Consider the following 90,238-nt stretch of genomic DNA (forward strand, 5'->3'; position numbering starts at 1 on the left):
GCATGTGCACCGGCCACCAGTGACTGGCTGCTAGATCTCCGATCAGCGGGCCATAGGCTTCACGGAGCTGGAGATCCTGGATGAGGAAAATTTCGTTGCCTGCGTTGGACCGCCATGGCTGGTCCACCAGTCGCCTGGCCTGCTCCGCGTGGGTCTCCCGGATCGCGGTCGCCCGACACTGTTCTGCGATCTCGGCAGGAGGTGCGTCCAAATCCTCTTGGTCCGGCCAGCATCCACGCTGTTGAAAGTAAGCGACGGATACCAGATCGCGCCACCGCTGTTCTCCAAGCACAGCAGGCATGCTCATCCCATACGCGGCCGATCCCATCGCGGCATCGTGCAGCACGAAAGCGCAGCCCAGCACGTAAGCCTCAGCTGGATTGAGCGTTACCTGATCGCCGCACATGAGACTGGCCGTCTCCCACAACGCGTCCACGTGACTGATGTCGTGGACCGTGAATTCCGGCAAACTGCGCATATTCTCCGAAAGAAGCACAGCCGCCGTATCCCGCAACGCCAGATATGACACACGGAGCCGCTCACGCTGACTGTGGTGATCATCCGCACGCGAGCGCGCGGCGAGAGTCTTTTGCCAGAGAGGCGTGCTGACGAATTCGTACTCGGGCACCGTGGGTGATCACCTCATGGCCGGGAGGAGAAAGAGTCCGGCGAGCACCCACATAGTGATCACCGAGACGAGAATGAACAACAACACGTAAGTCTCGTACCAGCGGAAGAGGTTACCTGGATTTGGACGCTCACGGAAACCTGGGGCAACGATCTGGTCGGTGATATCGCACTCCTCATTGCGATAATCGAGCCAGGCAATAGCGCCCACCACAATGAGCGTGCTGGTGAACGCGGCTACCACCGTGGTGAGGATCAGTAAGCCGATCACCCCACCCCGCGCTACGTCAGGCGCGACCTCCCACTTCCGATACCCCACGAAGAGTGCAAGGGCTGCGCTGACCAGCGCGGTAGCGAGTGTCTGATAGATGGCGAGGAAGCGGTGAGCGTTCTCGTTGACAGCATGAATCTGCTGCAGTATGTATCGGTAACGCTCCAGAGCGAATTCGTTTCGCACTGCCCTCGCCTCGGCGCTCGGTTCCCCCGATGTCACCCTCCCCCCTTTCAGATTGACTGTCCGTCAGCATAGTCTGCCTACCCCGTTGACTACCCCGTCATCATCGATGCCTCCCCGTCAGGTGAGACTTTCGAGCCTTCCCTGGGGCAACTTTCAGACGTCGCCGTCAAGTGCACGATTCGATCATCACCTCGGGGGAAGCCTGAGCTGGAAGTATGCCTCCCGCTCACGCGTCAGACGGCGCCCCCTACCAGTCCGGTCCTCCCGGATCTCGAAGTCCATCGCACCCCTGAAACTGGGGTGTTGCGACGACCACCAGAACTCAAGCTGCGAGGTCGGGGGCACTGACTTGTGCTGCCCATGGGGTTCCGACGCTACGCGGCCGCCCGGACCACCTGGCGGTTGGCGCCAATCGCGTCCGCAACACGACGACGAACCCGGCACCACCGGCACCGGGTTCGTGATCGATCCCCAGCCGGACCACCCCAATAGCTGTCCAGGCAAGGGGGGTCCGATATTGCTATGCGCTTGTTCGATGCGCCCCGGATCCCCACCCGCCAGCGGTATGAAAATCACGGGGCCGAACCGCAGGCGACGGGCACGCGCAGACCCGCCGCCCTCCCTTGGCGCTCAGTTAAATTAAGGGAGTCAGAGAGCGCGGCCGCATGGTCCTCCCACAGACAGCAGCCCCCGCCCCATCTCCAGGGCGACCGCAGCCTCAGCCCCTGCCAGCGCCCGACGACCACTTGTTCAGCCTGCGCACGGCCGCTTCCAGCTCATCACGCTTCGCGTTCTGGTCTTGCTGACCCTGGCCGCCGCTCTGCTGTCCTCCTTGCGCATCCGCCATCAGAACCGACTCCAAGGACTGTGCGACTCCTTCTGCCTCCGCGGCCCAAGCACGCCCTCTCGTCCAAGAGCCGTGTGAGCTGCGCGTTCAGCACAGAGGCGTCATCAACAGACAGTGCTGCAACGTCGGTTGATTCGTAGACCCCGTTACGGAAGACCTGAACTGGGATGACGAACTGATCATCAAACAACCGCACATCACCGGACAGCTTGAAGCTGCGCGGAACATCCACGGGCCGGTGGCCGCTCACTTGATCACCGCACGGATCGGCCGGACCAGCGCGGCCAGCCGATCTTGCTGGAGCTCGGTCACGTAGGGCTGACCGGTCAGCGCCGTGACATCGATGCTCAGAGCCTTTGCGACAGCGGCCACCAGGTCAGGGCTGGCCGGCTTGTGCCCGGACTCAACCTGGGTGAGCAGGCTGTACGAATAGGGGACCTTCTGAGCCAACCCCCGCTGAGTCAGCCCAGCCCGTTGCCGGTGATATGCGATCCGAGTGCCCGTGTGTTCGTCGCCGGGGAGCGGCATGCATGCCTCCCTTTCGTGACTCACTCAACGGGAACGCTACCCACTCGGCCACGGCAGGCACATCTGCCTCGGACTGACCCCCACCGCCGCCCGCTGGCTTGGAGATGATCTGCCAGCGTTGGAGGAGCTGACCGGGCACCCAGTGCGCAGCCAGTACAAGCTTCCTCGCGAGCCGGACGTCTGGCCCTCCGCAGACGTCGCCGTCGTGGCGCCGGCGACCTTCAACACGATCAATCAGTGGGCCCTGGGGATCACCGACAAGTTCGTCGTCGGGTTCGTGGCCGAGGCCATCGGCAAGGGCATCCCCACGGTGACCATGCCGTGCGTGAACGCAGCCTTCGTGCGGCACGCGCAGTTCGACACCAGCATTGCCACGCTGCGCGCGATGGGCGTACGCGTCCTGTACGGCGAGGGCGGATTCGTACCCAACGAACCCGGCAAGGGCCGGCCGGACGCCTACCCATGGCATCTGGCCCTGAACGCCGCAGCGGCAGCCTTCAGTGGGCGTGCTGCTGATCGGGCCTGAGGCGCCTCGGGCCTCCAGAAAAGGTCACCCGAGCAGCCCAGCAGGCGTGAGCCTCAGGGGGCCCTTACGGTGAAGGAGAAAGCCGCCGAACGCGTGGGGATTCCCGTGGTCAGCGGGTGGCGCGTGTCGGCTCCGTACAGCACCGGAAGGCGATACGGACATGGCCACAACATCGGAAACGCCCGTTCTCGACACGCTCGCCGCCATGACAGTCGACTCGATCGACCGCTGCAGCCTGGACGACCGCACGCTCATCCTCACCCGCCTCGCCGCGCTCGTCGCCATGGACGCACCGGGGATCTCCTACCTCGCCCACGTCGATCCCGCTGTCAAGGCCAACCTGACAGCCGAGCAGCTGCAAGACGTTCTCGTCGCGATCGCCCCCGTCGTGGGCACGGCGCGCGTCATGTCGGCCGCGAGTCACATCACCAAGGCGCTCGGCTTCACCATCGCGTTGGCCGAGGCCGACGCCGCAGCAATAGCCGAGGCCGACGCCCGGCACCGGAGCAAGTCCTGAGCGCATAAAACGCGTCGTCCCGCTCTCGGCCGAGAGCGGGACGACGTCGGGAACGGGCGGCTGCTACGCCGCGGCCGGGACCACCTGGCGGTCGCCGACCGCGTCCGCGTCGTCCAGGGGAGACGCGGAGGCGTGCTCGTAGGCGTGGCGGTCGAGGATCTTCTCGCGGGCCGAGACGAGGACCGGGACCAGGGCCTGGCCTGCGACGTTGGTCGCGGTGCGCATCATGTCCAGGACCGGGTCGATGGCCATGAGGAGGCCGACGCCCTCCAGCGGGAGGCCGAGCGTGGACAGGGTCAGGGTCAGCATGACGGTGGCGCCGGTGAGGCCGGCCGTGGCGGCTGAGCCGATGACCGAGACGAAGGCGATCAGCAGGTAGTCGCCGACGCCGAGGTGCACATCGAAGATCTGGGCGATGAAGATCGCGGCGATGGCCGGGTAGATCGAGGCGCAGCCGTCCATCTTCGTCGTCGACCCGAAGGGCACCGCGAAGGAGGCGTACTCCTTGGGGACGCCCAGGCGCTCGGTGACCTTCTGGGTGACCGGCATGGTGCCGACCGAGGAGCGGGAGACGAAGGCGAGCTGGATCGCGGGCCAGGCGCCCTTGAAGAAGTGCAGCGGGTTGACCTTGGCGACCGTGGCCAGCAGCGTCGGGTAGACGCCGAACATCACCAGGGCGCAGCCGACGTAGATGTCGGCGGTGAAGGTGGCGTACTTGCCGATGAGGTTCCAGCCGTACTCGGCGATGGCGTAGCCGATGAGGCCGAGGGTGCCCAGCGGGGCGAGGCGGATGACCCACCACAGGGCCTTCTGCAGCAGCTCCAGGATGGCCTGGCTGAGGGTGAGGATCGGCTGGGCCTTCTCGCCGAGCTGGAGGGCGGCGACGCCCGCGACGGCGGCCATGAAGACGATCTGCAGGACGTTCAGCTCGGTGAACGGCGTGATGACGTCGGTCGGGATGATGCCGGTGAGGAAGTCCAGCCAGGAGCCCGCGTGGTCGGGCTTGGCCCCGTCCTGCGGGGTCAGGCCGGTGCCGGAGCCGGGGTTGGTGATCAGACCGATCGTCAGGCCGATGGCGACCGCGATCAGCGAGGTCGCCATGAACCACAGCAGGGTGCGGGTCGCGAGGCGCGCGGCGTTGTTGACGTTCCGCAGGTTGGTGATCGAGATCAGGATCGCGAAGAAGACCAGCGGGGCGACGGCGAGCTTCAGCAGCTGGACGAAGATCGAGCCGATCTTGTCGAGGGTGGTGACCAGCCAGTCGACGTCACCGCTGCGGGCGACCCAGCCGAGCACCACGCCGAGCACCAGGCCCAGCAGGATCTGCGCCCAGAACGGCACCTTGGGCAGGTGTATGGAGGACGACGTGGACGACGCGTCGGGGACGGATGACAACGGACACACTCCGAAGGCAGCGAAAAGCAGGGAAAGGCGGAAAAGTCAGGGGACGAGGTAGCGGACGGGGGTGAGCCAGGAGTCCGTACGGTCTCCGGCCGCTGGGAGTTAAGAAGCGGTCAGCGGCGGCGACAGGCCGCCGACCGGCAGCGGCAGAGATCGATGTGCAGGCGCGCCACGAGCGGGACGCTCATGGGGAATCGGGGCGCGGCTGCGGTCGTCATGACAAGAACACTAACACCCTGACTTTGAGTTCCCCATAGCCAAGCTTTTACACACAGGAGTGCGAACGAACAACGTCCCGTCTTCCAGCGGGAGCTGGAAGACGGGACGCCGAAGAGGTGTGAGGAGGGTTACAAGCAGAAGCCGTACGGAGGAGCCGGGGCGGAGGTGTGGCTCAGACGCCGTCTTCCTGGCTCTGGTTCGCCGCGAGCCGCGCCTTGGCGCGGTCCACCCGCTCCGAGACCTGCACCGCCATCTCGTCGCGCTGCTTGCGCAGCAGGACGAAGCTCAGCGGCGCCGAGACGATCAGGGCCAGCAGCGCGACCCAGAAGAGGTTGGAGCCGCCGAGCCCGGCGGGCACCACCCGGAAGTACACCAGGGCCCACACCACCAGGAAGGAGCCCGCGAAGATCCCCAGGCGCATGGCGGTGTAGCGGAACGTCGCGCTCGGCTTGAAAGGCACGGCCGTCTTCTTTCTGCTGGGAAGTCCTGCCCATCCAGTGAATCACGGACGTCCCAAGGCCTCCGCGACGACCCTGAGATCCGACACCAGCCCCTGGTAGGCCGCCTCCCGGTCGTCGGCGCGCAGCACGGCGGAGGGGTGGACGGTGGCGACCACGCACTCCCGCGCCCCTTCCTCGGGGACGGGCAGCAGCATCCCGCGCTGCTTGGTGACCCGGAAGGAGGAACCGAGCAGCGCCTTCCCGGCCGTCGCGCCCAGCGCCACGATCAGCTCGGGGTCGATCAGGGACAGCTCCGCGGTCAGCCACGGCCGGCAGGCGCTGATCTCGCGCAGGCTCGGCGGCTTGTGGATGCGCCGTTTGCCGCGCCCGGGGAGGTAGCCGAACTTGAAGTGCTTGACGGCGTTGGTGATGTACGTCTCGGTGGGGTCGATGCCCGCCTCGTCCAGCGCCCGCGTCAGCACCTGGCCCGCGGGCCCCACGAACGGGCGCCCCTGCCGGTCCTCCTGGTCGCCGGGCTGCTCCCCGACCAGCACGACGCGGGCGCCCGGGTCCCCCGCGCCGAAGACGGTCTGGGTGGCCTCGCGGTGCAGCGGACAGCCGCGGCACCCCGCGGCCGCCTCGCGCAGCCCGGCGAGGTCGGCGCCGCGTGGCACGAAGGGCTGGGCGGTGTACGCGTCCTCCGGGTCGTGCGCCGCCTCGGCGGCGGCCTTCCCGGCGGACCCTCGGGCGGCGGCCATGGCGACGCGGGTACCCGCCCCGGCGGCCGTCAGACACCACCGGGCACGGGGACGGGCAGACGCCGGCGGCGTCAGACACCACCGGGCGCCGGTGGCGTCAGGCGCGCATGGGCTGCGGCGCCTCGCGCCGGGCCGGGTCCGGCCCCTCGTACTCGCGGATGATCTCGTAGCGGGTGTTCCGCTCCACCGGGCGGAAGCCCGCGTCCCGGATCAGCTCCAGCAGATCGTCCCGGGTCAGCTTGTTCGGCGTGCCGTAGTTGTCGGCGTCGTGGGTGATCTTGTACTCGACGACCGAGCCGTCCATGTCGTCCGCGCCGTGGTTGAGCGCGAGCTGGGCGGTCCGTACCCCGTGCATCACCCAGAAGACCTTCACATGGGGGACGTTGTCGAACAGCAGCCGCGAGACCGCGAAGGTCTTCAGCGCCTCCGCGCCGGTGGCCATGGTGGTCCTGGCCTGTAGCCGGTTGCGGACCTTGCCGTCCTTCATGTCCACGAAGTCGTGCTGGTAGCGCAGCGGGATGAAGACCTGGAACCCGCCGGTCTCGTCCTGGAGCTCGCGCAGCCGCAGCACATGGTCCACCCGGTGCCGGGGCTCCTCGACATGCCCGTACAGCATGGTGCACGGGGTCTTGAGGCCCTTTTCGTGCGCCAGCCGGTGGATCCGCGACCAGTCCTCCCAGTGGGTCTCGTGGTCGACGATGTGCTGCCGGACCTCCCAGTCGAAGATCTCCGCGCCGCCGCCGGTCAGCGACTCCAGGCCGGCGTCGATCAGCTCGTCGAGGATTTCCGAGGCCGGCAGCCCGGAGATCTTCTCGAAGTGGTGGATCTCGGTGGCGGTGAAGGCCTTCAGGGACACCTGCGGAAGGGCTTCTTTGAGCGCCTTCAGCGACCGCGGGTAGTAGCGCCAGGGGAGGGTGGGGTGCAGACCGTTGACGATGTGCAGCTCGGTGAGGTTCTCGTTCTCCATCGCCTTGGCGAGGCGGACGGCCTCCTCGATGCGCATGGTGTACGCGTCCTTCTCACCCGGCTTGCGCTGGAAGGAGCAGTACGCACACGAGGCGGTGCACACATTGGTCATGTTGAGGTGGCGGTTGACGTTGAAGTGAACCACGTCACCGTTCTTGCGGGTGCGCACCTCATGGGCCAGCCCGCCGAGCCAGGCCAGGTCATCGCTTTCATACAGCGCGATGCCGTCCTCGCGTGACAGCCGCTCTCCGGCGCGGACCTTCTCTTCCAGTTCGCGCTTGAGACCCGCATCTTGGATAGACGCAGTCATGCGGCCGCCTCCCATACGTCTGCAATACGTCTGCTTATGTAGGCCTTTGCTTTAAGTGGCCTTCCTGAGACTACGCCTTGACGTCGTCGGGCAATTCGCCGACCCGGTTCTCCCACTTCGTGGACAGCACGATCGTGGTACGCGTACGGGCGACGCCCTTGGTCCCGGACAGCCGCCGGATGGTCCGCTCAAGCCCGTCCACATCCGAGGCGCGCACCTTGAGCATGTACGAGTCGTCGCCCGCGATGAACCAGCAGTCCTCGATCTCGGCCAGCTCGCGCAGCCGCCCCGCCACCTCCTCGTGGTCGGCGGCGTCGGAGAGCTGAATGCCGATGAGGGCGGTCACTCCTAGGCCCAGGGACGCGGCGTCGACGGTCGCGCGGTAGCCGGTGATCACTCCGGCCGCCTCCAGGCGGTTGATCCGGTCCGTGACGCTGGGTCCGGAAAGGCCGACGAGCCGGCCGAGCTCCGCGTACGAGGCCCTCCCGTTCTCCCGCAGGGCCTGGATGAGCTGCCTATCCACCGCGTCCATATGCCGTGCGCCTTCCATTATTCAAAGATACAGCAAGTTTACACGCATAAACTAAGGTACAGAGGGCATCTTGCCTTCTAGAACCTGAAGGCCCTGCGGCCTGTGCGGGCGGGCCACGCGGGCGGGCCACTTCGGCGAAGCGCCGTGGCGGTAAGGCCCCCGCTACTCGTCCCCGGCCCCTCCCCGGAGTTCCCCCTCCCAGCGGCGGTACAGCTTGTGCGGCACCCCCGCCGCGTCCAGCACCCGACCCGCCACGAAGTCCACCAGATCCTGGATATGGGTCGCCCCCGCGTAGAACGCGGGCGACGCGGGCACCACGACCGCGCCCGCCTCGTCCAGCGCGACCAGGTGTCTGAGGGTCTGACCGCTCAGTGGCGCCTCCCGCACCGCGACCACGAGCGGGCGCCGCTCCTTGAGGTTGACGCTCGCCGACCGCTGGAGCAGGTCCTTGGACAGACCCAGCGCCACCCCCGCCACACACGCGGTGCTCGCCGGGACGATCAGCATCCCCTTGACGTCGTAGCTGCCGGAGGACGGGCCCGCGGCCAGGTCCCCGGCCGCCCAGTGGCGTACGTCCGCCGTCTGCACCCGCGGTTCGAACGCGTCGGACGTGCCGTCCGCGCCGCGCGCCAGCCAGCGGCCGAGGTCCTGGCGCCAGTGCGCGTCCCGGAAGGAGATGCCCGTCTCGTCCAGCAGCGTCAGCCGCGAGGCCCGGCTGACCACCAGGTCGACGGCCTCCCCCGCGGACAGCAGCGCGCGCAGTACGGAGGCGGCGTACGGCGTCCCGGACGCGCCGGAGACACCGACCACCCAGGGCCGGCGCCGACTCACTTCTTCGTGCGGTCCGTACGGCTGTCTGTGCGGCCTGTACGGCTCGTGCGGCGGCTCCACACGACGAGCCTAACCAACGGGCCTCATGGGCTCAGCCCCCGCACCAGCAGGTCGAGCAGCGCACAGCAGAACAGCGCGATGCCGACGAAGCCGTTGACGGTGAAGAAGGCGCGGTTCAGCCGGGACAGATCGCCGGGCCGCACGACCGAGTGCTCGTACCAGAAGGCCGCCGCCACGATCAGCAGACCGAGCCAGAAGAAGAACCCGGCGTCGGTGGCCAGCCCATACCAGCCCAGCAGCAGCGTGGTGACGACGTGACAGACCCGCGCCCCGTACAGCGCCCCCGCGATACCGAAGCGGGCCGGCACCGACTTCACCCCGTGGGCCCGGTCGGCGGCCACGTCCTGGCAGGCGTAGATCAGATCGAAGCCGCCGATCCAGATGCCGACCGCGAGGCCGAGGATCACCGCGTCCCAGGACCACTCCCCCGTGATCGCGATCCACGCCCCGACCGGGCCCATCGCCTGGGCGAGGCCGAGGATGGCGTGCGGGAAGTTCGTAAAGCGCTTCCCGTACGGATAGACCACCATCGGGACCACCGCGACCGGCGCCAGGGCCAGACACAGCGGGTTCAGCAGCGCGGCCGCGCCGAGGAAGACGGCGAGCGCGACCAGCGCGCCGATCCAGGCGGAGCGCACCGGCACGGCGCCGGTGACCAGCTCACGCCCCGCGGTGCGCGGATTGCGGGCGTCGATCTCCCGGTCGATGATCCGGTTGCAGGCCATGGCGAAGGTGCGCAGCCCCACCATGGCGACCGTCACCAGCAGCAGCCGCAGCCAGTGGACCGTGCCGTCCCACAGCTCCATCGCGGTCAGCGAGGCGATGTAGGCGAAGGGCAGCGCGAAGACCGAGTGCTCGATCATCACCAGCCGCAGAAAGGCGCGGACGCGGCCGGGCGGCGCGGATTCGGGGCCGAGGATGCCGGAGGTCGCGGAGTCGGCGCTCATCGGGCCACCCCAGCAAGGGGCGTGCCCGCGCCGCCCGACTCCGTTCTCGCCGCGCCTGTCACAGCCCGTACTCCTTCCATCGCCGTGTCACCCGATCGGCCGTCTCGGGGTCGGACTCGACCATCCGCGGCCAGCCGCCGTCGCGCGTATAGCCCTCCTCGGGCCACTTCGCCGTGGCGTCGATGCCCGCCTTGCCGCCCCAGAACTGCTGGTACGAGGCGTGGTCGAGATGGTCGACCGGACCCTCGGCGACGGTCAGGTCGCGGGCGTAGTCGGTGTTGCCCAGCGCCCGCCAGGACACCTCGTGCAGATCGTGGACGTCGCAGTCGGCGTCGACCACGACGATCAGCTTGGTCAGCGACATCATGTGCGCACCCCAAATGGCGTGCATCACCTTCTGTGCGTGTTTCGGGTACTTCTTCTCGATGGAGACGATCGCACAGTTGTGGAAGCCGCCCGACTCCGGGAGGTGGTAGTCCACGATGTCCGGGATGATGATCTTGAGCAGCGGGAGGAAGAACCGCTCCGTCGCCCGCCCCAGCGGCCCGTCCTCGGTCGGCGGACGGCCCACCACGATCGACTGGAGCAGCGGGCGCTGCCGCATCGTCACACAGTCGATGGTGAGCGCCGGGAAGGGCTCCTGCGGGGTGTAGAAGCCGGTGTGGTCGCCGAACGGGCCCTCGGGCAGCATCTTCCCGGGCTCCAGCCAGCCCTCGATGACCACCTCGGCGTGGGCCGGGACCTGAAGGGGCACCGTCTTGCAGTCGACCATCTCGACCCGCTTGCCCTGGACGAAGCCCGCGAGGAGGTATTCGTCGATATCGCCGGGCAGCGGGGCCGTCGCGGCGTACGTCACGGCGGGCGGCGCGCCGAAGGCGATCGCCACCGGCAGCTTCTCGCCGCGTCTGGCGGCCACTTGGTAGTGGTTGCGGCTGTCCTTGTGGATCTGCCAGTGCATCCCGATGGTGCGGCGGTCATGACGCTGCAGCCGGTACAGGCCCAGGTTCCGGGCCCCGGTCTCGGGGTGCTTGGTGTGGGTCAGGCCGAGGTTGAAGAAGGACCCGCCGTCCTCGGGCCAGGTGAACAGCGCGGGCAGCGCCTCCAGGTCGACGTCGTCGCCCGTGAGCACCACCTCCTGCACGGGCGCGTCCTTCACCTTCTTCGGCGGCACATGCGCCACCGCGCCGAGCTTCCCGAACGCCTCGCGCAGCCCGCCGAAGCCGTGCGGCAGCTCCGGCTTGACCAGCCCGCCGATCTTCTCGCCGATCTCGTCGTACGAGGCGAGCCCAAGGGCCTTGAGGAGGCGGCGATCGGTGCCGTAGACGTTCATCGCCAGCGGCATGGCCGAGCCCTTGACGTTCTCGAAGAGCAGCGCCGGACCGCCTGACTTGTTCACCCGGTCGACGATCTCCCCGATCTCCAGATACGGGTCGACTTCGGCCTTGATGCGCCTGAGGTCTCCCTCGCGGTCAAGCGCCCGCAGAAAGGAGCGAAGATCGTCATAAGCCATGCGTTCCAGTATCCGGTACGGACTACCCTGGAGCCGTCATGGGGCCACGTGCGGCCCACCATCGTTCCCCGGGGACCGGCCATCATGCTCAGGTATCTGCCCTTCCTGCTCATCCTGGCGCTGTGGATCTACGCCTTCATCGACTGCCTCAACACCCCCGAAGAGGAAGTGCGCCACCTGCCCAAGGTGGTCTGGGTGATCATCGTGCTGCTCTTCGGCGAGGTGCTGATCGGCCCGATCGCCTGGCTGGTGGCGGGCAAGAACCGGGCCGCGATCGCGGGCGCGGGCGGTGGCGGCCGTTCCTCGGCCGGGCCACAGCAGCAGTGGGTGGCCCCGGACGACAACCCCGAATTCCTCAAGTCCCTCCGCGAGGAGAACAAGAAGGACGACGAGGAACTGCTCAAGGACTGGGAGGCGGACCTGCGCCGCCGCGAGGAGGAGCTGCGCCGCAAGAACGAGGAAGGTTCGGGGGACGCGAAGGAGTAAACCTCCAAGGGCGAGGCGCAGGGGCGTACGGGCTGGTGGGCCCGTACGCCCCTGCGCGTCTCAGCGGCTCAGGTGGCGGGCTCTGTATACGACGCTCTTTGTGTCACGCCGTCACTGCGGGCGCTGGTCCAGCTTGTCCACGACCGCGCGGTCCAGGATCGCGGCGGTGCCGGTGACCTGTCCGGCCTTGTGGCCGTCACCGTCCTTGAGCGCGACGCTGCGCTCGCCCAGGTACTCGCCCGTCTGCTGGTTGAAGATCAGCTCCTCGCGGATGGCGGAGCGGCCGGAGTCGACCCGCGCGACGGCGACCCCGTGCCGCCCGGCGGCGTCCACGGCATCGGGCACGACGACCACACCGGGGATCTCCGCCGCCGCTCGGTAGAGCGCGACGCTCACCTTCGGCGGCATCAGCGATTCGCGGATGAGGTCGCCGACGAGCACGAACGCGTCCTGGTCCAGCGACCGCTCAGGGTCCCGGGTCCGCTCCACCGTGGTGTAGATCCACTTCCGCATCGCGCCGGGATCGGTGGGGAGGGACTGGAGATGGCGGTAGCTGGTCGACCTGTCGTAGCCAGGCTTGCCCTGGGCGGGTTCGGGGTCCAGGGGCTGGACCTTGTTGTCCGGCCGGCCGGGCTCGCGCAGCAGCCCGTTGCGGGAGCCGTCCACCGACAGCCAGACCTCGCGGCGGTGCAGCGGGTCGAGCTTGGGGGGCCCGCCGTTCACCTGGCTCTCGAAGGCCACCTTGCTGTGGATGTACACGTACTGGTCGTCGCGGATGCCCCCGCCGCCCTTCCACTCCGCCGCCGACGACGCCGACGACTTCTCCGCCACGGTCGCGATGCGGCCCAGCACTTCGGGCGCGTTGTCCTCGGTGTCCCCGTTGACCCGCGGCGCGAAGGCGTACGTGGCCGTGCCGTCTGGGCCGACCCGCAGGCCGTCGCCGTCGTCCGCTCCCGTCACCGCGAGCCCGCCGACCACGGCGAGCGCGAGGGCAGCGGCGAGGGCGGGGCCCGCGACGGCCGGGCGCAGCCATGCCCTGCGGGGCTCTTCGGCCGTCTCGGCGTCGGGCCGCCGGACCTCGTCGGCCTGCCGGATCTCGCGCATCAGATGCTCCTTGAGGAGCCGGTGACGGCCCGGCGGCAGGTCTCTCTCGGGGAGAGTCGGGATGTCGTTCATCGGTTTCCCTCCTGGATGGGCCTGGCCGCGGTTGTGCGGCCATCACTCATCTGTGCGCGGCGGCGGGCGGGTTCCCGGTTCTCCTCGGCGGTCTTTCGCGTGGCTTTGTCCGCCGCCGCGGCAAGCTTCTTGCGGGCGCGGGACAGCCGTGAGCGCACCGTGCCCACGGGCACGCCAAGGGCCTCGGCCGCGGCCGCGTAGTCGAGGCCGGACCAGACGCACAGCGCGAGGACTTCGCGCTCGGGGCGGCGCAGGGCCTTGAGGGCGGTCGTCACGGAGGCGAGCAGTTCGGCGTCGTCGATACGGGAGGCGACGTCGTCCGCGAAGTCGCGTACGGCCTCCTGGCGCGGCAGCCGACTGACGGCGGCAGCGTGGCGGCGGGTGGCACGCCGGGCGTTGCGGACGGTGTTGGTGGCGATGCCCAGCAGCCAGGGGCGCAGGCTGCCGCCTTCCGGGTCGATCCGCTCGCGCAGCCGCCAGGCTTCGAGGAAGGTCAGGGACACCATGTCCTCCGCCGTCGACCAGTCCCCGGTCAGGCGGTAGGCATGGTTGTAGACGGAGCGCGCACAGGCGTCGAAGAGCTCCCCGAAGGCTTCGGGGTCCCCGTCTCTGATACGGGCTCGAAGATTCTTCTCCACGACGGGGACTGTCCGAACGACGAGGGCCGGTTCCCGTGACCTTGGTCACGGGAACCGGCCCTGCGGGCGGCGGCGGTTCAGACTCCGGCGTAGGAGTGCTTGCCGCTGATGAAGATGTTCACGCCGTAGTAATTGAAGAGGTAGCAGCCGAACGCGATCAGCGCGAGGTAGGCGGCCTTGCGGCCCTTCCAGCCGGCGGTGGCGCGGGCGTGCAGATAGGTGGCGTAGGCGACCCAGGTGATGAAGGACCAGACCTCCTTGGGATCCCAGCCCCAGTAGCGGCCCCAGGCGGCCTCGGCCCAGATCGCGCCCGCGATGATCGTGAAGGTCCACAGCGGGAAGATCGTGGCGTTGATGCGGTACGCGAACTTGTCGAGGCTGCCTGCCGCGGGCAGCCGCTCCAGGACGGACGCGAAGCGGCCGGGCTGCTCGCCCTTGGCCAGCTTCTCCTCGTACCGGTCACGGAAGAGGTAGAGCAGCGTGGAGACGGCGCCCAGGTAGAGGCAGGCGCCGGAGATGATCGCGCAGCTGACGTGGATCCACAGCCAGTACGAGTGGAGGGCGGGAACCAACTGGTCGCTGGCGGTGTACAAGACAGAGACAGCGAGACCGAGGTCGAGGAGGACCGTGGTGACGAGGGGGAGCCCGATCCAGCGCACATTCTTCTTCAGCGCGAGAAGGGTGAGATACGCACCGACCGCGACCATGGCGAAGGTCGTGGAGAACTCGTACATGTTGCCCCAGGGGGCGCGCTGTACGGACAGGGCGCGGGTGAGCACGGCGCCGACGTGCATCAGGAAGGCGAGCACGGTGAGGCCGACGGCGATCCGGCCGTACAGATCGCCCTGTTCGGTGCCGCCCGCGGCGCCGGGCCCGTCGGGGACGTCACGGGTGCCCGCGGCGGAGCGGGTGACGATCTTGGGGCGTTCGAGGACGGCGGTGCCGCCGCCCTGGGCGCCCCGCACAGAGGCCCTGGACAAGGCTGCGGGGGCTGAGGCGGCGGAGTCGGCGGTGATGGCGGCGGCGGTGCGGCCGACGGCGCTGCGACTGCCGAACACCCACTCGGCGATATGGGCGAGGAAGGCGAGGGTGTAGACCGCCATGGCCGAGTAGATCAGCACATTGCTGAAATGGGCCAGGCTCTCGTTGGTTTCGGCAGCGAGGTTCACGCGCGCGCTCCTTCGGCAGGATCAGCGGTTTGTGCGGTGTCGATATCCGGATTCGGCTCCGGCTCCGGCGCGGGCGGGGCCTCGGACTGCAGGGCCACGGCGAGGTCGGCGAGTTCTTCGGGAAGCTTGGCGGACTCGCTGCGGCCGAGCCCCGCCATCTCGACGACGGTGACGCCGTCGTCTCCGGTCACCGCGCGGACCCATACCCGGCGGCGCTGGATGAACAGGGAGGCGGCGAGGCCGATCAGGGCGGCGACGGCGCCCACGAGCGCGTAGTCGTTGCCCGGCCGGTGGGAGATCTGGAAGGTGGCCCAGGTCTTGATGCCCTCGAACTTGAGGGTCCCGGCGCCGTTCGGCAGCTTCATGGTGTCGCCCACCTTGAGCGCCTTCGCGAAGGCCGACCCGTCGGACTCCTTGAACTGCTTCATCCGCGAAGTGTCGAGCTGGTAGACGTTCTGCGGGATCCCGGCGTCCACGCCCAGGCTGCCGTGGTAGACGGTCAGGATGAGCGCCGGATTGTCCAGCGCCGGGAACTGGGAGAACATCGTGCCCGTGTTGAGGTCGAGGGTCGGCACGAACTGCCCCTGGAAGCCGAGCTGGTCCTTCTTGTTGTTCTTGTCGCGGTAGTCCGGGACCTTGATCACTACGTTCTCGGTGAGGTTGACCGCGTCGATCGGCAGCGAGGCCACCGCCCCGCGGAACGCGACCTTGCCCTGCCCGTCGCGCACCGTGACGATCGGGGCATACCCGTGACCGAGCAGATAGACCTTGGAACCCGCGATCTCCAGGGGCTCATTGACCTTGATCGAGGTCTTGTGCTCCTTGCCGTCCGCACCCTCCCAGTAGGTGACATCGGCGCGGAAGGTGCGGGGGGTGCGCTTCTGGGGGCCGCTGCGCTCATAGGTCGCCGTGAAGCGGTCCAGTTGGAAACCGAAGGGAGCGAGGTCGTTCTTGTCGAAGAGGGTGCCGGATTTGAAGTCGTCGTACTGCGTCAGATTGTTGGCGAAGCCGTCGCCCTCGACGATCAGCTTCCCGCCCTCGGCCTTGTACAGCTGCCCGACGGCGAAGGCCACCAGCATCACGATCAGCGCGATATGGAACAGGAGGTTGCCGGCCTCGCGCAGATAGCCCTTCTCGGAGGCCACCGCGCCACCGACCGTATGGGTCCGGAAGCGGCGCCGCTTCATGATCCGCTGGGCGGTCTCCAGCACCCGCTCCGGCTCGGCCTCGGTCCGCCAGGTGGTGTAGGCGGGCAGCCGGGTCAGCCGGCGCGGGGCGCCCGGCGGACGGCTGCGCAGCTGGCCGATGAACTGCCAGGTGCGCGGGACGATACAGCCGATCAGCGAGACGAACAGGAGGATGTAGATCGCGGAGAACCACACCGAGCTGTAGACGTGGAAGAGCCCCAGCTTCTCGTAGACCGGCGCGAGCGTTTCGTGCCGCTGCTTGAAGTTCTCCACCTTGACCGGGTCGATGCCCGTCTGCGGGACCAGCGAGCCGGGGATCGCACCGAGCGACAGCAGGAAGAGCAGCAGTAGCGCCACCCGCATCGAGGTCAGCTGCCGCCAGAACCACCGGGCCCAGCCGATCGGCCCCATCGAGGAGACGCTGATCTCCTCGGCGGGGGCCGTGGACAGCTGCGCCCCCGCCGCGCCGAGGTCGCGCTCGTCGGCGGGCCCGGCGGCCTCGGCTCCCTTGACGGCCTTGCCGGGGGGTTCGCTGCTGCCGGTGGCGGTGTCGGTATCGGTGGTGGACATCGATCAGATCCCAACGTTGAAGCGCAAGGCCCAGGCCTGCATGTCGCCCATCATGCTGTCCCAGACACCTGTGAGGAGCAGCACCCCGAGGGCGACCAGCATGCCGCCGCCGATCCGCATCACCCAGACGTAGTGCCGCTTGACCCAGCTGAAGGCGCCGAGCATGCGCCGGTAGGCGATGGCCACGGCGATGAACGGCAGCCCGAGACCGAGGCAGTACGCGACCATCAGCAGGGCACCGCGCCCCGCGCTCGCCTCGTTCAGCGCCAGGGCGTTGACCGCGGTGAGGGTGGGGCCCAGGCACGGGGTCCAGCCCACGCCGAACAGGGCGCCCAGCAACGGCGCGCCCACCAGGCCCATCCCGGGCTTCATATGAAAGCGGAACTCCCGCTGCCCGAAGCCCTTCAGCATCCCCATGAAGGCGAGGCCCATGACGATCGTGATGACCCCGAGCACCTTGGAGAGAGTTTCCTTGTGCTCCTGCAGCGTCCAGCCGAAGTTGCCGAAGAGCGCGCCGGCGGAGACGAAGACGGCGGTGAAGCCGAGTACGAAGAGGGAGGCGCCGGCCAGCATCCGGCCGCGCTTGGCCTCGCCCAGATCCGTACCGGTGACGCCTGTGACATACGACATATAGCCGGGCACCAGCGGCAGGACGCAAGGAGAGAAGAAGGAGACCAGGCCACCGAAGACGGCGACCGGCAGCGCCACCAGCAGCGCCCCGGTCAGGACGGTCTCATTGGCGCCGGGGACGGCCGCGGCCAGAATGCTCACAGCGTCACTTCTCCTCGATCAGCGGCTTGAGCATCTTGCGCAGGCTCTCCTCACTGAGCGGGGTGAGCGCGCGCGCCGCGATCCGGCCTTCCCGGTCCAGGACGATGGTCGTGGGGATGGCCTGCGGATTGAGGCTGCCCTTGGGGAAGCGCAGCATGAGCTTGCCGATCGGGTCGTACAGGCTCGGATAGTCGACCTTGAATTCCTTCTCGAACTGAATCGCGTTGGCGGGGTCCGGGTCACGGGTGTTGATCCCCACGAACTGCACCCCGTCCGCCTCGGTGTCCTTCGCGACCTTGACGAGGTTGGGCGCCTCGGCCCGGCACGGCGTGCACCACGAGCCCCAGACGTTGATCACGACGATCTTGCCCTTGTAGTCGGCGAGATCGAGCTTGTCGCCGTCGAGGGTCTTGCCGGTCAGCTCGGGGGCGTGTTTTCGGTCGCCCTTGGCGACGGTGTCCACGCCGCCCTTGCCCTGGATGAACTTGGTGTCGCTGGAGCCGCCCGAGGTGCCGCCCGCTCCACAGGCGGACAGGGTCAGCGCGGCTACCGCGGCGCCGGTGGCCAGCACGGTTGCGCGAGGGCGGATCGCGAGGCGCCGAGAGGCGCGGCGGGCACTCATGTGAAAAGTTTCGCATGCGCCTTTCGCGGATCTACGGCACCCCCCTCGGCACCGTCCCGGCAGCGTCCCGGCGTTCCCTCTGCGCCTTCTCGGCCGTGCCTTCGGCCCGGTCGGCCGGGCCGCCCGCTCAGGCGGCGGCGCTCCACCGCTGGCCCACGCCGAACCCCTGCAGATGCTGGAGGACCTTGGGGTCCTGGGCGTCCATCCAGTCCGTGAGCTGCCGGAAGGACACCAGCCGGACGTCCTTGTGCTTTTCGTCGGCGATGTGCTTGATCGCCGCTTCGACGGCGTCCATGTAAATGCCGCCGTTCCACTTTTCGAAGTGATTGCCGATGAAGAAGGGGGCGCGGTTGCTCTCGTAGGCCCGCTGGAATCCGGAGATGTACGCCTGGGTCGCCTGCTCGCGCCAGCCCGGGTAGTTGGCCGGCGGGGCATTCGTCGAATTCCGGGACTGGTTGGCGAGGATGTTGTAGTCCATGGACAGGACCTCGAAGGAATGCCCGGGGAACGGTATTTGCTGCAGCGGGAAGTCCCAGATGCCCAGCTTCTTCGTCGGCCACACCTGACGCCCGCCGGGCGAGCTCGCGTCATAGCGCCAGCCCAGCTCCTTGGCGGTCGGCAGCAGGTTGTCCTGGCCGAGCAGACACGGGGTGCGGCCGCCGACGAGTTCCTTGCTGTAGTCGAAGGGCAGCGGGTCGAGGTCCTTGAAGCCGGTGTTCGTCCGCCACTTTGTGACAAACGACACAGCCTGGTCGATCTCCGACCGCCACTGGGCGGGCGTCCAGTTGCCGACCGAGCCGCTTCCGGCGCAGAAGTGGCCGTTGAAGTGGGTGCCTATCTCATGGCCTTCCAGCCATGCCTCGCGCACGTTCTCCAGGGTCATCCGGACGTGATCGTCGGTGAGATAGCCGATGTCGGAGGCGCCGACCGGGTTGTTCGGCGGCTGGTACAGCCGCTTCTTCGACTCCGGCAGGCAGTAGAGACCGGAGAGGAAGAAGGTCATGGCCGCGCCGTGGTCCTTGGCGAGCTTGCGGAACCGCGGGAAGAGGCCGTTGCCGACCTCTCCCGCCCCGTCCCAGGAGAAGACCACGAACTGCGGCGGCTTCTGGCCCGGCTCCAGCCGCTCCGGCGCGGACGGCTGGTTCGGCTGCTTCCCGGTGTGCGCGGTGGAGCCGTCGCCGATCGGCTTCGGCCGCGCCTGCGTCGTCCTGCCCGGCTTGGGGGTGAATCCGGATCCCGACGACGAGGAGCAGCCGGCGACGGCCAGCGACGCCGCCGCCCCCGCTCCCAGACCGAGAATCCCCCTCCGGCTGATCTCCCGCATCGTGTCCTCAATTCGCTCTCGCCGTAACCGGCTTCCGGGGTCCGCCAGGTCCTGCGGACGCCCGTTGAGATGGCGATGCGAATACCGAGGTTCCGAATCAGCGCCACCGAATCGAAACGTCGACGCGCTGTTTCCGTTCCATTACATATCGGCCGTGTACCCGCCGGTCATGCGCCGCCGGTCATACGCCGTACCCCTTGGAGGCCCGCCGCCGGTCATGCGCCGTACCCCTTGGAGGCCCCCTTCACGGGCCTGGCGCCCGCGAGCAGATGCGCCGGGACCAGATCGCGCGCCGGCTCGCTGTAGCCGACCGAGACGATGTTGTCGCCGCGGTAGGTGAAGCTGGTGAGGCTGGCCAGGGTGCACTGCCGCTTGCGCGGGTCGTGCCACAGCCGCCGCCGCTCCACGAAGCTGCGCACGATCCAGATCGGCAGCTGATGGCTGACGCAGACCGCCTCGTGCCCGCGCGCGGCATCCCGCGCCACCCCGATGGCCGCCATCATCCGCACGACCTGGTCGATGTAGGGCTCGCCCCAGGAGGGGCGAAAGGGGTTGGTCAGGTACTTCCAGTTGGCCGGCCGGCGCAGCGCGCCGTCGCCCACGCCGAACGTCTTCCCCTGGAAGACGTTGGCCGCCTCGATCAGCCGCCGGTCGGTCCCCACATCCAGACCGTGCGCCTTGGCGATCGGCGCCGCCGTCTCCTGCGCCCGCTCCAGCGGCGAGGCCACGACATGGGTGATGTCTCGCTCGGCCAGGTGCTCGGCGACCCGGTCGGCCATCTGTCGGCCGAGGTCCGAGAGGTGGTAGCCGGGCAGCCGCCCGTACAGCACACCCGTGGGGTTCTCCACCTCGCCGTGCCGCATCACATGCACGACGGTGATGTCGTTGTCGCTGTTTGTCATAGGGGTCATAGGGCCCATCATTCAGTCGCCTCGGCGGCGGCCCGCGCCGCCCCCGGCAAAGCCTCCGCCACCCGCTCCAGCGCCCGCTCGTCGTGCGTCGTGGACACGAACCACGACTCGAAGGCGGACGGCGGAAGGTAGACGCCCTGGGACAGCATCGAGTGGAAGAAGGCCGTGAACCGGTACGCCTGCTGCGCCTTGGCCTTCTCGTAGTCGGTGACCTCGTCCCCGGTGAAGAACACCGAGAACATGTTTCCGGCGGCCTGCACCCGGTGCTCGACCCCCTCCTTGGCCAGCGCCTCCGTCACCAGCGCCCGCAGCCGCGCGGACGCCGCGTCCACCGCCGCGTACGCCGCCTCGTCCAGCAGCCGCAGCTGCGCCAGGCCCGCCGCGGTCGCGATCGGGTTCCCGGACAGGGTGCCCGCCTGGTAGACCGGGCCGGCCGGGGCGAGCCGCGCCATGACGTCGGCGCGCCCGCCGAACGCCGCGGCCGGGAAGCCGCCGCCCATGACCTTGCCGAAAGTCATCAGGTCGGGCTCCACGCCGTCGATCCCGTACCAGCCGGCCTTCGAGACCCGGAAGCCGGTCATGACCTCGTCGGAGATGTACAGCGCGCCGTGCTCGGCGCACAGCTCCTTCAGCCCCGCGTTGAACCCCGGCAGCGGCGGCACCACGCCCATGTTGCCCGGCGACGCCTCGGTGATCACACACGCGATGTCGTCCGGATGCGCGGCGAAGGCCGCCCGCACCGCGTCCAGGTCGTTGTACGGCAGCACCACGGTCTCCCCGGCCTGCGCGCCCGTCACCCCCGGCGTGTCCGGCAGCCCGAAGGTGGCCACCCCGGACCCCGCCGCGGCGAGCAGCGCGTCCACATGCCCGTGGTAGCAGCCCGCGAACTTGATCACCTTCGCCCGCCCGGTGAACCCGCGCGCCAGCCGGATCGCCGACATCGTCGCCTCGGTCCCCGAGGAGACCAGGCGCACCTGGTCCACGGGCCCGACCCGCGCCACGATCTCCTCGGCGAGCGCGACCTCCCCCTCCCCCGGCGTCCCGAACGAGGTCCCCCGCACCACGGCCGCCTGCACCGCCGCCGTCACCTCGGGGTGCGCATGGCCGAGGATCATCGGCCCCCACGAGCAGACGAGGTCGACGTACTCCCGTCCGTCGGCATCGGTGAGGTACGGACCGGTACCGGACACCATGAAGCGGGGCGTACCACCCACGGCGCGGAACGCCCGCACCGGAGAATTCACGCCGCCGGGCGTCACGACGGCCGCGCGGTCGAAAAGCGTCTGCGAAACTGGTGCTGCGTACGGATAGCTCACGCATGCCATGTTGTCAGAGGCTGACTAAGAACTGCCGCCGGGCGTTTCACACGACTGGCGCGGGGGAGGTCTCTGACACGATGATCGGGTTGCGCGGCAGGTGCCGCGAGTGGTCGGGTGGAGATATGCATCGCGGTGGCGAACTGGGTGAAGGGACCGACGATCGAGGTCCCGAGCGCGCCCGCCCTGGACGCCATAGGCGCCGCGGGGACGACGCAAGCGGCGCACGCAGAAGCGGGAGCGGGCGTATGGGGGTGACGTACAAGTACTTCGGCGCGCCCGACGGCGCGACCGCCGCCCGGGTCCCCATCTCCATGCGTCCCGAGGAGCTCGGCGGCGACGAGCTCGGCCATGGCATGTTCACCAAGATCAAGCCGGAGACGGTGGCCGCGATGGTCCTCACCGGCATCGAAGGCGTCCCCCTCCACAAGGTGCCCCCGCTCGAACTCGTCGTCCTCCACCCCGACTACGCCGTGGTCAAGCTCCCCATGACCGCCGTCGACCCGCTCCGCGGCGTCGGCGAGGAGGCCGTCGGCGCCGCCGCCTTCATCTGGTCCACCGTCCCCGACCGCGGCGGCCCCCGCGACGCCTTCACGGTCTACCGGCTGCTGCACGAATGGCAGGACTTCTCGCACCGGCTGCATGAGGCGGGACATCAGCCTTATTGCCTGGTGTGGCCCTGAGCTGGGGTTTCTTGCGGTTTAGGCAGGGCCTTCGGGTCGCGGCCTCGTCATGGCTCTCTGGATGTACGGTCCCCATCGCTCGGGTCGACCGCAGGGGTGCCCGGGGCGGTGCCCCTCATGGCATGGGGTACGTGCCGCGGAAGAGCTCCACCGGGCGGCGGGCTGCCCCGGCATGGGAAAGGTGAGCGCCCTGATCGCTGAAGGCGACCGCCCGGCGGTCGTCAGCCATGAGGGCGTCCGTACGCCCCTCAAGGGCCTGAACGTCCCGCGCTGGGAGACCGTGCGGTCGATCGTGGCGGTGCTCGCCGCCGCCTGCGTCGATCCGCCCCGGGACCCGACGGCCGAGGTGGCGCGGTTCCTGCCCCTGTGGCGCGCAGTGCGGGAGGGAGAACCGGGTGGCATGAAGTCGGACGGATGGGTGCAGGTCGGTGTCCGTCTCATCGAGGAGAACGGTGCCGAGTTTGCTCTGCGCGCTCTCCTGCGAACCCTGAAGGGCGACTACCTGGGCGCCGAGGAGGGCAGCCCCTTCGGCTACCGCTACCCGGACCAGGAAGCTGTCGAAATGCATACGGCCTTCCGCTACGGCTGCGACCGGATAATCCAGCGCCTGGCGGTCGAGCCGAACCTCCTTCAGCGGTCGATCAGCGCCATGCATGCCGACGAGACCATGGACCGTGAGGACCGCGTCGAGATGCTGCGCGCGTCGTGCGGCAAAAACGAGCTGCCGGGTTCAGCCGGTGGCGACCACGGCGGACTCGCCGCCGGTCACCGGCTCAGGGCTCGCCAGTCGGGAGCGAGGACCGCCCAGATCTGCTTGTCGTAGCGCACGCCCTCGTACGGCCATGCCTCGCGTCGCACGCCCTCCAGCGTCATGCCGAGCCGCTTGGCCACCGCCGAGCTTCGGTCGTTGTCGGCCCGGCAGTGCCACTCGGCCCGGTGCAGCCCCCGGGAGGTGAACGCCCAGTCCACCAAGGCGCCGCACGCCTGCGTGACCAGCCCGTGGCCCTCGGCGGACGGCTCCAGCCAGCAGCCGATCTCGCAGCCACCGAAAGCGGCATTGAAATCGGTGAACATCACGCCGCCGGCCAGCGCCCCGTCCCGCCAGATGCCGTACAGCCGGGCGCCGTCGTCGGCCTGGGCCTTGGCGTACCGGTTGAGCGTGGCCCGCGCCCCGTCCACATCGTCGGTGACGAACGCGGGCCCGACCCAGGGGCGAATGTGCTCGCGAGCCCGGTCCAGATGGTCGGCGAACTCCTCGGCATGCCAGACCTCCAGCGGACCAAGACGAGCACCGTCGCCAAGCGGCAGCGAGAACATGAGCGGCCTCCCCATTCACATAACAAGCGTTACGGCAATGTACCGTGGCGGCATGCCACGCACCAAGGGAGACCACGAGGCCCGCCGACGCGACGTCTCCGAAGCCGTCTGGAAAGTGATGGCCACACGCGGCTTCGCCGGCCTGACCCTGCGCGCCGTCGCCGCCGAACTCGGCGCGACCACCGGCCTGCTCACGCACTACTTCCCCACCAAACATGCCTTGGTGGAATACGCACTTGACCTGCTCGAAGAGCGCACCGTCTCCCGCCCGCGCCGCCAAGCGGGCAAAGGTCTGGCCGCCCTCAGGGCCGCACTGCTCGACATCCTGCCGCTGACTCCCGCGGCCACCGACAGCAACCGGATCTGGGTCTCTTCCTGGGACGCCGCGCTCTCCGACCCCGCCCTGAGCACCGACTACGCCCGCAAGTACGCCCAAAGCCGCGACAGGCTGAGCGAGCGGGTGGCCGCAGCCCAAGAGCTCGGCGAACTGCCCCCGGGCGACCCCGCGCACATCGCGGCCGGCGCCTCGTCCTTCATCCTCGGCCTGGTGGTCCAGGCCCTGTTCGACCCCGCGGCGTTCCCGCCACAGCGGCAAGTCGATCTCCTGGACGACTACCTGGCAAACCTGAGCGCCCGCCCGTAGACAGCATGAGCCTTCATGACGCCGACGGAGCGGTGGACTTCCCGTCTCTACCCGTGGGGCGGCTGAGTTCCGTCGTCTGGACCCGGAAGGCGATCTTCAGTGTCGACGGCCAAGTCTTCGACCAGTACGAGGAATACCGTCTTGCTCGCGTCACTCCTGATGAGGCCCGCAGAATGAACATCCGGACGGAGGAGGCCCGTTACGGGCATCGCCGGTGGTCGACAGCGCCGAACGTGTGGTCCGCAACGCGGGCATCGGCACGCAGTTTGCGCGCCTGGCGGCCAAGAGCGGTTTCACCGTGCCCACGGTCATCCCCGTCACGTCGCAGGGTCTCTTTTTCGCGGCGGTGACGTCAGGCGTCACGGAACGCCGTCGCCGCACAACCTCCGCCATCGGCTGCGTAAGGCGGGGCACCAGCCGTACCAATCGAAGACACCGCGGGGGATGATCTTGGCGGACTCAGATCAGTCGGCGCACAGGGTCAGGTTGACCGTGTCGCCAGACTTGACGATCTTCGGGGTGTGCGGGTCCACACCTACCACCGAACCGGGCTTGCAGTTCTCGACGGCCTTCTTGGTGACGGTGCCGAGCTTCGTCTGCGTCTTCAGGAGCGCCTGCTTGGCGAGCACCAGGTCCAGGCGCGAGAAGTCCATCGGGATGGTCACGCCATGGTTGTCGAACAGCAGTGTGGTGGCGTCACTCTTGATGACCGTGCTGCTCACCGCCGAGTGCGAGCCGCCCGCGACCGAGGTGGCCAGAGCGGTTCCCCCGCCCACCACGAGGAGGGCGGCGGCGACGGCGCCGATGCCGACGGCCCTCCTGCGCCGGGTGCGGCGCACGATCCCGGGCGCGTCGAATTCGGGCGCCTCGGCGGAATTCGCGTAACGGTTCATGGCGTTCATCAGTTCCTCTTCGAAAGATGTGCAGCCGGAAGCCCGTGCGTCGCCGTACGAAGTCATCGGATTCCTTCCGTGGGCTGCCGTGGTGAAGGGTTGGAGAGTGCGGGGAACTGGCTTCTGAGCTTCTCGATCCCCCGGGCGAGCTGGGAGCGCACCGTGCTCGGCGAGATGCCCAGGTCGGCCGCGATCTCGGTGTCCGAGAGGTCGTGGAGGTACCGCAGTACCACCACCGTCCGCATCCGCATGGGCAGTTGCTGTAGCGCGCGCACCAACTGGTCCCTGCTGTCGACCTGTCCGTACTCGTCGCCGCGGGCGGCCTGGTCGGGGCCGTCCGCCTGCAATGCCGTACGGCGGAAGCGGCGCCAGCGGTCGTTGGCCAGGTTGACCATGATCCGCCGTACATAGGCCTCCGGGGCATCCTTGGCGGAGATCGTGCGCCACTTGCGGCAGGCCCGCTCCAGGGTCTCCTGGACCAGATCCTCGGCGGCGTCGCGGTTCCCCGTCAGGACGAGGGCGCCCCGGAACAGCGCGGCCGACCGGGCGGCGACGAAACCGTCGAAGTCCGTCTCCACACGCTCCTCCCTTCCTGTCACCCCTCCTCGACGGAGACCCCCGGGATCTGCTGCACGTACGCGATGAGACCTGAGTCACAGCAGCAACAGAGTTGTGCGGCACCCGGGCGGACCAACATCCCCGCTGACCCGGTCGGTCGCTGTAACCGGCAGGAGCGAATACCGCATCGAGCACGACTCCATGGGCGAGGCCCGCGTCCCCGCCGACGCCAAGTGGCGGGCCCATTCCGGGCGCGCCGTCGAGAACTGACCCGCACACCACCGATCTGCGGACCGGAGTTCATGCCCACCATCCCGGACCAACCGATCACGTTCGGAAAGCGGATGGCGTCTCAGTACAACCGCGGTGTCTCATATGGTGCGGGCTGCCGGATACCGGTGTGGGGTGAGGGCTCCGCGAGGCTGTCGTAGGGTGCCGACTGCGGATAGCCCCCGTACGGTGCAGGCTGCTCGATGGCGTCGTACGGCGCCGACTGCGGATAACCCTCGTAACCCTCGTACGGTGTCGGCTGCGGAAAGCCGGGCTCCTGCGGGGTGAGGTCCTTGGGCGGTGCCTCTGTGCCGTCCGGGGTTTGCAGGCTGCCGTAGCGCTCCATGCGCTGCCATCGCAGCCGTGAGCCGGACACGGCGGTGAAGACGGACTGGATCACCACCAGGTACATCAGTTGCCGGTAGACGAACTGCTGCAGGGGCAGGCTCCACAGCGGGCCCGGACTCTCCCCGTCCAGGCGGAACGCGTACAGACCCATCCCGAGTTGCAGCAGCAGGAAGGCGAGCCACAGCCCGACGATCCGGACCGGGTCGAGGAAGACCAGCCCGTACAGGGCGAAGATGTCCACGACGGGTGCGAGCAGGGGCAACAGCACCTGGAAGAGCAGCAGATAGACCAGGCCCCGGCGGCCGAGCTTTCCGGCGGCGCCGCGCTGCACCAGGGCGCCGCGGTGCTTCCACATCGCCTGCAGGGTGCCGTAGCACCAGCGGTATCGCTGCCGCCATAGGGCGTTCAGGGACGCGGGCGCCTCGGTCCAGGCCCGCGCGTGCTCCTCATAGACCACGCGCCAGCCGGTGCGGCACAGGGCCATGGTGAGGTCGGTGTCCTCGGCCAGGGTGACGTCGCTGACGCCACCGAGGTCCAGGAGCGCCTGGCGGCGGAACGCGCCGACCGCACCGGGTACCGTCGGCATGCATTTGGCGAGGTCGAACAGGCGGCGGTCGAGGTTGAACCCGATGACGTACTCGATGTGCTGCCAACGGCCCAGCAGGCCGCCGCGGTTGACGACCTTGGCGTTGCCGGAGACGGCGCCCACGCGCGGGTCGGCGAAGGGCTGCACGAGGGTGCGGACGGTGTCCGGTTCGAAGACCGTGTCGCCGTCGACCATGACCACCAGGTCACAGGTGGCGGCGGCGAGTCCGGTGTTGAGCGCGGCGGGCTTGCCCGCGTTCTGCTGGCGGATCACCCGCACCGGCAGGTGGAGCGATTCCACCAAGTCGGCGGTGCCGTCGGTGGACCCGTCGTCCACCACGATGATCTCGACCGGATGGTCCGAGGCGAGCAGTGAGCGTACGGCGGCCTCGATCCCGGCGCTCTCGTTGTAGGCGGGGACGATGACGCTGACCGGCTCGGTCACCGGCGGCCCCCAGGACCCGCCCCGCCCGGTCCGCAGGCGCCGGTGCCTCCGGGCGGCGATCAGCACGACCACCGCACGCAGCACGCTGATCCCTCCCGCCGCGTACATCAGCAGGCCCAACAGCCATACGACCCAGTCGCCGCCCTGCAGCACCTTGATGAGGGCCAGCCCCTGGAGATGGTCACCGAGCCCGGCGGACCGGACTGGTTCGGCCATGCCGACCGCATCGGAGACCGTCGCGAACGTGAAGCCCTGTGCCTTGAGCCGTGGCACCAGGGCGGACAGTGCGGTGACGGTCTGCGAGCGGTCACCGCCGGCATCGTGCATCAGCACGATCTGGCCGGCGTGGCCGCGCGGTGTCGCGTTGGCGAGAATGCGGTCCGCACCAGGACGCTGCCAGTCCCCGGCGTCCCGGGTGGCGAGGACGGTGACATAGCCCGCCCCGTCGGCCTGCTCGAGGACGGACCAGTCGGCGTCGTCCAGTGCGTCGTTCCTGGAGGAGAACGGCGGCCTCAGCAGTGTGGTGGTCACCTTCGCGGCGCCGGCCACCGCCAGCTGTGTCTCGTGCAGTTCCAGGGAACGGTGCCATGGGGCGAGGCGGCTCAGGTCGGCATGGGTGAAGGAGGTGATGCCGATCTGGTGGCCCTCGGCGACGATCCGGCGGACCAGCTCCGGGTGGGCGTAGACCTGGGTGCCCACGACGAAGAAGGTCGCGTGCACACGGTTGCGGCGCAGCACATCCAGGATCCGTGGCGTCCAGACCGGGTCCGGGCCGCCGTCGAAGGTCAGCGCGACGGTACGGGACTTCACCCGGGCGGTGTGCGGAGAGGTGGCGGCATCCGCGATCACCGGGCCGCCGTGGACCACTTGGCTGGGCACCGTGCCGCTCCGCCCGCGGGTTCCGGCCGCGCTGTCCGACGAGAGACCGAACATGTGATGGGTGTAACCCTGCAGCAGCAGGGCCGTCGACAGAGTCAGCGCGAGCACACTCAGCAGCAGCCAATGGGTGCGAGGGGTGATCTGGCGGGCGCGGCTGCGGCGAGGAGGAGGAGGAGGAGCTTTGCGGCGTCTGCGGTCGGTCACGTCAGGAAGCCTTGGATCACTTCACGGGGTTGCGGGACGAGCCGACCGCGCGGCCCTTGGAGGCGGGATGGGACGTGGCGGTTGCGGTCGGGGCGGAGGTCGGGGACGCGGTGCCGGTGGGCTCCGCGGTGGACCCGGGTGTGGCCGCGGTTGTGGCGGAGGCTGTCGGCCGGTCGGTGGAGCCGGAGGTCTTCTGCGCCGCTGTGGGGCGGGAGTTCTTGTCGGCCGTGGTAGGGCTCACACTCCCCGCGGAGCCGCCGGTGCTGGGGGAGGCGTCGGGCGCGGACACGGAGGGTGTGGCCGGGTGCGTGGAGTCCGATTGCGGGACGAACGGGGCGTTGAGACTGGGGCCGCCCAGCACGGTGCTGATCAGCAGGGCGACGTAGCCACCTGCGGGGATCACCAGCAGCCGGGCGGCGCGGAGCGCGCGGCGCTGGCGTCGCCCCGAGGAATCGACGAAGACGGGCCGCGCCGACTCGGTCTTCAGCGTTTCCGGTCCTGGTATGTGCGGGTCGGCCGCGTCGTCGAGCTCTGGAGGCGGCACGGTGAGGACGTCGCCGTGGGGAGAGTCCCACGTCGTCGTGGCGGGGCCCGGCCCGGTGGCGTAGGGATCCGGGCCGGTCACATAGAGATCCGTCCCCGTGGCGTAGGGGTCCATCCCGGTCGCGTAGAGATCCGTCCCCGTGGTGTAGGGGTCCATCCCGGTCGCGTAGGGGTCCGTTTCCGACCCGAGGACACTGCCCGTTGGGTGCGTCCACTGCCCGAGTTGTACCGGGTCCCAGGGCATCGTGGCCGTATCGGTGGCAGCGCCGCCGCTGTACTCGTAGCCGTAGGCATACGCGTACCCGGCGCCTCCGTACGGATCCTCGCCGTACGCCCTGCCGCTTTCGTCCGTCCACTGCACGAGTCGTGCCCCCTGTCCCGGGCGACCGCCGCGGTCGTCCGTTGAGGAAGAGCGAACTCGGCCGGAAGTGTTACACCTCCGCCTCACAGCACAGGACGCATCGCTCCAAATAGTGCAAGTCGGTCCGATGTGTATGTGGGGCGGCCGGACCCCCCGTGCAGTGGGCGGGGGGTCCGGCCGTCCCCGTCCCTCCCCGCGCCGCTCTCGGGGGGAAGCAAGGGCGCGCGGGGAGTGGTCCGGGAAGTGCGTGGTGCCGATGTCCACGCGGACTCGACACTCACACAGCGCACGGTCGACGCGAAACGTCACCCGGCCGGGACGGCGGCTGCGCGCCAGCGGCTCTGGGGAGGGTGTGAAGGACGCCCGATGCGTTGTGACACTTCTGTGAGGGTTGACGCTGGTCACCATGTGGCCGTCGATGCGATCGGAGCGCGTGGGGCGGCAGTGACTCGGAATGGATCCGGTGCGAACGAGGACGGTCTTGAGCCAGGCACGGCAACCCCGGCGCGTACAGGCAGGCGACGGGGATTTGAGCACGGCAGTCGCGCGGGCTCAGGACGGGGACGAGGCCGCGTTCGCGGTCATCTACCGGATCGTGCAACCGGGCATGCTCGGCTATCTGCGCGGACTCGTCGGCAACGAGGCGGAGGACGTGGCGTCCGACGCCTGGCTGGAGATTGCCCGCGACATCGGGCGGTTCAAGGGGGACGGAGCCGGTTTCCGCGGCTGGACGGCGACCATCGCCCGGCACCGGGCACTGGACCACCTGCGCCGCCAGCGCGTGCGGCCCCGGTCAGGGGCGCTCGAGCAGGATGTTCTGAACTTGCCCGGCCCGCACAGCACGCAAGAACAGGCCCTGGAGACCCTCTCCACCGAGCGCGCCCTTGAGCTGGTGCGCTCACTGCCGCAGGACCAGGCCGAGGCCGTGCTCCTGCGGGTCGTCGTCGGCTTGGACGGCCCCGCCGCCGCACGCGCCCTCGGCAAGCGCCCGGGAGCGGTGCGCACTGCGGCTCACCGAGGTCTGAAACGCCTCGCCCGGCAGTTGGGCGTCGGTGACGCGGCGGGAGAGGGTGTGACGGATAAAACTTCCCGAACGCTGGGGGAGTCGGAATGAACCACGACGGCAATGGCAGGCAAGCAGATGACCCGCACCAGGGCCTGGCACGCCGAATGAAGCGAACACGTCGGACAGGTATGGAAGCGGACATGGGTGAGCGGCTGAGCGGCGACGGAGTTCCAGGCCGCCGCATGCATCCCAGTGGCGCCGCCTCCGACCCGCGGGACATACGCGGCGACTCCGCGCTGGAGACAGCGCTGGCCTCCGTCATACGCGGAGACGATCTCGACCCCGAGGCCGAACAACGGGCGGTGGCCGCCTTCCGGGCCGCCCGCAGCGCGGGCGCGCACCGTGCGCGTACCCGGCGCCGGGACGACTGGCGGCCGCCCGCGGAACGCCGTACCGGGCGCCCTGTGAAGACGACGTTCGGCGTGGTGTTCGCCAGCCTCGCCCTGGGCGGTGTCGCGGTCGCGGCCATCGGTTCGACGGGCTCGTCCGCAGGCGGCGCCCATCGGGAGGCGCCACACCCGTCGGCGGTCGCTCCGGACCGGTCGGCCGCCTCGTCGGCGTCGTCCGGCGGCGCCGGACCCACGAAGCGCCCTGCCACCGCCCAGGACACCGAGGCCCACTGCCGCGCCTACGAACGAGTCGAGGACCGCGGCAAGGCTCTCGACGCCACGGCCTGGCAGCGACTCGTCGCGGCCGCCGGCGGGATGGACAAGGTCGCCGCATACTGCTCCGAGCAGCTCGCGCGGGCGACAAACGGGCCGACCAGGCCAACCGCGCCGACCGGGCCGGGCAGCACGGGCAAACCCAGCGCGGGCGCCGCGGATCCCGGCAAGGGCACGGCTGGGAACACCGGCGCCTCCGGGAACGAGCACAGTGACGCGGCCAACCCGCCCGAAAGGAGCGGCCGGGCAAGCGGCGACAAGGGCAGCGGGAAACACGAGTAGGAGACTCACCGGCGAGACTCACCGGCGGGAGCGGGATCCAGCCGCGGCTCACCATCAGCTCTGCAGACACTCAGCTCTACAGATACGGGGCGCCCTCCGGTAACCGCCTCGTCTGTTGGGACTCGGCAGAGCCGCGTCGTCAACCACCACGACCCGGGCCACGCTCACCCCGCCGATTCCGCGGCCGGGGCGAACGACTCCGCGGTCGGTACGAACGCGGGCAGCGTCGCCTCGACGCTGAACCCGCCGTCGGAGCAGGGTCCGGCGCGCAGTGTGCCGTACACAAGCTCGATACGCTGCCGCAGCTGCGCGATCCCCAGACCGGAGCCGGTACCGGCGAGGGCGCTGCGGGGGCTGCCGGTCGGGGGCGTGTTGTGGACCGTCAGCCGCACCCGTGCGTTGTCGTACTCCACGCGCACTCTCACCCGGGCGCCGGGAGCGTGCTTGCGTACGTTGGTCAGCGCCTCGCGCAGCACGCGGTAGGCGGTGCGCCCGACCACCGGTGAGGCCAGCGCCGGGTCGCCCTCCTCGATCAGCTCGGTCGGTATCCCCACCGCCACGGACTCGGCGACCAGATCGGCGAAGCCCGCCACCGACGGCGTCCGGTCGCCCTCCGGCTCGGTGCGCAGAATGCCGACCAGGTCCCGTAGCTCCTCCAGCGCCTGGCAGCCCGCGGTACGCAGTTCCTCCGCCGCCTGCCGGGTCGCCTCGTCCGGTGCCGTCACCCCGAGGGCGCCGGCCTGCAGCACCATCAGGCTCACTCGGTGGGTGACCACGTCGTGCATCTCACCGGCGAGCCGGGCGCGTTCCTCGGCGCGGGCCTGCTCGGCCAGCAGATGACGCTCCCGTTCGGCCCGCTCGGCGCGCTCGACCAGGGCCCGCACCAGCCTGCGGCGGGCGTCGAAGTACAGCGCCAGCAGCGGCCCGACCGCGGTACGCAGCAGCCCGATCGTCATATTCGTGACGGACGGATCCCAGGGCCGCATGACGACGAGGGTGAAGGCGGCGAGCGCGAGGTACGCGGTCCGGCGGTTCTGCTGGTAGAAGAGCGGACCGTAGGCGGCCACCGTGGTGGAGAGGGGTGCCCATACGTTCCCCTGGTGGGCCGGTGTCAGCACGCCCGCCGGTGAGATCAGCAGGCTCACCGCGAGCGTGAACGCGCCGAGCACGCCGATGACGGCCAGCGGAGCGATACGGCGGACGGCGAGCGAGGCGCCGGCGAGCGCCTGCGCGCCCAGCATGACCCAGGCGAGCGTGCCGGGGTGTTCGGGCCACCAGGTGGCGCCGACCAGTGTCATACCGGTGTCGATGAGCACGAACGCGGCCGCGACGATCACATCCACGGCGAGCCGGTGCCGGCAGTGCCACGGTCCGTCGGTCATGACGCTCACCGTAGGACATCCGGCTCGCGGCCCCGTTCCGGTCGGCGCCACCGGATACTTCCGCCTCGGTGGACCCTACGAAAGTCGTATGCCGTGCATCGCGGGCAAGCCCTTCGTCGGCTGCGGAACCAACCGCTCGCCCTGCCGCGCGGTGCGCCCGCCGCCGTGGAATGGGGGCATGGATGCGACAGGCAACACCGCCACGACGACTCCCCGGCTCGGCCGCTACACGATCGACACAGCCAAATCATCCATCTCATTCAAGAGCAGACACCTTTTCGGCCTTCTGCCGGTGCGCGGCACCTTCGCGATCCGCGGCGGCACCGTCGAGGTGGCCGAGCCGATCTCCGGGTCGCGTGTGCACGCGGAGGTCGACGCGGCGAGTTTCCGTACGAACCATGTCCGGCGGGACGCCGCCGTACGGTCGGTGGCATTCCTGGACACCGACCGACACCCGCTGATCACGTTCGCCGCCGACCACGTGGACACCGCCACGGTCTCCGGCACCCTCACCGCATGCGGTCTCTCCCGGCCGGCGAATCTGTCGATCGTGCGCTCCGAGGTGCTGGCGGATGCCTTCACCGTCCGTGCCACCACGCGGGTCGACCGCACCGCGTTCGGTGTGACGGCGGCCCGTGGCACGGCCGGGCGCCATCTCGATCTGACGTTGGAGATCCGTTGCGTCCGCATCTGACACCGGAGCACCTGACACCGGAGCATCTGACGCCCGGGCACCTGACGCCGGGGGCCGCGCGCCGAGCGACGGGAGACGGCCATGGCTGACGCGGTCGTGGTGGAGGGCCTGCACAAGCGGTACGGCGCGGTGCGGGCGGTACGCGGGGTGAGCTTCACCATCGAGCACGGGGAGATCTTCGCGCTGCTCGGCCGCAACGGGGCGGGCAAGACCACCACCATGGAGATCCTGGAGGGGTTTCGGCGCCGCGACTGCGGACGGGTCGACGTACTCGGTCTGGACCCGGGTGAGAAGGCCACCGAGCGCGCCCTGCGCGAGCGGATCGGGCTGGTGTTGCAGGACATCGCGGTCGAGCCCTATCTCACCGTCCGCGAGACGATCGCCCGCAACGCGGGCTACTACCCCGCGCCGCGCGACATCGACGAGGTGATCGGCCTGGTCGGCCTCGCCGGGCTGGAGAAGAAGAAGGTCCGGGCGCTCTCCGGCGGCCAGAAGCGCCGCCTGGATCTCGCACTGGGCCTGATCGGCGGCCCCACCCTGCTCTTCCTCGACGAGCCGACGACCGGATTCGATCCGAACGCGCGCCGCGGCGCCTGGCAGTTGGTGCGGGACCTGCGCGACGCGGGCACCACCATCCTGCTCACCACCCACTCCATGGAAGAGGCCGAGGAACTGGCCGACCGGGTGGCGGTGATCGCCGACGGGCGGATCGTGGCCGAGGGCACCCCCGGCACCCTGGGCGGACGCGACACCGCACGGGCCCGGATCCGCTTCGCGCTGCCGCCCGGAACCACGGCCGCCGATCTGCCGGTTCCCGCCGCGCCCGGCGAGGGCGGCCTGGTCACCGTCGAGTCCGCGGAGCCGACCCGGACGCTGCACCAACTCACCGACTGGGCGCTGCGCCGCGACACCGTGCTCGCCGGGCTGAGGGTCGACCGGCCGAGCCTGGAGGACGTCTATCTGCGCCTGACCGACCACAACCACAGCACACCGGAGAGGAGCGCACCATGAGCATCACCGCGCCCCGCACCCAGGCCGGGCGCCTGTTGAGCCGCCGCCTGGGCCTGCTGTGGCATCAGATCCGCTACGAGCAGCTGACGTTCTGGCGCAATCCGCAGAGCGCGTTCTTCACGTTCGTCTTCCCGGTCGTGGTCATGGCGATATTCGGCGGGCTGTTCGGCTCCGTCGGGAAGAGCGAGTTCTACTACGGGCGATCCGCGCTCCAGTACTACGTGCCCACGATCGCCGCGGTGTCCGTGCTGGGCTCCTGCTACAGCCAGTTGGCGATCGTGCTCGCGACGCGACGGCAGAACGGAATGCTGAAGCGGGTCCGGGCCACGCCCCTGCCCGCCTCCGGGTACTTCGCGGGTCTGCTGGCGCACTGCGTCCTGGTGAGCGTCGTCGACGTCCTGCTCATCACGGCGGTCGGCAGGTTCTACGGCGTGCCGCTGCCCGCCGCCTCGCAGTGGCCCGCGCTCGCGGTGTCCCTGGTGCTCGGCGCGGCCGCCTTCTGCACCCTCGGAGTCGCGGTGGCCTCGCTGGTCCGCAACGCGGAGGCGGCGCCGTCGGTCGTGCAGTTCGTGCTGTTCCCGCTCGTGTTCATCTCCGGCACGTACATGCCGATCCACTCCGCCCTGCTGAACGGCATCGCCGGTGCGCTGCCGGTCAAGCCGTTCAACGACGCCCTGCTCCGCGCCTTCACCACGGACCACACCGGCCTCCCCTGGCGGGACTACGGCGTCCTGCTGCTGTGGGGGGTGGCCGGTGCGGCGGTGGCCGTTCGGCGGTTCCGCTGGGATCCGCGTGCGGAGTGATTGCCTCTTTCAGGGAAACCCCGCTTCAGGGAACCCCGCCGGCTGCGCTCAGCCCCGCCGCGGCCGCGCCAGCCGTCCCAGCAGCCCTGCGACCAGTGCCGTCTGGGCGGGCACGGTGTCGGGGTAGATGAATTCGCCCTGGGCGTGGGCGCCGTCTCCGACCGCGCCCATACCGCACAGCACCGGCAGTCCGAGGGCGGCGACGAAGTTGGCGTCGCTGGCGCCGCCGACCGCGGTGTCGGACAGTTCGCGGCCCTGTTCGCGGGCGACCTCACGGGCGAGGTCGAGGAGCGGGGCGGAGGCGGCGTTGAGGGTCATCGGCGGCCGGTTCCAGTCCCGGACGATCTCGATGCCCACGCGGGGGTCGCTGACCTCGATGGCGTCGAACTCGGCGTCGACGCGGTCCTGTTCCTCCTGGGTGGTCACCCGGATGTCGATGCCCGCGGTGGCCCGGCCGGCGACGACATTGGTGGCGCTGCCGCCCTTGATGAGCCCGGTGTTGACCGTCGTACCCCTCTCGGGGGCGGCCACGGCCGCGGCGGCGAGGACGAACTCGGACAGCGCGGTGATCGCGCTCGCCCCGTCCTGAGGCGCGAGCCCGGCGTGCGCCTCGACGCCGGTGGCGGTGACCTGGAAGATCCCGGAGCCCTTACGGGCGGTCTTGACCGCGCCGTGCGCGGTGGGCTCCAGCACCAGCGTCACATCGGCCTTCCACGCGACCTCCTCGATCACCGGACGGGAGGAGAGGGAGCCGATCTCCTCGTCGCCGTTGAAGAGGAACGTGACGGTGGGGACGGGCACACCGCTCTCCCGGGCGAGCTTCAGGGCCCAGACGCCTTGGGCCAGCCCCGTCTTCATGTCGAAGATGCCGGGCCCGCTGAGCTTCTCCCGACCGTCCCCGTCGCCGTCCGTCTCCGGCTGCTTCCATCCGGCGAGCGTGCCGGTCGGCCATACGGTGTCGTAGTGGCCGACGAGCGCGACGTGCCCGGGGCCGGTGCCGGTGTAGGTCAGGGTGAGGGTGTCTCCGCACTCGCCGCCGGGGTAGCGGTGTTCGTGGTCGGGCTGCCCGAGCCGGTGGACGGCCAGTTCGCGCAGGCGGTCCAGGCCCGCCGCGAGGCCGGGGAGGTCGTAGCTGCTGGTCTCGTGGTGGACGAGGGTCAGGATGTCGGTGACGATCTCCGACGAGACCTCCTGGGCCCGGGCGGTGAGGGCGGCGACAGCGTGCGATGCGGTCATGATCGGCTTTCTCGTATCTCTCGTACGAAGGTGTGGGGGGTGGCGTTGTCGGTCGAGGGGTGGACGTTGTCGGGTGGGGTCAGCTGACGCCGAAGGGAAGGCCCAGCAGGTACCAGGCCACGAAGAACGCGACCCAGGCGACCCATACGACGGCGGCGATCGGGATGGTGAAGGAGGCCAGCGTGCCGATGCCGGCGGACTTGCGGTGCTGCTGGATGAAACCGAGGGCCATCGCGAAGTACGGGCTCATCGGGGTGACGCAGTTGGTGACCGAGTCGGCGACACGGTAGACGGCCTGGGTCGTCTCGGGCTCGATCCCGACGAGCATCAGCATGGGTACGAGGACGGGGGCGGCCAGGGCCCACAGTGCGGAGCCGCTGGTGATGACGAGGTTCATGAAGGTGATCAGCACGGCGATGCCGACCAGCACGGTCCAGCCGCTCAGGTCCAGGTCCTTCAAGGTCTCCGCGCCCTTGATGGCGAGGATGTTGCCGATGTTCGTCCACTTGAAGTACGCGAGGAACTGGGAGATCGCGAAGAACAGGACGAGGATCGGGGCGTAGCTGCGGGTGCCCTCGACCAGCGCGTCGACGATGTCGCGGGCGGCGCGGAAAGTGCCGGTCATCCGGCCGTAGACCCAGCCGAGCAGGGAGAAGAACACACACAGCACGAGCGACATGCCCGTGATCACCGGGGATTCGATGAGGGAGCCGCCGGCGCCGCGCAGCGGTGAGGACGCCGGGATCATGGCCACCGCCAGGAGTGCGACGAAGCCCAGCGCGACCAGCCCGGTCGCCCGCAGCGCACGGCGCTGCTCCGGGGCGACCTCGATCGCCTTCAGCTCGGCGGCGCTCAGGGCGGCGACCGGCTCGTCGGAGTCCAGGTCCGAGCGCTTGGCGATGACCTTGTCCACGACGAGTGTGATCACCAGGGCGACCAGGACCGAGGAGGCGAGCCCGAAGAAGTAGTTCGCGACCGGGGTGACGGTGTAGTGCGGGTCGATGGTGTGGGCGGCGGCGGTGGAGATCGACGACAGGAGGACATCGGTGGTGGTGAGGGACGGCGAGGCGTCGTAGCCGGCGGAGATGGAGACGTACGCGACGATGCAGCCGAGCACCGGGCTGCGGCCCGCCGCGCGGTAGATGAGCGCCCCGAGCGGGATGAGGGTGACGTATGCGGCGTCACCTGCGACATGGGCGACCATCGCCGTCATCGACAGCGCGAAGGTCAGGTACTTGCCTGGCACCCGGGCGACCATGCGGCGCAGCAGAGCTGTGAACAGCCCGCTCGCCTCGGCGACGGCGATGCCGAAGCCCACGATGAGGATCGTGCCGAGCGGCGGGAAGGTCGCGAAGTTGTCGACGGCCCCCTCGACCATCGTCGTGACTCCTGCCTTGCTGAGCAGGCTCTGCACCTTGATGGTCTCGTGCGTCCCGGGGTGCGCGGCGCTGACGCCGGCCGCCGCCAGCACGGCGCTGAGGACGGCGACGACCCCCGCGAGGATCCAGAACAGCCAGAAGGGGTTGGGCAGCTTGTTGCCGACCTTCTCGATCGCCGCGAAACCGCGGAACGCGGCGCGCAGGACTCTCGAGGGGGGCTCGGTCGGCTGGGGTTCGGTCGCGGTGGCACTCATGGGTACCTCTTCGTGCGATTCGGGGACGTTCCAGCGAATCATGACAGCGAGATGAGAGATTCTCTATCCCTCGGATGTAACGTTGGGATTAATCGGCACCCTCAGGCGCACCCTAAGGTGGGGGAACATGACTCGCCCTCTGCTCGACGAGCTCGACCGGCGCCTCATCGGGGCCCTGCACCTGGCACCCCGGGCCACCTGGGACGACATCGGCGAGATCCTGTCCGCCGACGCCAGCACCCTCAAGCGCCGCTTCGACCGGCTGCGCGAGGCCCGGATGGTCCGCGTGATCGGGCAGGCCGACTGGGGCATGCACTCCACGGCGATGCCGGTCCATGTACTCCTGGACATCACCGGCGAGACCCCACTCGCCGTCCTCGACCGGCTCCGCACACTCCCCCATCTGCAGCTCCTGGCGCAGATCTCCGGGGACTACCCGCTCTACGCCGTCGTCCACGCCCCTTCCGAGGCGGCCACCAGCGAGGCGATCGACCGGATGTTCTCGATCTCCGGCGTCCGCCGCGTCAACGCCCTGCCCGCGCTCAGCACCCTGCGCCGGGGCATCACCTGGGACCCGCAGTTCCTGACCGATGCCGAACGGACCGACCTGCTGAAGCTGACCGGCGCCCGACCGGAAGGCACGGCGACCGCGACACCCCCCGCCAAACTCCTCAGCGAGGCCGAACGCACCGTCGTCGCCCAGCTGATGCGGGACAGCCGGGCATCCTCCGCGAGCATCGCCCGGGCCGCGGGCCTCGCCGCCTCCACCGCGCACCGTGTCGTGCGCCGGGTGCTCGACGAGCGCTGGGTCAAGCCGCGCCTGGAGGTCGTATCGGAATGGCTCGGCTTCCAGACCCCGTTCATACTGCGCCTGCGGGTCGCCCCCGGCGAGACCCCCGACGTCATGCACCGCATCGACCAGCTCCCCCAGACCCGGCTCGCCGCCCACGTCGCCAGCGACATGTCCGTCCTGTGCACCGGCCTGGTCACCGACCGCTCGGCCCTGGCGGCCTTCATCGACAACGAACTGGCCAAGATCTCCGGCATCCTCGCCGTCAGCGTCGACGTCATGCTGGCCGAGCCTCGGCGCTACTGGCTGGACCGGGACCGGACATCGGGACTCGGGGAGTTCCACGCACCGGCACTGCTTTGAATCACCGGGCCCTCCGGGCTCACCGGGCTCACCGGGCGCCGCGCGGCAGGGTCAGGCCGAGGGCGGGATGTCGACGTCCGACTCGGCGTGCGTGACGAAGTCGTCGGCCAGCCGGCGGAAGAGCCCGGCGAGCTGACCCAGGTCGTCGGGCGACCAGTCCGCCAGCGCCACCGCCATGCCCCGGCGGCTGGCTTCCCGGATGCGCTCGACCGCGGCCAGGCCGGCGTCGGTGAGCTGGACGCGCTGGGCGCGCCGGTCGTCCGGATCCGGGATACGGATCACATAGCCGGCCCGCTCCAACTGCCCCAGCTGCCGGGTGACATGGGATGCCTCCACGGACAGCCGGACCGCCAGCACCCCCGGGCGCAGCGGCTCACTCTCGGCGATGAACCGCAGGATCGCCACGGCGGCCCGGTCCAGGGACAGTCCGGCCAGGGCCATCAGCCGCTCATGCTGCCGGGCCCGGCCGGCCAGGTAGGTGATGCGCGTCAGGGCGCGCTCGATCGCGATCACGTCCGTCGAGACGGGTTCACCTGCGGATGACGGTGTGGACATGCGGCCACCGTAACAGCTAATTGCCTAAGTCAAGTAAAATCGGAAAGGTTGCTTGACTCAAGTAACTCCTTCATGCTTGCCTGAGTCAAGCAAGTCAGCCCACAGCATCCAGGCAGGGCCGTGGGCACCCGGACCGGGGCCACCGAGAGCGGAGAGGGTCCCGATACGCGCCGAACCCGTGGGGACGGGGATCGGCGCGATCCCCGGGCCCGGCGGCCGGAACCCCCGTCCGCCGCCGGGCCCGGCGACACCCTCGAACTCCCCGGGAAGCCAGAAAGTGAGCTCCGTCATGACCACGATGAAGTCCGTCCGGACCGGCGAGCAGCACAAGATCGCTGTCTTCGACGCCGAACGGCCCGCCCCCGGCCCCAAGGACGCCCTGACACGGATCCGCGCCTGCGGCATCTGCGGCACCGACACCCACTTCCTCCACCTGGGCGGAGCCCCCTTCGGCCCCGGCGGGGCGATGGTCTCGCTGCCGCTCGGCCATGAGCCGGCGGGCGAGATCGTCGAGGTCGGCGCCGAGGTCAGGGGCCTGAAGGTGGGCGACCGCGTGGTCGTCAATCCGCAGGGCGCCCCCTCCGGGATCATCGGCTGCGGCGGCAGGCTGGGCGGTATGAGCGAGTATCTGCTCATCGAGGACGCCGTCGTCGGCAGGAGCGTCACCGTCTTCCCCGACACCGTGCCCTTCGACGTCGCCGCGCTCAACGAGCCCATGGCGGTGGCCCGCCACTGCGTCAACCGCGCCGAGGCGAAGCCGACCGACAAGGTCGTCGTCTTCGGCGCCGGACCCATCGGTCTTGGCGCCGCGATCTGGCTGAAGCTGCGCGGGGTCGAGCATGTGGTCGTCGCCGACGTCATACCCGAGCGCCTTCAAACGGCGCTGGCCGTCGGCGCCGACGCGGTCATCGACTCCGCCGCCGAGGACGTCACCGCCCGCCTGACCGAACTGCACGGCCGGGCGGCCAACGCGCTCGGCCAGCCGCGGGCCGGCACCGACATCTACATCGACGCGGCCGGCGCCCCCGCCGTCTTCAACACCACCGTCGAGTCCGCCAAATGGGGCGCCAAGCTGGTCATGGTGGCCGTGCAGAAGAAGTCCGACGCCATCGACCTCGGCGGCATGCTGCGCAGCGAGCTGACCCTCATCGCCTCCCAGGGCTACCCCACCGAGATCTTCGAGGTCACCCCCGAACTCGTCGAGCACCAGCAGCGCTTCGCGAAGCTCATCAGCCACCGCGTGCCGTTCTCCGAGGTCGAGCGGGCCTTTGAACTCGCGCGGACGCCGGGGGCCGCGGAGAAGGTCGTCGTCACCTTCGAGCCGTAAGCACGACAGACGTCCGGGTGCTGTCGCCCCACCCCGCCATGGGACGCGCCACCCGCATCACTCCATTCACCCAGGTCACCCAACCCCCTTTTGGTGTTCACCGCCCCTGGAGGCCCCCGCCATGTCCGACGCCCTTGCCCGCCCCGCCGCCGGGGGTTCCGCCCCGCCGAGGCCGAACGCCGTGGTGGCGGTGCTGGCCCTCGCCGGGATCGTCGTCTCGCTGATGCAGACCCTGGTGATCCCGATCGTCCCCAAGCTGCCGACGTACCTCGACGCCTCGCCGTCGGACGCCACCTGGGCGGTCACCGCCACGCTGCTCGCCGCCGCCGTCGCCACACCGGTCGTCGGCCGCCTCGGCGATATGTTCGGCAAGCGCCGCATGCTGCTGCTCAGCCTGGTGCTGCTGGTGTCCGGATCGGTCGTCTGCGCGCTGAGCGAATCCCTGGTCCCGATGATCGTCGGGCGCACCCTGCAGGGCCTGGCGGCAGCCGTCGTGCCGCTCGGCATCAGCATCATGCGCGACGAGCTGCCGCCCGAGCGGCTGGCCGGCTCCACCGCGCTGATGAGCGCTTCCCTCGGCGTCGGCGGCGCCCTGGGTCTGCCCGCCGCCGCGTTCATCGCCGACCGCTTCGACTGGCACGTCCTGTTCTGGGCCTCGGCCGCCCTCGCGGCCGTCGCCCTCGCGCTCGTCGGGACGGTCGTGCCCGAGTCGAAGGTGCGTACCGGCGGACGGTTCGACCTGGTCGGCTCGCTCGGCCTGTCGGCCGGTCTGGTGTCCCTGCTGCTGGCCGTCTCCAAGGGCGCCGACTGGGGCTGGACCAGCGGCACCACCCTCGGCCTGTTCGCCGCCGCCGTCGTCGTCCTGCTCTCTTGGGGAGCGTACGAGCTGCGCGCCCGGCAGCCGCTGGTCGATCTGCGCACCACCGCCCGCCGCCAGGTGCTCTTCACCAACCTCGCCTCGGTCGCGCTCGGCTTCTCGATGTTCGCGATGTCCCTGGTCCTGCCGCAGCTGCTCCAGCTGCCCGAGCAGACCGGCTACGGCCTCGGCAAGTCCATGCTCACCGTCGGCCTGGTCCTGGCCCCGCAGGGCCTGGTCATGATGGCCATGGCCCCGGTCTCCGCCGCCGTCACCAAGGCCAAGGGCCCGAAGGTGACGCTGATGATCGGCGCGCTGATCGTGGCAGCCGGCTACGGGCTGAACATCGTGCTGATGTCCGAGGTCTGGCACCTGATCCTGGTGTCCTGCGTCATCGGCGGCGGTGTCGGCTTCACGTACGGCGCGCTGCCCGCCCTGATCATGGGCGCCGTCCCGGCTTCCGAGACCGCGGCCGCCAACAGCCTCAACGCCCTGATGCGCTCCCTGGGCACCTCGTTCGCCAGCGCCGTCTCCGGCGTCATCCTGGCCCAGATGACCACCGCCTTCCACGGCCACGCCCTGACCTCCGAGAACGGATTCAAGGTGGTCATGGCCATCGGCGCCGGTGCCGCCCTCCTCGCCTTCGCTCTCGCCTCCTTCCTGCCGCGCCGGAAGGCAGCCGACACGCAGGGGGCGCCCGCGGCGGCGGGTCCGGAAGAGTCGGCTGACGAGTCGGCGGAGGCATTGGGGACGGCGTCGTAGCGCCCGTCCGCACAGCGCAGCCCCACCCGGGCGCGGCCGGTCAGCCGGTCGCGCCCGGGTGGGGTGTCCGCTTCGCCCAGCGGGCGGTCACCACGTTCACCGCCGCGACAGCGCGGGCGGCCTCGCGGCGGTCGGTGCGGATCGCGTTGGCGAATTCGATGTGCAGGAAGGTGCTGTCCTGGGCCGCCGCGGCGCGGCCCTGTTCGTTGGTGCGGCCCTCCAGGGGGCAGGAGCGGACCCAGGCGCGGCAGACCTCGAAGTCCCGGGCGCGCAGGGCGTTCGCGAGGGTACGGGCGTCGGCGCGGCTTTCGCGGGTGGCGCGGCCGGTCGAGGCGATGACGTCGTAGTCGGGGGCCGAGTCGTCGGCGAAGCCGTGGATCTGGATGCCGGGGAGTCCGCGTTCGGCGAGTTCGGCGCAGACCGCGGCGAAGACGGTGTAGCGCCGGTGCGCCACGTCGGCCGCGTCGCCGACGCCCGCGTCGCGGTGGGCGCCCGCGAGCACGAGGACGCCGCCGGGGCTGCCGCGCAGGACGCCGACGCCCAGCTGTTCGGTGCGGGCGTCCGCCACCGGGTGCGGAATCTGGACGGACCAGCGCGCGGGGGCCGAGAGGTCGATGTAGACGCGCCCCCAGCCGCGCGGTGTGGGGCCGGTGTCGGTGCGGTCGGCGATCTCGGCGTAGCGCCGGCCGGTGGCGCTGTCGGTGATCGTACGGAGGTCGAAGTCCAGGGCGTCGAGGCGGGCCGCGGCCTGGTCACGGTGGCCGTCCAGGAGCAGCCCTACGGCGCGGGCGACGGCCTGGCGGTCGGCGCGCTTGGGCTCCAGATAGCCGGTGTCCGCACCGAACCGGGCGGTGTAGTCGGTGATCCGGCGCTCCAGGTCGGTGCCTGCCTTGGGGGTGGTGGCGCCGTCCTCGCCGCTGCCGCGCAGGGCGAGCGCGGTCGTCAGCAGGGCGGCCACGGCGGTGAGCGCCGCGAGGCCGATGACGAGGGGGTTCTTCCGAGCGGCGGAGGTCTTCCGAAGGACGGCCTTCCGAACGACGGAAGAGGTCTTCCGGGCGGCGCGGGTGGTCTTTCGGGGGCGGTCGGCTCTCATGCTGGAGTCGGCTCTCATGATGAAACGGACGATAGCGGTGCAACCGGTTCCGGCCGCCGGTCCGCGGCGATCACGATCGAGCGATCTGACTCACATTTTCATCTCCTCATGCAACCCTTAGCCCCGCGCGACGATCCAAACCTCACGGGTCGCGCGTGTATGCCCGGCCGCGCGCCCCGCAGGGCCCGCGTGTTGACGCGCTCTGAAAGGCCGCGCGGGCGCCCCAGGCATTTTCAGGTTTTTCCAGGTATTTCCAGAGAGGAGCCCCCGTGGCCGCTTCGGCGCCGAAGCGGCGGCGAAAGATCCGCCGACGGGCTGATATGTCGCTGATAGGCGGCATTCGTCCCCCTATAGCCGTACTCTCGGCCCTGCTCCTCTCCCTGGCGGGAATCACCGCCCTCACCTTCGGTAAAACCGAGAACGTCCTCGTACCCAAGGCCGTACTGACCTCCCAGCAGCACTTCGCCGAGGACGGGGCCGTCGCACTGCGCGCCTCGCTCGACGAGTCGGTCACCGACCTCAACCGCACCGCGATCCTCTTCAGCGAGGGCAAACCCGTCTCCGCCGACGCCGTCCTCGACAAAACGGGCAGCGTCTACCAGAAGTGGAGCGGCACCGCGGTCATCGAGATCACGTCGGGCAAGCTGCTCGCCGCCCGCGGCGAGACCGTGCCGCTCACCGTGATCGACCGCACCAAGCTCTCCGGCAAGGACGGCCTGAAGCCCCGGCTGGTCCGGCTGCAGAACGGCCAGACCCGGCTGATCGCCCTCGCCCTGCTCTCCTGGAAGGGCCAGCCCCAGCAGCTCCTGATCGCCTCCAGCAATCTGAAGGTGCCCGGGATGCGGCTGAGCGAGAGCCGGGGCATCGGCGTCGTGGACTCGACCGGGACGATCCTCAGCAGCGACGGGGCCCTCGACAGCGAGCGGGCCCAGCGCGAGCTGAAGGACTTCGCCACCATCTCCGCCAAGAAGTCCCGGCAGAACCCCATCAGCTCCAAGGAGCCGGGCTCCGGCGGCTACGCGGGCGTCAGCGGCAGCCTCACCGGCGACGCCTCGGGCGACCGGCGGACCGTCGCCGGCTACGCCTCGCTCGCCGCCGCCGAGCCGGGCGAGTCCACGGTGGCCAGCGGCCTCGGGCTGAGCATCGTCACCCAGGTCGGCATCACCGAGCGCGCCTCCCAACTGGCCCGGCCGGCCTTCGGCCTGGCCGCCGCGGGCGCGCTGCTGGTCATCGGCGCCCTGGCCATCGCGGTGCTGCTCGGCACCGTCCAGCGCCCCCTGATCCGGCTGTTCCTGGAGAGCCGCCGGCTCACCCGCGGGGATCTGGCCCGCCCGGTGACCGTGCCACGGTTCGGCGAGGCCGCCCGTATCGGCCGCGCCCTGGAGCGGCTGCGGCAGCAGTTGCGCGGGGAGTCCCCCGAGGGTGCGGACGGCTCCCCCCAGGGCACGGACGGCGCGCGCGGCGGCCGGCGCCTGGGCACCCGCGCCCTGGTCGCCGTCTCCGCCGTACTGCTGCTGACCTGGTCGGTCCCGCTGACCCTGCTGCTCAACCGCCCGAGCTCCTCCGTACACATCCCGGCCCAGGTGGTCGCCGACCAGAAGGCGCGCACCGAGACGATCAGCGACCGGGTGCGCCGGGCGCTCAACGAGGGCCACGCGGACCTGTCCGCCGTCGCAGCCCTGATCGGCAACCGCACCTCGGCCGACGACATGACGGCCGTACTGGACCGCACCATCGAGGAACACCCGCGCTACGAGTCCGTCTACGTCGTCAGCGGCGACGGCGAGGTGCTGGCCCGGGCCGGGCACGACCCGCACCACTCCTCCGGCGAGCGCCCCGCCGACCAGCCCCTGAAGGTGTCCGGGCACGGCGGCAAGAAGCCCATCATCCGCGCCACCGCCCCCCTCCAGGGGAAGGCGGGCGCCGCTGTCGTGGGCGAGTTCGACATCGACTTCGTCAACGCGCTGCTGCGCCGCGACGGCCTCGGCCAGGTCCGGGTGATCGACGCCAAGGGCCGGACCATCGCCGGAAACTCCGGCTACCTGGCCTTCGAGAAGATGCCCGGTCACCTCTCCCCGCTGGTCGACCGCAAGCAGGCACACGCCAAGGTCCAGCGCGGCGACGACGTACGGATCGCCGCAGCGGCCCCGATGACGGGCGGCGGTGTGGCCAAGGTCCTCGACTGGAGCGTCGTCAGCTGGCAGCCCGCGTCCCGGCTCGACATCCCCGCGTACACCCTGCAGAACCGCACCGTGCTGGTCGGGCTGCTCGGCCTCACCGCGGCGGCGGCCTGCCTGGGCTGGCTGCACATCGTGGTCGTCCGCCCGCTGCGCGCACTCGCCGACCAGGCCGAGGCGCTTGCCGGCGGCGACCGGCGTACCGTCCTCTTCCCGCGCCACCACGACGAGGTCGGCGCCGTCGTCCGCAGCCTGGAGCTCATCCGGCAGCAGTTGCAGGAGCAGCAGCGCGGCGGGCGCGACGGCAGCCGGTCCCTCGCCGGAAGGAACTGAAAAACCGTGCTCTTCCTTTACACCGTGCTCATGGTGTGCAGCGCGATACTGCTGGTCGCCGGGGTCGTGGAGCAGCGGCGGCACTTCGCCAACCTGGACAACATCCCCACCCGGGTGCTGGTCAACGGCATCCGCGGCAAGTCGTCCATCACCCGGCTGTGCGCGGGCGCGCTGCGCGGTGGCGACCTGGTCACCGTCGCCAAGACCACCGGTACGGCCGCCCGGTTCATCCACCCCGACGCCACCGAGGAGCCGGTCTACCGCAAGTTCGGCATCGCCAACGTCGTCGAGCAGATCGGCATCGTGCGGCGCGCCGCCGCCTACCGCCCGGACGCGCTGGTCATCGAGTGCATGGCCGTCATGCCGGCGCTCCAGGAGATCAACCAGTCCAAGCTGATCCGCTCCACGATCGGCGTCCTGTGCAACGTCCGCGAGGACCACCTCGCCGAGATGGGCCCCACCCTGGACGATGTGGCGCGCTCGCTGTGCCGCTCGATGCCGGAGGACGGGATCTGCGTCACCGCCGAGAAGGAGCGCCTGCACATCCTCCAGGAGGAGGCCGACGCCCGGAACTGCCGTCTGATCTACGCGGACCCGGAGACGGTCAGCGATGAGGAGCTGCGCGGCTTCAGCTGGTTCACCTTCAAGGAGAACGTGGCGATCGCGCTCACCGTCGCCGAACTCCTCGGCGTGGAGCGCAAGGTGGCCCTGCAGGGCATGTACGACGCGCCGCCGGACCCCGGTGTGCTGTCGGTCGAGCGCTACCGCACCGACGAGGGCAAGCGGCTGCGCTTCGCCAACGTCTTCGCGGCCAACGACCCCGAGTCGACGCTGATGAACATCAACCAGCTGCTCGACCTCGGCGCGATCCACCGCCCGCTCAACGTGGTGATCAACTGCCGCCCCGACCGCGTCGAACGCAACGGCCAGATGGGCGAGATCATCCCCGACCTCGACCCCGAGCACGTCTTTGTGATCGGCCACCCGGCCAAGTCCGCCATCGACGCCATCCCGGCCTCGTACCGCTCGCGCGCCGTCGATCTCGGCGGCGACCGGCGCGATCCGGAGGAGTTCATGGCGCAGATGCTCGGCATGCTCGGGCCCAACTCCTCGCTGGTCGCCATCGGCAACATCCACGGCCAGGGCGAACTGCTTCTCGAGCATCTGGCCGAGCTCCCGGCCGACGACTCCCCAGACGAGCCCGGCGCCGGCGACGGCGAGGGCGTTGTTGTCCCCGAGGGCACCCGGCCGGCCACCGCTCCCGTCGGAGCGACCGCGCCGACCACGCCGGCCGCGTCGGCGCTGCCCGCCCTGCCCGCCTCGTCGTCCGCCCTGCCCGCCCCGCCCGAACACGTCGACACAATGCGGCTGTACGCGCCCCGTATCGACCCCTACCAGCGGTACCCGGAGGCGTACGAGACCCGGTACGGGCAGCGGCAGCCCGCGGCGCAGGACGGCCAGGACCGCCCCCGCGGCTACTTCGAGCCCCGAGTGCCGCCCCAGCCCCTCAAGGCAGACCCACCCCTCATGGCAGACCCGCCCCCCGCAGCGGACCAGCCCGCCGCGGCAGCCCAGCCCCCCGCCGAAGACCAGCAGTGGCACAGCTCAGGAGAGCCGCGTTGATCCCCTCCGTCCTCACCCCAGAGATCGCCGCGCTCGGTATCGCGCTCGGGCTCATGTTCTCGCTCGTCTGCTATCTGACGACCAACCTCTCGCCCGGCGGCATGATCACTCCGGGCTGGCTCGCGCTCACCCTCGTCGAGGACCTTCAGCGCGCCGCGATGGTCATCGGCGTCACCGTCCTCACCTATGTGTGCGTCCTGCTGCTCCAGCGCTTTGTGATCCTCTACGGCAAGCGGCTGTTCGCGGCGGTCGTGCTCACCGGCGTACTGCTCCAGGCCACCGTGATGATCGCGCTGACCATCGAGTTCCCGCTGATGTACAGCAACCAGACGCTCGGATTCATCGTCCCCGGCCTGATCGCCTACCAGCTGGTGCGCCAGCCCAAGGGGCCCACGCTGCTGGCCACCGGCTCGGTGACACTCATGGCGTATGTCGTCCTCACCGCCGGGATCCTGCTCGGCGTCATGCCGTCCTCCTGACCCCACCCCCGGAGCCGACCATGTCTGCCAAGAAGACCTCGAAGAAACGCGGCGCGCTGCACGCCGTGACCGTGCTCGCGCTGCTCGGCGCCAGCGCCTATCTGACCGTGGAGCTGCGGAAGGAGGAGGACTCCAAAGCCCCGGCGGTACAGAAGGTCACGGACAATCCGCAGCTGGAGAACAGCGCGGAGGACACCGGGGCCCGGACCTGGGAGCGGCTGAAGAACCCGGAGCGCACCGTGCTGCGCGGCTCCAAGGGCCAGGTGCTCGCCACCTTCACCGACGGCGCCCGCACCGCCACCCTCAAGGGCCCCAGCCGCACCTTCTCCGAACCCGCCAACACCAACTCCCGCGTGGTGACCGAGGACTGGGTGCGGCTGATGCCCGAGCCCTGGCGCCAGGGGGCGGAGAAGGAGCAGTGGTTCAAGGACTGGTTCAAGCAGAACTACGGCAGCGAGGAGGACGACATCTTCGCGATCGCCTTCCAGTACAGCCAGGGCGCGCCGCTCAAGAAGGACGACGAGGGCATTCCGTACGCGGGTGACGCCGTCTTCGGGCCGTTCAAACAGGACGGTGTGGACCGCCTGGAACAGAACGACTTCTACGACTACTTGGGCATCCCGTACACCTTCCGCGACGGCACCACGCTGCAGCCGCGCAAGGAGCGCTACCGCGCGCTGGACTGCTCCGGCTTTATGCGCATGGTGTGGGGCTATCGCGCCCGCTACCCGCTGCGGGCCACGAACGTCGTCGGGGACGGGCTGCCGCGCACGGCTGACGGCATGGCCCGGTCGACGGTGGGCGCGGACATCATCAAGCTCCAGGGCCCCTCGCCCTGGTACCAGCGCCCGGCCAACATCGATGTGCTGCAACCCGGCGACCTGCTCTTCTTCAAGATGGACCACCGCACGGGCAACCACATGGACCATGTCGCGCTGTACCTCGGCGTGGACACCGACGGCCACCGGGTGTTCATCTCCAGCCGCAAGGAGGTCAACGGACCCACCATGGGCGACAAGGGCGGCGCCTCGCGCATCGACGGCAACGGCTTTTACGCCCAGCTGTTCCGCAGCGCGAAGCGGCTCTAGACGCCGGGTCGCCTGAACACCGGGTCGCCTGAACACCGGGTCGCCTAAACACCGGGGCTGGGTTCGGACGGCTGCGTGGAGGGCCCCTCCCCGGTGGGGCTGGTGGGGCCGGTGGGGCCGACGGTGGCGGTGGTGCCGCTGAGCGGCAGGGTCATCGCCACATGGCCCCAGTCGTCCAGCATGGTGACCTTCGCGCTGTACGTGGTGCCCGGCTCGGCCGAGGCGGGAGGGCTGAACACGACCTCGAAGACGCAGAAGCCGGAAGCGGACCTCGGAGGGCCCGGTTTCTGGGTGGCGGGGCATGAGGTCGCGCGGACGCGCCAGGCGGTGGGGTCGCTGACGGCGAGGGTCTTCGCGTCGTCGCACTCCCAGTAGCTGTCCCAGGTCACGCTCTTGCTGTCCTGCTCACCCGCCGCCACCGGTCCGAAGGAACCGACAGCCAGCGGAACGGGCGGGCACTGGCCGGAGCCATAGGTGGGCTGCCCGGTGGTGGGCTCGGCGGTGGTGGTGACGGGGGCGGTGGTGGCCGTCGGGACGGTGGTCGTCGCGGTCGGCAGGCCGGTGGTCGAGATGGCGCTCGACGTGGGTGCGCTGGTCGGGGCCAGGGTGGGCGTCGGGTCGAAGGACGTGATGGGGACGGTGGGGTCGGCGCGGGGGCTTTCGCCGCCCGCGCTCGCGAACGCCACGAAGACGCCACCAGCCACCAGCAGGGCCGCCGCCGTCCCAATGGCGACCGGATTCGCCGCGAACGAGCTCAGCGCCGACTTCCCGGCCGCGGCCGAGCCGTGGCCCACGGCATGGCTCACCGCCTGGCTCGCGGCGTGGCCCGAGACCGGGCCGCCCAGGTGTCCGGCCGCCGCGCCGGCGCCGAAGGACAGCCCGGCCGCGACCCCGACCGCCAGCCCGAGCGCCCGTCTGCGCGCCTCTTCCTCATGGGTGAAGTACGCCAGATCGGCAGCGGCCCCCAGCGCGCGGGCCGCGCCCGCGCCAAGCCCCAGAACCTGCCGCCAGGAGCCCCAGCGCAGCGAACGGGCCAGGGCGGGAGCGGTGAAGCGGGCGAGGTCGCGAACGGCTCCATGGCCGCCCGCGAGCGCGGCCGCCTCCAGGACGCGGCGGACCACCGCGGACTCGACGGCCAGCTCATGACGGGTGGCCCCGCGCGCCCAGCCCGCCAACGCGGCAGCCAGCACGGCCGGATCCTGCGCGGGCCCGGTGCGCTCGGCGACCAACGGGGCGAGCCGCCCCGTGGCCCGGAAGCCGCCGCCCTCCGAGGAAGCCAGACGCAGCGCCTCCAACTCCGCGGCGGCCCGGTCCACTCCGGCGGCGCTGGTGGCCCCGACGGGGTGGGCTGGTCCGGCGGGCCCGGCGGCGATCACGGACAGCAGCGCCGGGGACAGCGGAAGGGGCTCGACGGCGCACAGAATGCGCAGCAGCTTGCCCGCCCCATCACTGAGCCCACCCGCCACCCCGACCGCAAGCGCCCTTTCGTCCACCACGAGCCCGGCGGAACCGGCGGCTCCCGCGGACTCCATACGCCCCGCCCCCGCGGAGCGCAGGGCCGCGGCGGCCTGCAGCAGGCTCAGGGGGTGGCCGCGTACGGTGGCGATCAGACGGGCCGCCGCCGCTCGCTCATCGCCCCGCAGCGGGCGGCCCAGCTCCTCGGTGAGCAGCGCGAGCGCGGGCTGCTCCAGCAGCCCGTCCAGGCGCAGGGCCCGCCCCTCCTGCCCCTCCTGCCACTCCTGGCGCTCGGCGGTGACCACCAGGACATCGCATCCGGGCGTGGCCGCCACCAGCTCCGTCAGATCCTCGGCCGAGCCTTGGAAGTCGTCGACCGCGACCAGGGCGTGGACCGACGCCATCAGCTGCTGTGCCACCGCCGGCGCGGGCTTGTAGTCGGGCGCCTCGTAGCACGCCTGGAAGAGCTCCTGGACGAGGTCGTCGACCGGCACCCCGGCCGCCGGGAGATACACCACGTCCTGGCCGCGGGCCACGGCGTCGGCCGCGAACCGGCGCAGCAGTAGGGACTTGCCGATGCCGGGCGGACCGTAGATCTGCACCGGGTGGCCCTGCGACAGCCACCGCCGCAGCGCCGCCAGCTCACCTTCGCGGCCCAGCAGCTCGGGCATGCGGCACGGCAGGGCGCGCCCTGCGGGACGGGCTCTGCGGCGGGCAAAGGGCGGCGGCTCGCTCCGTACGGTCACCGAGGAGCCGCGCTCGGCATTGATCACGACATTGCGATCACCGACGACGACCTGTCCCTCGACATCGCCGTGTACGTGGACCCCGCTCCCACCGGCCATCGGGCTGCCCCTCCCCCTAGCGCCAACCCAATTCGAGTTGTAGCAGGAGAATTAGCCTGTTAGCCAGCGATATTTCTTATTGATCGATAATGACCGATCTGCCACCGGTCACCCCCGTACCCTTCCCCTATGCTCATCGCACGCTCCATTGCCTTGTTCTGCCTGGCCGCCCTCTTCGAAATCGGAGGTGCCTGGCTGGTCTGGCAAGGGGTGCGCGAGCACAGGGGATGGGCGTGGGTCGGCGCCGGAATCATCGCGCTGGGCGCCTACGGGTTCGTGGCCACGCTCCAGCCGGACGCGGAGTTCGGTCGCATCCTCGCGGCGTACGGGGGCGTCTTCGTCGCCGGGTCGCTCGCCTGGGGCATGGTCGCCGACGGCTACCGGCCCGACCGATTCGATGTGGCCGGAGCGCTGATCTGCTTGGTCGGCGTAGCTGTGATCATGTATTCGCCGCGAGGCCGGTGACGACTTAGTCAGCCTCTCGGGTCACGCTCAGGACGCAGCCGGTGTCCGGGTCGATCAGGACCTCCCAGACCTCGTGGTCGCGCTTGACGTCGACGTCCCAGACCTGCTTCTTGGACTCCTCGTGCCGCGACTCCTTGTGCTCACGGTCCTTGTTGTGGTCCTGGCCCTTCTCGTCCTCGTCCTCGTCCTTGTTGTGGTCCCGGCCCTTGTCCTTGTTGTTGTCGCCGGTCCGCTGCTGCGGGCCCTTGTGGTGGTTGTCCTTGCGCTTGGACTCCTCGCCCTTGTGCGCCTCGTCCTCGTCGCACTCGTCTTCCAGCTCGGCGCTGACGGCCTCGCCACCGACCTCGCACTCGGCGATCTCAACGGCCTCGTCGAGCGTCACGGGGCCGCTGCGCTTCTGCTCCTCCTTGTTCTCTTCTTCCTTGTTCTCCTCCTCCTTGTTCTCCTCCTCGTGGCGGGCCTGCTTCTTCCCCCACTTCTTCTCCTGCTGCTTCTCCTCCTGCTGCTTCTCCTCCTGACGCTTCTGGTCCTCGTGGCGGGGCTCCGTGGCGGCCTCGGCCTCGGTCGCGCCGTACGGCTGCGCCATACCGGTGGTGTACTTGGCGATGGCGGCGTACGCCTGCTCGGCGCCGGGGACCGAGCGGTAGTCGTTGCCCTGGGAGCCCTCGTTGCCCTCGGCGGCGTACTGCTCGTCCATGGCCTGGTCGGCGGAGGGCTGCGCGAGGCTCCGCTCCTGGCCGCCGCCGTACTTCCCGCCGTTCTCGTGCTCACGGCCGTTGTCGTGCTCGCCGTTCTCTTCCTTGTTCTCGTGCTCGTTCTTCTTCTCGTGCTCGCGGCCGTTGTCGTGCTCGCGGCCGTTCTCGTGCTCGCCCTTGTTCTCATGATCACGGCCGTGGTCATGGCCGTTGTCGTGGTTCCCGTGCTGTTCCTCTTGGCCCTGCTCGCAGTTGCTGCTCATCCCGGAGTGGGGGCTGGGGGTCGCGCCGGCCGCCCAGGCAGCCGTCGGCGAACCGGCCACGAGTGCCGCGGCGGCGATGGCGCCAGCCGATACGACACCCCAACGTCGGAGGGCACGACGGTGCAGCTGGGTAAATCTCTTGTGCTGGGTCATGGGCTGTATTCACTCCTTGGCACAGGGAGGCTCCGGCCCGGCGGCGCGCCGGACGCAGTGCACCCTTCCCCGGGCCTCTGGCGCCGTAGCGGATTTCGATCTTCAGTCCCCCGATTGGCGGCCAATCTGTACGTCATATCCTGCGTATGGATTACAAACACAACGCGCATATGCGGACCCCGCCCAACACGTCGCCTCAGGAGGGCCGATGACCACCCGTACCGCAGTCGTCACCGGTGCGAGCAGCGGGATCGGGGCCGCGACCGCCCGCCGCCTCGCCGCCGCCGGATTCCGTGTCGTCCTCGCCGCCCGCCGCAAGGAGCGCGTCGAAGCCCTCGCCGCCGAGCTGACCGAGGCCGGGCACGAGGCCGAGGCGTACCCGCTGGACGTCACCGACCGCGCCGCCGTGGACGCCTTCGCGGCAGCCCTGGACCGCTGTGACGTACTCGTCAACAACGCGGGCGGGGCCCTCGGCACCGAACCCGTCGCGACCGCCGACCCGGCCGACTGGCGGGCGATGTACGAGGTCAATGTGGTGGGCGTGCTCAATGTCACACAGGCCCTGCTGCCCGCGCTGATCGCCTCCGGCGACGGCACCGTCGTCGTGCTGTCCTCCACGGCGGGCCACATCGCCTACGAGGGCGGCGGCGGTTACGTGGCCGCCAAGCACGGCACCCACGCCATCGCCGCCACCCTCCGCCTCGAACTGTGCGGCGACCCGGTGCGGGTGATCGAGATCGCCCCGGGCATGGTCCGCACGGACGAGTTCGCGCTGAACCGCTACCGGGGCGACGAGGACAAGGCCGCCGCGGTCTACGAAGGCGTGGCCGAGCCCCTGACCGCCGACGACGTCGCCGACACCGTCGAGTGGGCGGTCACCCGCCCCTCACACGTCAACGTCGATCTGATGGTCATCCGCCCCCGCGCCCAGGCGGCCCAGCACAAGGTGCACCGGGAGCGCTGACCCGCCCCCTCACGCGCACGACGACGGCCCGCCCCGGTACAGCACCGGGGCGGGCCGTCGTCGATGACGGTGCGCGGGTCAGGCGGCTTCGCCGGTGCGGATGCTTATCCAGCCGGTCCAGCCGGTGCAGTCACGGTTGATTCCGCTGCTGCGGGCACAGACGCGGAATTTGATCCGGCCGGTCTCCGTCATGTCGTAGTCGCAGGTGACTGTCCAGCCCGTGCCGAGCGCGTTGTCGCACTCGCCCTCGCGGCCGTAGTCGGTGTACCAGTCGACCACGGTGCGCTGGCCGTCCCCGTAGAGGTCGGTGGCCTGGATGTCGTCGCCGTTGCCGATGAAGCACCCTTTGCCCGTCCAGACGTCGAGGGTCGGGTGCAGGTTGCTGACGCAGGTCTTGCCGTCTGCGGCGGAGGCGGGGGCGGCGGAAAAGCCGCCCACAATCAGAGCGGCGGCGCCGACCGCGGTAGCGGCACGGGAAATGAATCTCACCTGTTCTCCTCTGCGAATCAGGGGAATCGATTGCGGAGATGCTAGCGGCCTCAGGCAGCCGTGAAAACCGTCTGCGATCAAGCTCTTTGTACCGTGAAGTAGCAGGTAAGGTCAGCGCATTTGACTGCCGATCGGTAAACCGGACACAGCCTTTCCAAGCTCCGCGCCGGTAACCTCAGAAGAACCTCAAGAAATTCACGAACAGAAAGCAGCCTGCTATTCTCCGCTGCGTGTCGGCGATCAATCCCGTGCCACTGATGGCGAATTGGACGCGGTTTCTTTCGAATTGCCAGGGCGCGGGCAGCACGATGGCCCCGGCCTTGATCGGCCGGGGCCATCGATCACGTGCGGTCCTGCGCCTCAACCCTTCACACACACCAGCTGCTTGAGCTTCGCCACCACCTCGACGAGGTCCCGCTGCTGGTCGATCACCTTCTCGATCGGCTTGTACGCGCTCGGGATCTCATCCACGACCCCGGCGTCCTTACGGCACTCCACGCCCCGCGTCTGCTCCTCCAAGTCCCGCGTGGAGAAGCGCTTCTTCGCGGCGTTACGGCTCATCTTCCGACCCGCGCCGTGCGAGGCCGAGTTGAACGACGCCGCGTTCCCCAGGCCCTTGACGATGTACGAACCGGTGCCCATCGAGCCGGGGATGATCCCGTAGTCCCCGCTGCCCGCCCGGATCGCGCCCTTACGGGTCACCAGCAGGTCCATGCCCTCGTAGCGCTCCTCCGCCACGTAGTTGTGGTGGCAGGAGATGACGGGCTCGAACGTCGGCTTGGCCTTTTTGAACTCCTTGCGGACGACGTCCTGGAAGAGCGCCATCATGATCGCGCGGTTGTACTTCGCGTACTCCTGCGCCCAGAACAGATCGTGCCGGTACGCCGCCATCTGTGGGGTGTCCGCGATGAAGACCGCCAAGTCGTGGTCGACCAGGCCCTGATTGTGCGGCAGTTTCCTGGCCTCGCCGATGTGGTACTCGGCCAGCTCCTTGCCGATGTTCCGGGAGCCGGAGTGCAGCATCAGCCAGACCGAGCCCGACTCGTCGAGGCAGAACTCGATGAAGTGGTTACCGGAGCCGAGCGAACCCATCTGCTTCACGGCCCGCTCCTGACGGAACCTGACCGCCTCGGCGACCTCTCCGAACCGCCCCCAGAAGTCGTCCCACCCCGGCGCCGAGAATCCGTACAGCTGCCCCTGGTCGACCGGGTCCTCGTGCATTCCGCGCCCGACCGGGATCGCCCGCTCGATCCGCGACCGCAGCCGCGAGAGGTCCCCGGGCAGGTCCTCGGCCGTCAGCGAGGTCCGGACCGCCGACATCCCGCAGCCGATGTCCACCCCCACCGCCGCCGGGCATACGGCGCCCTGCATCGCGATCACCGAGCCGACGGTGGCGCCCTTTCCGTAGTGCACATCCGGCATCACGGCCAGGCCCTTGATCCACGGCAGCGTCGCGACGTTTCGCAGCTGCTGCATGGCCACGCCCTCGACCGTCGCGGGATCGGTCCACATACGGATCGGAACCCGCGCCCCGGGCAGCTCGACATACGACATGATTTACTCATTCCCCCATAGAAAACTGAAAAGGCAAAAGCCGGACCAAGGCCCCCAATATCGGCGGGCGACCGGCAGACGCGGCGGCGCGTGCGATAGACATTGTCTGCAGGCCCCGCCCACGGGCGGCAAGCAGTTTTCGCTCCGTGTTCGCTCGGAGAGACCTTGAAAGGACGGGGAGAGTGCAGCCAGCGCAGCAGCGAAGGGCGTACGCAGCGGGTGCCGCACGGGCCGCCGCCGTGGTCACCACGGTGCTCGCCGCCATCGGCCTGAGCGGCTGCACCAGCACCGCCTCACACGCGGGCCTCGACGACGGCAAGCCAGGCGACTCCGGGGCGCCGGTCGCCGCCGCGCCCGGCAAGTACCGCACCCTCCCCGAGGCGTGCGGCGCGATCGACTCCAAGACGCTGCGCAATCTGCTGCCCGGCGCCGAGGAGGACGACCCGGTCTACGACGGCCAGGCCACCGTCACCTATGACACCAACCGGCGCGTCGGCTGCCGCTGGAAGCTGGAGACGAGCAGCGGCACCCGCTATCTCACGCTCGACTTCGAACGCGTCGTCTCGTACGACCCGACGGTCAGCGACGACGACCAGGCGAAGGAGCGGTACGAGAAGAAGGCCGCCGCCACGCACGTCCCGGGTGCCTCCGAGACCCCCAGCGCCCCCTCCGGCTCCTCCGGCTCCTCCGGTTCGGAATCCGGCTCCGGCTCGCCCGGCAAGGACACCCCGAAGGGGTCCGCGTCGGCCTCCTCCGACTCCGGGAAGGACGATTCCGGGAAAAACGGCTCCGGCAAGGACGGTTCCAAGACCGAGGGCACCAAAGTCGAGGGCACAACGCCCCACGCCTCCGGAACCGACGAGCCGGGGACCCGCGGCACGGACGCCTCCGGCGACACCGACGCCTCGGAGACCGCCGCACCGCGCCGCCTGGACGACCTCGCCGACGACGCCTTCCTCGACGACCAGCTCATCACCAGTGACTCCGGTATCCACCGAGATGTCACCGTCGTCTTCAGGTCCTCAAATGTGATTGCCACCATTGAGTACGACCAGTGGTCGACCAACAAAAAGCACATTCCCAGCAGCGAAGAACTGCAGGTCAACGCCGAAGATCTGGCCCAGGAGCTGACCGGGCGGCTCAACGAATAGACCGGTGTAGGGGGCCTCGCGCAAGACGCCCGAATTGGGCTGTGCGCGCATCGGCCGCGTACCGTGCCGTGTCATGACGCGGGCGGGACGGCCGCCCATCGACCGAGAACGAGCGAAGGACCCATGCACCGAACAGCCCCTCGACTCGCCCGTATATTCGTCAGCGCAGCCGTACCGGTGGTGCTCGTCGCCGGCTGCTCCTCCGGCTCCGACAAGGACTCGAAGGACTCGGCCAGCCCGTCGAAATCGGCCACGCCCAGCCCGACGCCGACCGTCGCGGCCGCAAAGTACAGCAAGCTCCCGGCGGTCTGCCCGACCCTGTCCGCCAAGACGATCGACGAGTTGGTCCCCAAGGCCGAGAGCAAGAAGGGCAAGGAGCTCCCCTCCGCCGACGCCAACCAGTCGGCCAGTTGCCTGTGGACCGGCCTCAACGGGTTCAAGTACCGGCAGCTCACCGTCTCCCTCAAACTTTTCAGATCCGAGGTGTCGCTGGGCTCCGGCGACAAGCGGGCGCAAGGCTACGCCGGCGACCAGGCCCAGAAGGCCGCCACGTCCGACGGCGCCAAGAACGCCAAGACCGGGCAGGTGTCCGGCATCGGCGACGCGGCCACCACCGTCAGCACGGAGTCGAAGAAGGACGGCGACGAGTTCCGGAACCAGACCATCGTGGTCCGCACCGCGAACGTCGTCCTGACCCTCGAGTACAACGGCGCCGGCTACGAGGACGAGAAGACCCCGGACCCCAAGGCGCTGCTCAAGGACGCCGAGACCGGGGCCAAGGAGGTCGTCGCCGCCATCGAGAAGGACGCCGAGAAGAGCGGCGCGAGCAGCGCGGGCAGCGGCGCGAGCAGCAGCGCCGCGTAGCCACCGCCCGCCGCCGGCCGAGCCGTTGCGACCCCCTTCCCGTCCACCGCCCTTGACGTGTATGCGACGCTGGGCGCGCCGAATGCCGTAGGACGGGGGAGGGGTCGCGGGTGGCCGCGATGCAGTTGACACGTACGCACCGCATATTGATCGGGGTGGTCGTCACCGGAGCGGTGGTGATCGCCGCGATCGGTTTCGCGGGCTCCTACGCCGCCGTGCGCGACCTCGCCCACGACAAGGGATTCGGCGCCTTCGCCAACGTCCTGCCCATCGGGATCGACGCGGGAATCGTCGTCCTGCTCGCGCTCGATCTGCTGCTGACCTGGCTGCGGATCCCCTTCCCGCTGCTGCGCCAGACGGCCTGGCTGCTGACCGCGGCCACCATCGCCTTCAACGGCGCTGCCGCCTGGCCCGACCCGCTCGGCGTCGGTATGCACGCCGTCATCCCGATCCTGTTCGTGGTCTCCGTCGAGGCCGCCCGGCACGCGATCGGGCGGATCGCCGACATCACCGCCGACCGGCACATGGAGTCGGTCCGCGTCGCCCGCTGGCTGCTGGCACCCGTGCCGACCTTCCGGCTGTGGCGCCGGATGAAACTGTGGGAGCTGCGCTCCTACGACCAGGTCATCAAGCTCGAACAGGACCGCCTCGTCTACCGCGCCCGGCTGCGGGCCCGCTACGGCCGCGCCTGGCGCCGCAAGGCCCCGGTCGAGTCGCTGATGCCGCTGCGCCTGGCGCGCTACGGGGTGCCGCTGGCGGAGACCGCCCCGGCGGGGCTCGCCGCGGCGGGCCTGGACCCGGCCGAGCTCACGCCCGCACCGCTGCCCGCCGCGCTGCCCTACGGAGGCAGGAACGCGGGCATTCCCGGGGCCGCGGGAGCGGTCGGGGTTCCCGGGGCCGCGGGGGCGAACGGGGCCGCGGGAGCGAACGGGGCCGCGGGAGCGAACGGGGCCGCGGGAGCGAACGGGGCCGCGGGAGCGAACGGGGCCGCGGCCCAGGAGCGTGAGCTGCCCATGGCCTTCCCACTGCCGGTGTACCAGCAGCAGGGGTACCAGCAGCCCGCCGCGCCCGAGCACGACGGGCGGGCGGCGACCGGCTTCGAGCAGCAGGCCGCGGGCCATCCGGCGGCCGGGCAGCCGCAGGGGCAGACGCATGCACAGGTGCCGGACGAGGGGGCGCAGCCCCAGCCCGGGCCCGCCCAGACCCAGCAGTTCCAGGTTCAGCAGCCTGCGCCGGAGGCCGAGGAGGCTCAGGAGACCGGGCCGCAGCTGACCGTCCCGGTCGGCCCGGGGGGCCGGGTCCGGCCGCTCGGCGGGCAGGGCACCAGCAGCCAGGTCCCGTATGTGCCGGCGCAACGGGGTCAGGAGCCCCATGGCGAGCCCGAGCCGTCCGACGGATTCATTCCGTCCGTTCCGCCCGCGAACCTGCCGGACGACATGCCGCGCGACGAGGCGTACTACGGGGCCTTCCACCAGCACGTCACCAACAACGGCAAGTTCCCCTCCCCGTTCCAGTTCGGCCGTCTGCTGCGCGAGAGGTACGGCGTAACCGACCTCAGCGACGGCGATATACGCCAGCATCTGGAGGAGTGCAAGGAGCGGTACAGGCTGGAGATGCCCACCACCTAGGCATGCTGTCCCGGGCGGCGAGCGGGCGGGCCGGACTCACCACGAGTCCGGCCCGCCCGCTGTCCAAGAACGTCAGGCCGCGAGCAGCTTGCGCACCCGGTCGGCGCCCACCGCCAGCAGCAGCGTCGGCAGCCGGGGGCCGGTGTCCCGGCCGACCAGCAGTTGGTAGAGCAGCGCGAAGAACGTGCGCTGCGCGACCTTCAGCTCCGGCGTCGGCTTGGCGTCCGCCGCGAGCCCGGCCTGGAGCTTGGGCACCCCGTACACCAGCGTGGTCAGCCCGTCCAGCGACCAGTGGGTGTCGAGCCCCTCCAGCAGCAGCCGCAGCGACTCGCGCTCGGTCTCCCCGAGCGAGGCCAGCAGCTCGGTGTCCGGCTCGTCCCGCACCCGGGTGCGCTGCTCGGCCGGGACCTGGGTGTTGATCCAGCGCTCAGCCCTGTCGAGCCGCGGCCGGGTCTCGTCCAGGGACTTCACGGGGTTGTCCGGGTCGAGCTCGCTGAGGATGCGCAGCGTCTGCTCGTCATGGCCAGTGGTGATGTCGACCACCGACGCGAGCATCCGGTACGGCAGCGGGCGCGGGGTGCGCGGCAGCTCGCCGGAGGCGGTGCGGGTGGCACGGCTGTAGGCGGCCGCGTCCGCCGGCTGGGCCGCCCCCTCGGTGATCTTGCGCTCCAGGGCGTCCCACTCGTCGTAGGTCCGCTGGATCTCCTGGTCGAAGGCGATCTTGAAGGACTGGTTCGGCCGACGGCGCGCGTACAGCCAGCGCAGCAGCGGCGCCTCCATGATCTCCAGCGCGTCGGCCGGGGTCGGCACGCCGCCCTTGGACGAGGACATCTTCGCCATGCCGCTGATGCCGACGAAGGCGTACATCGGACCGATGGGCTGCTCGCCGCCGAAGACCTCGCGCACGATCTGCCCGCCGACGACGAACGAGGAGCCGGGCGAGGAGTGGTCGACGCCCGAGGGCTCGAAGACCACGCCCTCATAGGCCCAGCGCATCGGCCAGTCGACCTTCCAGACCAGCTTGCCCCGGTCGTGCTCGCTCAAGCGCACGGTCTCGCCGTGGCCGCAGGCGCAGGTGTACGCCAGCTCCGTCGTCTCGTCGTCGTACGAGGTGACGGTGGTCAGATCGCGCTCGCACACCGAGCAGTACGGCTTGTACGGGTAGTAGCCCGCGCCGCCCGCGCTGCCGTCGTCCTCACTGGCCGCGCCGGAGCCCTCGGCGGCCTCCAGCTCGGCCTCGTCGACCGGCTTCTGCTGCTGCTTGGCGGGCTTCTTCGCCCCGCCGTTCGCCTTGTCCTTGGTGCGGTAGCGGTCGAGCACGGCGTCGATCTGCCCGCGGTGGCGCATCGCGTGCAGGATCTGCTCGCGGTACGCACCCGAGGTGTACTGCTCCGTCTGGCTGATGCCGTGGAACTCGATGCCCAGCTCCCGCAGCGCCTCGATCATCGGCGCCTTGAAGTGCTCGGCCCAGTTCGCATAGGGGGATCCGGGCGGGGCCGGGACGGAGGTCAGCGGCTTGCCGATGTGCTCGGCCCAGGAGGGGTCGACCCCGGCCGGGACCTTGCGATACCGGTCGTAGTCGTCCCAGGACAGGATGTGCACGCATTCATAGCCGCGCCGCCTGATCTCGTCGGCGACCAGGTGCGGGGTCATGACCTCGCGCAGATTGCCGAGGTGGATCGGGCCGGACGGGCTGAGACCCGAGGCGCAGACGATCGGTTTGCCGGGGGCGCGACGCTCCGCCTCGGCAATGACCTCGTCGGCGAATCGGGAGACCCAGTCGGTCTCGGTGGTCTGAGCCACGGTCGGCACTTCCTTCCTTGCGGTCATGGCGACACCATTGTCCCAGACGGAACGAGGGGCCCGGAGGTTTTCCACAGGGGGCCGAGGCAGGGGCTGCGGCAGGCACCCGAGGACGGCCCGGGCACGGGACAAAAGCGTTGGACACGCCGTGAAATACTGAGGTGGACCCAACCATCTACCGGAATGGCATTCCACTCATGGCCTCGGTCCCATCCCTTGCCGCCACGGTCCACCAGCGTCTCGCGGACGCCCTCTCGGCTGCCCTGCCGGAGGCCGGCGCCGCCGATCCGCTGCTGCGACGTAGCGACCGGGCCGACTTCCAGGCCAACGGGATGCTGGCGCTCGCGAAGAAGCTCAAGGGCAACCCGCGCGAGCTGGCCGCCAAGGTCGTGGAGAGCCTGCCGGCCGGCGAGCTGATCGCGGACATCGAGGTCTCCGGGCCCGGCTTCCTCAACATCACGGTGTCGGACGAGGCGATCGTGAAGACCCTCGCCGCCCGCGCCGCCGACGCCCGGCTCGGCGTTCCGTACGCCGAGAGCCCCGGCACGACCGTGGTCGACTACGCCCAGCCCAACGTGGCCAAGGAGATGCACGTCGGCCATCTGCGCTCGGCGGTCATCGGCGACGCGGTCGTGCGGATCCTGGAGTTCGCGGGCGAGAAGGTGGTCAGGCGCCACCACATCGGCGACTGGGGCACCCAGTTCGGCATGCTCATCCAGTACCTGCTGGAGCACCCGCACGAACTGGACCACAAGGCAGCCACGGGCGACCAGGGCGCCGGGGACGACAAGGACCTGGCAGCCTCCGGCGAGGAGGCCATGTCCAACCTGAACCGCCTCTACAAGGCCGCGCGGGCGCTCTTCGACTCCGACGAGGAGTTCAAGGAGCGGTCCCGGCGCCGGGTGGTGGACCTTCAGGCCGGGGACGAAGAGACCATCGCCCTGTGGCGCAAGTTCGTCGACGAGTCGAAGATCTACTTCTACTCCGTCTTCGACAAGCTCGACATGGACATCCGCGACCCCGACGTCGTCGGCGAGTCCGGCTACAACGACATGCTGGCCGAGACCTGCCGGCTGCTGGAGGAGTCCGGCGTCGCGGTGCGCTCCGAGGGCGCGCTGTGCGTCTTCTTCGACGACGTCAAGGGCCCGGACGGCAACCCGGTGCCGCTGATCGTGCAGAAGTCCGACGGCGGCTTCGGCTACGCGGCCACCGACCTGTCCGCGATCCGGGACCGGGTCCAGAACCTCCAGGCCGACTCCCTGGTCTACGTCGTGGACGCCCGGCAGTCGCTCCACTTCAAGATGGTCTTCGAAACCGCCCGCCGGATCGGCTGGCTGAACGAGAAGACCCACGCCTACCAGCTCGCCTTCGGCACCGTCCTCGGCAAGAACGGCAAGCCGTTCAAGACCCGTGAGGGCGAGACGGTGCGGCTGGTGGACCTGCTGGACGAGGCCATCGAGCGGGCGACGGCCGTCGTCCGCGAGAAGAGCGAGGGGAAGATCGACCTCACCGAGGAGGAGATCGCCGAGCGCGGCGCCCAGGTCGGCATCGGCGCGGTCAAGTACGCGGACCTGTCCACGTCGGCCGCCCGCGACTACAAGTTCGACCTGGACCAGATGGTCTCGCTCAACGGCGACACCTCGGTGTATCTCCAGTACGCGTACGCCCGGATCCAGTCGATCCTGCGCCTCGCCGGCGAGGGCCAGAACCCGGTCGCCCACCCCGAGCTTCCCCTGGCCCCCGCCGAGCGGGCGCTGGGCCTGCACCTGGACCAGTTCGCGGAGATCCTGCGGGAGGTCGCGGCGGGCTACGAGCCGCACAAGCTGGCCGCGTACCTGTACCAGCTGGCCTCGTTCTACACGACCTTCTACGACAAGTGCCTGGTCCTGAAGGCCGAGGGCGGCCCGGCCCAGGTCGAGAACCGCCTCTTCCTGTGCGACCTGACCGCCCGCACCCTCCACCAGGGCATGGACCTGCTCGGCATCCGCACCCCCGAGCGCCTCTGAGCGCTCGCGCGCGCCCCCGTCGCGGCGGCCTTCGCTCAACTTCGCGAAGGCCGCCGCGACGCTGCTTTCAGGCGATTTGCCCGGCAGAATCGTTACTGAGCGGATCCTACGATCGAGGTGAGGTCATATGGCCGAGGAAGCAGACAGGAGAAGCGATATGACGCTTGCCCCCGAGCACCCGTGCCCGCCCGCCGCGCACACCGCGGAGGAGACGGCGGTCAGCCTCATCGACATCGCCGAGACGGTGTTCCAGAACCTTCCTGGATACCGGGCCGAGATCCTCGGAGGACAGCTGATCGTGACGCCCCCTGCCGATCCCCCGCACGCGGAATCGCTCACCAATCTCACGCTTGCGTTCGCCGCTCTTCACCAAGGCGAGACCCGCGTCGTCCAGGCCGTGGGCATTTGGCTGCCAACGGGCGATGAGGACTACGCGATCCCGGACCTCTCGATTGTGGACGCGGATTTCCGGGACCACATGACTCGGTTCAACTGCATCGATCCCGCGGTTTTCCGCGTGGTGTTCGAGGTCACGTCGTCCAACTGGCGCGACGATCTGGACCGCAAACCCAGCTACTACGCGCGGGCGGGCGTCCCCGTCTATGTCATCGGCGACCGCAAACACGGCGAGGTCATCGTCCTCACCGACCCCCACGACGGCGAATACCGCACCCGGTCCGTCCATCGCCCCGGCGAGTCCTTCGTCCTGCCCGAGTCCATCGGCGCCAAGGTCGAGCTGGAGGTCGACTCACTGCTGTCCGAGTGAACCGACCGCAGGCCGGTCTCCCTCCGCCGCGCAGAAGGCGTCGCGCTCCGGCCGCTCACCAGCCACCAGGAAGTCGGTCACATACCGGTCCGAGCAGGCGTTCCCGTTGACCACGTACGCCCCGTGCCCGGTCTCGTCCGCCGTCACCATCCGGGCCCGCTCCCCGAAGGCGCGGCGCAGCTTCAGCGCGCCGCTGTAGGGCGTCGCCGGGTCGCGCCGGTTCTGCACCAGCAGCACGTTCGACGGCCCGTCCGAGGTGATCCGCACCGGCTTGTCGCGGGGCACGTCGGGCCAAAAGGCACAGGTCATGACGTTCACCGGCATCCCGGCCGTCAGCGGGTGGCTCGTCCGGCTGGCCGCGACCTCGCGGGCGTAAGACGGCAGGGACTTCGGCCACGAGACGTCGTTGCACAGCGTCGCGGTGCCCGAGGCCATGGTGTTCTGCATCGCCTCGTCCGGCAGCGTGGCGGGCGCCGGCAACTCCTTGCCGTCGCGGGCGGCCCGTATCAGCTCGGCGAGGGCTGCGTAGCGGCTCCCGGGGAGGTCGGCGTACCGGCTCGGGGCGTAGAGGGTGTCGAGCAGCTGCTGGCGCAGCACATTGCCGTTCAGCTCGGGCGGGTTGGCGCCCTCCCAGGGGATCGGATGGGTGTCCAGCCGGGCCGCGAGGTCGAGGAACAGCCGGCGGACGCCGTCGGGGGTGGCGGCGAGCCGGTGGTCGCCGGGCTTGGAGGCGTACGCGGCGAAGGCGGGGAAGGTGTCCTCGACGCCGACGGCGAAGGCGGCCAGCCAGCCGCGCCCCACGCGCTTCGGGTCGGGGTCGTCGTTGCTGTCCAGCACCCAGCGGTCGGTGCGCTCGGGGAACATCTGCGCGTACACGGCCCCCGGGTAGGTCCCGTACGACACGCCCCAGGCCGACAGCTTCTCCTCGCCGAGCGCCTGGCGGATGCGGTCGATGTCCCGGGCCTCGTTGACGGTGCTGACGCTCTTCAGCACCGGGCCGCCGTTGCGGGCGCAGGCGTCGGCCATACGCCGTCCGGTGGCGACGTTGTCGGCGATGCTCCCGTCCGGGGCGGGCCAGGGGCGGGAGCGGGTGAGGGCCAGGTCTTCGTGGGCAAGGCCGCAGCTGACCGGGGTGGACCGGCCCACGCCCCGGGGGTCGAAGCTGACGAGGTCGTACGCGTCCCGTACCGTCTGCGGCAGCTTGGCGCCCAGGGTGGATGGCCTGTTCAGGCCGGAGCCGCCCGGTCCCCCGGGGATCAGCAGCAGCGTGCCCCGGCGGGCGCCCGGCTTGGCACTGGAGATGCGGGAGACGGCGAGCGAGATCTGTTCCCCGCCCGGGTCGCGGTAGTCCAGCGGCACCTTGAGCGTCGCACATTCCTGCCTCGGGTCGAGGCCGGTGCCCTCGCACACGCCCCAGCTCAGCGGCGCGGCGGATCGGGGGGTGGCCGCGTCGGCGGCGGCCGTGGAGGCGAGCAGAGAAGCGGTGGTGGCGGCGGCGAGGGCCAGGGAGGCGGCCTTGGCGTTGGCGATTCTCATGGCCTTGAGCCTCGCGCAATCCGCTCAGAAGTCCCATCAGGCCAGCTGGCCGCTGCGGACGGGGGATAACCCCCGATCCGCTGCGTCAGCCGGCGTACCCGGTGGGGTTGCGTGTCAGGCCGTCCAGGTTTCGTCGTCCGGGTAGGCGATGTAGTTGCCCTCTGTCAGGGCCACCATGAAGCTGTATTTACGGCCTTCGACGAGGTTCCATCCAGAGTCGGAGGCGTCGCGGCGCTTGCAGTTGCCGTTGCCGCCGACGGTGAGGGTGCGGGTTTGGCCGGTTTTGGGGTCGTAGATCTCGGCGTAGGCGGCGAAGCCGTCGGCCTCGATATCGCAGAGCTCGACGATGTCGCCGTTGGCCTCGAACCGCAGGCGGGCGCCGGGGTCCCCGTCGTCCGAGTGGATCGTGTGGTCCCAAGCGATGGCGTGGGCGCTCGGCGAGGCCAGGACGGGCAGCGAGACGGCGGCGGCGAGGACCGCAGCAATCCGCAGCCCGGCCCCCTTGGTTGGCCTCCGAAGCTTCGGCACAGGGTGCTCCTTGATTTTTCTGGAACAGGCCACATCAACGAGCCTGCGGTGCAGTGAACTTGAGCCGGAAGATTAGCCAGGGCGTTTCCGGCCGTGAACAACTTCCTGCCTTTGTTGAGCATTTCCTGAGTTAACTTCGCGCACCCGCGCCTTTTGTTATGCGTCCCGCCAGCCCTCCCCGAGCTCGAACCAGACGGTCTTGCCGCCGACCCCGAACAGCTCGTCGCCAATGGCGCAACCGCCCCAGCTGTCGGCGATCACATCCAGAAGGCCGATTCCACGGCCCCGCTCGGCGTCGGCGTCACCGGCCCAGTCCGTGGTCAGGTACGGGAGTTGGGGGTTGGTGTCACAGACGCTGACCCGCACCCGCTTATCGCTTCGCCTGACGTTCATGGACGCCGGACCGTCCGAGTGGGCGTAGGTGTTCGTGACGAGCTCGGAGGCCAACAACTCGGCGGTGTCGGCCAGGTCGTGCACGCCGTGCTCTTCGAGGATGAGGCGCAGTATGCGGCGGGCGATGCGCGGGGCGAGGGGGTCGCGGGGGAACTGGAGGGTGTAGTCCCAGTCTTCGGGCACACGGGGGTCGTTGCACATACGCGCCTCCGTAGAGTGAGTGACGTGAGACACACCGTAGCTTCGATCGGATTACAGGTGCTACTAGTTCGGGGATTCCTGTCCGACTAGACCCATGTGGGTGAACGACGGCACACTGTGCGTCGTCAACGAAAGAGGAGCAATGCCGCCCAGAACTACCCCTACGGCCCGTCAACTGCGCCTCGGCTTCGAACTGCGCAAGCTCCGCGAGCACGCCGGGCTCACGGCCACCGATGCCGCGGCGCTGCTCGGCACCGAGCGCACGAAGATCAGCAATATCGAAACCGGTCGCTTCGGCGTCAGCGCGGCCCGCGTTCGCAGGCTCGCGAGTCACTACGACTGCTCGAACACGAACCTGATCGAGGCCCTTGTCGGCATGACCGGGGAGCGGAAGCGGCAGTGGTGGGAGGAGTACCGGGAGATCCTGCCCGCCGCCCTGCTCGACCTCGCCGAGCTTGAGCATCACGCCTCCGCCCTGCGTTCGGCGCAGTTCATGCATCTGCCGGGGCTTCTCCAGACACACGACCACGCACGCGTGGTCTTCCAGCAAGTAGTGCCCTCTCTTCCACCGCCCGAGGTGGAGCACCGGGTCTCACATCGCGTCAAGCGCCAGGCCGTCCTGTTCCAGGAATCCCCGCCCGCGTACACCGCCGTCATCCACGAGGCGGCTCTGCGGATGCGGTTCGGTGGCCGATCGACCGCCAAGTCGCAGCTCCAGCACATCCTCGACATGAGCGAGCACGACCACATCACAGTCCTGGTCGTCCCCTTCGCCGCAGGCGCCATCCCGGGCTCGGGCCAGTCAGTGCTCTACGCGGCCGGCCCCGTCCCCCAACTCGACACCGTCCAGCTCGACAGCGAGCATGGCAGCGTGTTCCTCGACGCGGACGCCCAACTGGCGCGGTACCGAATCTTCATGGACCGCACAGAGAGCGCAGCCCTCAAGGCGGACGAGTCCCGCGACTTCATCCAAACAATCGCCCAAGACCTCTGAAAGGCAGAGAAGTTGCCCACCCCTCACTGGCGGAAGTCTTCCTTCAGCGGCGAAGGAAACAACTGCCTCAACGTCGCCTCCGCCGTCGACGGAACCATCCGCCTCCGCGAGAGCGAAGCCCCCGACACGGTCCTCACCACCACCCCCACCCACCTCGGCCACTTCATACGCGCCGCCAAGGCAGGCCAATTCGACCACCTCACCCCCTAGCCGCATGGTTTGCGACAAACTTCCCGATCGGCCTGGCAGAAAATCGCCGACGCGGACAACCTCCTCCCAACCGGGGCAGTCGGACGTCACGTAACTGGCAACCGATCTTTTGGAGGAAGTCATGCGACGCTGGGGGACCGCACTCGCGGCGCTCACGCTGGCCGGCGCCGGACTGGCGGCGACGGCGGGGACGGCCGGTGCCGCCACCACGTCGACGACGGCCAAGGCTTCGGCGGAGGCCTGCGCGACCGCGTGGGGCAGCGGCGAGAAGACCGCGCAAGATGCGGACTACAAGCCGCTGAAGAACATCAGGGCGGGGCAGCACGAGTGCTACGACCGTCTGGTGTTCGACATCAAGGGCGGCACGGCGGCCGGCCAGACCGGCTACCGCGTCGGCTATGTCGACGCGATGTACCAGGACGGCTCCGGCGACCCGATCGCAGTCGGCGGCGGCGCGATCCTGGAGATCCATGTGGCCGCGCCGAGCTATGACCCGGAGGCCGGCGGCGAGACGTATCCGGGGCGGGCCGGGAAGCCGCTGCCCGGGGTGAACATCGCCGGGTACCGCACCTTCAAGGACACCCGCTACGGCGCCAGCTTCGAGGGTGAGACGCAGGTCGGGCTCGGCGTGCGCGCCCGGCTGCCGTTCCGGGTCCTCCAGTCGGGCGACCACCTGATCGTCGACGTCGCCCACTCCTGGGCCACCGCCCGCTGACCTCGGGCGCCGACGTCAGGCGCTGCTGTCACGGCCCTTCACCAGGGCCGTGACAGCAGCCCGGAATCCCAACCACCGCTTCCTGCGCCCAGGGTGAACCCCCTGGGTTTCCCGCCGCTCTTCGCCCAGCCTGAGACGCGACGAGATCAGCAGCTCCGTACGGTCGCGGAGCGCGCCCACGACGGCCACGACGGGGAAAGAAACGGCATGAGCGAGCGCACCGACACGACGCTGTACGACGCCATCGGCGGGATGGACACCCTGCGCCGGCTGAGCGACACCTTCTACGAAGCGGTGCTGGAGGACGCGCTGCTGGCCCCGGTCTTCGCCAACTTCAGCCGTACCCATATCGAGCACGTCGCCGTCTGGCTCGCCGAGATCTTCTCGGGCCCCGCCCGCTTCACCGAGGAACTGGGCGGTCACCAGGCCCTGCTGCGGTCGCATCTCGGGCTGGCGATCACCGAGGAGCAGCGGACCCGCTGGATGGAGCTGATGACGGCCGCCGTGGAGAAGGAGCTCCCGGACGACGAGCTGCTGCGCCGCCGCGTCGTGGAGTACTTCGACTGGGGCACCAAGATCGCCCGCGATGTCTCCGCCGGACCCGTCGGCCAGGACCTCGGCGAGCCGGGCCCGACCCCGCGCTGGGGCTGGAACGGCCCCCAGTAGGCCCGTCGGCACGCCCCGTCGGGGCCGATGTCAGTGGCACGCGCTTCACTGTCTCCTGTGAACGAAGACGAACTGCTGCCCGCCCTCCACGGCATGGTGTGGCCGGACACCCGGGTCCTGGACTGCCGGTCGGCCGGGCACGGGGCGGGGCATATGTGCCTGACGATCCCCGACGGGGCGGGCCTGAGCGAGCTCGTGGAGACCCTCAGCGACTGGTACGGGGAGCCTCGCACCCTCGTATCGGAAGGGCGTGCCGACGCCGCCGTGAGCGAGCGGACGGGGCTGCCGCTCATCGCTTCCTTCGGGGACGGCGAGCGCGTCGTCGAGATGCGCGCCTGGGCGTTCGGCGGCCGGTGGATCGGTGCAGGCGTGGTCCGCGTCGGCGGAGAGGCGCGGCTTGTGGTGGTCGTGGCCCCGCGCACCACCCCGGCGCCGGACGAGCTGCCCGCCGGCGCCTCCTGGCTGGACCGGCTCGTCGCCGTGACCGGCTGGGACGCGGACCGGGTGGGCATCGACCCGATCCGCCTGGACCGGATGCAGTCGGGCCGGATCCGTACGGCCGACTGCGCGGCGGCCGAGAAGCGGCTGGGCACGGCGCTGCCGAGCGACTACAAGAAGCTGGTCGAGACGTTCGGGGACGGCGCCTTCGACGGCTTCCTGAACCTCTATCTGCCGGCCGACATCGTCAAGGGCGCCGAGTTCGCGTCCGGTTGGGCGAAGGCTCACGGCACCCCGTCCTGGGAGCCGCACCCGCCGTTCCCCGAGCCGGGCGGGCTGCTGCCATGGGCGGGCACCGAGCACGAGACGTCGTTCTACTGGATCACCGAAGGACCCGACCCCGACGCCTGGCCCGTCTATGTCACGGAGGTCGGCCCCGAGGCCGGGACCCGGTTCGCCATGACCACCACGGAGTTCGTCTTCCGCATGCTCGCCGACCCCGAGCACCCCTACTCCATGCCCGCCGACTTCGCCGCCCACTGGTTCATGAACTACAACAGGCCCCGGGCGGTAGCGTGACGGCCCGAACCAGCAAGAGAACAGGCGAAAGGGCAGCCGGGATGCGTTACGTCGTCATCGGAGCGGGCGCCGTCGGAGGCGCGATCGGCGGGCGGCTCGCCCAGAGCGGCCACGACGTCGTCCTGGTGGCGCGCGGAGCGCACTACGAGGCGCTGCGCCGGGACGGGCTGCGGCTGCTGACGCCCGACGGTACGCACCGGCTCCCGGTGCCCGTGGCCGACCGGCCCGAGGCCGTCGAGCTGCGCCCCGACGACGTACTCGTCCTGGCCGTGAAGACCCAGGACAGCGTGGCCGCGCTGGACGCCTGGGCGCCCCGCCCGGTGGCCGGCGGCGGCACGGCGGCCGACCGGCTGCCGCTGGTGTGCGCGCAGAACGGGGTGGAGAGCGAGCGGCTGGCGCTGCGCCGCTTCCGCCGGGTGTACGCCATGTGCGTCTGGCTGCCCGCCACCTATCTGGAGCCGGGCGAGGTCATAGCCCCCTGCGCGCCTTGCACCGGCGTGCTCCACCTGGGCGCCTATCCGTCCGGAGCGGACGAGACGGCCCGGCAGATCGCGGCCGACCTGGAGAAGTCCCACTTCCTCGCGCCGGTCGTGCCGGACGTGATGCGCTGGAAGTACGCCAAGCTGCGGGCCAACGTCGCCAACGCCGTGGAGGCGGTCTGCGGGCCGGACGGAGGCGATGAGGCGGCGGCCCTGGTGCGGCGCGCGAAGGCGGAGGCGAGCGCCGTCTTCGACGCGGCGGGCATCGACCGCGCGAGCGACGCCGAGCAGAGCGCGGTGCGCGACGGAAAGATGGGCATACGCCCCGTCGCCGGCGGTGCGGCGTGGGGCGGCGGTTCGTCGTGGCAGAGCCTGGTCCGGGGCTCAGGAACGGTCGAGGCGGACTATCTGAACGGCGAGATCGTGCTGCTGGGCCGGCTCCACGGAGTGCCGACCCCGGTCAACGAGGCGCTGCGGCACACCGCGAACGAATGCGCACGCGAGCGCCGCACCCCCGGCACGATCACCGCCGCGCAACTCACCCGGATCAGCGACGCAGCCTGAACTTGTGGTGAGTATGAGACAGCGACACGCCGTCGCTTCGGCGTGTCGCTGTCTCATACTCACCACAAAAGCCGCGGTCTCAGACGTCGCCCCGGTTCAGCCGCTGTGCGACCTCGGTCGCCCAGTAGGTCAGGACCATGCCCGCCCCCGCCCGCCGTACGGACGTCAGCGTCTCCATGATCGCCCGGTCCCGGTCGATCCACCCATTGGCCGCGGCGGCCTCGACCATCGCGTACTCCCCGGAGATCTGGTACGCGGCGACCGGCACGTCCGCCTCGTCCGCGATCCGGCGCAGGATGTCCAGGTACGGCAGCGCGGGCTTGACCATCACCATGTCGGCGCCCTCGGCCAGGTCGAGCGCCAGCTCGCGCAGCGCCTCCCGGGCGTTGGCCGCGTCCTGCTGATACGTCTTGCGGTCGCCCTTGAGGGAGGACCCCACGGCCTCGCGGAAGGGCCCGTAGAAGGCCGAGGCGTACTTGACGGCGTAGGCGAGGATCGAGACGTCCTGGCGGCCGATGCCGTCCAGCGCCGCCCGGGCGACCCCGACCTGGCCGTCCATCATTCCGCTCGCGCCCACCACATGGGCACCCGCGTCCGCCTGCACCCGCGCCATCTCCGCGTAGCGCTCCAGCGTCGCGTCGTTGTCGACCCGGCCCTCGGCGTCGAGCACGCCGCAGTGGCCGTGGTCGGTGTGCTCGTCGAGGCACAGGTCGGACATGACGACCAGTTCGTCGCCGACCTCGGACCGCACATCGCGCAGGGCGACCTGCAGGATCCCGTCCGGGTCGGTGCCCGGCGTGCCGATCGCGTCCTTCTTGCTCTCCTCCGGCACGCCGAAGAGCATGATCCCGCCGACGCCCGCCTCGACCGCCTCCACGGCGGCCTTCCGCAGCGAGTCGCGGGTGTGCTGTACGACGCCCGGCATCGAGGCCAGCGGCACCGGCTCGCCCGCGCCCTCCAGGATGAAGGCGGGCAGGATCAGCTCGGCCGGGTGCAGCCGGGTCTCGGCGACCATGCGCCGCATGGCCGCGTTCACCCGCAGCCGGCGCGGCCGGGCGCCGGGGAAGCTCCCGTACGGGGTGGCGCCGTGCGTGCTGCTGTGCGTGCTCAAGAGCGTGCCCTCCTTCGTGAACCGGGCCGCCGCTCGCTCGGGCGGGTGACCGGCTCCCCTGCCTGGGTCGCGGCCCGCCGCCGGGCCGCCCCGAACTCCGCCAGCGCCTCGGCCAGCTTGTGCACCGAGGGCTCGGGCGACAGTACGTCCACCCGCAGGCCGTGCTCCTCCGCGGTCTTCGCGGTGGCCGGGCCGATACAGGCGATGACCGTGACGTTGTGCGGCTTGCCCGCGATGCCGACGAGGTTCCGCACGGTCGACGACGAGGTGAAGAGCACCGCGTCGAAGCCGCCGCCCTTGATCGCCTCGCGGGTCTCGGCCGGCGGCGGCGAGGCGCGCACGGTGCGGTACGCCGTGACGTCGTCGACCTCCCAGCCCAGCTCGATGAGCCCGGCCACCAACGTCTCCGTGGCGATGTCGGCACGCGGCAGGAAGACGCGGTCGATCGGGTCGAAGACCGGGTCGTACGGCGGCCAGTCCTCCAGCAGCCCGGCCGCGGACTGCTCGCCGCTGGGCACCAGGTCCGGCTTGACCCCGAAGTCGATGAGCGACTTGGCGGTCTGCTCGCCCACCGCCGCGACCTTGATCCCGGCGAAGGCGCGGGCGTCGAGCCCGTACTCCTCGAACTTCTCCCGCACCGCCTTGACCGCGTTGACCGAGGTGAAGGCGATCCACTCATAGCGCCCGGTCACCAGGCCCTTGACCGCGCGCTCCATCTGCTGCGGGGTGCGCGGCGGCTCCACGGCGATGGTCGGCACCTCGCTGGGCACCGCGCCGTACGAGCGCAGCTGGTCCGAGAGCGAGGCGGCCTGCTCCTTGGTGCGCGGCACCAGCACATGCCAGCCGAACAGCGGCTTGGACTCGAACCACGCCAGCTGTTCGCGCTGCGCGGCCGCGCTGCGCTCGCCGACGACGGCTATCACCGGCTGGGCGCCCTGCGGCGACGGCAGCACCTTCGCCGCCTTCAGCACCTGCGCGATGGTGCCCAGCGTCGCCGTCCAGGTGCGCTGCCGGGTGGTCGTACCGGCGACGGTGACGGTCAGCGGGGTGTCGGGCTTGCGCCCGGCGGCCACCAGCTCGCCCGCGGCGGCCGCGACCGTCTCCAGGGTCGCGGAGACCACGGCGGTCGCGTCCGAGGAGCCGACCTCGCTCCAGCAGCGGTCGTCGGCCGTACGGGCGTCCACGAAGCGCACATCGGTGCCCTGCGCGTCCCGCAGCGGCACCCCCGCGTACGCGGGCACGCCCACCGCGGCCGCCACGCCCGGCACCACCTCGAAGACGATGCCCTCGGCAGCGCACGCGAGCATCTCGTCGGCGGCGTATCCGTCCAGGCCAGGGTCGCCCGCGACCGCGCGGACGACCCGCTTGCCGCTCCGCGCGGCGCCCATGACAAGATTGGCCGTGTCCCTGAGTAGGGCCACGTCGGCGGTGCTTGACGACGCGTCAGCTCTCGCCTGCTCCGGTGTGCCCTGAGCGTCCGCGGCCACGCCCGGCCTGACGTGCGTACGTACCACGTCGAGCACTTGTGGATCGGCGATCAGCACATCAGCGGCGCCTAGTGCCTCCACGGCACGCAACGTCAGCAGGCCTGGATCTCCTGGGCCCGCACCGAGGAAGGTGACGTGCCCATGTCCGGGTGGGTGGTTCGGGGCGTTGGGGTTCAATGTGCTCGCTCCCCCATAAGACCGGCCGCACCCTTCGCGAGCATCTCGGCGGCGAGCTCATGTCCCATGAGCTGGGCCGCCTCCTCGCCAGGCGCCGCGGGAACGGGACCGGTGATGGACAACTGCACCAGCGAGGAGCCGTCGGTGGTGCCGACGACGCCACGCAGGCGCATTTCGGTGACAGCCTGACCGTCGCCGAGCAGGTCGGCCAGCGCACCCACAGGTGCGCTGCAGCCGGCCTCCAGGGCGGCGAGCAGGGAACGCTCGGCGGTCACGGCGACCCGGGTGTACGGGTCGTCGAGCTCGGCGAGCTGAGCAGCGAGCGCCGCGTTGGCGGCGGCGCACTCGACTGCCAGTGCCCCCTGGCCGGGGGCGGGCAGGATGTGGTCGGCGTCCAGGATCTCGGTCGCCTCGTCGAGCCGTCCCAGGCGGGTCAGGCCGGCGGCGGCCAGCACCACCGCGTCCAGCTCCCCCGAGCGGACGTAGCCGATACGGGTGTCGACGTTGCCGCGGATCGGCACGGTCTCGATCCGCAGGCCCAGCGAGCGCGCCCAGGCGCGCAGCTGGGAGGTGCGGCGCGGGGAGCCGGTGCCTATCCGGGCGCCGGGCGGAAGCTCGGCGAAGGTGAGGTCGTCGCGGGCGATCAGCGCGTCGCGCGGGTCCTCGCGGGTCGGCAGCGCGGCCAGGACCAGGTCCTCGGGCTGCCCGGTCGGCAGGTCCTTCAGCGAGTGGACGGCGAAGTCGATCTCGCCGCGCAGCAGCGCCTCGCGCAGCGCGGTGGCGAAGACGCCCGTGCCGCCGATCTGCGCAAGGTCCTCGCGCGAGACGTCCCCGCGCGTCGTGATCTCCACGAGCTCGACGGGACGTCCGGTGACGCGGCGCACGGCGTCCGCTATCTGCCCGGACTGGGCCATGGCCAGCGCGGAGCGCCGGGTGCCGAGCCGCAGCGGCGCGGGGGTGCTGGGGGCGGCGGGGGTGTGTGCCCGGCCGAAGGCGGCGGGAGGTGTCGCGTTCATGCCCGGCCTCTCTTCGGGTCGTTCTGTACGGCCGCGGCGCCGGGCCGGCCGGTGTCGCCGCTGCCGTTCGGACGGGTGCCGTTCATATCGGCCCGGCTGACGGCGGCCACCGCCTGCGGGTCGAGGTCGAACAGCTCGCGCAGCGCGTCCGCGTACCCGGCACCGCCGGGCGTACTCGCGAGCTGCTTGACCCGCACGGTGGGCGCGTGCAGCAGCTTGTCGACGACGCGGCGCACGGTCTGGGTGATCTCGGCGCGCTGTCTTTCGTCGAGGTCGGGGAGGCGCCCGTCGAGCCGGGCGATCTCGCCGGCGACCACATCTGCCGCCATGGTACGCAGCGCGACCACGGTCGGCGTGATGTGCGCGGCGCGCTGAGCTGCCCCGAAGGCGGAAACCTCGGAGGAGACAATGGCCCGGACCTGGTCGACGTCGGCGGCCATCGGCCCCGCCGACGTAGTCGGCTGATCGGACACTGTGGCCGCGGCCTCGGCCAGCGACTCGATGTCCACCAGGCGCAGCCCGGCGATGCGGTGCGCCGCCGCGTCGATGTCGCGCGGCATCGCCAGGTCGAGCAGCGCGACGGTCTCCGCCGCGCCCGGCCCGGCGGTGCCCGCCGCCCGCTGCTCCGCGCGCCGGTCGAGGGCTTCGCGCAGCATGTCGGCGGTCAGCACCAGGCCGGTCGCGCCCGTACAGGAGACGACGATGTCGGCGTAGGGCAGCTCGTCCGGGACACGATCCCTCGGCACAGCGCGGGCGATGAGCGGACGACCGGCGGCAGAGCCGTCCTCGCGCGGGGCACCGGCGACGGCATCCGCACCGGCGCTCTGCCCCGCCAGCGACTCCGCGAGGCGCCGCGCCCGATCCAATGTCCTGTTGGCGATCACCAGTTCGGCAACACCGGCACGCGCGAGCGTGGTCGCGGCCAGCGAGGACATCGAGCCCGCCCCGATCACCAGGGCACGCCGCCCCGCCGCCCAGTCCGCCACCGGCGTGGTGCCCCCGGCCAGCTGTTCGAGGCCGAAGGTGACGAGCGACTGACCGGCCTTGTCGATACCGGTCTCGCTGTGGGCCCGCTTGCCGACCCGCAGCGCCTGCTGGAACAGATCGTTCAGCAGCCGGCCCGCGGTGTGCAGCTCCTGCCCCAGCGCGAGCGCGTCCTTGATCTGGCCGAGGATCTGGCCCTCGCCGACGACCATCGAGTCCAGGCCGCAGGCCACCGAGAACAGGTGGTGGACGGCCCGGTCCTCGTAGTGGACGTACAGATACGGGGTGAGCTCGTCGAGATCGACCCCGGTGTGCTGGGCGAGCAGCGTGGACAGCTCGGCGACCCCGGCGTGGAACTTGTCCACGTCCGCGTACAGCTCGATGCGGTTGCAGGTGGCCAGCACGGCAGCCTCGGTGGCGGGCTCGGCCACGAGGGTGTCCTGTGCCAGCTTGGCCGGCTCCTCGCCCACCAGGGAGGCGCGCTCCAGCACGCTCACCGGCGCGGTGCGATGACTCAGTCCGACGACGAGAAGGCTCATGCCGGCATCACGGCGGGCACATCCCCGTCAGGTCCCTGGCGACCGTTGTCGGTGCCCGCGCCCGGCACCGCGCGGTGCGGGGCGAGCGGGGCCGGCGCCGCGGCGGCGGCCCCCGGCGTTTCCTGGGCGGCCGACTGCGCGCTCGCCGCCTCGTCGGGCGCGCCCGTCTCCTCGCCCGCCTTGCGCTGCTCGTGGAAGGCGAGGATCTGCAGCTCGATCGACAGGTCGACCTTGCGTACGTCCACCCCGTCCGGCACCGAGAGCACGGTGGGGGCGAAGTTGAGGATCGAGGTGACCCCGGCGGCCACCAGCCGGTCACAGACCTGCTGGGCCGCGCCGGCCGGGGTGGCGATGACGCCGATCGACACGCCGTTGTCGGTGATGATCTGCTCGAGCTCGTCGGTGTGCTGCACCGCGATGCCCGCGACCGGCTTGCCGGTCATCGCCGGGTCGGCGTCGATCAGCGCCGCGACCCGGAAGCCGCGGGAGGCGAAGCCGCCGTAGTTGGCGAGCGCCGCGCCGAGGTTACCGATACCGACGATCACAACCGGCCAGTCCTGGGTGAGGCCCAGCTCACGCGAGATCTGGTAGACGAGGTACTCCACGTCGTAGCCGACCCCGCGGGTGCCGTACGACCCGAGGTAGGAGAAGTCCTTGCGCAGCTTGGCCGAATTGACCCCGGCCGCAGCCGCGAGCTCCTCCGAGGAGACCGTGGGCACCGAGCGCTCGGAGAGCGCGGTCAGCGCACGGAGGTACAGCGGAAGCCGGGCGACGGTGGCCTCGGGGATCCCTCGGCTTCGGGTCGCCGGTCGGTGAGTTCGGCCAGTTGCCACGGTGCTCCTGCGGGTAGAGCGGGGCTGCGGGCGTCCGCATGTTTCAGGACGTCCCCATCGACAGCAGGCTATGTCTTTGTGAACGCGTGCACAAAGATGGTGTCCGCTTTGTCCGAGCAAAGTGACCGGTGTCACGCATCCATTCGACCTGCTCGTGGAACCGCAACGGGTGTCACACCGTTCCCGGCGGCCACATCCGCACGGCCGGGACGCCGACGGGAGCACGGGCCCTCACTCCTCACCGCTTGCCTCCAGGGCAGCAGCACAGACAGCAACAAATCGCCCACGATCGTAATCGACGGCGCGGGGCACAATGGCGGACATGAGCCCGCTGCTGCGCCGCACCCCGCGCAAGAACCCCGCCGAACGCACGGTCACGCTGATCGGCAAGCCCGACTGCCATCTGTGCGAGGACGCCGAGGCCGTGGTCGCGAAGGTCTGCGGCGAGCTGGGCGCGTCCTGGGAGAAGAAGGACATCACCCAGGACGAAGAGCTCTACCGCAAGTACTGGGAGCAGATCCCGGTGGTCCTCGTCGACGGCGCACAGCACGACTTCTGGCGGGTGAACCCGGATCGGCTCCGGAAGGCGCTGCGCGGCTGAGCGAGCGCCCGCGCCCCGCCCCCGTCCCGGCCCCGTCCCGGGCTGCTCCGCAGCCCTTCCGCAGCCCTTCCGCAGCCCTTCCGGAGCCCTTCCGGACCCGTTCCGTATCCGGGAAGTCGGCGCGGCTGAATCGTCCCGACACCCGGCCGTAACGGGATGCGGGGAATGGCTGGCTATGCTCAGCCCATGGCCGCATTGGGATGGTTCACCCGTCGTCGACACCTCGCCACCGAAGCGAGCGTCCTCGCCGGAGAAGCCTCGGCCGAGGCCGCGCGCAAGTCCTCGGCCCAGACGCCCCCGCCCCCCGAGGTCCCCGAGCCGGAGTTCCCCGTCGTCGGGGACGAGCGGGCGGCCGCCTTCTTCGACCTGGACAACACGGTCATGCAGGGCGCCGCTCTGTTCCACTTCGGCCGCGGCCTCTACAAGCGCCATTTCTTCCGCAAGCGCGAGCTGGCCCGTTTCGCCTGGCAGCAGACCTGGTTCCGGCTGGCCGGCGTCGAGGACCCGGCCCATATGGAGGACGTGCGCAGCAGCGCCCTGTCCATCGTCAAGGGCCACCGGGTCTCGGAGCTGATGACGATCGGCGAGGAGATCTACGACGAGTACATGGCCGACCGCATCTGGCCAGGCACCCGCGCCCTCGCCCAGGCCCACCTCGACGCCGGACAGCGGGTCTGGCTGGTGACCGCCGCCCCGGTGGAGACCGCGACGATCATCGCCCGGCGGCTGGGCCTGACCGGTGCGCTCGGCACCGTGGCCGAGTCGGTCGGCGGGGTGTACACGGGCAAGCTGGTCGGCGAGCCGCTGCACGGGCCGGCCAAGGCCGAGGCGGTACGGGCGCTGGCGGCGGCCGAGGGCCTTGACCTGTCGCGCTGCGCCGCGTACAGCGACTCCTCGAACGACATTCCGATGCTGTCGATCGTCGGCCATCCGTACGCGGTGAACCCGGACGGGCGGCTGCGCAAGCACGCGCGCGAGCACGGCTGGCGGCTGCGCGACTACCGTACGGGCCGCAAGGCCGCCAAGATCGGCATCCCTGCGGCGGCCGGGGTCGGCGCGGTGGCGGGCGGCACGGCGGCCGCCATGGCCCTGCACCGCCGCCGCCGCTTCTGACACCGCCGCATCTGACACCGCGTGGCTGACGCGGCGCGGCACACAGACACCACGCAGAGCCACAGGCCGCATTCGATATGCGGCTCCGCCGCGTGGCACAGAGGCGCCACGGGGCGTCGCCCAGCCGCCAGCCGTCACCCTGTGGCCTCGGCCTTCACCCTTGACCGCTTGCGCCGACACCCGACCACTCGCGCCGGGCGATGACCGTCCGTGATGACGGCCCCCGGCGCGCCACCCCGCCCCCGGAGCGTCATCGGCTGACCACGGCCGCGCCCAGCCGGTCAATCCCGGTTTCCCGACCCACAAGGCCCCGGCCTGCCCTCTTACCGCCCCTTTTGCACAACACGCCACGAAATCGCGCAGACCCCGACACTTACCGGTCAAGAGCCCTACTGCATTCGATACTTGATCGGTCATCAACCCATAACGGAGCAGACTGAAACGATGATTTGGACAACTGGGTGTAGCGTTGCCTGTACGAAGCGTTATTCTCCTTAGACGCAAATCGGTACCCACGCGTCCCTACGGCGGGTGAACGGTCCCGTACTGCACGTGATGGAAGCTCTGCCTCTGGGAGTCCCGTGTACCCACACGTCGGGGTTGACGCCTCGGGCCTGGCTACGCTGCGCGCAACGGTCCTCGACTGTCTGCGCGGCTTCGTCCCCACCGCGTATGCCGGCCCCGCCCTCGCCACACCCATGCCCGTCGGCGCTGTCGGCACCGACGGCGCGGCCGGCCCCGCCAGCTCCTGCTATGCCCTGGCCGACGGCGGCGCGGCGGTCGGCAGACGCTCCCGCGGCGGCACGTCCACCGCCCGCCGTCCAGGCGCGGACAGCGACAGCCGCCGCATGATGGACCTCGTCGAGCGCGCTCAGGCGGGCGAGGCCGAGGCCTTCGGCCGGCTGTACGACCAGTACGCCGACACCGTCTACCGCTATATCTACTACCGCGTAGGCGGCCGGGCCACGGCCGAAGACCTCACCAGCGAGACGTTCCTGCGGGCGCTGCGCCGCATCGGCACCTTCACCTGGCAGGGCCGTGACTTCGGTGCCTGGCTGGTGACCATCGCCCGCAATCTGGTCGCCGACCACTTCAAATCCAGCCGCTTCCGGCTGGAGGTCACCACCGGCGAAATGCTCGACGCCAATGAGGTCGAGCGCTCCCCCGAGGACTCCGTCCTGGAATCCCTCTCCAACGCCGCGCTGCTCCAGGCCGTGCGCAAGCTCAACCCGCAGCAGCAGGAGTGCGTGACACTGCGCTTCCTCCAGGGCCTTTCCGTCGCCGAGACCGCCCGCGTCATGGGGAAGAACGAAGGCGCGATCAAGACCCTCCAGTACCGGGCTGTCCGTACCCTGGCCCGGCTCCTCCCCGAGGACGCCCGCTGACCCACAGTGCTCGATTTGCCTTCGAGGCGCCTCAGCCTCCCCCAGCTACCGCTGGGAGGTGTCCCCTATCGACAGTCGACCGTGCTCGGCCCCTCGTACCTCAGGGCCTCCGCGCGCTCTCCCTTTCACAGCGCACATCAGCGCCTCCGGCGCGGGCGGCGCGTCCCTTCGTGTGGCGGCGCCACCACGCCCCGTCCGATCATCGGGAGGGCGTAACCCTGGTGCTGCGCCGCTCGTTGAGGAGGATGCAGGCTCCTTGCGGTCACGTCCTTCCATAGACACCCCACTCGTTCGGGTGGAAAGGCATGCGGCGTGCAACCTTCCAGGTGTCCTGGGGAGTGGACCGTCATGACGAGAGGAGGTGCCGCCTGTGATCGCGAACGTATCGGCGCACCGGCGGGCTCACGCCTTCGCCAAGGCCCTGGAGGCCCTGGAGGCCCTGGAGAGGGACAGCCGCCAGGATTCCCAGGGCGCGGCGGGCGCCGAGCAGCCCGGCTCTTCGGCCGACAGCGCGGAGCACAGACGGCTGCTGGCCCTGACGAGCGGGCTCGGGGAGTTGCCGGCACCGAAGCTGGATCCCGAGGTCCGGGTCACCCAGCGGGCCCAGCTGGTAGCCGCGATGGAAGCGGCCTTCGCCGAGGGCGCTCCCCAGGTGCCCGGGCAGCGGCCGCCCCGCGCCCACCGGGCGACCCCCCTCAGCAGACTGCGCCCCCGCTCCCGCTGGTCCAAGGGGCTGGCCGCCGGAGGGCTCACGGTCGGGGTGGCGGCGGGCGCGTTCGGCGGCGTCGCCGCGGCCAGCTCCGACGCCCTGCCCGGTGACACCCTCTATGGCTTCAAGCGCGGCATAGAGGATCTGAAGCTCGAGATGGCCGACGACGACGCCGACCGCGGCCGGCTGTATCTGGACCAGGCGTCGACCCGGATGAGCGAGGCGCGCCGGCTGATGGAGCGGGGCCGCTCGGGCGACCTGGACCACGAATCGCTGAGCGAGATCCGCAAGACCCTCGCCGGGATGCGCCATGACGCCTCCGAGGGCCACCGGCTGCTGCACAAGGTCTATGAGCGGGACGGCTCGCTCGGCCCCATGCGGACGCTGTCGTCCTTCTCCCGCTCCCACCGCGATGGCTGGTCCCGGCTGCGCGAGAAGCTGCCCGTCCAGCTCATGGACGTGGGGGACGAGGTGAGCTCGGTGTTCGACGCCATAGACCAAGAGGTCGGTCCGCTGCAGTCCCTGCTGCCCTCCTCCCGCGACGGCCGGGACAACACCGGTCACTCGGTGGTCGAGCCACCCGAGCGGACCACCACGGGCGGTTCCAACATCCCGGCGCCCGCCGTGACCACGCCGAGCGCCCCCCGCCCCAGCGGGGACGACAGCCGCCCGCGCCCCTCGGCGCCGTCCCACCTCGAGGACGGCGGCCTCATCGGCGGCGCCGGCGATCTGCTGGATCCGCCGACGGGCGAGCCGACCCCGCTCCCGTCCTCCGGCAAGGGCGACCCGGGCACCAAGCCGACCCAGCCGGAGATCACCATCCCGCCGCTGTTGCCCGACCTGCTGCCAGGCCTCGGCATCGACGGCGACGGGAAGTAGTGGCGCGTACGACGGAGGCGGCGCCCGGCGTTCCCCATGGAACCCGGGCGCCGCCTGAGAAAGCGCTCAGAAAAAGACAGACCGCCGCTGCACCAGCAGCTTGTAAAGCGTGTGCTGGATCGTCTCGCGCACCTGGTCGGTCAGGTTGAACATCAGCATCGGGTCATCCGCCGCCTCCGGCGGATACGAGTCCGTCGGGATCGGCTCACCGAACTGGATCGTCCACTTCGTCGGCAGCGGCACCCCGCCGAGCGGCCCCAGCCATGGGAAGGTCGGCGTGACCGGGAAGTACGGGAAGCCCAGCAGCCGCGCGAGCGTCTTCGCGTTCCCGATCATCGGGTAGATCTCCTCGGCGCCGACGATCGAGCACGGCACGATCGGCGCCCCGGCGCGCAGCGCCGTCGAGACAAAGCCGCCCCGCCCGAAGCGCTGCAGCTTGTACCGCTCGGAGAACGGCTTGCCGATCCCCTTGAAGCCCTCCGGCATCACCCCGACCACCTCGCCGCGCTCCAGCAGCAGCTGGGCGTCCTCGGCGCACGCCAGCGTATGCCCGAGCTTGCGCGCCAGCTCGTTGATGACCGGCAGCACGAAGACCAGGTCGGCCGCGAGCAGCCGCAGATGGCGGTCCGCCGGGTGGTGGTCGTGGACCGCGACCTGGAGCATCAGCCCGTCCAGCGGCAGCACCCCGGAGTGGTTGGCGACGACGAGCGCGCCCCCGCTGTCCGGGATGTTCTCGATGCCCTTCACCTCGACCCGGAAGTATTTCTCGTACATCGGGCGCAGCAGCGACATCAGAACCTGGTCGGTCAGGTCCTCGTCATAGCCGAAGTCGTCGACCTCGTACTCCCCCGTGACCCGGCGGCGCAGAAAGCTCAGGCCGTGCGCCAGCCGCCGCTCCCAGCCGCCCGCGGGGGCGCCGCCTCCCGGCGGGTCGTGGGGCGGCAACGGCGGCGTCGCGGCGGCCGCCGCAAGCGTCTCCGCCCGCTGGTCGCGCTCCTCGTCACGCTGCTGCGGGACGGGCTTGAGCGGGCCCTGGGCGGCCCGGTGCGTACGCCCCTGCCGCTGACCCTTGCGCCGGGACCGCGGCTCCTCACCGAACGGAATGACCTTGGCATCCGCCATGGTGGTTGCGCTCCTCAATTCTGGACGGCGCCGCGGGCGGGCAGCAGCCCGGCGAGCCGGTCGACGGTACGGGCGAGGGTCTCGGGCGGGAGCAGCCCGGGCCCGCGGCTGCGGGCGTAGTCGGCGAAGGCGCCGGCCGTGGAGTATCGGGGCTCGAAGCCCAGCGTCTCGCGCATCTGATTGGTGGCGACGACGCGGCCGTGCGTGAGCAGCCGGATCTGCTCGGGCGAGAAGTCGGTGATCGCGACGGAGCGCAGCGCGGTACGGGCCCATCTCAGGGTCGGCAGCAGCAGCGGGAGCGTCGGGCGGCCGAGCCGCCGGGCGGCCTGTGAGAGCAGCAGCACACCGTCGCCCGCGATATTGAAGGTGCCGCTGTTGAGCGTTCCCCGGGACGGCTCGGAGGCGGCGATCCGCAGCACCTCGATGGCGTCTTCCTCGTGGACGAACTGCAGCCGCGGGTCGTAGCCGATGACGGTGGGCAGCACGGGCAGCGCGAAGTACTCGGCGAGGGGGGAGTCCGCGCAGGGCCCCAGGATGTTGGCGAAGCGCAGCACGCAGACCGCCACATCGGGGCGGCGCCGGGCGAAGCCCCGTACATACCCCTCGACCTCGACGGCATCCTTGGCGAAGCCGCCGCTGGGGAGCGACTTGGGCGGGGTGGTCTCGCTGAAGACGGCGGGGTCGCGGGGCGCGGAGCCGTACACATTGGTGCTGGACTTGACCACGAGCCGCTGGACCGACGGCGCCTTCTGGCACGCGCCGAGCAGCTGCATGGTGCCGATGACGTTGGTCTCCTTGACCGAGGTGCGGCTGCCGCGCCCGCCGAGCGGGGTGCCGTTGATGTCCATGTGGACGACGGTGTCGACGCCGGTCTCGGCGAGCAGCTTCCCGATCGCGGGGTGGCGGATGTCCGCACGTACGAAGTCGGCCCCGCCGAGGTGGTGTTCGGGGGTGACGGCGTCCACGCCGATCACCCGGGCGACATCGGGCTCGCGCTGTATGCGCCGTACGAAGCGGCCCCCCAGGCGGCGTGCGACTCCGGTGACGAGCACGACCTTTCCCAAGATCAGCGCCTTCCTTCCCACCCTCGTGCGAGCTGGGCCGAGGCGAACACCGTAACCGCTGGATGTTGCCCTGTGATGACCACTCGCCGCACGTTACGAGGTTTTAGGACGAGGGTCCGGCGGCGCTGGGAGCAGCCCCGTGTGCACGCGCCGCAGCCCTCCCACCGTCGGTGGAAGGGCTGCGGGACGAACACAGCGTCGCTTGCTTACTTCTTGTTGCGACGCTGGACGCGCGTGCGCTTGAGCAGCTTGCGGTGCTTCTTCTTCGCCATCCGCTTGCGCCGCTTCTTGATAACAGAGCCCACGACTACCCTCGCTCACTTCGATTCACTCGGTGCGGGGCGTCCGAGCCCACACGACCTACATCGGGCCAGCCTACCCGGCGCCGAGCGAAGCGCGTAATCCGAGGGGCGCCCTGGGCCCTGCCGTCAGGCACGTCCGGGCCTGAGGGCCCGTCCGGGCCTAGGCGGACTCCACCCCCACATAGGACTCGCGGAGATACTCATGAACCGCCTGCTCTGGGACCCGGAAGGACCTGCCCACCCGGATCGCCGGCAGATGACCGCTGTGCACCAAGCGGTACACGGTCATCTTGGACACTCGCATCACCGCGGCGACTTCCGCCACGGTCAGAAACTGAACCTCGTTCAGAGGCCTTTCGCCAGCAGCCATGACACACCTGAACCTTCCGCACATGTCGGGCACCGGCTTCCCCTCCGGTGACTCCTGCTCGCATGCGCGCTCCTCACCAGATTAGGGGCGCGTGATACGAGTGGGGAAGAGGAGTAGCGATCGGACGCCTACTGTGACAGACACGCCCGATTGAGTACATAGCGAGTAATCGGTCGGTAGTAAGCGGACCGCACAGCGTCGTCAAGCGGAACCGCCACCGACACCCGCCCCTCCGCCTGGCCGACGAACGGCGCGGGGTCGTCCGCGTCCGCCAGGCCGATGGCCTCAAACCCCAGCTGACCTGCCCCGCACACCCATCCGTGGTCCCCGATGACCAACCCGGGGAGGGGGCCGCCACGGTCGGCGGCACAGCCGAGAGCCACCCGAACCGGGAGCGGTGAATGACTGTGGCAACCCGGGTCGCGAGCCTCGTTTCGCGCGCCGGGTTCCCGCACCATCGCGACTCCTCGTACGTAGACGATGTTGTAGGTGCGTACGCCGAACTGGGTCGTTATGTCGATACATCTATTCTGCGCGGGGGTGAGAACAGGGCAGCCGGCCGCCGAGAGCGCCGCCGCCAACGCGGCGTAGAACCCGAGGAGGCGGTGCGGATGCCCGGTCCCGAGCAGCACCGGCGCGCCCATGGCGGCGGCCGCGGCCAGCCGCTCCGCGAAGGCGTCGAGCGCGGCGATGGTCAGATCCGGATCGATCACATCCTGGCCTGAGGTGAGCGCCGGATTATCCGAAACCCCGCATTTATCGCTCATGAGGCGAAGTAACTCCGGGAAGGACCAGTCATGTTCGGGCTCTATACCCAGCAGCACCCGGGGGTCGCGCGCGGCGAAGAGCCGGTAGCTGCGCAGGCTCCGCTCCCGGCTCGTGGCCACCGGCCCGGCGAGCCGCGCGGCCAGCAGATGCGCACGCAGCGCGGCGGTACGGGGCACGTCATCGATGCTGACGGATCGCCGCGACCGCAGGCCGAAGAACGGCGAGAGTTGCCACGGTTGGCCTAACGGCACCCGAGGCCCGGCACCCGGGGCCCGGGGCCTGGGTGTTCCAGGGCAGCAGGCCCAGGCGTTGCGGGACGGCAGGGCCTGGGCGTTGCGGGACGGCAGCGACTGGGCGTCTCAGGGCAGCAGCCCGTGATGGGGAAAGACCGCCCGGCGGGTCGCGAGGATCGCCTGGTCCAGCCGGTCCCCCGGGTCGTACCCCCACTCCCCGAAGTCCCGCCACTGCGGCGACCGCCCGTCGGTCATCCGCCGCGGCGCCGACTGCCGGGTCCGCCGGTACACCTCGTGTCCCCACTCCTCCGGCACCTCCGCCTCCGGCGCCACCGGCCGCCCGGCGGCGATCGCCACCAGATGCGTCCACGTCCTGGGCACCACATCCACCACCGCGTACCCGCCGCCGCCCAGCGCGATCCACCGCCCGTCCGCGTGCTCATGCGCCAGCTCATGACAGCTCTCCGCGACCGCGCGCTGTGCGTCCACGGTCACCGTCAGATGCGCCAGCGGATCCTCCACATGCGTATCCGCGCCGTGCTGCGTCACCAGCACCTGGGGCCGGAACGCCGCCAACAGCTCCGGCACCACCGCGTGATACGCCCGCAGCCACCCCGCGTCCCCGGTCCCGGCCGGCAGCGCCACATTCACCGCACCGCCCGGCGCCCGCTCCCCGCCCGTCTCCTCCGGCCATCCGGTCTGCGGGAACAGGGTCCTCGGGTGCTCGTGCAGCGACATGGTGAGCACCCGCGGGTCGTCCCAGAACGCCGCCTGCACCCCATCCCCGTGGTGCACGTCCACGTCCACGTACGCGACCCGCTCCGCACCCATCTCCAGCAGCCGCGCGATCGCGAGCGCCGCGTCGTTGTACACACAGAATCCGGCGGCCCCGCCCGGCATCGCGTGATGCAGCCCGCCCGAGAAGTTCACGGCGTGCAGCGCGTCCCCGCGCCATACGCTCTCCGCCGCGGCGACCGACTGGCCGGCGATCAGCGCCGATGCCTCGTGCATCCCGGCGAAGGCCGGATCGTCGATGGTGCCAAGACCGTACGAGCCGTCCGCCGAGGCCGGATCGGCCGACGCCCGCCGCACCGCCTCGATGTAGTCCCGGCGGTGCACCAGCCGCAGCGTGGACTCCCCGGCGGGCTTGGCAGCGACCACCTCGACGGCGCGGTCGAGCCCGAACGCCTCCACCAGGCGCATGGTCAACGCCAGACGGACCGGGTCCATCGGATGTCCGGCGCCAAAGTCGTACGCCGTCAGACCCTCATCCCACATCAACTGTGCGCGACCGCTCATGTCCATCACCGTATCGGGCAGGAGTGGGCGCAAACGACCTCGCGTACCACAGGGTCGCAAGCACCAGCGCCATGGGCACCAGCATCGCCCCCCGGTAACTCCATGCGCCGCCCAGTGCGCCGACAAGCGGGGAGCCGATCAGAAAGCCCACGTAGTTGAAGATGTTGAGGCGCGCGATCGCGGCGTCCGACGCCCCCGGGAACAGCCGCCCGGCGGCCGCGAAGGTCTGCGGCACCAGCACACACAGCCCCAGCCCCAGCAGCGTGAACCCCAGCATCCCCACCCACGCCCCGGGCGCCGCCGCGACGACCGCGAACCCGCCCGACGCGAGCAGGGTGCCGACCCGCACGACGGCGACCGCGCCGAAGCGGCGCACCCCGAGGTCGCCGAAGGTACGGCCGAGAAGGGCGGTGACCATATAGACGTTGTACGGGACGGTGGCCAGCTGCTCGGAGCTGTGCAGCACGTCCTCCAGGTACTTGGCACTCCAGTTGGAGACCGTCGAGTCACCGATATAGGCGAACGACATCACGAGGCAGAGTGGCAGCAGCAGTTTCATGCTGACGGCGGCGGACGCCTGCTCGTCCTCCGGGCTCTCCTGCTTCCGGTCCTTTTCCTGTTGCCCCGCTCGATCCATGTACCAGCGGCTGGCGAACAGCGCGACCGGCACGAGTGTCGCGACAAGTGGCGCATACAGCACGGGCAGCGGCACATCCCAGTGCGCGCCCGCCCAGGCCAGCGACGCCCCGCCGATCCCGCCCAGGCTGTACGCGGCATGGAAGCCGAGCATGATGCTCCGCCCGTACGCATGCTGCAGGGTGACGCCGAGCATGTTCATCGACGCATCGAGGGCACCGACGGAGAGCCCGAAGACCGCGAGCGCGAGGGCGAGCTGCCACAGCGCCGTACCCGACCCGGCCGTGAGCAGCGCGACGGAGACCACCGGCTGGGCCCAACGCAGCACCAGCCCCGGCCGCACCCGCTTGACCAGGTGCTCCGTCCCGACGCTGCCCACGCCCGCGAGGATCGGAACCGCGGCGAGGAACGCGGGCAGCAGCCCGTCGGACACCCCATACCGGTCCTGCAGCGCGGGTATTCGGGTCACCAGCAGAGCAAAGACCGCGCCCTGGACGAAGAAACTGACGGCCAGCGAGGCCCGGCCGTGCCGCAGCCGCGGGGTCGGGCGCGTATCTGTCATGGCCGAGGAGCGTACGGCCCCACGCCGTATTAGGCGAGATCAGGCGAGCAATTGCGGAAGTTCTGCCATCTTCGCGAAACGGGCGTGGGCGCGGGCGAGCTTGGCGGCCGGCGTCATCGCCGTATATCCGTACACATCCATCCCGGCGGCGATGGCGGCCTGCACCCCCAGCGGGCTGTCCTCGACAACCGCACACCGCTCCGGCGGCACCCCCATCGTCCGCGCCGCATGCAGAAACAGATCCGGTGCGGGCTTGCCCCTCCCCACATCCTCGGAGCTGAATATGCGCTGCTCATCGAAGAGTGCATACAGCCCGGTCTTCCGCAGCGCGACCCGTATGCGCTCATGGCTTCCGGAGGAGGCGACACAGTACGGAACGCCGTCCGCGTTCAGCTTCTCCAGGACATCGGCTACGCCTGTGACAGGCTCCAGTTCCCGGCGGAAGGCGTCGAACACGCGGCTGTGGAAGGTCACATCGAAGTCGGCGGGCAGCCGGCGGCCGGTGCGTTCGAGGACCAGCTCATGGATCCGGTGCATGGCCGACCCCATGTAGTCGCGTATGGAGTCCTCGTAGGTGGTGGGGTGGCCCAACTCCGTCAGATAGGCGGCGAGGAGCCGATTGGAGATCGGCTCACTGTCGACGAGCACGCCGTCGTTGTCGAAGATGACCAGGTCGTAGCGCATGCCGCTCAGACTACTCGGGCAGTGCACGGGAAAAAGAAAAAGCCCGGCTGGGAGCTTGGCTCCCAACCGGGCTTTTATCAAAGATTGTTCGGCGGTGTCCTACTCTCCCACAGGGTCCCCCCTGCAGTACCATCGGCGCTGAAAGGCTTAGCTTCCGGGTTCGGAATGTAACCGGGCGTTTCCCTAACGCAATAACCACCGAAACACTATGAAGAAAACAAACCAACACCACACACCACCATGACCATGGTGCGGATCGGTTGGTCGTTACTTCAGAACCAACACAGTGGACGCGAGCAACTGAGGACAAGCCCTCGGCCTATTAGTACCAGTCAACTCCACCGGTCACCCGGCTTCCATATCTGGCCTA

85 protein-coding genes, 1 rRNA gene and 2 pseudogenes (1 of these 88 cut by a window edge) are annotated in these 90,238 nt (G+C 70.2%); 35 read left to right on the forward strand and 53 right to left on the reverse strand.

The window, feature by feature from the left end; translation table 11 throughout:
* From ACH4U7_RS15620 to ACH4U7_RS15635, 4 genes and pseudogenes are all read right to left on the reverse strand, one after another.
* Positions 1-628, reverse strand: the 5' end (the start) of a protein-coding gene (locus ACH4U7_RS15620) for an ATP-binding protein (RefSeq protein WP_398528433.1). Its footprint begins 2,063 nt before the window's first position; only the first 628 of its 2,691 coding nucleotides appear in the window; it begins with the start codon at positions 626-628; its stop codon lies off the left edge, out of view.
* 9 nt (positions 629-637) lie between these two features.
* On the reverse strand, positions 638-1,084 hold the full coding sequence (locus tag ACH4U7_RS15625) for a hypothetical protein (RefSeq protein ID WP_398528434.1): 447 nt from the start codon (positions 1,082-1,084) through the stop codon (positions 638-640).
* Between the two features lie 718 nt (positions 1,085-1,802).
* The gene (locus tag ACH4U7_RS15630; RefSeq protein WP_398528435.1) at positions 1,803-1,946 is read right to left on the reverse strand and encodes a hypothetical protein; all 144 of its coding nucleotides are present in this window, start codon (positions 1,944-1,946) and stop codon (positions 1,803-1,805) included.
* A 237-nt stretch (positions 1,947-2,183) separates the two neighbouring features.
* Positions 2,184-2,459 (reverse strand): annotated as a pseudogene (locus ACH4U7_RS15635) (helix-turn-helix domain-containing protein); the annotation flags it as partial.
* A 52-nt stretch (positions 2,460-2,511) separates the two neighbouring features.
* Here ACH4U7_RS15635 and ACH4U7_RS15640 point away from each other — a divergent pair.
* A pseudogene (locus ACH4U7_RS15640) lies at positions 2,512-2,985 on the forward strand (flavoprotein); the annotation flags it as partial.
* Positions 2,986-3,145: 160 nt separating this feature from the next.
* Complete coding sequence (locus ACH4U7_RS15645; RefSeq protein ID WP_398528436.1) at positions 3,146-3,502, forward strand: carboxymuconolactone decarboxylase family protein; 357 nt, start codon at positions 3,146-3,148, stop codon at positions 3,500-3,502.
* Positions 3,503-3,565: 63 nt separating this feature from the next.
* Here the strand turns inward: ACH4U7_RS15645 and ACH4U7_RS15650 are convergent, their stop codons facing one another.
* From ACH4U7_RS15650 to ACH4U7_RS15685, 8 genes are all read right to left on the reverse strand, one after another.
* Entirely contained in the window at positions 3,566-4,897 is a 1,332-nt protein-coding gene (locus ACH4U7_RS15650; protein ID WP_398528437.1) for a dicarboxylate/amino acid:cation symporter, read from the reverse strand.
* 397 nt (positions 4,898-5,294) lie between these two features.
* Positions 5,295-5,582: a DUF4229 domain-containing protein gene (locus ACH4U7_RS15655; protein ID WP_398528438.1), complete on the reverse strand. Its 288-nt coding sequence runs from the start codon at positions 5,580-5,582 to the stop codon at positions 5,295-5,297.
* 42 nt (positions 5,583-5,624) lie between these two features.
* A complete protein-coding gene (locus ACH4U7_RS15660; protein WP_398528439.1) occupies positions 5,625-6,320 on the reverse strand; it encodes a UdgX family uracil-DNA binding protein in 696 nt (231 codons plus the stop codon).
* Positions 6,321-6,417: 97 nt separating this feature from the next.
* Positions 6,418-7,596, reverse strand: a complete 1,179-nt coding sequence (gene mqnE / locus ACH4U7_RS15665; protein ID WP_089509785.1) for an aminofutalosine synthase MqnE — start codon at positions 7,594-7,596, stop codon at positions 6,418-6,420.
* Positions 7,597-7,666: 70 nt separating this feature from the next.
* Positions 7,667-8,128, reverse strand: coding sequence for an Lrp/AsnC family transcriptional regulator (locus ACH4U7_RS15670; protein WP_385613657.1), 462 nt, complete (start codon positions 8,126-8,128; stop codon positions 7,667-7,669).
* Positions 8,129-8,290: 162 nt separating this feature from the next.
* On the reverse strand, positions 8,291-9,019 hold the full coding sequence (locus ACH4U7_RS15675; RefSeq protein ID WP_398528440.1) for a UbiX family flavin prenyltransferase: 729 nt from the start codon (positions 9,017-9,019) through the stop codon (positions 8,291-8,293).
* Between the two features lie 23 nt (positions 9,020-9,042).
* Positions 9,043-9,966, reverse strand: coding sequence for a menaquinone biosynthesis prenyltransferase MqnP (gene mqnP / locus ACH4U7_RS15680; protein WP_398528441.1), 924 nt, complete (start codon positions 9,964-9,966; stop codon positions 9,043-9,045).
* 58 nt (positions 9,967-10,024) lie between these two features.
* On the reverse strand, positions 10,025-11,476 hold the full coding sequence (locus ACH4U7_RS15685; RefSeq protein WP_398528442.1) for a menaquinone biosynthesis decarboxylase: 1,452 nt from the start codon (positions 11,474-11,476) through the stop codon (positions 10,025-10,027).
* Positions 11,477-11,560: 84 nt separating this feature from the next.
* On the opposite strand from ACH4U7_RS15685, the gene ACH4U7_RS15690 reads away from it, so the two are divergent.
* Positions 11,561-11,962 carry a PLD nuclease N-terminal domain-containing protein gene (locus tag ACH4U7_RS15690; protein ID WP_398528443.1) on the forward strand — a complete coding sequence of 134 codons (402 nt, stop codon included), beginning with the start codon at positions 11,561-11,563 and terminating at the stop codon, positions 11,960-11,962.
* 111 nt (positions 11,963-12,073) lie between these two features.
* Here ACH4U7_RS15690 and ACH4U7_RS15695 read toward each other — a convergent pair whose 3' ends face one another.
* The 9 genes from ACH4U7_RS15695 to hemL all read right to left on the reverse strand — a co-directional run bounded on the left by ACH4U7_RS15695 (position 12,074) and on the right by hemL (position 21,655).
* Positions 12,074-13,138 (reverse strand): CU044_5270 family protein, encoded by a 1,065-nt coding sequence (locus tag ACH4U7_RS15695; RefSeq protein ID WP_398528444.1) that lies wholly within the window; start codon positions 13,136-13,138, stop codon positions 12,074-12,076.
* Positions 13,135-13,776 carry an RNA polymerase sigma factor gene (locus ACH4U7_RS15700; protein ID WP_398528445.1) on the reverse strand — a complete coding sequence of 214 codons (642 nt, stop codon included), beginning with the start codon at positions 13,774-13,776 and terminating at the stop codon, positions 13,135-13,137. The genes ACH4U7_RS15695 and ACH4U7_RS15700 overlap by 4 nt, the downstream gene beginning before the upstream one ends.
* A 77-nt stretch (positions 13,777-13,853) precedes the next feature.
* Positions 13,854-14,945 carry a c-type cytochrome biogenesis protein CcsB gene (gene ccsB, locus ACH4U7_RS15705; protein ID WP_398528446.1) on the reverse strand — a complete coding sequence of 364 codons (1,092 nt, stop codon included), beginning with the start codon at positions 14,943-14,945 and terminating at the stop codon, positions 13,854-13,856.
* Positions 14,942-16,702 (reverse strand): cytochrome c biogenesis protein ResB, encoded by a 1,761-nt coding sequence (locus ACH4U7_RS15710; RefSeq protein ID WP_398528447.1) that lies wholly within the window; start codon positions 16,700-16,702, stop codon positions 14,942-14,944. The genes ccsB and ACH4U7_RS15710 overlap by 4 nt, the downstream gene beginning before the upstream one ends.
* Positions 16,703-16,705: 3 nt before the next feature.
* Entirely contained in the window at positions 16,706-17,473 is a 768-nt protein-coding gene (locus ACH4U7_RS15715) for a cytochrome c biogenesis CcdA family protein (protein WP_385613642.1), read from the reverse strand.
* A 4-nt stretch (positions 17,474-17,477) separates the two neighbouring features.
* Positions 17,478-18,095, reverse strand: a complete 618-nt coding sequence (locus ACH4U7_RS15720; RefSeq protein WP_398528448.1) for a TlpA family protein disulfide reductase — start codon at positions 18,093-18,095, stop codon at positions 17,478-17,480.
* Between the two features lie 127 nt (positions 18,096-18,222).
* Complete coding sequence (locus tag ACH4U7_RS15725) at positions 18,223-19,419, reverse strand: hypothetical protein (RefSeq protein WP_398528449.1); 1,197 nt, start codon at positions 19,417-19,419, stop codon at positions 18,223-18,225.
* A gap of 215 nt (positions 19,420-19,634) precedes the next feature.
* Positions 19,635-20,321 carry a histidine phosphatase family protein gene (locus tag ACH4U7_RS15730; RefSeq protein ID WP_385614011.1) on the reverse strand — a complete coding sequence of 229 codons (687 nt, stop codon included), beginning with the start codon at positions 20,319-20,321 and terminating at the stop codon, positions 19,635-19,637.
* Positions 20,322-20,338: 17 nt separating this feature from the next.
* Positions 20,339-21,655, reverse strand: coding sequence for a glutamate-1-semialdehyde 2,1-aminomutase (gene hemL, locus ACH4U7_RS15735; protein WP_398528450.1), 1,317 nt, complete (start codon positions 21,653-21,655; stop codon positions 20,339-20,341).
* 116 nt (positions 21,656-21,771) lie between these two features.
* Between hemL and ACH4U7_RS15740 the strand changes: the two genes are divergently transcribed.
* Together ACH4U7_RS15740 and ACH4U7_RS15745 are read left to right on the forward strand one after the other, a co-directional pair.
* Positions 21,772-22,329 (forward strand): hypothetical protein, encoded by a 558-nt coding sequence (locus ACH4U7_RS15740; protein WP_385613633.1) that lies wholly within the window; start codon positions 21,772-21,774, stop codon positions 22,327-22,329.
* Between the two features lie 172 nt (positions 22,330-22,501).
* The gene (locus ACH4U7_RS15745; RefSeq protein WP_398528451.1) at positions 22,502-23,152 is read left to right on the forward strand and encodes a hypothetical protein; all 651 of its coding nucleotides are present in this window, start codon (positions 22,502-22,504) and stop codon (positions 23,150-23,152) included.
* On the opposite strand, the gene ACH4U7_RS15750 is transcribed toward ACH4U7_RS15745, so the two are convergent.
* On the reverse strand, positions 23,095-23,646 hold the full coding sequence (locus ACH4U7_RS15750; protein WP_398528452.1) for a GNAT family N-acetyltransferase: 552 nt from the start codon (positions 23,644-23,646) through the stop codon (positions 23,095-23,097). The genes ACH4U7_RS15745 and ACH4U7_RS15750 overlap by 58 nt on opposite strands.
* 52 nt (positions 23,647-23,698) lie before the next feature.
* Here ACH4U7_RS15750 and ACH4U7_RS15755 point away from each other — a divergent pair, with 52 nt between their 5' ends.
* Positions 23,699-24,289, forward strand: coding sequence for a TetR/AcrR family transcriptional regulator (locus ACH4U7_RS15755; RefSeq protein ID WP_398528453.1), 591 nt, complete (start codon positions 23,699-23,701; stop codon positions 24,287-24,289).
* Between the two features lie 464 nt (positions 24,290-24,753).
* On the opposite strand, the gene ACH4U7_RS15760 is transcribed toward ACH4U7_RS15755, so the two are convergent.
* The 4 genes from ACH4U7_RS15760 to ACH4U7_RS15775 all read right to left on the reverse strand — a co-directional run bounded on the left by ACH4U7_RS15760 (position 24,754) and on the right by ACH4U7_RS15775 (position 29,375).
* The gene (locus ACH4U7_RS15760) at positions 24,754-25,191 is read right to left on the reverse strand and encodes a hypothetical protein (RefSeq protein ID WP_398528454.1); all 438 of its coding nucleotides are present in this window, start codon (positions 25,189-25,191) and stop codon (positions 24,754-24,756) included.
* 53 nt (positions 25,192-25,244) lie between these two features.
* Positions 25,245-25,760, reverse strand: a complete 516-nt coding sequence (locus ACH4U7_RS15765) for a SigE family RNA polymerase sigma factor (protein WP_398528455.1) — start codon at positions 25,758-25,760, stop codon at positions 25,245-25,247.
* A 332-nt stretch (positions 25,761-26,092) separates the two neighbouring features.
* A complete protein-coding gene (locus ACH4U7_RS15770; RefSeq protein ID WP_398528456.1) occupies positions 26,093-28,471 on the reverse strand; it encodes a bifunctional polysaccharide deacetylase/glycosyltransferase family 2 protein in 2,379 nt (792 codons plus the stop codon).
* Between the two features lie 16 nt (positions 28,472-28,487).
* Entirely contained in the window at positions 28,488-29,375 is an 888-nt protein-coding gene (locus tag ACH4U7_RS15775) for a hypothetical protein (RefSeq protein WP_398528457.1), read from the reverse strand.
* Between the two features lie 454 nt (positions 29,376-29,829).
* On the opposite strand from ACH4U7_RS15775, the gene ACH4U7_RS15780 reads away from it, so the two are divergent.
* On the forward strand, positions 29,830-30,489 hold the full coding sequence (locus ACH4U7_RS15780; protein WP_398528458.1) for an RNA polymerase sigma factor: 660 nt from the start codon (positions 29,830-29,832) through the stop codon (positions 30,487-30,489).
* Between the two features lie 92 nt (positions 30,490-30,581).
* Complete coding sequence (locus tag ACH4U7_RS15785) at positions 30,582-31,385, forward strand: hypothetical protein (protein WP_398528459.1); 804 nt, start codon at positions 30,582-30,584, stop codon at positions 31,383-31,385.
* A gap of 164 nt (positions 31,386-31,549) precedes the next feature.
* Here ACH4U7_RS15785 and ACH4U7_RS15790 read toward each other — a convergent pair whose 3' ends face one another.
* Complete coding sequence (locus tag ACH4U7_RS15790) at positions 31,550-32,767, reverse strand: sensor histidine kinase (protein ID WP_398528460.1); 1,218 nt, start codon at positions 32,765-32,767, stop codon at positions 31,550-31,552.
* Positions 32,768-32,945: 178 nt separating this feature from the next.
* Between ACH4U7_RS15790 and ACH4U7_RS15795 the strand changes: the two genes are divergently transcribed.
* The 3 genes from ACH4U7_RS15795 to ACH4U7_RS15805 all read left to right on the forward strand — a co-directional run bounded on the left by ACH4U7_RS15795 (position 32,946) and on the right by ACH4U7_RS15805 (position 35,275).
* Complete coding sequence (locus ACH4U7_RS15795) at positions 32,946-33,461, forward strand: YceI family protein (RefSeq protein WP_398528461.1); 516 nt, start codon at positions 32,946-32,948, stop codon at positions 33,459-33,461.
* An 81-nt stretch (positions 33,462-33,542) separates the two neighbouring features.
* Positions 33,543-34,472, forward strand: a complete 930-nt coding sequence (locus tag ACH4U7_RS15800; protein WP_398528462.1) for an ABC transporter ATP-binding protein — start codon at positions 33,543-33,545, stop codon at positions 34,470-34,472.
* Positions 34,469-35,275: an ABC transporter permease gene (locus tag ACH4U7_RS15805; protein WP_398528463.1), complete on the forward strand. Its 807-nt coding sequence runs from the start codon at positions 34,469-34,471 to the stop codon at positions 35,273-35,275. Before ACH4U7_RS15800 ends, ACH4U7_RS15805 begins: the two co-directional genes overlap by 4 nt.
* Before the next feature lie 48 nt (positions 35,276-35,323).
* Here ACH4U7_RS15805 and ACH4U7_RS15810 read toward each other — a convergent pair whose 3' ends face one another.
* Entirely contained in the window at positions 35,324-36,511 is a 1,188-nt protein-coding gene (locus ACH4U7_RS15810) for a M20 family metallopeptidase (protein WP_398528464.1), read from the reverse strand.
* Between the two features lie 79 nt (positions 36,512-36,590).
* Positions 36,591-38,144, reverse strand: a complete 1,554-nt coding sequence (locus tag ACH4U7_RS15815; RefSeq protein WP_398528465.1) for an AbgT family transporter — start codon at positions 38,142-38,144, stop codon at positions 36,591-36,593.
* 127 nt (positions 38,145-38,271) lie between these two features.
* Here ACH4U7_RS15815 and ACH4U7_RS15820 point away from each other — a divergent pair, with 127 nt between their 5' ends.
* A complete protein-coding gene (locus ACH4U7_RS15820) occupies positions 38,272-39,297 on the forward strand; it encodes an AsnC family transcriptional regulator (RefSeq protein ID WP_398528466.1) in 1,026 nt (341 codons plus the stop codon).
* A gap of 51 nt (positions 39,298-39,348) precedes the next feature.
* On the opposite strand, the gene ACH4U7_RS15825 is transcribed toward ACH4U7_RS15820, so the two are convergent.
* Complete coding sequence (locus ACH4U7_RS15825; RefSeq protein WP_398528467.1) at positions 39,349-39,852, reverse strand: MarR family winged helix-turn-helix transcriptional regulator; 504 nt, start codon at positions 39,850-39,852, stop codon at positions 39,349-39,351.
* 289 nt (positions 39,853-40,141) lie between these two features.
* Here ACH4U7_RS15825 and ACH4U7_RS15830 point away from each other — a divergent pair, with 289 nt between their 5' ends.
* Together ACH4U7_RS15830 and ACH4U7_RS15835 are read left to right on the forward strand one after the other, a co-directional pair.
* Entirely contained in the window at positions 40,142-41,179 is a 1,038-nt protein-coding gene (locus ACH4U7_RS15830) for a zinc-binding dehydrogenase (RefSeq protein ID WP_398528468.1), read from the forward strand.
* Positions 41,180-41,300: 121 nt separating this feature from the next.
* Positions 41,301-42,797: an MFS transporter gene (locus tag ACH4U7_RS15835; RefSeq protein WP_398528469.1), complete on the forward strand. Its 1,497-nt coding sequence runs from the start codon at positions 41,301-41,303 to the stop codon at positions 42,795-42,797.
* Positions 42,798-42,837: 40 nt separating this feature from the next.
* Here ACH4U7_RS15835 and ACH4U7_RS15840 read toward each other — a convergent pair whose 3' ends face one another.
* Positions 42,838-43,908 carry a hypothetical protein gene (locus ACH4U7_RS15840; protein WP_398528470.1) on the reverse strand — a complete coding sequence of 357 codons (1,071 nt, stop codon included), beginning with the start codon at positions 43,906-43,908 and terminating at the stop codon, positions 42,838-42,840.
* A 302-nt stretch (positions 43,909-44,210) separates the two neighbouring features.
* On the opposite strand from ACH4U7_RS15840, the gene ACH4U7_RS15845 reads away from it, so the two are divergent.
* Genes ACH4U7_RS15845 through ACH4U7_RS15860 form a run of 4 tightly spaced genes read left to right on the forward strand, consistent with a single transcriptional unit; the run spans position 44,211 to position 49,590 of the window.
* Positions 44,211-46,400: a HAMP domain-containing protein gene (locus ACH4U7_RS15845; protein ID WP_398528532.1), complete on the forward strand. Its 2,190-nt coding sequence runs from the start codon at positions 44,211-44,213 to the stop codon at positions 46,398-46,400.
* Between the two features lie 6 nt (positions 46,401-46,406).
* Positions 46,407-48,023, forward strand: a complete 1,617-nt coding sequence (gene pgsB / locus ACH4U7_RS15850) for a poly-gamma-glutamate synthase PgsB (protein ID WP_398528471.1) — start codon at positions 46,407-46,409, stop codon at positions 48,021-48,023.
* Complete coding sequence (locus ACH4U7_RS15855; protein ID WP_358630818.1) at positions 48,020-48,502, forward strand: poly-gamma-glutamate biosynthesis protein PgsC/CapC; 483 nt, start codon at positions 48,020-48,022, stop codon at positions 48,500-48,502. Before pgsB ends, ACH4U7_RS15855 begins: the two co-directional genes overlap by 4 nt.
* A 20-nt stretch (positions 48,503-48,522) precedes the next feature.
* Positions 48,523-49,590 carry an NlpC/P60 family protein gene (locus ACH4U7_RS15860; RefSeq protein WP_398528472.1) on the forward strand — a complete coding sequence of 356 codons (1,068 nt, stop codon included), beginning with the start codon at positions 48,523-48,525 and terminating at the stop codon, positions 49,588-49,590.
* A 44-nt stretch (positions 49,591-49,634) separates the two neighbouring features.
* Here ACH4U7_RS15860 and ACH4U7_RS15865 read toward each other — a convergent pair whose 3' ends face one another.
* The gene (locus tag ACH4U7_RS15865; protein ID WP_398528473.1) at positions 49,635-51,890 is read right to left on the reverse strand and encodes a hypothetical protein; all 2,256 of its coding nucleotides are present in this window, start codon (positions 51,888-51,890) and stop codon (positions 49,635-49,637) included.
* A gap of 129 nt (positions 51,891-52,019) precedes the next feature.
* Here ACH4U7_RS15865 and ACH4U7_RS15870 point away from each other — a divergent pair, with 129 nt between their 5' ends.
* A complete protein-coding gene (locus tag ACH4U7_RS15870; RefSeq protein ID WP_014178616.1) occupies positions 52,020-52,355 on the forward strand; it encodes a YnfA family protein in 336 nt (111 codons plus the stop codon).
* A 4-nt stretch (positions 52,356-52,359) separates the two neighbouring features.
* Here the strand turns inward: ACH4U7_RS15870 and ACH4U7_RS15875 are convergent, their stop codons facing one another.
* Complete coding sequence (locus ACH4U7_RS15875) at positions 52,360-53,466, reverse strand: hypothetical protein (RefSeq protein WP_398528474.1); 1,107 nt, start codon at positions 53,464-53,466, stop codon at positions 52,360-52,362.
* Positions 53,467-53,674: 208 nt separating this feature from the next.
* Between ACH4U7_RS15875 and ACH4U7_RS15880 the strand changes: the two genes are divergently transcribed.
* Positions 53,675-54,430, forward strand: a complete 756-nt coding sequence (locus tag ACH4U7_RS15880; protein WP_398528475.1) for an SDR family NAD(P)-dependent oxidoreductase — start codon at positions 53,675-53,677, stop codon at positions 54,428-54,430.
* A 78-nt stretch (positions 54,431-54,508) separates the two neighbouring features.
* On the opposite strand, the gene ACH4U7_RS15885 is transcribed toward ACH4U7_RS15880, so the two are convergent.
* Together ACH4U7_RS15885 and ACH4U7_RS15890 are read right to left on the reverse strand one after the other, a co-directional pair.
* Positions 54,509-54,919, reverse strand: a complete 411-nt coding sequence (locus ACH4U7_RS15885) for a hypothetical protein (protein ID WP_398528476.1) — start codon at positions 54,917-54,919, stop codon at positions 54,509-54,511.
* 360 nt (positions 54,920-55,279) lie between these two features.
* Complete coding sequence (locus ACH4U7_RS15890) at positions 55,280-56,473, reverse strand: RtcB family protein (protein WP_398528477.1); 1,194 nt, start codon at positions 56,471-56,473, stop codon at positions 55,280-55,282.
* Positions 56,474-56,655: 182 nt separating this feature from the next.
* Here ACH4U7_RS15890 and ACH4U7_RS15895 point away from each other — a divergent pair, with 182 nt between their 5' ends.
* From ACH4U7_RS15895 to ACH4U7_RS15905, 3 genes are all read left to right on the forward strand, one after another.
* Positions 56,656-57,624, forward strand: coding sequence for a DUF3558 domain-containing protein (locus ACH4U7_RS15895; RefSeq protein ID WP_398528478.1), 969 nt, complete (start codon positions 56,656-56,658; stop codon positions 57,622-57,624).
* Positions 57,625-57,747: 123 nt separating this feature from the next.
* Positions 57,748-58,488 carry a hypothetical protein gene (locus tag ACH4U7_RS15900; RefSeq protein WP_398528479.1) on the forward strand — a complete coding sequence of 247 codons (741 nt, stop codon included), beginning with the start codon at positions 57,748-57,750 and terminating at the stop codon, positions 58,486-58,488.
* Between the two features lie 110 nt (positions 58,489-58,598).
* Positions 58,599-60,116, forward strand: coding sequence for a DUF2637 domain-containing protein (locus ACH4U7_RS15905; protein WP_398528480.1), 1,518 nt, complete (start codon positions 58,599-58,601; stop codon positions 60,114-60,116).
* Between the two features lie 72 nt (positions 60,117-60,188).
* Here ACH4U7_RS15905 and lysS read toward each other — a convergent pair whose 3' ends face one another.
* Positions 60,189-61,946 carry a lysine--tRNA ligase gene (gene lysS / locus ACH4U7_RS15910; RefSeq protein WP_398528481.1) on the reverse strand — a complete coding sequence of 586 codons (1,758 nt, stop codon included), beginning with the start codon at positions 61,944-61,946 and terminating at the stop codon, positions 60,189-60,191.
* A gap of 170 nt (positions 61,947-62,116) precedes the next feature.
* Between lysS and argS the strand changes: the two genes are divergently transcribed.
* The gene (gene argS / locus ACH4U7_RS15915) at positions 62,117-63,925 is read left to right on the forward strand and encodes an arginine--tRNA ligase (protein WP_398528482.1); all 1,809 of its coding nucleotides are present in this window, start codon (positions 62,117-62,119) and stop codon (positions 63,923-63,925) included.
* Positions 63,926-64,082: 157 nt separating this feature from the next.
* Complete coding sequence (locus ACH4U7_RS15920) at positions 64,083-64,691, forward strand: Uma2 family endonuclease (RefSeq protein ID WP_398528483.1); 609 nt, start codon at positions 64,083-64,085, stop codon at positions 64,689-64,691.
* Here ACH4U7_RS15920 and ACH4U7_RS15925 read toward each other — a convergent pair.
* The 3 genes from ACH4U7_RS15925 to ACH4U7_RS15935 form a co-directional block, all read right to left on the reverse strand.
* Positions 64,674-66,227, reverse strand: coding sequence for an alpha/beta hydrolase (locus ACH4U7_RS15925; protein WP_398528484.1), 1,554 nt, complete (start codon positions 66,225-66,227; stop codon positions 64,674-64,676). The genes ACH4U7_RS15920 and ACH4U7_RS15925 overlap by 18 nt on opposite strands.
* A 114-nt stretch (positions 66,228-66,341) precedes the next feature.
* On the reverse strand, positions 66,342-66,755 hold the full coding sequence (locus ACH4U7_RS15930) for a hypothetical protein (RefSeq protein WP_398528485.1): 414 nt from the start codon (positions 66,753-66,755) through the stop codon (positions 66,342-66,344).
* Between the two features lie 156 nt (positions 66,756-66,911).
* Entirely contained in the window at positions 66,912-67,349 is a 438-nt protein-coding gene (locus ACH4U7_RS15935; protein WP_398528486.1) for an ATP-binding protein, read from the reverse strand.
* Between the two features lie 142 nt (positions 67,350-67,491).
* On the opposite strand from ACH4U7_RS15935, the gene ACH4U7_RS15940 reads away from it, so the two are divergent.
* The 6 genes from ACH4U7_RS15940 to ACH4U7_RS15965 all read left to right on the forward strand — a co-directional run bounded on the left by ACH4U7_RS15940 (position 67,492) and on the right by ACH4U7_RS15965 (position 71,994).
* Positions 67,492-68,343, forward strand: a complete 852-nt coding sequence (locus ACH4U7_RS15940) for a helix-turn-helix domain-containing protein (RefSeq protein ID WP_398528487.1) — start codon at positions 67,492-67,494, stop codon at positions 68,341-68,343.
* 12 nt (positions 68,344-68,355) lie between these two features.
* A complete protein-coding gene (locus tag ACH4U7_RS15945; RefSeq protein ID WP_398528488.1) occupies positions 68,356-68,553 on the forward strand; it encodes a DUF397 domain-containing protein in 198 nt (65 codons plus the stop codon).
* Between the two features lie 121 nt (positions 68,554-68,674).
* Positions 68,675-69,268: a hypothetical protein gene (locus tag ACH4U7_RS15950; RefSeq protein WP_398528489.1), complete on the forward strand. Its 594-nt coding sequence runs from the start codon at positions 68,675-68,677 to the stop codon at positions 69,266-69,268.
* A 207-nt stretch (positions 69,269-69,475) separates the two neighbouring features.
* On the forward strand, positions 69,476-69,934 hold the full coding sequence (locus tag ACH4U7_RS15955) for a group II truncated hemoglobin (RefSeq protein WP_398528490.1): 459 nt from the start codon (positions 69,476-69,478) through the stop codon (positions 69,932-69,934).
* Positions 69,935-69,991: 57 nt separating this feature from the next.
* Positions 69,992-70,951 carry an SMI1/KNR4 family protein gene (locus ACH4U7_RS15960; protein ID WP_398528491.1) on the forward strand — a complete coding sequence of 320 codons (960 nt, stop codon included), beginning with the start codon at positions 69,992-69,994 and terminating at the stop codon, positions 70,949-70,951.
* A gap of 41 nt (positions 70,952-70,992) precedes the next feature.
* Complete coding sequence (locus ACH4U7_RS15965; RefSeq protein WP_398528492.1) at positions 70,993-71,994, forward strand: ketopantoate reductase family protein; 1,002 nt, start codon at positions 70,993-70,995, stop codon at positions 71,992-71,994.
* Between the two features lie 79 nt (positions 71,995-72,073).
* Here the strand turns inward: ACH4U7_RS15965 and hemB are convergent, their stop codons facing one another.
* Genes hemB through ACH4U7_RS15990 form a run of 5 tightly spaced genes read right to left on the reverse strand, consistent with a single transcriptional unit; the run spans position 72,074 to position 78,141 of the window.
* Positions 72,074-73,105, reverse strand: coding sequence for a porphobilinogen synthase (hemB, locus tag ACH4U7_RS15970; RefSeq protein WP_398528493.1), 1,032 nt, complete (start codon positions 73,103-73,105; stop codon positions 72,074-72,076).
* On the reverse strand, positions 73,102-74,769 hold the full coding sequence (locus tag ACH4U7_RS15975) for a uroporphyrinogen-III synthase (RefSeq protein WP_398528494.1): 1,668 nt from the start codon (positions 74,767-74,769) through the stop codon (positions 73,102-73,104). Before ACH4U7_RS15975 ends, hemB begins: the two co-directional genes overlap by 4 nt.
* Complete coding sequence (gene hemC, locus ACH4U7_RS15980) at positions 74,766-75,785, reverse strand: hydroxymethylbilane synthase (RefSeq protein ID WP_398528495.1); 1,020 nt, start codon at positions 75,783-75,785, stop codon at positions 74,766-74,768. Before hemC ends, ACH4U7_RS15975 begins: the two co-directional genes overlap by 4 nt.
* On the reverse strand, positions 75,782-77,308 hold the full coding sequence (locus tag ACH4U7_RS15985) for a glutamyl-tRNA reductase (RefSeq protein ID WP_398528496.1): 1,527 nt from the start codon (positions 77,306-77,308) through the stop codon (positions 75,782-75,784). Before ACH4U7_RS15985 ends, hemC begins: the two co-directional genes overlap by 4 nt.
* On the reverse strand, positions 77,305-78,141 hold the full coding sequence (locus ACH4U7_RS15990; RefSeq protein ID WP_398528497.1) for a redox-sensing transcriptional repressor Rex: 837 nt from the start codon (positions 78,139-78,141) through the stop codon (positions 77,305-77,307). Before ACH4U7_RS15990 ends, ACH4U7_RS15985 begins: the two co-directional genes overlap by 4 nt.
* A gap of 322 nt (positions 78,142-78,463) precedes the next feature.
* Here ACH4U7_RS15990 and ACH4U7_RS15995 point away from each other — a divergent pair, with 322 nt between their 5' ends.
* The 4 genes from ACH4U7_RS15995 (at position 78,464) to ACH4U7_RS16010 (ending at position 82,828) form a co-directional block, all read left to right on the forward strand.
* Positions 78,464-78,742: a glutaredoxin family protein gene (locus ACH4U7_RS15995; RefSeq protein WP_089509882.1), complete on the forward strand. Its 279-nt coding sequence runs from the start codon at positions 78,464-78,466 to the stop codon at positions 78,740-78,742.
* Between the two features lie 186 nt (positions 78,743-78,928).
* A complete protein-coding gene (locus tag ACH4U7_RS16000; RefSeq protein ID WP_398528498.1) occupies positions 78,929-79,855 on the forward strand; it encodes an HAD family hydrolase in 927 nt (308 codons plus the stop codon).
* A 581-nt stretch (positions 79,856-80,436) separates the two neighbouring features.
* Positions 80,437-81,240: an ECF subfamily RNA polymerase sigma factor, BldN family gene (locus ACH4U7_RS16005; protein WP_398528499.1), complete on the forward strand. Its 804-nt coding sequence runs from the start codon at positions 80,437-80,439 to the stop codon at positions 81,238-81,240.
* Positions 81,241-81,610: 370 nt separating this feature from the next.
* A complete protein-coding gene (locus ACH4U7_RS16010; RefSeq protein WP_398528500.1) occupies positions 81,611-82,828 on the forward strand; it encodes a DUF5667 domain-containing protein in 1,218 nt (405 codons plus the stop codon).
* A 66-nt stretch (positions 82,829-82,894) separates the two neighbouring features.
* On the opposite strand, the gene ACH4U7_RS16015 is transcribed toward ACH4U7_RS16010, so the two are convergent.
* The 9 genes from ACH4U7_RS16015 to rrf all read right to left on the reverse strand — a co-directional run bounded on the left by ACH4U7_RS16015 (position 82,895) and on the right by rrf (position 90,071).
* Positions 82,895-83,950 carry a lysophospholipid acyltransferase family protein gene (locus tag ACH4U7_RS16015; protein ID WP_385613514.1) on the reverse strand — a complete coding sequence of 352 codons (1,056 nt, stop codon included), beginning with the start codon at positions 83,948-83,950 and terminating at the stop codon, positions 82,895-82,897.
* Positions 83,951-83,964: 14 nt separating this feature from the next.
* The gene (locus ACH4U7_RS16020) at positions 83,965-85,014 is read right to left on the reverse strand and encodes an NAD-dependent epimerase/dehydratase family protein (protein ID WP_398528501.1); all 1,050 of its coding nucleotides are present in this window, start codon (positions 85,012-85,014) and stop codon (positions 83,965-83,967) included.
* Between the two features lie 206 nt (positions 85,015-85,220).
* Positions 85,221-85,319: a 30S ribosomal protein bS22 gene (locus tag ACH4U7_RS16025; RefSeq protein ID WP_003948845.1), complete on the reverse strand. Its 99-nt coding sequence runs from the start codon at positions 85,317-85,319 to the stop codon at positions 85,221-85,223.
* Between the two features lie 157 nt (positions 85,320-85,476).
* Entirely contained in the window at positions 85,477-85,686 is a 210-nt protein-coding gene (locus ACH4U7_RS16030) for a helix-turn-helix domain-containing protein (RefSeq protein ID WP_135341538.1), read from the reverse strand.
* A gap of 128 nt (positions 85,687-85,814) precedes the next feature.
* Positions 85,815-86,630 (reverse strand): phosphatase, encoded by an 816-nt coding sequence (locus ACH4U7_RS16035; protein WP_398528502.1) that lies wholly within the window; start codon positions 86,628-86,630, stop codon positions 85,815-85,817.
* 183 nt (positions 86,631-86,813) lie between these two features.
* Positions 86,814-87,986: an acetoin utilization protein AcuC gene (locus tag ACH4U7_RS16040; RefSeq protein ID WP_398528503.1), complete on the reverse strand. Its 1,173-nt coding sequence runs from the start codon at positions 87,984-87,986 to the stop codon at positions 86,814-86,816.
* Positions 87,955-89,184: an MFS transporter gene (locus ACH4U7_RS16045; protein WP_398528504.1), complete on the reverse strand. Its 1,230-nt coding sequence runs from the start codon at positions 89,182-89,184 to the stop codon at positions 87,955-87,957. Before ACH4U7_RS16045 ends, ACH4U7_RS16040 begins: the two co-directional genes overlap by 32 nt.
* A 39-nt stretch (positions 89,185-89,223) precedes the next feature.
* On the reverse strand, positions 89,224-89,868 hold the full coding sequence (locus ACH4U7_RS16050; RefSeq protein ID WP_398528505.1) for an HAD family hydrolase: 645 nt from the start codon (positions 89,866-89,868) through the stop codon (positions 89,224-89,226).
* A gap of 86 nt (positions 89,869-89,954) precedes the next feature.
* Positions 89,955-90,071, reverse strand: a 5S ribosomal RNA gene (rrf, locus tag ACH4U7_RS16055).
* Positions 90,072-90,238: the final 167 nt, after the last annotated feature.

Origin of the sequence: Streptomyces sp. NPDC020845 (genome assembly GCF_044334165.1) — a bacterium.
Classification (GTDB): Bacteria; Actinomycetota; Actinomycetes; order Streptomycetales; family Streptomycetaceae; genus Streptomyces.

Coding starts and splice junctions, on each gene's coding strand:
- ACH4U7_RS15995 (WP_089509882.1), top strand. CDS start 78,464: ATGAGCCCGCTGCTGCGCCGCACCCCGCGCAAGAACCCCGCCGAACGC.
- ACH4U7_RS15790 (WP_398528460.1), bottom strand. CDS start 32,767: ATGACCGACGGACCGTGGCACTGCCGGCACCGGCTCGCCGTGGATGTG.
- ACH4U7_RS15745 (WP_398528451.1), top strand. CDS start 22,502: ATGGGAAAGGTGAGCGCCCTGATCGCTGAAGGCGACCGCCCGGCGGTC.
- ACH4U7_RS15760 (WP_398528454.1), bottom strand. CDS start 25,191: ATGAACGCCATGAACCGTTACGCGAATTCCGCCGAGGCGCCCGAATTC.
- ACH4U7_RS15875 (WP_398528474.1), bottom strand. CDS start 53,466: ATGACCCAGCACAAGAGATTTACCCAGCTGCACCGTCGTGCCCTCCGA.
- ACH4U7_RS15780 (WP_398528458.1), top strand. CDS start 29,830: ATGGATCCGGTGCGAACGAGGACGGTCTTGAGCCAGGCACGGCAACCC.
- ACH4U7_RS15820 (WP_398528466.1), top strand. CDS start 38,272: ATGACTCGCCCTCTGCTCGACGAGCTCGACCGGCGCCTCATCGGGGCC.
- ACH4U7_RS15800 (WP_398528462.1), top strand. CDS start 33,543: ATGGCTGACGCGGTCGTGGTGGAGGGCCTGCACAAGCGGTACGGCGCG.
- ACH4U7_RS15955 (WP_398528490.1), top strand. CDS start 69,476: ATGAGCGAGCGCACCGACACGACGCTGTACGACGCCATCGGCGGGATG.
- argS (WP_398528482.1), top strand. CDS start 62,117: ATGGCCTCGGTCCCATCCCTTGCCGCCACGGTCCACCAGCGTCTCGCG.
- ACH4U7_RS15645 (WP_398528436.1), top strand. CDS start 3,146: ATGGCCACAACATCGGAAACGCCCGTTCTCGACACGCTCGCCGCCATG.
- hemL (WP_398528450.1), bottom strand. CDS start 21,655: ATGGCATGCGTGAGCTATCCGTACGCAGCACCAGTTTCGCAGACGCTT.
- ACH4U7_RS15690 (WP_398528443.1), top strand. CDS start 11,561: ATGCTCAGGTATCTGCCCTTCCTGCTCATCCTGGCGCTGTGGATCTAC.
- ACH4U7_RS15670 (WP_385613657.1), bottom strand. CDS start 8,128: ATGGACGCGGTGGATAGGCAGCTCATCCAGGCCCTGCGGGAGAACGGG.
- ACH4U7_RS15900 (WP_398528479.1), top strand. CDS start 57,748: ATGCACCGAACAGCCCCTCGACTCGCCCGTATATTCGTCAGCGCAGCC.
- ACH4U7_RS15940 (WP_398528487.1), top strand. CDS start 67,492: ATGCCGCCCAGAACTACCCCTACGGCCCGTCAACTGCGCCTCGGCTTC.
- mqnE (WP_089509785.1), bottom strand. CDS start 7,596: ATGACTGCGTCTATCCAAGATGCGGGTCTCAAGCGCGAACTGGAAGAG.
- ACH4U7_RS16015 (WP_385613514.1), bottom strand. CDS start 83,950: ATGGCGGATGCCAAGGTCATTCCGTTCGGTGAGGAGCCGCGGTCCCGG.
- ACH4U7_RS15710 (WP_398528447.1), bottom strand. CDS start 16,702: ATGTCCACCACCGATACCGACACCGCCACCGGCAGCAGCGAACCCCCC.
- ACH4U7_RS15785 (WP_398528459.1), top strand. CDS start 30,582: ATGGGTGAGCGGCTGAGCGGCGACGGAGTTCCAGGCCGCCGCATGCAT.
- ACH4U7_RS15805 (WP_398528463.1), top strand. CDS start 34,469: ATGAGCATCACCGCGCCCCGCACCCAGGCCGGGCGCCTGTTGAGCCGC.
- ACH4U7_RS15950 (WP_398528489.1), top strand. CDS start 68,675: ATGCGACGCTGGGGGACCGCACTCGCGGCGCTCACGCTGGCCGGCGCC.
- ACH4U7_RS15695 (WP_398528444.1), bottom strand. CDS start 13,138: ATGAACGACATCCCGACTCTCCCCGAGAGAGACCTGCCGCCGGGCCGT.
- ACH4U7_RS15925 (WP_398528484.1), bottom strand. CDS start 66,227: ATGAGAATCGCCAACGCCAAGGCCGCCTCCCTGGCCCTCGCCGCCGCC.
- ACH4U7_RS15750 (WP_398528452.1), bottom strand. CDS start 23,646: ATGTTCTCGCTGCCGCTTGGCGACGGTGCTCGTCTTGGTCCGCTGGAG.
- hemC (WP_398528495.1), bottom strand. CDS start 75,785: ATGAACGCGACACCTCCCGCCGCCTTCGGCCGGGCACACACCCCCGCC.
- ACH4U7_RS15965 (WP_398528492.1), top strand. CDS start 70,993: ATGCGTTACGTCGTCATCGGAGCGGGCGCCGTCGGAGGCGCGATCGGC.
- ACH4U7_RS15835 (WP_398528469.1), top strand. CDS start 41,301: ATGTCCGACGCCCTTGCCCGCCCCGCCGCCGGGGGTTCCGCCCCGCCG.
- ACH4U7_RS15870 (WP_014178616.1), top strand. CDS start 52,020: ATGCTCATCGCACGCTCCATTGCCTTGTTCTGCCTGGCCGCCCTCTTC.
- ACH4U7_RS15740 (WP_385613633.1), top strand. CDS start 21,772: ATGCATCGCGGTGGCGAACTGGGTGAAGGGACCGACGATCGAGGTCCC.
- ACH4U7_RS15795 (WP_398528461.1), top strand. CDS start 32,946: ATGGATGCGACAGGCAACACCGCCACGACGACTCCCCGGCTCGGCCGC.
- ACH4U7_RS15920 (WP_398528483.1), top strand. CDS start 64,083: ATGACGCTTGCCCCCGAGCACCCGTGCCCGCCCGCCGCGCACACCGCG.
- ACH4U7_RS15810 (WP_398528464.1), bottom strand. CDS start 36,511: ATGACCGCATCGCACGCTGTCGCCGCCCTCACCGCCCGGGCCCAGGAG.
- ACH4U7_RS15685 (WP_398528442.1), bottom strand. CDS start 11,476: ATGGCTTATGACGATCTTCGCTCCTTTCTGCGGGCGCTTGACCGCGAG.
- ACH4U7_RS15860 (WP_398528472.1), top strand. CDS start 48,523: ATGTCTGCCAAGAAGACCTCGAAGAAACGCGGCGCGCTGCACGCCGTG.
- ACH4U7_RS15720 (WP_398528448.1), bottom strand. CDS start 18,095: ATGAGTGCCCGCCGCGCCTCTCGGCGCCTCGCGATCCGCCCTCGCGCA.
- ACH4U7_RS15660 (WP_398528439.1), bottom strand. CDS start 6,320: ATGGCCGCCGCCCGAGGGTCCGCCGGGAAGGCCGCCGCCGAGGCGGCG.
- mqnP (WP_398528441.1), bottom strand. CDS start 9,966: ATGAGCGCCGACTCCGCGACCTCCGGCATCCTCGGCCCCGAATCCGCG.
- ACH4U7_RS15725 (WP_398528449.1), bottom strand. CDS start 19,419: ATGCGGGAGATCAGCCGGAGGGGGATTCTCGGTCTGGGAGCGGGGGCG.
- ACH4U7_RS15865 (WP_398528473.1), bottom strand. CDS start 51,890: ATGGCCGGTGGGAGCGGGGTCCACGTACACGGCGATGTCGAGGGACAG.
- ACH4U7_RS16045 (WP_398528504.1), bottom strand. CDS start 89,184: ATGACAGATACGCGCCCGACCCCGCGGCTGCGGCACGGCCGGGCCTCG.
- ACH4U7_RS15730 (WP_385614011.1), bottom strand. CDS start 20,321: ATGACAAACAGCGACAACGACATCACCGTCGTGCATGTGATGCGGCAC.
- ACH4U7_RS15755 (WP_398528453.1), top strand. CDS start 23,699: ATGCCACGCACCAAGGGAGACCACGAGGCCCGCCGACGCGACGTCTCC.
- ACH4U7_RS15815 (WP_398528465.1), bottom strand. CDS start 38,144: ATGAGTGCCACCGCGACCGAACCCCAGCCGACCGAGCCCCCCTCGAGA.
- ACH4U7_RS15985 (WP_398528496.1), bottom strand. CDS start 77,308: ATGAGCCTTCTCGTCGTCGGACTGAGTCATCGCACCGCGCCGGTGAGC.
- ACH4U7_RS15880 (WP_398528475.1), top strand. CDS start 53,675: ATGACCACCCGTACCGCAGTCGTCACCGGTGCGAGCAGCGGGATCGGG.
- ACH4U7_RS15825 (WP_398528467.1), bottom strand. CDS start 39,852: ATGTCCACACCGTCATCCGCAGGTGAACCCGTCTCGACGGACGTGATC.
- ACH4U7_RS16030 (WP_135341538.1), bottom strand. CDS start 85,686: ATGGCTGCTGGCGAAAGGCCTCTGAACGAGGTTCAGTTTCTGACCGTG.
- ACH4U7_RS15840 (WP_398528470.1), bottom strand. CDS start 43,908: ATGAGAGCCGACTCCAGCATGAGAGCCGACCGCCCCCGAAAGACCACC.
- ACH4U7_RS16040 (WP_398528503.1), bottom strand. CDS start 87,986: ATGAGCGGTCGCGCACAGTTGATGTGGGATGAGGGTCTGACGGCGTAC.
- lysS (WP_398528481.1), bottom strand. CDS start 61,946: ATGACCGCAAGGAAGGAAGTGCCGACCGTGGCTCAGACCACCGAGACC.
- ACH4U7_RS15830 (WP_398528468.1), top strand. CDS start 40,142: ATGACCACGATGAAGTCCGTCCGGACCGGCGAGCAGCACAAGATCGCT.
- ACH4U7_RS15845 (WP_398528532.1), top strand. CDS start 44,211: ATGTCGCTGATAGGCGGCATTCGTCCCCCTATAGCCGTACTCTCGGCC.
- ACH4U7_RS15890 (WP_398528477.1), bottom strand. CDS start 56,473: ATGTCGTATGTCGAGCTGCCCGGGGCGCGGGTTCCGATCCGTATGTGG.
- ACH4U7_RS15935 (WP_398528486.1), bottom strand. CDS start 67,349: ATGTGCAACGACCCCCGTGTGCCCGAAGACTGGGACTACACCCTCCAG.
- ACH4U7_RS16050 (WP_398528505.1), bottom strand. CDS start 89,868: ATGCGCTACGACCTGGTCATCTTCGACAACGACGGCGTGCTCGTCGAC.
- ACH4U7_RS16000 (WP_398528498.1), top strand. CDS start 78,929: ATGGCCGCATTGGGATGGTTCACCCGTCGTCGACACCTCGCCACCGAA.